69 protein-coding genes and 5 pseudogenes (1 of these 74 only partly in view) are annotated in these 82,628 nt (G+C 60.9%); 43 read left to right on the plus strand and 31 right to left on the minus strand.

All coding sequences use genetic code 11. The annotated features are described in order from the left end of the window. The 3 genes in view from FJ964_RS25210 to FJ964_RS25220 are tightly spaced (at most 28 nt apart) and all read left to right on the plus strand, a layout consistent with a single transcriptional unit that may run on beyond the window. On the plus strand, window positions 1-4,109 hold the 3' portion of the coding sequence (locus FJ964_RS25210) for a calcium-binding protein (protein WP_140552906.1). The gene continues 4,015 nt to the left of window position 1, outside the view; the window shows 4,109 of its 8,124 coding nt (coding positions 4,016-8,124); its start codon lies off the left edge, out of view; it ends in the stop codon at window positions 4,107-4,109. 28 nt (window positions 4,110-4,137) lie between these two features. Continuing rightward, window positions 4,138-5,883: a type I secretion system permease/ATPase gene (locus FJ964_RS25215; RefSeq protein ID WP_140552987.1), complete on the plus strand. Its 1,746-nt coding sequence runs from the start codon at window positions 4,138-4,140 to the stop codon at window positions 5,881-5,883. Then, window positions 5,883-7,190 carry an HlyD family type I secretion periplasmic adaptor subunit gene (locus tag FJ964_RS25220; protein ID WP_140552907.1) on the plus strand — a complete coding sequence of 436 codons (1,308 nt, stop codon included), beginning with the start codon at window positions 5,883-5,885 and terminating at the stop codon, window positions 7,188-7,190. Before FJ964_RS25215 ends, FJ964_RS25220 begins: the two co-directional genes overlap by 1 nt. A gap of 355 nt (window positions 7,191-7,545) precedes the next feature. On the opposite strand, the gene FJ964_RS31230 is transcribed toward FJ964_RS25220, so the two are convergent. The 3 genes from FJ964_RS31230 to FJ964_RS25230 form a co-directional block, all read right to left on the minus strand. Then, complete coding sequence (locus FJ964_RS31230) at window positions 7,546-8,133, minus strand: hypothetical protein (RefSeq protein ID WP_210243390.1); 588 nt, start codon at window positions 8,131-8,133, stop codon at window positions 7,546-7,548. Next, window positions 8,130-8,555, minus strand: coding sequence for an HNH endonuclease (locus FJ964_RS31235; RefSeq protein ID WP_210243391.1), 426 nt, complete (start codon window positions 8,553-8,555; stop codon window positions 8,130-8,132). Before FJ964_RS31235 ends, FJ964_RS31230 begins: the two co-directional genes overlap by 4 nt. Window positions 8,556-8,622: 67 nt before the next feature. Continuing rightward, window positions 8,623-10,107, minus strand: coding sequence for a DUF5677 domain-containing protein (locus FJ964_RS25230; protein WP_210243392.1), 1,485 nt, complete (start codon window positions 10,105-10,107; stop codon window positions 8,623-8,625). Between FJ964_RS25230 and FJ964_RS25235 the strand changes: the two genes are divergently transcribed. Further along, window positions 10,066-12,498: a DUF4238 domain-containing protein gene (locus tag FJ964_RS25235; RefSeq protein WP_140552908.1), complete on the plus strand. Its 2,433-nt coding sequence runs from the start codon at window positions 10,066-10,068 to the stop codon at window positions 12,496-12,498. The genes FJ964_RS25230 and FJ964_RS25235 overlap by 42 nt on opposite strands. A gap of 177 nt (window positions 12,499-12,675) precedes the next feature. On the opposite strand, the gene FJ964_RS25240 is transcribed toward FJ964_RS25235, so the two are convergent. The 8 genes from FJ964_RS25240 to FJ964_RS31100 form a co-directional block, all read right to left on the minus strand. Continuing rightward, complete coding sequence (locus FJ964_RS25240; RefSeq protein WP_224713265.1) at window positions 12,676-14,154, minus strand: IS66 family transposase; 1,479 nt, start codon at window positions 14,152-14,154, stop codon at window positions 12,676-12,678. Between the two features lie 110 nt (window positions 14,155-14,264). Then, window positions 14,265-14,621 carry an IS66 family insertion sequence element accessory protein TnpB gene (gene tnpB / locus FJ964_RS25245; RefSeq protein ID WP_023772705.1) on the minus strand — a complete coding sequence of 119 codons (357 nt, stop codon included), beginning with the start codon at window positions 14,619-14,621 and terminating at the stop codon, window positions 14,265-14,267. Then, on the minus strand, window positions 14,618-15,064 hold the full coding sequence (locus tag FJ964_RS31720) for a transposase (RefSeq protein WP_140552910.1): 447 nt from the start codon (window positions 15,062-15,064) through the stop codon (window positions 14,618-14,620). Before FJ964_RS31720 ends, tnpB (FJ964_RS25245) begins: the two co-directional genes overlap by 4 nt. A gap of 164 nt (window positions 15,065-15,228) precedes the next feature. Continuing rightward, complete coding sequence (locus tag FJ964_RS25255) at window positions 15,229-17,676, minus strand: NACHT domain-containing protein (RefSeq protein WP_140552911.1); 2,448 nt, start codon at window positions 17,674-17,676, stop codon at window positions 15,229-15,231. Between the two features lie 412 nt (window positions 17,677-18,088). Beyond that, window positions 18,089-18,712, minus strand: coding sequence for a hypothetical protein (locus FJ964_RS25260; RefSeq protein ID WP_140552912.1), 624 nt, complete (start codon window positions 18,710-18,712; stop codon window positions 18,089-18,091). Window positions 18,713-19,058: 346 nt separating this feature from the next. Further along, complete coding sequence (locus tag FJ964_RS25265; RefSeq protein WP_140552913.1) at window positions 19,059-19,553, minus strand: GNAT family protein; 495 nt, start codon at window positions 19,551-19,553, stop codon at window positions 19,059-19,061. Between the two features lie 80 nt (window positions 19,554-19,633). Further along, window positions 19,634-20,296, minus strand: a complete 663-nt coding sequence (locus FJ964_RS25270; protein ID WP_224713255.1) for an alpha/beta fold hydrolase — start codon at window positions 20,294-20,296, stop codon at window positions 19,634-19,636. A gap of 350 nt (window positions 20,297-20,646) precedes the next feature. Beyond that, on the minus strand, window positions 20,647-20,961 hold the full coding sequence (locus tag FJ964_RS31100) for a DUF2269 family protein (RefSeq protein WP_181172619.1): 315 nt from the start codon (window positions 20,959-20,961) through the stop codon (window positions 20,647-20,649). A gap of 229 nt (window positions 20,962-21,190) precedes the next feature. Between FJ964_RS31100 and FJ964_RS25280 the strand changes: the two genes are divergently transcribed. After that, the gene (locus FJ964_RS25280; protein WP_140552915.1) at window positions 21,191-21,859 is read left to right on the plus strand and encodes a TetR/AcrR family transcriptional regulator; all 669 of its coding nucleotides are present in this window, start codon (window positions 21,191-21,193) and stop codon (window positions 21,857-21,859) included. A 387-nt stretch (window positions 21,860-22,246) separates the two neighbouring features. Continuing rightward, window positions 22,247-23,102 (plus strand): annotated as a pseudogene (locus FJ964_RS25285) (IS630 family transposase); the annotation flags it as partial. Between the two features lie 111 nt (window positions 23,103-23,213). Here the strand turns inward: FJ964_RS25285 and FJ964_RS25290 are convergent. Beyond that, window positions 23,214-24,092, minus strand: a complete 879-nt coding sequence (locus FJ964_RS25290) for a GNAT family N-acetyltransferase (RefSeq protein WP_140552916.1) — start codon at window positions 24,090-24,092, stop codon at window positions 23,214-23,216. A 233-nt stretch (window positions 24,093-24,325) separates the two neighbouring features. Here FJ964_RS25290 and argE point away from each other — a divergent pair, with 233 nt between their 5' ends. The 5 genes from argE (at window position 24,326) to FJ964_RS25315 (ending at window position 29,527) form a co-directional block, all read left to right on the plus strand. Beyond that, the gene (gene argE / locus FJ964_RS25295) at window positions 24,326-25,450 is read left to right on the plus strand and encodes an acetylornithine deacetylase (RefSeq protein ID WP_140552991.1); all 1,125 of its coding nucleotides are present in this window, start codon (window positions 24,326-24,328) and stop codon (window positions 25,448-25,450) included. A 17-nt stretch (window positions 25,451-25,467) separates the two neighbouring features. Continuing rightward, the gene (locus FJ964_RS25300) at window positions 25,468-26,391 is read left to right on the plus strand and encodes a glyoxylate/hydroxypyruvate reductase A (RefSeq protein WP_140552917.1); all 924 of its coding nucleotides are present in this window, start codon (window positions 25,468-25,470) and stop codon (window positions 26,389-26,391) included. Window positions 26,392-26,405: 14 nt separating this feature from the next. Continuing rightward, a complete protein-coding gene (locus FJ964_RS25305) occupies window positions 26,406-26,762 on the plus strand; it encodes a cupin domain-containing protein (protein ID WP_140552918.1) in 357 nt (118 codons plus the stop codon). Window positions 26,763-26,988: 226 nt separating this feature from the next. Beyond that, window positions 26,989-28,032 carry a tartrate dehydrogenase gene (locus FJ964_RS25310; protein WP_140552919.1) on the plus strand — a complete coding sequence of 348 codons (1,044 nt, stop codon included), beginning with the start codon at window positions 26,989-26,991 and terminating at the stop codon, window positions 28,030-28,032. A gap of 19 nt (window positions 28,033-28,051) precedes the next feature. Beyond that, a complete protein-coding gene (locus FJ964_RS25315; RefSeq protein ID WP_140552920.1) occupies window positions 28,052-29,527 on the plus strand; it encodes an NAD-dependent succinate-semialdehyde dehydrogenase in 1,476 nt (491 codons plus the stop codon). A 153-nt stretch (window positions 29,528-29,680) separates the two neighbouring features. Here the strand turns inward: FJ964_RS25315 and FJ964_RS25320 are convergent, their stop codons facing one another. Next, a complete protein-coding gene (locus tag FJ964_RS25320; protein WP_140552921.1) occupies window positions 29,681-30,370 on the minus strand; it encodes a haloacid dehalogenase type II in 690 nt (229 codons plus the stop codon). A gap of 320 nt (window positions 30,371-30,690) precedes the next feature. Between FJ964_RS25320 and FJ964_RS25325 the strand changes: the two genes are divergently transcribed. Both FJ964_RS25325 and FJ964_RS25330 read left to right on the plus strand, forming a co-directional pair. Beyond that, a complete protein-coding gene (locus FJ964_RS25325; RefSeq protein WP_140552922.1) occupies window positions 30,691-31,530 on the plus strand; it encodes a GNAT family N-acetyltransferase in 840 nt (279 codons plus the stop codon). A gap of 14 nt (window positions 31,531-31,544) precedes the next feature. Then, a complete protein-coding gene (locus FJ964_RS25330) occupies window positions 31,545-32,921 on the plus strand; it encodes an aspartate aminotransferase family protein (RefSeq protein ID WP_140552923.1) in 1,377 nt (458 codons plus the stop codon). A gap of 111 nt (window positions 32,922-33,032) precedes the next feature. Here FJ964_RS25330 and FJ964_RS25335 read toward each other — a convergent pair whose 3' ends face one another. From FJ964_RS25335 to FJ964_RS25345, 3 genes and pseudogenes are all read right to left on the minus strand, one after another. Continuing rightward, the gene (locus FJ964_RS25335; RefSeq protein WP_140552924.1) at window positions 33,033-33,509 is read right to left on the minus strand and encodes an Lrp/AsnC family transcriptional regulator; all 477 of its coding nucleotides are present in this window, start codon (window positions 33,507-33,509) and stop codon (window positions 33,033-33,035) included. 58 nt (window positions 33,510-33,567) lie between these two features. Beyond that, window positions 33,568-34,514: pseudogene (locus FJ964_RS25340) on the minus strand (isocitrate/isopropylmalate family dehydrogenase). A 74-nt stretch (window positions 34,515-34,588) separates the two neighbouring features. Further along, entirely contained in the window at window positions 34,589-35,914 is a 1,326-nt protein-coding gene (locus FJ964_RS25345; RefSeq protein ID WP_140552993.1) for an FAD-binding oxidoreductase, read from the minus strand. Window positions 35,915-36,573: 659 nt separating this feature from the next. On the opposite strand from FJ964_RS25345, the gene FJ964_RS25350 reads away from it, so the two are divergent. The 8 genes and pseudogenes from FJ964_RS25350 to FJ964_RS25385 all read left to right on the plus strand — a co-directional run bounded on the left by FJ964_RS25350 (window position 36,574) and on the right by FJ964_RS25385 (window position 45,690). Then, a complete protein-coding gene (locus tag FJ964_RS25350) occupies window positions 36,574-38,238 on the plus strand; it encodes an ABC transporter ATP-binding protein (protein WP_140552925.1) in 1,665 nt (554 codons plus the stop codon). Between the two features lie 22 nt (window positions 38,239-38,260). Then, the gene (locus tag FJ964_RS25355) at window positions 38,261-39,931 is read left to right on the plus strand and encodes a peptide ABC transporter substrate-binding protein (RefSeq protein WP_140552995.1); all 1,671 of its coding nucleotides are present in this window, start codon (window positions 38,261-38,263) and stop codon (window positions 39,929-39,931) included. A 78-nt stretch (window positions 39,932-40,009) separates the two neighbouring features. Then, window positions 40,010-40,960 carry an ABC transporter permease gene (locus FJ964_RS25360; RefSeq protein WP_140552926.1) on the plus strand — a complete coding sequence of 317 codons (951 nt, stop codon included), beginning with the start codon at window positions 40,010-40,012 and terminating at the stop codon, window positions 40,958-40,960. Window positions 40,961-40,993: 33 nt separating this feature from the next. Beyond that, window positions 40,994-41,872 carry an ABC transporter permease gene (locus FJ964_RS25365; RefSeq protein WP_140552927.1) on the plus strand — a complete coding sequence of 293 codons (879 nt, stop codon included), beginning with the start codon at window positions 40,994-40,996 and terminating at the stop codon, window positions 41,870-41,872. 55 nt (window positions 41,873-41,927) lie between these two features. Continuing rightward, on the plus strand, window positions 41,928-43,235 hold the full coding sequence (locus tag FJ964_RS25370; RefSeq protein ID WP_140552996.1) for an FAD-binding oxidoreductase: 1,308 nt from the start codon (window positions 41,928-41,930) through the stop codon (window positions 43,233-43,235). 137 nt (window positions 43,236-43,372) lie between these two features. Beyond that, window positions 43,373-43,501 (plus strand): annotated as a pseudogene (locus tag FJ964_RS31105) (IS481 family transposase); the annotation flags it as partial. 272 nt (window positions 43,502-43,773) lie between these two features. Further along, window positions 43,774-45,096, plus strand: coding sequence for an FAD-binding oxidoreductase (locus FJ964_RS25380; RefSeq protein WP_140552929.1), 1,323 nt, complete (start codon window positions 43,774-43,776; stop codon window positions 45,094-45,096). Between the two features lie 175 nt (window positions 45,097-45,271). Continuing rightward, a pseudogene (locus tag FJ964_RS25385) lies at window positions 45,272-45,690 on the plus strand (hypothetical protein). Here the strand turns inward: FJ964_RS25385 and FJ964_RS25390 are convergent. Next, entirely contained in the window at window positions 45,691-46,629 is a 939-nt protein-coding gene (locus FJ964_RS25390) for an ornithine cyclodeaminase family protein (protein WP_140552930.1), read from the minus strand. It abuts the pseudogene before it with no gap. A gap of 212 nt (window positions 46,630-46,841) precedes the next feature. On the opposite strand from FJ964_RS25390, the gene FJ964_RS25395 reads away from it, so the two are divergent. The 4 genes from FJ964_RS25395 to FJ964_RS25410 are packed head-to-tail and all read left to right on the plus strand — an operon-like array spanning window position 46,842 to window position 50,688. Then, window positions 46,842-47,798: a GNAT family N-acetyltransferase gene (locus FJ964_RS25395; RefSeq protein WP_224713256.1), complete on the plus strand. Its 957-nt coding sequence runs from the start codon at window positions 46,842-46,844 to the stop codon at window positions 47,796-47,798. An 11-nt stretch (window positions 47,799-47,809) separates the two neighbouring features. Next, a complete protein-coding gene (locus FJ964_RS25400; RefSeq protein ID WP_140552999.1) occupies window positions 47,810-48,988 on the plus strand; it encodes an alanine racemase in 1,179 nt (392 codons plus the stop codon). Between the two features lie 57 nt (window positions 48,989-49,045). Then, on the plus strand, window positions 49,046-49,237 hold the full coding sequence (locus FJ964_RS25405) for a hypothetical protein (protein WP_224713257.1): 192 nt from the start codon (window positions 49,046-49,048) through the stop codon (window positions 49,235-49,237). Further along, a complete protein-coding gene (locus tag FJ964_RS25410) occupies window positions 49,234-50,688 on the plus strand; it encodes an aldehyde dehydrogenase family protein (RefSeq protein ID WP_140552932.1) in 1,455 nt (484 codons plus the stop codon). Before FJ964_RS25405 ends, FJ964_RS25410 begins: the two co-directional genes overlap by 4 nt. A gap of 374 nt (window positions 50,689-51,062) precedes the next feature. On the opposite strand, the pseudogene FJ964_RS31530 reads toward FJ964_RS25410, so the two are convergent. Beyond that, window positions 51,063-51,461: pseudogene (locus FJ964_RS31530) on the minus strand (ABC transporter ATP-binding protein); the annotation flags it as partial. On the opposite strand from FJ964_RS31530, the gene FJ964_RS31535 reads away from it, so the two are divergent. From FJ964_RS31535 to FJ964_RS25425, 3 genes are all read left to right on the plus strand, one after another. Further along, window positions 51,450-52,184 carry a hypothetical protein gene (locus FJ964_RS31535; RefSeq protein ID WP_224713258.1) on the plus strand — a complete coding sequence of 245 codons (735 nt, stop codon included), beginning with the start codon at window positions 51,450-51,452 and terminating at the stop codon, window positions 52,182-52,184. The pseudogene FJ964_RS31530 and the gene FJ964_RS31535 sit on opposite strands and share 12 nt — an antisense overlap. A gap of 48 nt (window positions 52,185-52,232) precedes the next feature. Continuing rightward, the gene (locus tag FJ964_RS25420; RefSeq protein ID WP_140552934.1) at window positions 52,233-52,484 is read left to right on the plus strand and encodes a hypothetical protein; all 252 of its coding nucleotides are present in this window, start codon (window positions 52,233-52,235) and stop codon (window positions 52,482-52,484) included. 165 nt (window positions 52,485-52,649) lie between these two features. Next, window positions 52,650-53,039, plus strand: coding sequence for a low affinity iron permease family protein (locus FJ964_RS25425; protein WP_140552936.1), 390 nt, complete (start codon window positions 52,650-52,652; stop codon window positions 53,037-53,039). A 694-nt stretch (window positions 53,040-53,733) separates the two neighbouring features. On the opposite strand, the gene FJ964_RS25430 is transcribed toward FJ964_RS25425, so the two are convergent. From FJ964_RS25430 to FJ964_RS25455, 5 genes are all read right to left on the minus strand, one after another. After that, a complete protein-coding gene (locus tag FJ964_RS25430; RefSeq protein WP_181172620.1) occupies window positions 53,734-54,261 on the minus strand; it encodes a hypothetical protein in 528 nt (175 codons plus the stop codon). A 273-nt stretch (window positions 54,262-54,534) separates the two neighbouring features. After that, window positions 54,535-54,834 carry a DUF1236 domain-containing protein gene (locus FJ964_RS25440; RefSeq protein ID WP_140552938.1) on the minus strand — a complete coding sequence of 100 codons (300 nt, stop codon included), beginning with the start codon at window positions 54,832-54,834 and terminating at the stop codon, window positions 54,535-54,537. Between the two features lie 553 nt (window positions 54,835-55,387). Further along, window positions 55,388-55,621, minus strand: a complete 234-nt coding sequence (locus tag FJ964_RS25445; RefSeq protein WP_210243393.1) for a hypothetical protein — start codon at window positions 55,619-55,621, stop codon at window positions 55,388-55,390. Beyond that, on the minus strand, window positions 55,618-55,833 hold the full coding sequence (locus tag FJ964_RS25450) for a PIN domain-containing protein (RefSeq protein WP_210243394.1): 216 nt from the start codon (window positions 55,831-55,833) through the stop codon (window positions 55,618-55,620). Before FJ964_RS25450 ends, FJ964_RS25445 begins: the two co-directional genes overlap by 4 nt. An 85-nt stretch (window positions 55,834-55,918) precedes the next feature. Beyond that, the gene (locus FJ964_RS25455; protein WP_140552940.1) at window positions 55,919-56,839 is read right to left on the minus strand and encodes a LysR family transcriptional regulator; all 921 of its coding nucleotides are present in this window, start codon (window positions 56,837-56,839) and stop codon (window positions 55,919-55,921) included. Window positions 56,840-57,032: 193 nt separating this feature from the next. Between FJ964_RS25455 and FJ964_RS25460 the strand changes: the two genes are divergently transcribed. The 3 genes from FJ964_RS25460 (at window position 57,033) to FJ964_RS25470 (ending at window position 59,611) form a co-directional block, all read left to right on the plus strand. Continuing rightward, window positions 57,033-58,313 (plus strand): serine hydrolase domain-containing protein, encoded by a 1,281-nt coding sequence (locus tag FJ964_RS25460; protein WP_140552942.1) that lies wholly within the window; start codon window positions 57,033-57,035, stop codon window positions 58,311-58,313. A gap of 37 nt (window positions 58,314-58,350) precedes the next feature. Further along, window positions 58,351-59,229 (plus strand): NmrA family NAD(P)-binding protein, encoded by an 879-nt coding sequence (locus FJ964_RS25465; RefSeq protein ID WP_140552944.1) that lies wholly within the window; start codon window positions 58,351-58,353, stop codon window positions 59,227-59,229. Window positions 59,230-59,299: 70 nt separating this feature from the next. Continuing rightward, window positions 59,300-59,611: an aldo/keto reductase gene (locus FJ964_RS25470; protein ID WP_140552945.1), complete on the plus strand. Its 312-nt coding sequence runs from the start codon at window positions 59,300-59,302 to the stop codon at window positions 59,609-59,611. A 431-nt stretch (window positions 59,612-60,042) separates the two neighbouring features. Here the strand turns inward: FJ964_RS25470 and FJ964_RS25480 are convergent, their stop codons facing one another. After that, window positions 60,043-61,626, minus strand: coding sequence for an MDR family MFS transporter (locus FJ964_RS25480; RefSeq protein WP_140553001.1), 1,584 nt, complete (start codon window positions 61,624-61,626; stop codon window positions 60,043-60,045). Between the two features lie 131 nt (window positions 61,627-61,757). Continuing rightward, window positions 61,758-62,912 carry an HlyD family secretion protein gene (locus FJ964_RS25485; RefSeq protein ID WP_140552947.1) on the minus strand — a complete coding sequence of 385 codons (1,155 nt, stop codon included), beginning with the start codon at window positions 62,910-62,912 and terminating at the stop codon, window positions 61,758-61,760. A 122-nt stretch (window positions 62,913-63,034) separates the two neighbouring features. Between FJ964_RS25485 and FJ964_RS25490 the strand changes: the two genes are divergently transcribed. From FJ964_RS25490 to FJ964_RS25505, 4 genes are all read left to right on the plus strand, one after another. After that, window positions 63,035-63,946 carry a LysR family transcriptional regulator gene (locus FJ964_RS25490; RefSeq protein ID WP_140552949.1) on the plus strand — a complete coding sequence of 304 codons (912 nt, stop codon included), beginning with the start codon at window positions 63,035-63,037 and terminating at the stop codon, window positions 63,944-63,946. A gap of 299 nt (window positions 63,947-64,245) precedes the next feature. Beyond that, window positions 64,246-64,485, plus strand: a complete 240-nt coding sequence (locus tag FJ964_RS25495; protein WP_140552951.1) for a DUF680 domain-containing protein — start codon at window positions 64,246-64,248, stop codon at window positions 64,483-64,485. A 92-nt stretch (window positions 64,486-64,577) separates the two neighbouring features. After that, complete coding sequence (locus tag FJ964_RS25500) at window positions 64,578-64,811, plus strand: DUF1127 domain-containing protein (protein ID WP_140552953.1); 234 nt, start codon at window positions 64,578-64,580, stop codon at window positions 64,809-64,811. After that, complete coding sequence (locus FJ964_RS25505; RefSeq protein ID WP_224713259.1) at window positions 64,808-65,167, plus strand: hypothetical protein; 360 nt, start codon at window positions 64,808-64,810, stop codon at window positions 65,165-65,167. The genes FJ964_RS25500 and FJ964_RS25505 overlap by 4 nt, the downstream gene beginning before the upstream one ends. On the opposite strand, the gene tnpB (FJ964_RS25510) is transcribed toward FJ964_RS25505, so the two are convergent. After that, on the minus strand, window positions 65,132-65,437 hold the full coding sequence (tnpB, locus tag FJ964_RS25510; protein ID WP_140552955.1) for an IS66 family insertion sequence element accessory protein TnpB: 306 nt from the start codon (window positions 65,435-65,437) through the stop codon (window positions 65,132-65,134). The genes FJ964_RS25505 and tnpB (FJ964_RS25510) overlap by 36 nt on opposite strands. 296 nt (window positions 65,438-65,733) lie before the next feature. Between tnpB (FJ964_RS25510) and FJ964_RS25515 the strand changes: the two genes are divergently transcribed. The 6 genes from FJ964_RS25515 (at window position 65,734) to leuD (ending at window position 72,829) form a co-directional block, all read left to right on the plus strand. Beyond that, window positions 65,734-66,948 (plus strand): ABC transporter substrate-binding protein, encoded by a 1,215-nt coding sequence (locus FJ964_RS25515; RefSeq protein ID WP_181172621.1) that lies wholly within the window; start codon window positions 65,734-65,736, stop codon window positions 66,946-66,948. Between the two features lie 79 nt (window positions 66,949-67,027). After that, entirely contained in the window at window positions 67,028-68,923 is a 1,896-nt protein-coding gene (locus FJ964_RS25520; RefSeq protein WP_140552959.1) for an ABC transporter permease, read from the plus strand. A 43-nt stretch (window positions 68,924-68,966) separates the two neighbouring features. Then, the gene (locus tag FJ964_RS25525; RefSeq protein WP_181172622.1) at window positions 68,967-69,713 is read left to right on the plus strand and encodes an ABC transporter ATP-binding protein; all 747 of its coding nucleotides are present in this window, start codon (window positions 68,967-68,969) and stop codon (window positions 69,711-69,713) included. 2 nt (window positions 69,714-69,715) lie between these two features. Then, the gene (locus FJ964_RS25530) at window positions 69,716-70,408 is read left to right on the plus strand and encodes an ABC transporter ATP-binding protein (RefSeq protein WP_140552963.1); all 693 of its coding nucleotides are present in this window, start codon (window positions 69,716-69,718) and stop codon (window positions 70,406-70,408) included. A 380-nt stretch (window positions 70,409-70,788) separates the two neighbouring features. After that, complete coding sequence (gene leuC, locus FJ964_RS25535; protein ID WP_140552964.1) at window positions 70,789-72,195, plus strand: 3-isopropylmalate dehydratase large subunit; 1,407 nt, start codon at window positions 70,789-70,791, stop codon at window positions 72,193-72,195. A 7-nt stretch (window positions 72,196-72,202) separates the two neighbouring features. Beyond that, window positions 72,203-72,829 (plus strand): 3-isopropylmalate dehydratase small subunit, encoded by a 627-nt coding sequence (gene leuD, locus FJ964_RS25540; RefSeq protein WP_140552966.1) that lies wholly within the window; start codon window positions 72,203-72,205, stop codon window positions 72,827-72,829. 62 nt (window positions 72,830-72,891) lie between these two features. Here leuD and FJ964_RS25545 read toward each other — a convergent pair whose 3' ends face one another. The 4 genes from FJ964_RS25545 to FJ964_RS25560 all read right to left on the minus strand — a co-directional run bounded on the left by FJ964_RS25545 (window position 72,892) and on the right by FJ964_RS25560 (window position 76,686). Then, a complete protein-coding gene (locus FJ964_RS25545; protein ID WP_140552968.1) occupies window positions 72,892-73,500 on the minus strand; it encodes a flavin reductase family protein in 609 nt (202 codons plus the stop codon). Between the two features lie 76 nt (window positions 73,501-73,576). After that, window positions 73,577-74,398 carry a fumarylacetoacetate hydrolase family protein gene (locus FJ964_RS25550; protein ID WP_140552969.1) on the minus strand — a complete coding sequence of 274 codons (822 nt, stop codon included), beginning with the start codon at window positions 74,396-74,398 and terminating at the stop codon, window positions 73,577-73,579. A 107-nt stretch (window positions 74,399-74,505) separates the two neighbouring features. Further along, complete coding sequence (gene leuB / locus FJ964_RS25555; protein WP_140552971.1) at window positions 74,506-75,600, minus strand: 3-isopropylmalate dehydrogenase; 1,095 nt, start codon at window positions 75,598-75,600, stop codon at window positions 74,506-74,508. A 192-nt stretch (window positions 75,601-75,792) separates the two neighbouring features. Continuing rightward, window positions 75,793-76,686, minus strand: coding sequence for a LysR family transcriptional regulator (locus FJ964_RS25560; protein WP_140552972.1), 894 nt, complete (start codon window positions 76,684-76,686; stop codon window positions 75,793-75,795). 253 nt (window positions 76,687-76,939) lie between these two features. On the opposite strand from FJ964_RS25560, the gene FJ964_RS25565 reads away from it, so the two are divergent. Both FJ964_RS25565 and FJ964_RS25570 read left to right on the plus strand, forming a co-directional pair. Continuing rightward, window positions 76,940-77,692: an SDR family NAD(P)-dependent oxidoreductase gene (locus tag FJ964_RS25565; RefSeq protein WP_140552973.1), complete on the plus strand. Its 753-nt coding sequence runs from the start codon at window positions 76,940-76,942 to the stop codon at window positions 77,690-77,692. Between the two features lie 35 nt (window positions 77,693-77,727). Beyond that, window positions 77,728-78,972: an amidohydrolase family protein gene (locus FJ964_RS25570; RefSeq protein ID WP_140552975.1), complete on the plus strand. Its 1,245-nt coding sequence runs from the start codon at window positions 77,728-77,730 to the stop codon at window positions 78,970-78,972. A 208-nt stretch (window positions 78,973-79,180) separates the two neighbouring features. Here the strand turns inward: FJ964_RS25570 and FJ964_RS25575 are convergent, their stop codons facing one another. Continuing rightward, window positions 79,181-81,805, minus strand: coding sequence for an EAL domain-containing protein (locus tag FJ964_RS25575; RefSeq protein ID WP_140553004.1), 2,625 nt, complete (start codon window positions 81,803-81,805; stop codon window positions 79,181-79,183). Window positions 81,806-82,628 lie beyond the last annotated feature (823 nt).

Here is an 82,628-nt window from a genome sequence, read left to right on the forward strand (position 1 = left end):
ACGTGACGATCGTCAACCAGTTCTACGCCATCTACCCGTTCATACCCGATGTCGTCTATTTCAACCGCATCGATAATTTCAACTATGTCGACCGTGCGGGCCAGGCGCATTCGCTGTCGTGGGTCGATCTGCAACTTGAGATGCTCGACCGTGCAAGCACTGACGGCAACGATACCATCTATGCTTTCAGCAGTTATGACATCCTCGAGGGCGGCCTCGGCGATGATTTCATGAGCGGCGGCAACGGCAACGACATCTATCGCTATACGCTTGGCGATGGACATGACAGCATCTGGGACAACGGCCAGGCCCCCCTTGGCGGCAGCTTCGATATCATAGAGTTAGCCGGCATCGATGCCGACGACGTCCACTTCAGCCGTGACCCGGCTGCTGCCAACGACCTGATCATCAACATGTCTGACGGCGGCTCAATCCGGTTGATGAGCCAGTTCTGGCACACCAACATCAACTGGCGACCGGACGGGATCGAGGAAATACATTTCGCCGACGGCACGGTCTGGACGGAGACCGATTTCGTCGCGCGCTATCTTGCCGATCAGGCGACGCCAGGCGACGACGAAATCTACGGATCTCCATGGAACGATACCATCGCCGGTGGCGCCGGTAACGACATTCTGGCTGGCGGCGACGGCGACGACACCTATCTGTTCGGCTATGGCGACGGACACGATTCCATTCACGAGAGTCTGGAAGTCGTTTTGTCGGGCGACAACGACACGGTTCGCTTCGGTACCGGCATAGGCGTCGGCGACGTCACTTTCTCCATCGGCGCCGATCGCAGCGATCTCGTGGCGACGTTGAATGCGACGGGCGAAACCCTGACCATTTATGGCCAGAACGCCCTCTGGAATTGGTTCACCTGGTATGATGTCGAGCAGTTCGTTTTCGAGGACAACACTGTCCTGACCAAGTCCGACGTCATTGCTCAACTGATCGCGTCGCAGGCGACCTCCGGCAACGATACCATCAAAGGCTTTTGGAGCGACGACACCATCTATGGCGGCGCCGGCGACGACCTGCTGGATGGCGCTGGCGGGGCCGATACCTATGTGTTCGGCTATGGCGACGGCAACGACACGATTTCGGAAAGCTCGGATTCCATCTGGGTCAGCACCGACCAGGACAGGATCAGGTTCGGCGCCGGCATCGATGCGACAGATGTTGCCATAGCCGTGACCGGTGCGACGATGAACGGCGCCACGTTCACGCTGACGCAGACAGGAGAGGTGCTCAGCCTGCCCTTGCTGGACCAGATCGAGTTCTTCGAATTCGGCGACCAGACGCTGACACGCACCGAACTGCGTCAGCTTATCGTGGACCGCCAGACGACGACAGGCAACGACACCATCGTCGGCACCAATGGTGACGAGACGCTTACCGGCGGCCATGGCAACGACACCCTTACCGGTTGGGCAGGCAACGACACCTATGCCTACAGCCGCGGCGACGGCAACGATGTGTTCGATGACACCACCGCCGGTGTCTATGCCAGCGGTACGGATCGGGCTGTGCTGCACGGCATAACTACGTCTTCCGTGACGGTATTCCGCTCCGGCAACGACATCATTCTCAAGATTGCCGAGAGCGTTTCGGGGGAAGGGGACGGTGGCCAGATAAGCCTGGTCGGATCGGGCACTGACAATGTTCAGAATGGCATAGAGACAGTCGAGTTCGACGACGGGACGATCTGGGACAGGACCGCCTTGCGCGAGCTGTCTCTTGCGTCCGGTTCGTTGGATGGCGACGACGTGCTCAACGGAACAAACGCGTCCGAAACCTTCCAGGGCGGTCTCGGCAACGACACGTTGAACGGCGGCCTGGGTGACGACACCTACATCTACAATCGTGGCGACGGCAACGACATCGTCAACGAGGGCAATGCCTATTACACATTTGGCGGTAACGACACCCTGATCCTGCACGATGTGACACCGTCATCGGTCACCTTCGATCTTACAACCGACCGAGATCTCATTCTCATTATCGGCGAAAGCGCGCCGGGTGCGGGAGATGGTGGGCGGATCACACTTGTTGGAACAGGCGATGCAAACTGGGATCGTGGCATAGAGTCCGTGCGTTTCGACGACGGTACGGCGTGGTCCAAGACCGATCTGAAAACGCGATACCTCGACGGGATCAACACTGCCGGCGACAACACGATCACCGGTTTCAATTCGGGCGACACATTCCACGCCGGCGCCGGTAACGATACGCTGATCGGTGGCCTTGGCGACGACACCTACATCTACAACCGGGGCGACGGCAACGACATCGTCCATGAGGGCAACGCCTATTACACCTTCGGCGGCAACGATACGCTGATCCTGCACAATGTAACGCCGGCATCAGTGAGCTTCGATCTTCTCGATGGCGATATAGTTGTCGTCATTGCCGATAGCGCTCCTGGCACCGGCGACGGCGGTCGGATCACGCTTGTCGGGTCCGGCGACGCAAACTGGGATCGCGGTATCGAAACAGTGCGGTTCGATGACGGCACGGTTTGGTCCAAGACGGATCTCAAGACGCGCTATCTCGATGGGGCCAATACATCAGGCGACGACACGATCACCGGCTTCAATTCGAGCGATACGTTCCAGGCTGGACCCGGCAACGATACGTTGATCGGTGGCCTGGGTGACGACACCTACATCTACAACCGAGGCAACGGCAACGACATCATCAACGAGGCCAATGGCTATTACACCTTCGGCGGCAATGACACACTGATCCTGAACGGCATCGATCCATCATCGGTGACATTCGATCTCGTGGCCGGCAACGACGTCGTCCTTGTCATCGGCGAAAGCGCAGTCGGTGCCGCCGACGGTGGCCGGATAACACTTGCCGGGACTGGCGATCCGAACTGGGATCGTGGTGTCGAGACGGTGCGCTTCGCCAACGGCACGATCTGGGCCAAGGCCGATTTTACAGCCCGGGCTCATACGCCCGTCGTTGCCAATGCGCTGCCGGATTACGAAACCCCGGAAGGCGCGTCTTTCAGTGCGGTGCTGCCGGCAAACACCTTCTCCGATCCCGACGGGCAATCGCTGACGCTGTCGGCCAAACTGGCCGATGGATCCGCTCTTCCTTCCTGGCTGACCTTCGATGCGATTACGCGTACGTTGTCGGGTGAGCCGCCGTCAGGGTCCGAAGGTGCGATCAATGTCATCGTCACGGCGTCCGATGGCGCCCTGCAGGTGTCCGACACGCTGTCGCTGACGATTGGCCCGGCCCAGCCAGCAGAATGGATTGGCACCGACGATGCGCTTTCCACAACGAAAGGCACAGCGCTTGTGCTCAACCTGATGGCCAACGACGTCATCCCGGCCGGCGCCAACGCCGAGCACTTCATCTGGGTGCAGCCCGAGCATGGCACGGTCCACTGGAGCAGTGCCGACAATTCCTACGTCTATGAACCGGACGCTGGATTTGTCGGTACCGACACGCTTACCTACGGTCTGCACGATGCCGACCATCTTGACCAGACCATGACGCCCAATGGCGTGCATGTCTCGATTGAGGTCACGCAAGGCGGGACCGACCCCGATACATGGGTCGGCAATGATGACTCGCTGTCCACGCGTGAGGATACGCCGATCATCCTGAACCTGATGGCCAACGATGTCATTCCCAGCGGGGCCAATGCCGAGCACTATATCTGGGTGCAGCCGGAACACGGCACCATCTCCTGGAGCAGTGCGTCGGATTCCTATGTCTATCAGCCCGATGAAGGGTTCGTTGGCACCGATACGCTGACCTACGGCCTGCACGACGCCGATCACCTAGACCAGACTATGACCCCCAACGGTGTCCACGTCACGATCGACGTCACCGAAGGCGGCGATACGTTCGTCTTCGGACCGAATTTCGGCAATCAGGAGATCAATGACTTTGTTGCCGGGCCCGGAACGGAGGACGTCGTCGAATTCGAAAATGACGTCTTCGCCGATTTCGCTTCTGTCCTCGCCGCGGCAGCCCAGGTCGGCACCGACACGGTGATCACCCACGATGCCAGCAATGTGCTGACCCTAAAGAACGTCGCGTTGGCGAACCTGCACCAAGACGATTTCCAGTTCATCGCCGCCTGATGCCTGAATTGGAAATCACTTGAAGGCGATGCCGCAGTCCCGTCCATCCGAACCGCCGCGAGCAACCCTCGCGGCGGTTCTTGGTTCCTTCCGGCGTGCCTTCGCCGGCATCGCGTTGATGAGCGGCGTCGTCAACATATTGGCGCTGACCGGCTCGTTCTTCATGCTGCAGGTCTATGACCGGGTCATCCCCGGCCGCAGTGTGCCGACGCTGGTCGGCCTTGCGGTGTTTGCCGGCACGCTGTTTGTCTTCCAGGGCGTGCTCGAGCTCATCCGGTCGCGCCTGCTGGTGCGCATCGGCATGGGTCTCGACGCCCAGCTAAGCGGCCAGGTCTATACAGCACTGATGCGGCTGCCCTTGCGCACCAAGCTCGCGGGCGACGGCATGCAGTCGCTGCGCGATCTAGATCAAGTGCGCTCGTTTATGTCGAGTGCCGGTCCGACGGCGCTTTTCGACCTGCCGTGGATGCCGCTCTATCTCGGTATCTGTTTCCTCTTCCATTTCTGGATCGGTATGACGGCGCTCGCCGGCGCGATCATCCTGTTCAGCCTGACGCTGCTTGCCGAGGCCCGCACGCGCGAGCCTGCGAAAGAGGCCAATCGACATGCAGCCGCGCGCAACACCTTGGCCGAAGCGACACGGCGCAATGTCGAGGTGCTGCAGGCGATGGGTTTTGGCTCGCGCATCGCCGGGCGCTGGGCTGGTATCAATGCCGATTACCTCGGCACGAACGCCAAAGCGAGCGATCTTGCCGGCACGCTCGGAACCATCTCCAAGATCCTGCGCATGATGCTGCAATCCGGCATCCTGGCGATCGGCGCCTGGCTCGTCATCCATCAGGAAGCAACAGGCGGCATCATGATCGCCAGCTCGATCATGATGGGCCGGGCGCTGGCTCCGATCGAACTGGCAATCGCGCATTGGAAGGGCTTCGTCAACGCCCGCCAGGCCTGGGCGCGACTCACCCAGCTTCTCGCGCTGCTTCCCGAGGCGGTGACGACCGTCTCCCTGCCGGCGCCGGCTTCAGCCCTTGTTGTCGAAGGCATCAGCGTCACCCCACCGGGGGAACGGCGTGTGGTGGTGCAGGATGCGGGTTTTGCCCTGGAAAAGGGCGCTGGTCTCGGCATCATCGGGCCGAGCGCTTCGGGTAAATCCTCACTGGTGCGCGCAATTGCCGGCATCTGGCTGCCGGCCCGCGGTACGGTGAGGCTCGATGGTGCCACGCTTGACCAATGGTCGCCGGAGGAACTCGGCAAGCATGTCGGCTACCTGCCGCAAGATGTGCAGCTGTTCGACGGCACGATTGCCGAAAACATCGCGCGCTTCGAGCCCGAAGCACCCTCGGACAAGATATTGTCTGCGGCGCGGGCAGCTGGCGTGCATGACCTGATCGTTCATTTGGAGGACGGTTACGAGACGCGGATCGGCGAGGCGGGATCTGCATTGTCGGCCGGCCAGCGGCAAAGAGTGGCGTTGGCGCGGGCGCTTTATGGCGACCCGTTCCTGCTCATTCTCGATGAGCCCAATTCGAACCTCGATGCCGAAGGCGAGGCCGCCTTGACAGAGGCCATCCAAGGTGTCCGAGCCCGTGGCGGCATCGCCGTCGTGGTGGCGCATCGTCCAAGCGCGCTGGCGAGCCTCGATCAGGTCCTGGTGATGGCCAATGGCCGGGTCCAGGCCTTCGGACCGAAGAACGAGGTCTTGAACAAGGTCACCCGGCCGGGTGGCGTTCCTTTGAAGGTCGTGTCCGCGCCCGAGGAGAACGTATCCTGATGGCCGCCGCGGCTCCCATCATCGATCGGACCATCCGGCGCTATCTGTTGGGCGGCGTGGCTGCCTGCATCCTGCTCGTCGGCGGCGCGGGCAGCCTGGCGGCGGTCACCGAGCTTTCCGGCGCCGTGATCGCATCGGGAAAGCTGGTCGTCGATTCCAGCGTCAAGAAGGTGCAGCATCCCACCGGCGGCGTGGTCGGCGAGATCCTGGTGCGTGAAGGCGATGCCGTGAAATCGGGCCAGATGCTGATCCGCCTCGACGAGACAGTCACCCGCGCCAACCTGGCGATCGTGACCAAGGGTCTCGACGAATTCGAGGCACGTCTCGCCCGTCTCGAAGCCGAGCGGGACGACCATGCCGAAATCGCCTTTCCTGCCTCGCTGACATCGAGGCGAGATGACCTCAACGTTGCGCGTGCCATGGCCGGAGAACAGTCGCTGTTCGACTTTCGCCGGCAGGCCCGCGCCGGACAGAAAGCGCAGCTGGAAGAACGTATCGCGCAGCTATCGCAAGAAGCCTCCGGGCTCACCGAACAACGGACCGCCAAGAGCCGCGAAATAGAGCTGATCGGCACCGAGCTGGACAGCATCCGTACGCTCTGGCTCAAGAAGCTTGTCTCGATTGACCGCCTCACGGCGCTGGAGCGCGACGCGGTTCGGCTCGATGGCGAACACGGGCAACTGACGGCATCGATTGCGCAATCGAAAGGCCGCATCGCCGAAACCCGCTTGCAGATCATCCAGGTCGATCAGGATCTGCGCAGCGAGGTTGCGACCGAGCTTCGGGACGTCCAGGGCAAAATGTCCGAATTCGTCGAACGCAAGGTCTCGGCCGAGGACCAGCTCAAGCGCATCGACATCCGCAGTCCGCAGGATGGGGTGGTTCACCAGCTTGCCGTCCACACCATTGGCGGCGTGATTTCACCAGGTGAGGTCATCATGCTGGTGGTGCCCGTAGCGGACGATCTGACCGTAGAGGCCCGTATCGCGCCGCAGGACATCGATCAGCTTTCGCTGGGCCAGGATGTTGCGCTGAAGCTCTCGGCATTCAATCAGCGCGTGGCGCCGGAACTGAACGGGGTGGTCAACGAGATCTCTGCCGATCTCAGCGTCGATGAGCGCAGCGGCGCGGGTTTTTACACCGTTCGCGTCAGCCTGCCGCGCACTGAACTGAAAAAACTGAAAGGCCTGACCCTGGCGCCGGGTATGCCTGTCGAGGCGTTCTTCTCCACCGGCAGCCGCACCATGCTGTCCTACCTGGTGAAACCTCTGGCCGATCAGATAGCGCGCGCGTTCCGGGAGGAGTGACACTCCGGCTGTGTAGAGCCGTCAAAGTAATGCCTGTTTTTCGGCAGCACCTCACCGTAAGCTGACCGACCGCTCACGGCCCCATTGCCGCCTGGCGGCTAAGCGCATCATTCCGGCCGTTCGACTGACACTGAGTCTTCCTGAAAGCCGACATTGCTTATGGAGCCGCCGAGCGCCAGAAGATTTCTTCGGGTATGTGTTCGAATCCCTCGCGTTCCGCCAAACCGCCGTTGGCCGCCCTCTGCGGCCTTTTCCTACTCTACGCCCGCAGCGACTACGCGACCCACAGGGCGCGGCGCCGCTTATGGGCGAAAGCCTGAATTTCCGACAAAGCGCGCCGCCTGACCGGACAGGATCATGACGGTGATGGCGCGAGCGCGCTCTTGCGCAGCACCGCGGACATATGCCCCTGGCCAGTCTGCGGATGGACGGCGGTAACGATCGCCTCAATCACTGGTGGCTCAAGGCCGGCACGTCCCCAGTCCAGATGGACAGGATAATCATAGACAAGCGCAAGCGGCTCTTCGCCCGTCGGCGCCAGGATGTTCGTCCAACGAATATTGGGGCGGGTGCGAAGCCGGGACGGCCATTCACCGTCTTGGCTGTCGGCCTTAAGCACGATCTGCAGGCACACCGAACCCATCGTCGTGACGAACAGCATATAGGGCGTGTCGAGGTTGCCGGACGTCCGTCGCAGGAGCGCGGCCGCGAGCAGCGGCGGTGAATTGCCGATGGTCGAAAAGGAAATGCCGACAATCATGTGCGGCAGGAGATCGTCGTCGGTGGAATGAAGCCAGGCGATGATCTTCGTGAAGTTCGGCAGCTCATCCGCCGGCAGCAGCGCCACCGCCATCTTGACGAGCGCTTTATAGGCTCTGGCTGGGATGAAGCGCTCGGTCCCGCCGGGGATGCGAAATACCAACTCGCCTGTTTTCGGCTTCACCCCGAAATGATCCGCGAACGGCGTTCCGTTTGTGCGCATCGATATCGACCGTTTGCCGTCGATATCCGGTGGCGGATCGAGGCCGGGCCGTCGCTGCGGCCGGTCTGACGTACTTTGTTGCCTTTGCCCTGCGTGCCGCCGACTGTGAGGATCGCGCCCATGCTTTTGACGAGCGCGTCATCGAACATACCGAAGCTGGCGTTGCAGGCGTCGCACTCGTCGAGTGAGGTCACCCACTTGTTGCCGAACGCGTCTGGCAGCGTATGGGCAACGTTGCGGAAGGCGCGGGGCTCGGTTTGGCCGCAGAAACGACACCGCCCCTTCGTCCCGAGCGCGACAGCCGGCTCGCCTATACTACCCTGGACCATGGCGATGATCGCATAATCCGGGGATTTGAGCGTCGCTTCAGGCGGTGTGGACAAGAAACTTCTCCATCATGATCCGCTCCGGGCCGAGGAGGCCAGCCTTACCGTCGCGCGTCGATCTCGGTTAGCGCTTTGCGTGAGCGCTCACATGGCGAGCTACCGCAGCCTCACGAATCTTCTTCTCGTCTCGTACAATCGCACGTTCGGCTTGCGCGAGCGCGCGCGGAATACGATCGTGAAGTTTGTTCAGCGCGATCAGCTGTGCGATCTTGTCGAGCGTCCACGACGTCGGAAGCAGAAGCATGGCGATGTGCAATAGGCTCAAAGCCAGGTTTTGACCCGGCTCGACAAAGCCCACATTGCTGGCGCCTGCGACGACTGCGTAGCGGCGGTCGAGTGACCCGAGCCGATAGGCGATGCCCTTGGTGCTCGCATGAACATTGTGGCTCGCCATCTTGTAGTGCGAGCGCATCATCGCTCGGCCCGCGGCATCCTCGATATTGCTGAAATTTGGCTTTGGGTTCCCCAAATGCGCAGCGACCCAGCCATAATCGCCGCCAAACTCTTTGCCGTAGCGGCGGGTCGCATCGGCATAGTCCTTTTCGATGCGCGCGGCGGCGCGTTTCGCAATGGGAGCATAGCCAAGACGCGTATGGCATTGCTGATATTGCCCGAGGCCCTTCTTCGCCTCAACGATCTCATGCGCGAGGTAGCGCTCGGCGAGAACTTCGCCGCCATCGTCAAGGACCATAGCTACGCAGGCAACTTCGTGAAGCGTGCGCCACCGCGCCATTGCGCCGTCGGCATAGCCGTTCTCCATCAGAACCATGATCTCGGACGCGATCTGGATCGCGCGGACATGGAGGTGAAAGAGCGCCTTGTTCAGATGCGCGCGCCGGCGCGACCGCGAGCGGCTGGCGCGACGGTGAAAATCTGTGCCGATGTCTCGCGACAGCTCAATCAGCATCCGTAGGGCATCGAAGCCCTTTCCCCATCGTGCCTGCAGGTTGAAACGAAACTGATCCATCTGAATGTCGGTCGCAGCGCGCCAGACCGCCCAGTCGCGCTCATATCGACGCAGCATCTTTCCTGCCGCCGCCTCGGCGACCGTGTGGATCAGGTCAGGAAGCGTCTCGCTGATCTTGTCGGCATAGTCCTGCCCGCGCGCGGTATCGGCGTCGGTGAATTGGAGCACGATGTCCTCGTCGGACTCGATTTCCATGACATCCTCGTTGTCGCCATCCGCGTCTGTTCCTGAGCCGGCGCCGAGCAGCTCATCGACGATGGAGCCTATCAACTTTTCATCCTCGGCATGTCCCGACGCCTTGAGCTTGTCGCAGACCAACTCGGTCGCGATGACCCGCGGAATAGTGGATAGTTGCTCTTCAAGCAGGGCTTGCAACGACCCCATCGACGGAATCCTTATGTTGCGGCAAAAGGAATACGTAGCGGAACGAAAGGGAAACGACAACGGAGCGATGATACCTTTCCCAACGCCGATCATGTGCCAGATGGCGCGGCTCGACATTGTCCGGGGCGCGGCCTGACTATAGGTTCCCAGGTTCAGATGGCGATCACCAGAAACAACCACTTCGTTCCGCAATGGCATCAAAGGGGATTCCTTGAACCCGAAAGCTCAACGCTGGCCTATCTCGACCTCGCGCCCCCCACCAAAGTCCTCGCCTGCGGACGTATCATTGAAGAGCGGTCGCTATTCGACGCGCCCACTAAGCGGTGCTTCTTCCAGACCGACCTCTATTCGACATTCTTCGGTACGGAGGTGAACGACGAAATCGAGCGCAGGCTGTTCGGCGATATCGACACGCGCGGGTCGCAAGCCGTCAGAGCCTTCGCAGGAACCGACATCGCCGCCTGGCACGAGCATTTCGGGAGATTCTTCGAATATATCGACATCCAGAAACTGCGGACACCGAAAGGCTTGGCGTGGCTGAGGGCCCAGTATCCGGCGCTCCATCAGAACGAGCTGATGATGGAGATGCAGGGCATCCGCATGCTCCACACCACGATCTGGACCGAGAGTGTCCGGGAGATCGTCTCGGCCGAGGATGCCGACGTGAAGTTCATCCTGACCGACCATCCGGTAACGATCTACAACCACGCGCTGCCCCCCGAAGCGCCGCAATGCGCCTTCCCCCACGATCCGGGAATCGCGCTGAAGGCATCGCAGACCCTGTTCCCGCTCAGCAGGGAACACTGCCTCATCCTGACCAACCTCGAATATGCCGAAAATCCGTCGGCACCGCCGCTGGAGAAGCGGACATTCGCGCGCAACTTCCGCCAGTCGATGGTCCGGACGGACAAGATCATACGCACGCGACGGCTCACGGACCTTGAGGTCTCGCAGATCAACCGGGTGCTGAAGGCGCGGGCGCAGCGCCACATCGCCGCCGGCAGGCGAGAATGGCTCTATCCCGAACAGGAAGCGACCGGATCATGGGCCGACCTTGCCGTGACGCTGCTCCCGCCGCACGACGAGCTTTGGAACTTCGGTGGCGAGACCTATGTGGGGTTCAAGGACGGCAGCGTCCGTTACCAAGATGCGTTCGGCCGGACCGAGAAGGAACGCGAAACTCTCAAGAAGGTACTGTCGACGAAGGAGCTCGCGTTGGGCGCGCCCTGCGGTTGCGGGTCAGGACATCCCTACCGCGTCTGTTGCAAGTCCAGGCCACTGGCGCTGCGGCCAAGCTGGACTGAACGAAGCATCCGAGAGCGCAATCTCGTGTTTCATCGCGGCATCCTTTCGATCCTGGGTTTAGACACGGGCAAGGACTGGACAGCGGTCAGGCGGGAGCTGACCGACGACCAGATCAGGGAAGTCTATTTTCTCTACGAGGCGCTCTGGCCGCTCGAAACCGATCTTCTATCGCTCCTGCCAAAACCCGACGGGCGGCCGCGCGCCGTATACACCGGATCGCTCCATCCGCAGTCCATCGTAGAATTTGCCCTAGGCGCGTCGCTCTACTTCGGCGACCTAATCGTCGAAACGCCGTTCGTCCACTCCGGCACCATCGCCGAGAAGTTCCGCCCGACCGAGCATCCGCGCAGCTACCATCTCGAATTCCTGAAGGCTGTGGCATTCTTCCTCAACGTCATGCCGCTGGTGGACGCCGGATTGATCAACCTCATTCCGGACCCGTGGACCTTCGACTACCATCTCCGCCGCGAAACCATGGCGATGGCGGAGGACCGTGCTGCTGGGATCGACATTAGCCTCCGCGGAGAGCCGCGGCTGGAGGAACTGGTGCGTGTCGACCTCATGCGCGACATGCTGATGTGGCCCCGGAACGCGCAGGAGGCCCGGATGCGTGAGAACTTTCCCGATCTGGATGCGGCCGGCATCGCGGAAACATTGTCCGAGCTGGAGCGGCTGAAAGAGGAGGACCCGCTGGCGGCCCTGCAGGACGGCATCTTCGATGGCGGCAAGGAAGGCGGCCAGATGCGCCTGATGCAGATGGGGCCGAACTTCGAAATCGCGATGTATCTGGCGCAGGCGACCGGGGCCACTATCGTGACTGACAGCGCCTTCCGCTGGCAGGAGATCATCCGCGCGGCGCGACCGAGGTTAGGAGCGCCTCCGGCGCGCTTCAGGCAGCTCGCTGGAAATCTCGCCGACGCCGAGTTCCTGTTTCCCGACAATCCCGACCGCATTATCCGGATGGCGCGCGAGGGCATATTGGCAGGCTACCCCGCACTTTTCGGCGAGATGTTCCGGTATCTGGCTGATGTGGTGAAACGCGGTCCCAGGCCGAATTTCGAGGCGGGGCTCGCTGCCCGATTCGCTCGCACACATCAGGCGGCCCAGAAGGCTCTCCGTAAACGGGGGGAATTCGGGAATGACGGCAGGATTTCCTGCGTTTTCGCGCCGACAGGGATCCAGGATAACACGATTAATCGTCTGCTGCTGATGTCTAGCTCCGAGCATCACCTGCAGATGGTGCCCATGGCGTTCTACATTCAGCGCTCGGATGCAAAGGCTTAGGACGTGTCGCTGTCCCGATGCACCGGTCGTCAACAATGAAACCATATGCGTCTATTTGAAGCGCTGTTCCTTCGCAAAGCCGGCTTGGATGCTAACAGTTTCGTCGCCGCGCCGATCTCACGTCACGGCGCCTCGGACTTTCGGCTTGAGTGGGGACGTATGACGTAACCGCTGTTCTCAGGCCACGGCCTTGAGTGGCGCGGGGGCATAGGCCCAGGGCAGCAGGTCGTCGAGCTGGCTTTGCGGATGGCCTGCGACGATGCGGGTGATGACGTCGGCGAGGTAGGCGTACGGGTCGACGCCGTTGAGTTTCGCGGTTTCTACGAGCGAGGCGATGGTCGCCCAGTGCTCGCCACCGCCGTCGGAACCGGCGAAGAGCGCATTTTTCCGATTGAGGGCGATTGGCCTGATCGAGCGTTCGACGACGTTGGAGTCGATCTCGACGCGGCCGTCGTCGAGGAAGCGACCAAGTCCGGCCCAAGGCGAGAGCGGGTACCGGATTGCTTCAGCGAGCTTGCTCTTCTGGCTGACCAGGGCGAGCTTCTCGCGCAGCCATGGCTGGAGGGTATCGATGATGGGGCGGCTTCTCTCCTGGCGCGCGGTGCGCCGCTCTTCGGGCGAGCGTCCCCGTATCTCGTTCTCGATCTTGTAGAGCTCGGCGATGCGCTGGAGCGCCTCCGTGGCGATCGGCGCGGGCCCGGACTGGGCCAGTTCGTAGAAGCGTCGACGGACATGCGCCCAGCAGAACGCCAGGCTCACGGCATTGCGCTCAGCCAACGCCCGGTATCCGGCGTAGCCGTCGACTTGCAGGATTCCGACGAAGCCCTGAAGGTGCCGCAGTGGCTGTTCGGCCTTGCGGTCGGGTGCATAGAGATAGGCGACGCCAGGTGGAGCGATCCCGCCCCAGGGGCGATCGTCGCGAGCATAAGCGAACAGCTGGCCCGTCTTGGTGCGGCCGCGCCCGGGATCGAGCACCGGCGCCGTGGTCTCGTCGGCGAAGAGCTTCCCGGAGGCCTTCAGCCGCTCGAACAACCGCTCGTGGATGGGGCGGAGCAGGAAAGCCGCCTTGCCGACCCAATCGGCAAGCGTCGAGCGATCCAGGTTCACGCCTTGGCGGGCGTAGATTTGCGCCTGGCGATACAGGGGAAGATGGTCGGCGTACTTGGAGACCAGCACATGGGCGACGGTCGCCTCAGTCGGGATGCCGCCCTCGACAAGCCGTGGCGGAGCCGGTGCCTGCACCACGACCTCCTCGCAGCTCCGGCAGGCGTATTTCGGTCGGCGCGTGACGATGACGCGGAATTGGGCCGGCACGATGTCGAGGCGCTCGGAGCGATCCTCGCCCATGACATGCAGCATTCCCTTGCAGCACGGGAAGATCTTGTCGGGAATGTCGATGATCTGCTCGATACGCGGCAGATGCGCGGGCAGTGATCCACGGTTGGCGCGGCGCTTCCTGGCGCGAGCCTCGCGCTTGGCAGTATCGGCGGTGTCCTCCGCGGCGAAGCCTTCAGCCTCGATCTGCTCGGCCTCTTCCAGGCCCAGCAGCAGCTGGTCGACCGGCAGGCTCTCTGCCCTGCGGCCGAAGCGGTGGCGCTGCAGTTCCTTGATGATCTGGCGCAGCCGCTCGTTCTCGGCGCGCTCCGCCGCGAGCATCGCCTGAAGCGCGATCGGATCGTTGGTCTGAGGCTCGGCCGGTTTGCTCACAAGGCCGATTCGATCATGCATTCCAAATGCTTTGCCAGCGCCTCTAGCCTCCCATGGAATCAACTTGCCGCGACCGGCGCGCGCGTCTCGCGGGCGTCATGCACGCGCCGCCAATCCAACCCTTCCAGGAGCGCCTGCAATTGCGCCGCCGACAACCTCACCACGCCATCGGTGATGGCAGGCCAGCAGAACTTCCCGTCCTCCAGACGCTTCGCCAGCAGGCACACGCCGGTGCCGTCGAAGTACACCAGCTTGACCCGGTCGGCGCGCTTGGCCCTGAAGACGTAGACCGCGCCGGAGAACGGATCGGCGCCCATCGTCTCGCGCACCAGCGCCGCCAGGCCCTCGGCTCCCTTGCGGAAGTCCACCGGCTTCGTCGCGACCATCACCTTGACCACACCCGTCGGCCCGATCACGACGGCGCCTTCAGCGCACGGATCACCGCCGCCACCGTCCTGGCGTCGGCGCCACGACCTACCCGCATGGCGACGCCGTCAATCTCCAGCTCTATCACGCCGGTTTCTCGCGCGGCCTTCCGCTGCCGTGTCGATCTCGCGCGCTTCCCCGCCGGTTCGGGCTCCTGTGCCGCGACCACCGCTGGAACAAACAACGGCTCCGGTGCCGGCGCATTCGCCAACGGCACCCGCGCGGACCGGCGCCAGGCGAACAGCTGCTGCGGGGACAATGCATGTCGCCGAGCCACCGCGCTCACCGTCTCGCCAGCATTGTAGCTTTCCGCCACGATCCGCGCTTTCTCCTCCGGCAACCATTCGCGCCGCCGTCCAGAACCCGTGAATATCTCAAGCCGTCGAACCGGCTCCTCGTCCCTGGACTTAAGCGTAAGCTCTGAAATCGTCATGTGTCGAAGCCCTCAAAGGCTCCGAGCATCGTCGCTCACGACAACGCGCGAAAGGTGCCAACGGGACAGCGCTTACCGTATGACGATCTCTGTGATGCCATAGGTCGTAAGTTGCGAAACGTCGCCGCTAGGCTGCGGGCGACATGTCTCGGCGGCGCAATGCTCTACGATAACTTCTTTCTTGGCATAGTCAGTGTCGGTCTGGCCTGCCGCAAGGTTTCGCTAACGGCCGACGATCGGACGTGGCGTTTTCGCAAGACCTCAACTTCCAAGGGCCTGATTCGGTCTGAAATTGATCTTTCCGTAAAGAATGGTCTCACACGCTCAATTTCACTCTCGCGAGCTCCCCAGCTTCGATAGAGGGCTTGAGGCGGAATGACAACGTTTTCGCCTCCTTCAGTCGCCCGATCTATGACATCGACGGGCGATCCATCAGCCGCATCAGAGTAAAAGCTGTCCAAATTCACCACCACGCCACTACCCGATTGCGACATTGAGAATGTCAGCGAAGACAAAAGCAGCCAAAGAGCATAGTCCGCTTCGCGCCGCACATAATGAATCTTGTGCTTGCCTATCTCCCGAGCCTTCGCGATGGCGGTGCGTATTGAGTTCGGATCGACCATCCCGGCAACTAGATCAGGCCGGCTCTCTTGGTTTGCGCTCAGTAGCCGGGCAATGAGCAGCGCCGTCGAAGCTTGCACTCTAAAACTTGCGGTGCGTGAGTCAAAGGCCAGTCGACGAGCAACCTCCCGCGCACGCCTGGAGCGAAAGGCGTATTCGATCTGCCCGTTCGCTGAGAAATATTCGAGAAATGGCTGCCAAGGCCCGAGAACATCGCTGTCCGGCTTGAGACGCTCGTAGAGCGCCACCAGGAGGCGCATGCCCGTCTTTTCAAGGTCGATGCTCTCCCATCCCGGTAGGTTCGCCAGCCAGCGCTCCATGGCAGTTCTTGCGCTATCTTGCGAGTCCATCGCGCCAACAATGAAGTCAACGATCTCAGAGTTTACAGCTCGTATGTAGATATCGAGGTCTCGTTCCGAGAAGCCCGCATTTGCGCTTCTCGTTAGGATCGCCTCGCTCACGAGGAATTCTTGCAAGGACCTATGGCCGAAATAGACTGTTCCCGCAGCCTTCTCGATCAAGCAACCGGCGGTGAGCTCCTTGCGCAACGCGGATTCGTCGTAGTCATGCTGAACCCCGGCGGCGGCGGTTTTGCAGAGCTCGAAGGGCACATGTGCGAGAGAGGTGGTGGAGACGCCGCCTTGCAGCCATAGCCAAAGGGCGACTTCTGCATTGAATCGTCGACGTGTCGCGAGGGTAAAGTTCGGATCTCGACCGGCTTTCCGAACCTCCCGATCGAGCAGGAAATGCACGAACCGATCAAATAGCCCATGCTTCGACAACGACTTGAGCTCAACAGTTCTGTCTGTCGCGATATGGCAGAGCATTTGCGCGTGCACTGGACGAATTAAAAGAGGATCGAGAGTGCCGACCGTCAGTTCCTCTATCCTTGCCGTTTTCCAGTGCTCGCGGTCCACTTCTGGTAACTGTCGCAAAGCGTCATTCGCAGCGATCGGAAAAAAGGCACGGACATATGCATGCGCCTCATCGAGGCTGAATTCTCGCAGTTGAACCTGCCGAAATGCTCGGCGATCCCTTGCCGCGACCTCAGTGCCCCCGGCCGTCGTCTGGCGACCGAGAATTATCGATTTGAATTCGATATCGTCCTGGAAAGCGGTATCACGCCCTAGGATCACAATCTTGGCGCCTCCCGCATCAAGCCGCATGAGTTCCACGATCATCTGCTCGAAGCGATGAAGCGTCATGCCGTGCTTCATTTCGTCGAAGCCATCGAAGATGATCACGAACCGACCCAGCCGGTTCAGGCTCTGAAAGAGGCCAAAGTTGTAGCCGCGAACGCCGGGACCGGTTGTGAAAACCTTTCCCAGAAGGCCTTCGAGAGACTGCTCTTCAACGATCTCGCCCAAGGGTATGAGAATGGGCAGTCGTTCGGTCGGATTAGCGAGCGCGTTGCGCGCCAGTCGAGCCGCCAAGTGTCGTGCGAAGGTCGTTTTGCCTTTCCCATACCCTGAAACGATCGCCAACGGCGGAGCGTCAAACTCGACAAGCCATCGATCAACAACATCGTCCAGCGGTTCGTCCTCATCCGTATGCGGCGCCACGAACCATTCCGGAATTCGATCATGCTCGAACGTCTCGACCAAATGCCGAAGATACGGGTCGAGGTTCATCAACCGCCGTTGCAGTTCGGCAAATGTCATGCATTTCAAGTTTGGGTTTTTGTCAACGAGCAGGCGCCCGTCGGGGGATACGTCGCCGCGAGAAATGAGCCAGGCGCGATCAACGGCCTTGTCGTTCACGAGTGTGCCGTAGTCTGTCACAAACTCGCGACATTCAACCATCGATAAGGCTGAAGCGTAGTCCTTTGCCTCGACGCCATAGCGAATGATGCCGTCGATATCTTCACGATGCCAGATCACGTCGACTTTCTTCGGGCCAACCCGAATTTCCGACTCGGCATGAAATCCTGCTGCTTCCAGAGTAGAAGCGACTAGGTCCCTGAAATTGTTTCCCTTGATGATAGTAGACAAACACTCCCCCCAAGCCTTGAAACATTCTACTAAATCGCTCTACGGACGCCAGCAAAAATGCCAAGATGCGCTAGATCCGATCGGAGCGTTCAGCCTGAGCGAAAAAACGAGCAAGGAGAGCTTTAGGGCCCGGGGTTCTTGGAAGCTTTCCGAACTTTCTGCCTTGCGCCTTCGGCCGAATCCCGCGTGCTTATGAGAAACGCTGGGTGTCTTGACACGCAGTGGTGAGTTCGAGTCGGTAGGGCGCTGCCGCCTTTCCCCCACTCCTCGGCCGCATCCCACTTGTCGAAGAGTGCTGGCCGCAGACGCGACCTTGCCAAGTCAATGGCGTGCTTTGGCGGATGCCAACCGGGCAGGGCCGCCTAACGGCGCGGATACAGCTGAGCGCCGGTGGGCGAGCGTGCGGGAGTTATTAGTATTTTTCGAAAGTCGGATTGTAGTCCTTCGAGGCCATTTCGCCCAGAATAGAAAGCGTGTCGCGCAAAGCGCGTAGCAATGGTGGCTTAGCAAGCTCGGCCAACGTCATCTTCTCTGAGGAGACGCCAACAATGACGCGCAGAAGGACCGCGAATGCGTGACGGACGAGATCCAGTGAGTAGTGTTCGGCCCAATAGTCGCTGAACGGTCTCTTCCGCGTCTCGCCATGCCAGCGAGGATTGTTCATAAATGCTAGCGTTTCCCCCATGTTGGTGGGTACCCCATGGGCGATGTCATTCCGGATCGCAAACGCGAACCGGGCCGCTTTTCCCCATGTTTCGAGAAGGGTCCGTTCCTCCCCTGGTGCCAGAGTTAGCGCAAACCTCTCTAGCATTCCGATCAAGTCAGAGATCATCCTCGCATCTGTCTCAGGCCTAATGCCCTGAGGATTTAAGCCTTTGAGCTTCCATAGAGCTCGCTCAAGGTGGTGCTCTATTGTGGCGGCGAATATAATGATTGCCGCAATGCGCTGGCCGACCACCGGCTTCAGTCCAAGCCGCTCTTCGAGGAGATCGGCCCTCCCGTATGTCATTACGGGTGGCAACTTCATTTCGCTCATCTTACCCCTCCGACGTTGTTTCGCAGCCGAACTTGCCTCACTCGGCCATACGGTGCGCAGAGTTGATGTAACCTGTCACGTCGAGTGCGATTCTATAATTGACGCATCTGCCACAGTGCAGTCGTAGCACACGCGGGTAGGGCGGGAGAAACGTGCCCCCCACAGTCGACCAGAGTCCAACCGGTGGCTAACGCAATGCCCGACCCTGTGACGGTTGTTTTGTCGCCGCCGAGCTGTGCGAAACGCTAGAAAGCGACTTTGTTCGCGCGCTGCCAGGCCTGCCAATCGATCAGCCCGTGATCCTCAATGACTTCGAGCGCACCGGGCGCCAGACGATCGCCAAAAATCACCAAGTTCCAAGATTCTTGGCAGCCTTGAACGATTTTTGATTTTGCGACTGACATCTCCAGACGAGACGTTGATAGCCCAACTCATCCATCGCATGGCACATCAGCAGAAAAATTGCTTCCCGCGCCGCGCGCGTCCCCTGCAACGACGGGGCGAACCAGATACTGCCGATCTCGATGCTGCTATTCTTTTGATCCACGCCGCAAATTGAAAGCCATCCCTGCGGTGCTTGCCCTTTTGGCACCACTATCCAGAATGGTTGGTGCGCACGAGCGCTGACCTCCTTAAGAAATATCTGAAGGCCTTTTATCTCTTCAAACGGTCCGTATCGCAGATAGGGAAAAGTCTCAGGGGCCGCAACGACAGCCGGCCAAAGAGCGTCAGCGTCGTTCACGCTCAAAGGCAGCAAATCGACATAGTTACCCGAACGCCGATCCTTTACCGGAAAGGGCCAGTATTCCTGCAAAATCTGAGTGCCGAGCGATGACGTCATACATAGACCCTATGCTCTCGGACGAAGCGTACCCCCAAACGCCCGTGTCAGAATACATACCCGTGTAGTGAGCTTTATCCTCAGGCCACGGCCCGCAAGATCGTGATCCGTGCTTCCCGGCCTTCCGGCGTTGGCATCCCAGCAAAATTGTGCGGCTGACCCTGTTTAAGATGAAGTTCGACCGCCACTCCTGCCGCGCATGCCTTGGCAGCCATGTCGACGCAATCAGGATAAAACAGATCGAGCGTCCCGGAGAAGATGGTTATCAGCGCCAGTTCACGGAGATCGCCATTCAATGGGCTGACATATGGATGGGCGATAGCAAGATCCCCGGCGAAGAGGCGCCCGACTTCGCGCACGCCAAGTATATCATTGACAGGATCCCGCGCAGCAATCGCCACCTGCTCCGGTCGGCTGACGGAAAAGTCCCCGCCAGGCGAGATCAACACAAGTCGGCTCGGTTGCGTGTATCCACGATCTCGCAGCCGCTGGGCCGCTGCCAACCCCAACGCAGCTCCCGCCGAATTGCCGACCACTGTCACCTTCACCGGCCCCGCATCTTGCAGGATTTTACGCAACAGTTCGCCCATGGCCGGCACTACCTCACTCGCGGTGTTGTGGGGTGCCAATGGATAGATAAGAACGATACAGCGGACCTCGGCAGTGCGGGTGATGTAGCCGACAATACGCCAGTGGGCGCGAACGATTTCATTGACAAAGCCGCCGCCGTGCAGGAAAACCACGCTGTTACAACCGCGAGAATGCCTTGATGGCGCCGTATGATAAACGGGCCACCCAGCCACGTCTTTTCTCGTCACCTCGATGCCGCGTTCCAGTCCGATCGGCTGAAGAAGGCCGGCCGCAAGGCCAATCAGCGCACGTGCACGGCACCCGCGGATGCCATCCGCTTCTTGAAACGAAGCAACCTCAGCAAGCCAACGAGAATACGGCTCTGCAGGCTCGGACCGTCGCTGGCTGAAGCAAGCCGTTGCAGCGTTCTTCCATTGTCATGAACCAACTGTGTCATTTCTAGACTTGCTTTTTACATATATTCCGGCCGCTGGCGCGTGCCGAGGAGCGCCAGATTCCGAAATCATGCAAACCCGTTCAATTCTGGTTTCGCGATCATCAAAGCGATGATGAGCGCAAAGAGCGCGATCGTGGCCAATCGTCCAGCCATGGCACGTCTGTCCGCGGCAAATGCCTTGACGTCGACTGCTGAGATGGCACCAAGAAGCGCCGTTTGTGCCCGCGCCGCCCATGGGCGAACGAATTTGCGCTCAACGGCCATTAGAGCGACGATAAGAGCGATGGACGCTACCAGCCACGGCGTCAACAGGGACCAGCCGCCAAGAATCACAAGAACGATGCCGGCAAGGACGCCAGCGCCCGTCAGAGGTCCCGCCAAGCGACTAGCCAAGAAGGCCATTCTTGCTGGCCTATCGTACCCTCGTCTTGCCCCAATCAGGAGAAACTCTGTCGCCACGAAAGGTGCAAAGCAGCGGACATGGCATAGAGATGAATTCCCAAAACAGTTCCATAAAGCATTTCGTCCGGTTCCATCGTGCAGAAAGATTTGTAGACACAATACGAGTGATAGCTCACAATTGTCTACTCGCATTGGTGACGAGGGCGTCATGGGATCAAAGCCGAGCACGAGCCCAAGGAAGACCGCGTCTCAGGAGAGGTCACGCGCAACAGTCGATGCACTTGTTGAGGCGACCGCTCGCATTTTGATCAGGGAAGGCTTTGACAAGGCAAGCACCAACCGGATCGCCGATGAGGCGGGCGTGAGCATTGGCTCGCTCTACCAATACTATCCTGGCAAGGAGGCGCTCGTCGCCGCCGTAATCGATCGTCACAATCAAGAAATTATGAAGCTAGTGCGCGGAGCTTTTGCGGAGGTCGCGTCGCAGCCGGCTGAAAAAGCCGTGCGCCGGCATATCGCAGTTGCGATCGAGGCGCATCGCATCGATCCCAAACTGCACCGTGTCCTTGCCGAGCAGATACCCCGTACGGGACGCCTTGAGAATGTAGAAGCCTTCAATCGTGAGGCCCATGCCATGTTCAAGGCCTATCTCGAAAGTCACAGAGACGAGTTACGCGCGGCAGACCTGGCACTTGCAGCTTTTGTGTGTGTGACCTCGATCGAGGCGCTAGCCCACACTGCCGTGTTGCATAGCGATGAAAAACTTTCTGACAAAATGATTAGAACGCTCGTCGACGAGGCCACCCGTCTCGTGGTCGGATATTTGCAATACTCGCGGCCACGGCCGCGCGTCGGAGTGACGGCGTTTGAGACTTGAACGTTGCATCCTCGAAAGGCGGATATCGTCAAAATGTCTCAAGGGGTCCTGCAAGCCATAGGATAACGCGCCAACTCGAACGGTGTTCGACCGGCAGCGATCAGAAACCGATAACCCCGACCCAGAGCAGAGCCTAGAGCGCCGCCAAGCCGAGACCCTCTACGACTTCCCGTTTCGTTGCATCGGTCTGGCTTCGCGCCTTCTCCGTCCCCCTTCGGATCACATCAAGCACATAGCTCTGATCTTCAGCTAGTTTCGCGCGACGATCCCGGACAGGCCAATCAATGCCTGCAAGAGCGGCCAAGCTGCCACGAATGACCGAGATGGGGGCGCGAAGCGGCCGTCAATGTCTCAGCATAAGTAAGTCGTCTTTGGATCAAACTTACCATAGCGGTGTCGTCGGCGGTGAAGTGGTCGCAGCGCTATCGGGCGACCGGTTCTGTCGCGCCTGGTAAGATGGGCGGTCACCGCAAGCGTGTCTTGGAGCCACACCGGGCTTTCATCGCAGAGCGGATCAATCAAACGCCGCATCTGTCGGTGCATCGCCTGAAGGATGAGCTTGCGGCGCGTGGTGTGAAGGTGTCGCACGACGCGGTGTGGCGGTTCCTGCGGCGCGAGGGCCTAAGCTTCAAAAAAAACACTGTTCGCTCTTGAGCAGGCTCGCGCCGACGTCGCGCGGCGGCGTCAACGCTGGCGATCCTGGCAGATCGGCCTCGACCCGAGACGGTTAGTCTTCATCGACGAGACCTGGATCAAGACCAACATGGCGCCGCTGCGAGGCTGGGGGCCGACGGGCAAGCGCCTGCGCGGCTTGGCTCCGCATGGCCATTGGCGCACGCTGACCTTCCTCGGAGCGCTGCGCTGCGATCGGCTGACTGCACCTTGCGTCTTCGACGGGCCGATCAACGGCCAGTGCTTCCGAGCCTATGTCGAGCATCAGCTCGTGCCCGTGCTTGAACCCGGCGACATCGTCGTCATGGACAATCTCGGTTCCCACAAGTCGGCCGCTATCCGGCAAATGATCCGCTCCGCAGGCGCCAGGCTCTGGTACCTGCTGCCCTACTCGCCCGATCTCAACCCCATCGAGCAGGCCTTCGCCAAGATCAAGCACTGGATGCGAGCCGCCCAAAAGCGAACCATCACCGATACCTGGCGACACATCGGACACCTCGTCGCAACCATACAACCCAACGAATGCTCAAACTACTTCAACAACGCTGGATACGCTTCCGTCAAAACCTGAAAGGCTCTAAAGCGAACGGCAAACCAGAGATGCCAACGCCACGGCGACAAGGGTGGGAACGGCATCCCACACTCGCCTAGCAGGCGTCTTGGCCACATTGTGGTGCGGCCCTCAGCTCAATGCGTGGCCGGCCAATCCATAAACCCACGGTCCGTTTTCTTCCCGGTTCAGGAATCGGCGCCCTTTGGACATGGTCGTAACGGTCTCGGCAACGCCAAGGCCGCACTGCTCGAGAAACGTGGCAAACACGCCATCCTTCTCCCGGGTATCGACTCGGACGAAGCGTCCTGCAAGATTTCTCAAATGAACGGCGGTGAGATGGACCGCGTCCAGATCGCTGCGCGTGACCACCGGACCGATCACATAACCACGCCCGAATTCGCGACACATGGAATAGCCGACGATCTCGCCGCCACGGCTCAAAGTTTGGATTGAGGCATTCGCCGAAAGCAGTGCGAGCAGCCTCTCGCGGTCTGTCCCAAACGCACGCTTGTCGAGCGCCATGATTGCCTTCAGCCTGTCGCTCGGCAGCACTTGCAATTCACCATCCATGGCCGGCATAGCCGGGAGTGCCGACGAAACCTCCCCTTGGCGCATGAATACGATTCCCTCGGTCGTGAAACCAAGTGAGACATAGAGAGGATAGGCGGCATGGGTGGCGTTAAGCGCCAAATTGCGATCGCCACATTGCTCGAGTACCTGGTCCATGAGCCATCGGCCGCCGCCTTGCGCTTGTGTGCGGGGCGTTGTGATCACCACGCCGATGGTGGCGAAATCATCTCCTTGCGGAAACCACATCGCGCTGCCGAAAACCCGGCCAATGCCGTCTACGGCAACGATGCCGCGGCCCGCACGGCGCAGCATATCCCAGTCCTTCGGCCGATGCGGCCAGCGGACTGAGATCGAGAGCGCGTGGAGCAGATCGACTTCGACTTCGTCGATGTCCCGCGCGACCAGTTCGAAAGACTTCAGGCGCACTGATCTCTGCATTTCAGTCGACCCGCTCCTTGTCCAAGTCCAGTGCTTGCTAGCACGTCCTGATGCCGCTGACGGTTCCGCAGCTGTCTTTTGCCCTATGATTGCACCCGAAAGCCAGCAGGTTTCGCTGGTTCCGGGCCGATATTCGAAATCTTCCGCCAAAGCATAGCTTCATTCGGCACGGAATGCTCTCGCCTGCTGCCACACTTGTCGCATCCAGCGAACTGCGTGTGGAGCGGCGCCCGGTGAATGTTGAGGAAATTCTTGCGAGGCTCATTGCGTTCCCCTCGGTCGTGGGCTCGCCCAATGGCGCGATCGTCGACTGGGTGCGTGAATATTGCGAGGCGGCCGGAGCGGAAGCGACCGTCCTTCGCGGGCCCGAAGGCGACCGGTCTAATCTGTTTGTCACAATCGGACCGCGGCGCGCCCGCGGCTACATCTTGTCGGGCCACATGGATGTCGTGCCGGCCGGGGAACAGGAATGGAACTCGGATCCCTTTGTGCTGCGTCAAGACGGCGCCAGGCTTCATGGTCGAGGCACCTCCGACATGAAGGGCTTTCTCGCCTGCGTGCTGGCCGCCCTGCCGCGGCTTGCGGCAATGAACTTGCAGCGGCCCATTCATCTCGCATTCTCCTATGACGAGGAGGCAGGTGCCCGTGGTGTGCCGCATCTCATCGCCGCTCTGCCAAACCTGTGCGAGAAGCCGCTTGGCGCGATTATCGGTGAGCCGAGCCGGATGGAAGCCGTGCGGGGGCACAAAGGCAAGGTGGCTGCGCGGCTCGAGGTGAGCGGACGGTCCGGCCATTCTTCACGGCCCGAGCTGGGACTGAATGCCGTGCACGCAATGGCAGGTCTCGTCACGCAGGTCGTGGCCTATGGCCAGACCCTTGCGAACGGGCCGTTCGACGCGGATTTCGAGCCTCCATACTCGTCACTGCAGGTCGGTGTCATCGCGGGCGGCCAAGCCGTCAACATCATCCCCGATCGCTGCACCGCCGACATCGAGGTCCGTGCCGTGCCGGGTGTTTCCCCATCATCTTTGCTCGAGCCCGTAAAGGGCCAGCTAATGGCTCTACGTAACAGCGGCTTCGAGGTGGCGTGGCGTGAGTTGAGCGCCTATCCGGGGCTCTCGCTCGCGCAAGGGAGTGAATTGGCGGTCCTTCTGGGCGAGTTGACGGGGCGCGAGCCGCTGCCTGCGGTGAGTTACGGCACGGAGGCTGGCCTCTATCAGCAGGCCGGCATCGACGCGATCATATGCGGTCCCGGCGATATCAGCCGGGCTCATCGTGCCAACGAGTATATCGAGATCGGCGAACTTGCTGCCTGCCAGAGCATGATCGAGCGTCTCGGCATGCGCCTTGTCGCATAGCGGGAGAGGGCAGGTTCATGGCTTTTCTTTTCAATTCCGACCCGGTGCGCGCAGCGGTCTTCCGCAAGGTCTTCGCACGCGAGCTTCCGGACGTGGAATTGTTCCACAGCAGCGAATGTGTCGACCCTGAGAAGGTGCGCTACCTTCTGACCTGGACGGCGCCCGATGACATCGGGCGCTATCGCAATCTCGAAGTGCTGTTTTCGCTTGGCGCCGGCGTCGACCAGTTCAAGCGTGAAAGCCTGCCTCGGCAGGCGAAACTGGTGCGCATGATCGAGGACGGCATCATTCGCATGATGCAGGAATATGTCGTCCTCGGCGTGCTGAGCCTCCACCGGGATATGGTGGCGTATCGTGAACACCAGAAGTGCCGGACGTGGCGGGGTCTTGCCGCTCCGCAGGCGACCGAACGCCGGGTGGGGTTTCTTGGCCTTGGCATGCTGGCGCAGGCCGCCATCGAGCGATTGCTGCCGTTTCGCTTTCCCCTCGCTGCCTGGAGCCGAAGCAGTAAGGAGATCGAAGGGGTCACCTGCTTTCATGGCGCCGCCCAGCTTGCCGGTTTTCTCGCGCAGACAGATATTCTCGTTTGCCTGCTGCCGCTGACGGAAGAAACCCGGGGCATCCTCGATGCGGAACTCTTCTCCCGGCTGCCAGCCGGGGCGAGGCTGCTGCATGTCGGCCGCGGGCCGCAGTTAGATCAAACCGCCCTTGTCCAGGCTCTCGACAACGGTCACCTCGCTGCCGCGATGCTCGATGTCACCGATCCCGAGCCGCTGCCAGACGACCATCCGCTCTGGCGACACCCGAAGGTGGCGATCACGCCGCACATCGCTTCCGTAACGCAAGCAGATTCTGCGGCGAAATCCGTCGTGGACAATATCCGGCGCCACCGCGCCGGAGAAGAACTGATCGGCCTCGTCGATCGGACACTCGGCTACTAACCAGGAAACATGACATGTCACTTCTGATCACGATCGACACAGATCCAGCCTTCGCGCCCAAGCAGGCATTACCGGCTCCGGAGCGGCTCATCTCCGGCAATCCCTCCTTCAAGACTTGGGCGCAGGACGCATCGAAAGGCGAGAAGGTCCTGACCGGCGTCTGGGAGGCGACGCCCGGCGAGACACATTCGATCAAAGGCACTACCTGCGAATTCTGCCACATCGTTTCGGGTCTCGTCGAAATCGAGGAGACAGGCGGTGAGACCAAGACTTACCGTGCCGGCGACAGTTTCGTGATGAAGCCGGGTTTTGTCGGCGTGTGGCGCACGATCGAAACCGTGCGCAAGATCTACGTCAGCGTTTACGACTGAGCTCAACGCTCAAAGTCCGGCCGAAGAGCGCGCGGCGGATCCAGAACAATCGACTTTCCAGGTCACGCCCAACGCGATTCGACGCCGTCGGGCGGCTCATCCTCGGCGGAAAATGCGGCGCGCTGTCGACTATTGTCCCGATGAAACTCGGTACGAGACACCTATTGTCGCTGCGTGTTGAGCAAGCTGCGACCTTCGGTACCCATCGGTCTCCAGGAGGATCTCAATGAAGGCTTACACGATAGCGCTCATTCCCGGCGACGGCATCGGCAAGGATGTGACCGAGGCGGGATGGCAGGTGCTGCAGGCGGCGGCAAAGCGAGGCGGTTTCGCCCTTGATCATACGAAATTTCCATGGTCGTGCGCCTATTATCTGGAAACCGGGGCGATGATGCCGCCTGACGGCGTCGAGATGCTGCGGAAGTTCGATGCGATTTACCTCGGCGCTGTGGGGTGGCCAGCGAAGGTGGCAGACTCCGTATCGCTTCACGGGCTGCTTCTGCCGATCCGCAAAGGGTTCACGCAGTATGCCAACACACGCCCGCACAGGCTGTTGCCAGGCGTTCAGGGACCCCTTCGCCGTGATGGTTTCGACATCCTGTGCATCCGCGAGAACACGGAAGGCGAATATTGCGGCGCCGGTGGGCGCATTCATTCCGGCACGGCCAATGAGGTCGCGATCGAGACGGCAATCTTCACGCGTGAGGGCGTCGAAAGAATCCTCCGTTTCGGTTTCGAACAGGCGCGGACGCGTCGCAAGCAGCTCGCATCCGTCACCAAATCCAACGCGCAGAGACATTCGATGGTTTTCTGGGATGAGGTCACGCGCGAGGTGGCGAAAGACTATGCCGATGTGGAGGTCTCGCACTACCACGTCGACGCCATTGCCGCCCGCATGGTCCTGGCGCCTGAAAGCCTCGACGTGATCGTCGCCTCGAACCTTTTTGGCGACATCCTCACCGATATTGGAGCAGCCATTCAGGGCGGACTGGGTCTCGCCGCCTCCGCCAATATCAATCCCGATCGCAGCGCGCCCTCCATGTTCGAGCCTGTCCATGGTTCGGCACCCGATATCGCGCATCTCGGCATCGCCAATCCGATCGCCGCGATCTGGTCCGGCGCCATGATGCTCGGCCATTTGGGCGAGGGGCAGGCCGCGGCCGAAGTGATGTCGGCGATCGAGTCCGCAACCACACGTGGGATAGGCACGATTGCAGGCAAGGACACGACTGAAGCAATCACGCAAGCCGTGCTGGCAGGATTAAGCTGAAGGAGCAGAGGAAAAGACCATGAACGCGATAACGAAGATCGGTTTCCTGAAGGATGGGAATTTGTTTCGCCAGCGGGGACTTATTGGCGATGTCTGGCAGCATGCGCACAGCAACGCGACTGTCGATGTGACCGATCCGGCCAGTCTGGAGGTGCTTGGAACCGTGCCCGACATGGGCCGGGATGAGACAAGGGCTGCAGTAGACGCCGCCCAGGCGGCGTTCAAGGACTGGAAGGCCAGGACCCATGCCGAACGCGGAGCGCTTCTGGAACGCTGGCACAGCCTGATATTGGAAAATGAAGAGGACCTGGCGTTGCTGCTGACGCTGGAACAGGGCAAGCCTCTGGCGGAGGCACGCGGTGAAATCCGCTATGGCGCCTCCTTCGTGAAATGGTTCGCCGAAGAGGCACGCCGGATCGGTGGCGCGACCATTCCGTCGCCCACGCCCGATCGCCGCATTCTGGTGCTGAAGGAGGCCGTCGGCGTCTGTGCCATCATCACGCCATGGAATTTCCCCAACGCGATGATCACGCGCAAGGTGGCGCCGGCGCTGGCCGCGGGTTGTACGGTTGTCATCAAGCCGTCGGAATTCACGCCATTCTCGGCGCTGGCGCTCGTCGTCCTGGCGGAACGGGCAGGTATTCCTGCCGGCGTGATCAACATTGTGACCGGCATGCCCGTCGAAATCGGCAACGAATTGATGGCTAACGAGACGGTGCGCAAGATCTCGTTCACCGGCTCGACCCGCGTCGGAGCGCTGCTCATGCGTGGCGCGGCCGATAGCATCAAGCGGCTCAGCCTCGAGCTCGGCGGCAACGCGCCCTTTATCGTCTTTGACGACGCCGATCTGGGCAATGCAGTGGAGGGGGTAATCGCATCCAAGTTCCGAAATGGCGGTCAAACCTGCGTTTGCGCGAACCGGATTCTCGTGCAGACGGGCGTGTACGACGCTTTCGCAGAAAAGCTGAGCCAGCGCGTATCGCGAATGAAGGTTGGCGCAGGGACCGACGACGGCACTGAGATCGGCCCGATGATCAATGCGGCCGCGATTGACAAGATCGAGCGTCACATCGCGGATGCACAGGCGAAAGGCGCGCGGATCATCGCCCAAAGCGAGACGGTGCCGGACGGCAAGCAGTATGCACGGCCCGTTGTGCTGGGAGAGGCTACCACCGAAATGCTCCTGGCATCGGAAGAGACGTTCGGCCCGGTGGCCCCGCTGTTTCGCTTCGAGACCGAAGAAGAGGCCATCGCGATCGCGAACGGTACGCCCTTTGGCCTTGCCGCCTACTTCTACACCGACAATCTCAAACGGTCATGGCGTGTTGCCGAGGCGCTGGAGTTTGGTATGGTCGGGCTCAACACAGGCATGATCTCGACCGAGGTAGCGCCTTTCGGCGGTGTCAAGCAGTCAGGGGTGGGTCGCGAAGGATCGCAGCTCGGCATCGAGGAATATCTCGAGGTCAAGACGCTTCATGTTGGCGGGCTTAACTAGTTCTCTTGCAAGCAGGTGGAAACAACTTCTGCTCCAAGCATTGGAACAACAAGAAAGGGGCGGTGAAACCCGCCCCTTCCTTGTATTGCGCCCAGTGGTTATTAACCTGGTGGAAGCGCCTCTACCTGGCCCGACTACACTGGCAACAGACGTTCAGGCCAATTCGCGAACGGGCTCCAGTCCGACGGCGCCAGCCAGACCGCCGATGTCCTTGATTTCGGTGTACTCGTAGTAAGGGTTCGCGGGTTCGTGGCCACGGTTCACCCACACTTTGCTCTTGATGCCAAGATCATAGGCGGTCATGAGATCGTAGCGGAATGAAGACGACACATGCGTAATGTCCTCCGGGCCGCAGCCGAGCTTGTCGAACATATATTCAAAGCCCTTCATGTGCGGCTTGTAGGCGCCAGTCTCCTCGGCCGTGATGATCATGTGGAAGGGTGCGCCGAGTTTCTCTACGTTCGACATGATCAGGCTCTTCATGGAATTCGACAGGATCACCAGCGGGATTTCCTTGGCGACCTTGGCCAGTCCGGCAGGGACATCCGGGTGCGGACCCCATGTCGGTATTTCCGAATAAATGCGCTGCGCATCCTCAGGCCGGAACGTCACGTTGTTGCGCTTGCAGGCGCGCTCCACGGAATTGTGCACGACCTCGCTATAGGGCTTCCAAGCGCCAAGAACCTCATCGAGGCGATAGGCCGAGAAATCCTTGATGAACTGCGCCATTGCGGCTGGGGAGAGCTCCGCACTGTAAACTCGTCTCGCCGCGCCGGCCATGTCGAAATTGGTCAGCGTACCGTAGCAATCGAAGGTGATGTATTTCGGTCTAAACCGCGTCATTGCCGTCTATCCTTCCTATTCTGGCGGCACAGCGTGCCTTTTACGACAAGGATCATAACGAACAGCGGAAAGGACTAGTCGCCGCATTCTCTGCCGCTCGAAGCAGATTGTTTTGTATCGTGGTAGGGCTTTGGCAGAGAGTTGCGCACGACCTGGTTGCGAATTTGCCAGGAGCTTCTTCGCCTCGGCTCGTCGGCATAAAATGCGGCGCCGGCCGCAAAGGAAAGTCAAAAGACCTCACCTACCGGAACGCGTCGGGAGGAACTGCTGTCGGCCGCAGCCTAACTTGGCATTGAAGAATTCAGGCCGGGAAACCACCCATGACCGCAGAGCGCGTCACGCTCAAAACAATGACAACCGAGCATTTGAACGATGCTGTCGAATTGTCCCGCCAGGTCGGATGGCCGCACCGTCGTGAAGACTGGGAACTGATGCAATCGCTCAGCCAAGGCGTGGTTGTCCAGGAGGAAGGATGCGTGGTGGGGACGATCTTGATGACGCCCTATGGCCACGATGCCGCTACCGTCAACATGGTCATCGTCGATGCCGCAATGCGCGGTCGCGGGCTCGGGCGCAGGCTGATGGAGGAGGCGCTTGCCAAGGCAGGCGAGCGCACCTGCTATTTGGTGGCGACTCAGGAAGGGCTTCCGCTCTACGAGAAGCTGGGATTTGTCGCGACCGGCAAGATAGTGCAGCACCAAGGCCTGGCGCCGCCTGTAGACGCGCCGGAACATGTGTCATGGAGCGAGGACGGCGACCAGGCGCGCCTTGTCGCTCTGGATCGGGCGGCGTTTGGTCATGACCGGTCGGCGCTCATGCGCTCGTTGCGCGAGCGCGCGAAGTTCGCCGTCGTTCGCGATCAAGGCGATGTTCAGGCGTTTGCGGCAATTCGTCGGTTTGGCCGCGGGCTGGTCATTGGGCCGGTGGTGGCGAGGAACCTTTACGAAGCGAGATGCGTGATCGATTTCCTGCTGGCCGACTGTCCGGGCGAGTTTGTCCGCATCGACACGGACGAATCCACAGACCTCGGCGAATGGTTTACCCGGCGCCGACTGGCTCGCGTCGGCGATGGCATAACGATGCGACGAACCGCAGGCGAGCCGAAGGACGAAACCACACCACACCGGACTTATGCGCTCGTCAGTCAGGCGCTACGCTGAAATCGGAGGAAGAAATGCTTGCAAACTCCCTGATCGAACTCGATCGCGCACATCTGGTTCACCCGTTTTCATGCTATCGGAGCCACGAAGAGACGGGCGTGCGGGTGCTCAAATCCGCCAAGGGCGCGACGGTGACCGAGGCAAGCGGGAAAACCTTGCTGGACGGATTCGCGGGTCTATGGTGTGTAAACATCGGATACGGGCAGGAAAGTGTTGTCGAGGCAGCGGCCAAGCAGCTAAGAGAGCTCCCTTATGCGACGGGATATTTCGGGCTGGGGTCGGAGCCGGCCATTCGTCTTGCCGCCCGGCTTGCCGAACTGGCGCCTGGCGATCTGAACCATGTCTATTTCACGCTGGGCGGTTCCGACGCGATAGACAGCACGATCCGTTTCATTCGCTATTATTACCACGCCAAGGGTACGCCGCGAAAAGACCAGTTCATCTCGGTCGAGTATGGCTACCATGGATCCTCGACGGTAGGGGCAGGTCTGACCGCGCTGCCGGCTTTCCATGCGGGCTTTGGCGTGCCTTACGACTGGCAGCACAAGATCCCCTCGCACTACGCCTATCGCAATCCGGTCGGTGCCAACCCGCAGGCGATCATCGATGCATCGGTCGCGGCGCTGCGCGCCAAAATCGCTGAACTGGGCGCCGATCGCGTCGCGGCCTTCTACGCTGAACCTATCCAGGGTTCGGGTGGTGTCCTGGTTCCACCAGCAGGCTGGCTAAAGGCCCTGCACGCCGTGTGCAAAGAACACGACGTTCTGTTCGTTGCCGACGAAGTCATCACTGCGTTTGGCCGCACGGGCCCCCTTTTCGCTTGTGAGGAGGACGAGGTCGTGCCGGATCTGATGACCACCGCGAAAGGACTGACGTCGGGCTACGTGCCGATGGGCGCCGTCTTCATGACCGACCATGTGTATAATACGATCGCGGACGGAGCCGGCAAAGCGGCTGTCGGCCACGGCTATACCTACTCAGCCCATCCGGTGAGCGCGGCAGTCGGGCTCGAATGCCTGCGTCTCTATGAAGATGGCTTGCTCGAGAAAGGGCGCAAGGCCGGGAATCGCCTGATGGACGGCCTCCGCTCGCTCGCCGATCACCCGCTGGTTGGCGATATTCGCGGTCGCGGCATGCTGGCCGCAATCGAGCTTGTCACGGACAAGGAGCGCAAAACACCACTGCCGGCGGCCGCCGATCCGGGGCGCCGCATCTTCGACCGCGCGTGGGAGAACGGCCTTGTCATTCGCGCCTTCAACAGCGGTATTCTCGGCTTTGCGCCGCCGCTCTGCTGCACGGACGACGATATCGATGGTATCCTCGAACGCACGCGAATGACGCTGGATCAAACGCTCGAAGACAAGGACGTGCGGGCAACGATGAAGGGTTGACCGATGCCATCGCCGAAGCGAACTTGGCAATTTCAGCTATGTGGAACGTCCTTACGTTGCACAAACGTGGCGGAACAGTGTATGGCTCTCACGACCGCCGAGCGCGCCTTTTCATCTGTCGAAAATGATGTCGAGAGGCAAATGGGATTTTACGATCGGTGACTTCAGCACGACGAAGCTGAAATATTTGTCGATCCCGATATCCATTTCGAGCATGCGCTCCATGATCGTCTGATACTCGCTTACGCCCGCCGTGACGAACTTCACAAGGTAATCGTATCCGCCCGAAATCAGATGGCATTCGATAACAGAATCGACTTTCTGAATGGCGGTGAGAAATCTCGCGAAGTCATACGGTTGATGGTGCTTGAGCGTAACCTCGGTGAAGATCGTTAGAGTCTGTCCGAGCTTGGACACGTCGATCTGGGCGGAATAGCCGGTAATGAAGCCTTCCGCCTGAAGCTTTTTCACTCGCATCAGGCAAGGACTCGGCGAAAGGTTGACCAGGTCGGCAAGCTCGACGTTGGTGACGCGCCCGTTCTTTTGCAGTTGGGATAAGATCTTGATGTCGATCTTGTCGAGCTTCATCGCAAACCTGTCACACCTTTGAACCGCGGACCGTCCGGCAGACGGCGTCCGTCACTTCCTACTTGGTCGCTGTCCCACCAACGTCCGGCGTCAGCACGCCTTCACTCGTCACCGCTTCTACAGCGCTCATCAACCGGAAGGCGGCTGCGCCTTCGCCCAGATGTTCGAGCATCTGGGCAGCGGTCCAGAAGGTGGCCACGGGGTTGGCAATGCCCTTGCCGGCGATGTCGAAAGCCGATCCGTGGATTGGCTCGAACGTCGAGGGATAGCGCCGCTCGGGATCAATGTTGGCGGTCGGTGCAACGCCGAGACTGCCCGCGAGCGCGCCTGCAAGGTCCGACAAAATGTCGGCGTGGAGATTGGTGGCGACGATCGTATCGAGGCTGCGAGGTTTGAGCGTCATACGCACCGTCATAGCATCAACCAGCATCTTGTCCCACGCGACGTCAGGGAACTCTTGCGCCACCTCGGCTGCGATTTCATCCCACATTACCATGCCGTGACGCTGCGCGTTGGACTTCGTAACAACAGTCAGGAGCTTTCGCGGCCGTGACCGCGCCAGCCGGAATGCATAGCGCATGATGCGGGTGACGCCGACGCGTGAAGATCGTGACTTCGGTTCCCACCTCCTCGGGAAGCCCGCGATGGGCGCGGCCGCCGTGGCCCGAATACTCGCCCTCCGAATTCTCCCGCACGATCACCCAATCCACATCACCAGGGCCGAATCGGCAGCCGAAGGCCCCAGAGCGTGATGTCGTCGGGCAGATCGGGGACGCCTACCGCGCCAAAGAAGATGGCGTCGAAGCGCTTGAGTTGCGTCATGCCATGTTCGGGCATCATCCGGCCATTGGCCTTATAGTAGTCCGAGCCCCAGTCGAAGTGCTGGACGCGCAGCTTGAAGTCGCCGCAGCGCTGCTGCAGCGCCTCAAGCGCCTGGAGGCCGGCGGCGATCACCTCTGGGACGATCCCGTCGGCAGGAATGGCGGCAATCTCATATTCGCGCATCGTCACTTCCCTGTTTTGAGCACTCGCGGCCTCAATCTCGTGTGCGCCGGTTGTACCTTGGCAAGCTGATCTCCTTAGAATTCAGCGACCTTGCCCCACGCAGCGCTCTTCAGGCGTTCGGGCCTATAAGGACGCGGATCGACAATAGGCTCGCTGCCTGAAATTATGTCGGCGATCATATGCCCTGCGCCCGGGCCAATCCCGAAGCCGTGACCACTGAACCCCGCCGCCAGGATGAAACCCGGAATCCCCTCCACTTCGCCGACTGCGGGAATGCCGTCGGGTGTACTGTCGATATAACCCGCCCAGACATCGGAGATCGCGACGCGCTGGAGTTCGGGGATCAATTCGCAGGCTCTTCGATATGTCAGCCGAATCTGTCCCAGGTCAGGCTTCGGGTCGAGAATCCGGTTCCGTTCCATTGGCGTAATATCGTCAAGGCCCCATTTGCGCAGGCTTTCATGGCCCTGACGCCAGCCCTCGAAGGCGCCCGGAGCGAGATTGCGCCAGCGGCGTGCGAACATCGGTATAAACTCGCGGCTGAACCTGAACTGCTGTGGCGTTGGATCGACGCGAGCCCGCCCGCTGATCGCCAGCGTGTATCCACCGTTGCTGCGCTGCGTCAGCGAGACGCTCGCGGTATGCAGGGTATCAGGCAGGCCAGTTGCGCCTGGCGCCACGGCTAGAATGGATTGACGCACGGCAGCTTGCGGAAAGCGCATACCAAGCTGGTTGCAGAAGGAGGAAGCCCAGGCGCCTCCGGCCATGACCACGGTCTTCGCACGGATGGTTCCCGCTTCCGTCACGATGCCGCTGACCCTGCCGGCGCTCAACTCCAGTCCACGCGCTGCGCAATGCTGATTCACGGTGCCGCCCGCCGCCATGATTCCGCGCGCGGCAACCGGCACCGCCTTGGAGGGATCCGCCGTTCCGTCAGTCGGTGAGAAAACGCCGCCCTTCCATTCGCGTCCGGTCGCCTTGCCCCGCTCGGTGGCTTCCTCCGCGCACAGAACATGCGTCGTAACGCCTACCGTCCTGGCGAAGTCACGCCATTTCGCCCAGCCCGCCAGCTCATGTTCGTCCTGTGAGAGATAGAGGAGCCCGCAACGGCGAAATCCAGTATCCTCGCCAGTCTCCTGTGCCACCTTCTCCCAGAGATCGAGACTCTTGGTCGCCATCGGCAGCTCGCGCGCATCGCGGTTCTGCTGGCGGCACCAGCCCCAGTTTCGGCTGGACTGCTCCGCCGCCACGCGCCCTTTCTCGACCAGGGCGACGCTGACGCCGCGGCGTGCGAGATAATACGCCGTGAACACGCCCACCACGCCGCCCCCGATGACGACGACCTCCGCCTCGCGAGGCAGTGATGGACTGGCTTCGATATGCATGAGTGGTGCAGGCATGGGCGGGAAACCTGTGTTTGACAAAGCCTAGTGCATGGACTTCAGCCATAACCCGCGAAATTCGTAGGCGGGCGAAATATCCTGCCGTTTGAGCCGTGGGGGACGGACAATTGTTGCGGCTCGAGACCGGTTGCGTCCTCACCACCGGAACCGGGCATATCCTCACCTGTTCGGATCGGCCCGGGATGACCATGAGCGTGACGCTGCAATGAGTTGCTCCTGCTGTCACGATACTCTGGCACCATTGGCGGAGCGATGGTCGCCCCGGTTTCGAGGGATTCGGCCGTGGCAGCAGCCACGGCTCCTTGCCATGGTAGGCACATACTGTCGTCGCAAGGATGCACTTGCCTGATCTGTTCCCGTGGCGCTGGAACAGGCGCAGAGTGAAATGCCAAATTTGGCCTCCTTTGCAGAAGTTCGTGCTGCCTGCGTGCCGAATTTCAACGACTCTGCCGGCCAGAATGGGTCACACTCATTGTCGATTAAGGTCCGTTACTCCCCGGACATCCGCCACACAGTGCCACGATGGCAGGGAGGTTTGTAAGTGAGCCGGAGAGTTCACGATAGGGAACAGTTTGACCGATTGATCGCCCCGGGCGGAGATCGACAACGCAATCCGCAGCGGGCTGAAGAGCGCGGCTGAAAAGGGAGAGGTCTCGATGATCGCCAGCATCCAAGCTGTAGCTCCTCATGAAGTGGCGCTCTCGGTGCGCGATCTGACCGTAAGTCTGCCGGCCGGCATGGAGCGGGTCCATGCGGTCGAGAATATCTCGTTTGATCTGAAACGCGGCCAGATCCTTTGCATCATAGGCGAGTCCGGATCGGGCAAGTCGGTCACGGCAAACGCGATCATGGGCCTTCTGCCAAAGGTGATCCGCGTCTCAACGGGTGCGATCCAGCTGGAGGGGATGAACATCATCGGCATGTCTCCCGACAAGCTGCGCAACCTGCGGGGACGGGTCGTGTCGATGATTTTTCAGGACCCGCTCTCCGCGCTCAACCCCTTGATGACGGTAGGTGCGCAGATTGACGAGGTCATGGCCGCGCATGGATACGGCACGCCAAAAACCTGCCGCAGCCGCGCCATCGAGCTGCTCACCGAAGTGGGCCTGCCAGATCCCGAACTCATGTATCACCAGTATCCTTTCCGGCTTTCTGGCGGGCAGCGGCAGCGCGTCATGATCGCCATGGCCCTGGCGCTCGAGCCGACGGTGCTGATCGCCGATGAACCGACCACCGCGCTCGACGTAACCACCCAGGCACAGATCCTGGAACTTATCCGAGACATTCAGCGCCGCAAGGGCATGAGCGTGATGTTCATCACCCACGATTTCGGCGTGGTGGCCGAGATCGCCGACAGTGTCGTGGTGATGGAAAAGGGTCACATCGTCGAGCAGGGCAGCGCCGAGCAGGTCTTGAAGGCGCCCAAGCATCCTTACACCCAGCGCCTGATCGCGGCCGTACCGCATCTGATCGGCGAGGATCGCCCTCGTGCGGAGCCTGCCAGCAAGGAGCCAATCCTGAAGGTCGAGGGTCTGGTGAAGACCTATCGTGGCGGCGGTGCGTTGTTCGGCGCGCAGCGAATTGTGAAAGCTGTGAACGAGGTTTCGTTCGAACTGGCGCCTGGCCGGACGCTGGGGGTCGTGGGCGAGAGCGGTTCAGGAAAATCCTCGCTGGGCCGGCTTCTGATCAAATTGCTGGACAGCGACGGCGGCGAGATTTTGTTCGAGGGGTCCGACATAGCAAAGCTTTCCGAAGCGAAGTTCCGCCCGCTAAGACCGCGGATCCAGATGATCTTCCAAGATCCCTTCGCGTCCCTGAACCCACGCTCAACGGTCGGCCACATCATCACGGTTGGCCCCGTGGCACACGGGATGCCTTATACGCAAGCGCGCGAAGAAGCGCGGGTGCTTCTGGCCCATGTCGGTCTCGATGCTGGCGCCTTCGACCGCTATCCGCACGAGTTTTCGGGTGGGCAACGCCAGCGCATAGGCATCGCTCGGGCTTTGATGTTTAAGCCGAGGCTTTTGATTGCTGACGAGGCGGTCTCCGCGCTCGACGTCTCGATCCAGGCGCAGATCCTGCAGCTCCTGGACCAGATCCAGCGCGAGACCGGCGTGTCGATGGTCTTCATCACGCACGACCTGCGCGTGGCCAGCCAGATCTGTGACGAAATCGCCGTGATGCAGAAGGGCCGGATCGTCGAGCGCGGACCGCCCTCGCAGATATTCTTGAACCCGCAGGCGGCCTACACGCGCCAACTGGTAGCGGCAATCCCAGGGGAGCGGCCGGGCAATGCCCGTCCCGTTGCAGCAAACGCATGAGAATAACAAGAGAGGAACTATCATGACCAAAAATTCAACGACTACTTCCAACTACTCGAGACGCCAGGCGCTGCGACTGATGGCCATAGGTGGAGCCGCGGGCATAATCGCGCCCAATCTGCTGGGCAAGCCCGCTTTCGCCAAGACTCCTGCCGCGGGTCCGTCCGGTCGCGTCGTCGTCGGTCTTTCACAAGAACCAACGGTCTTCAATCCGTTGATGGCGCACATCGAAGTCGATGACGCGGTCCATTTCTCGGTTTTCGATGCGTTGGTCAGGATGGACGCTAAAGGCGTCCTCCAGCCGAATCTCGCAGCCGAGGTGCCAAGCCAGAAAAATGGCGGCATTTCGGAAGACGGCCTCAGCTGGCGCATCCGGTTGCGTGACAATGTCCGCTGGCACGACGGTGAACCCTTCACAGCCGAGGACGTGAAGTACACCCTTGAGCTCATCACAAACCCGAAGTTTCGCGCCTGGCGTACAAGCGGCCATTCGCTCGTACAGGACATTAAGGTGGTTTCGCCCACCGAGATCACATGGCGGATGAAGGAGGTTTTCGCGCCCTATCTGTCGTTCCTGGCCGAGACTTTCATCGTGCCCAAGCACATGCTGGAAAAAGAGGCCGATCCGAATACTGGCGCGTTCAACCAGGCGCCGGTCGGCACCGGCGCATTCAAATGGAGCCAGCGCGTCGCGGGCGATCATATCGAACTCGTCGCCAATCCCGACTATGCCGGCGAAGGTCCCTATATCGAGCAACTCATCTTCAAATACATCCCCGACATGACCGTGCTCTACACGCAGTTCAAGAGCGGCGACGTGGACGTGGTCGACCAAGCCTACATCACGGCTGACCACTACACGGAGGCTCATGAACTGCCGGATCGCGTGGTGACGCTGGAGACAGGGTCGGCGCTCGAGTCCATCTATCTCAATCTTGAGCGTCCGCAGTTCAAGGAACTGGCGGTGCGCCAGGCGCTCTATGCCGCAATCGACAGGAAGGCGGTCGTCGACACGATCTACTACGGCGTGGGCGCCCTTACCGAGACTTTCATGCCTAAGGAGTCCTACTACTACGACCCGAAGCTGCCGGTTCAGGAGTTCAATCTGGACCGGGCGCGCCAAATCCTTGATGAGGCCGGCTGGGCGCCGGGTTCAGATGGAATTCGCGCAAAAAATGGGGTGCGACTGTCCTTCTCCAATTCGACGACGTCAGGCAACAACCTTCGTGAGCAAACACAGCAATTCCTGCAGCAGACATTTGCCGAGATCGGCGTCGAGATGGTCATCTCGAATTTACCCCCAGCCGTCATGTGGGGCGAGTTCTGGCTGAAGTCGCAATTCGACACCGCCATGGTAGGAGTCACCTATCTGATTGCCGCGGACCCCGACGCCACAAACCGCCTCCATACGAAGGCAATCGCTGCCCAAGGCGGACACGGTTCGAACACCGGGCAATACTCCAACCCTGAGGTCGATGCTTTGCTCGAAAAGGGTGCTCGCAGCTTCGATCCGGAAGAGCGGCGCGGGATCTATAATCGCGTGCAGGAATTGGTGCGCCAGGACCTGCCCTTCCTGCCGCTGTTCGCGTACACAAACGTCCTTGGGCGCAAGAAGGGACTGGATGGTTTCGAGCCCAACGCCAACACGCGCACTGCGTCGTGGCATGCCGCAGCCTGGCAGTGGAAGGCCTAATCACGCAGTTGCCGCGGCCCAATTTCACTGGTGCGGCGGCAACAACTGAAATCGTCAACCTACAACGGAGGATTCAGAATGCGCGGCTTCCTGCTCAATCGCCTCTCGCAGAGCCTGGTGCTGCTTGTGATCGTTTCGATCATCGGCTTCGGCATTCTGAACCTCCTTCCCGGCGGCCCGCTGGCGCAATTCGGACTCGATCCCGGAATGACCCAGCAGGATATCGAGCGCCTTAAGGGGCTGCTGGGCCTCGATCGGCCTATATGGATCCAATATCTGGACTGGGCTTGGCGGCTGGTGCAGGGCGACTGGGGTCACTCATTCCGCGACGGAGCGCCGGTATTGCAGATCATTGGCAGCCATCTCTTTGCCACACTGCTGCTGATGGGATCCTCAACCGCGATTGCGATCTCTCTTGGCGCCTGGATTGGAATCCGCGGCGCCACGCGCCGCTACTCGCTGTTCGACTATCTCGCAACTGTCGGTGCTATGGTTGCATTGTCGGTCCCTACCTTCTGGTTCGGCCTCGTCGGCATCTACATCTTTACCCTGAAGTTGGGCTGGCTGCCGGCGGGCAATATGTCCGAGATCGGCGATAGCTCGGTCCTGGGCTATCTCCACCATCTGATCCTGCCAAGCATCGTTCTGTCGCTGGTCCATGTCGCGATCTGGAGCCGTTATATGCGGACGGCGACCCTCGACGCCATCAGCCAGGACTTCGTCAAGACGGCTCGGGCCAAGGGGTTGAGTGAACGCCGGATTCTGATGAAGCATGTCGTCGGCAACGCGCTTTTGCCGATGATTACCTTGGCCGGAATGCAGCTTCCCAGCGTTCTCACTGGCGCGCTGGTGACCGAAACTGTCTTTACCTGGCCAGGAATGGGACGGTTGTTTCTTGATAGCCTTGGTTACAGCGACTATCCGGTTGTGATGGGGCTTTTGATGTTCTCGGCTATCCTCGTTCTGCTTGGAAACCTGATCGCCGACATTGTCGTCGCTATCGTCGATCCGCGCATTCGTCTGGCTTGAGCGCGCAACTTCCCCCGACAGGAGACAGCCGACATGACCGCTCTCACCGCAAATGCAGCTCCAAGCCGCTGGACAAACAACCGCGCGGCGCTTCGTTTCATGCGACATCGCCTGGCGCTGCTCGGCTTGGCGATGATCGTCTTCCTGACCCTTGCTTGCGTCCTCGGCCCCCATCTCTTGCCGTATGACTCACTGTATATCGATCTGCGGGCTCGCTTTGCTCCTCCGCTTACGGGTCACCACTTTCTAGGCACAGATCCGCTCGGCCGCGACCTGGCGGCAAGGCTCTTGATGGCAGGACGTATCTCGCTGCTGGTGGGCTTCTTCGCCATGCTGTTGTCGACGCTGATTGGCACGCTCGTTGGGGTAATTGCTGGATACCGCGGCGGCTGGATCGGGGCGACGCTGATGCGCACGGTCGACGCCTTTCTGGCCTTCCCATCTATCTTTCTTGTGCTGGCACTTGCCGCAGCGCTGAAACCCAGCCCGATAATGATTACCGTCGTCATCGCTGCGACCAGCTGGATGGAAGTAGCCCGAATTGTGGAGGCCGAGGTCCGCTCGCTCCGCGAGCGCGAATTCGTCCAGGCTGGGCGAATGCTGGGGCTGAGCGGCACGCATATCATGTTTCGGGAGATACTTCCCAACGCCATCGGTCCAATTATCGTTGCTTCGACCTTGACGGTCGCGCGCGCCATTCTCATGGAAGCCTACATCAGCTTCCTCGGCTACGGCATTCAGCCGCCACTGCCAAGCTGGGGCAACATGCTCAATGGCGCCCAGCAATATCTGGGCAGCGCACCATGGCTGGCAATCATTCCCGGAGCGGCAATCACCATCGCGGTAACCAGCTTCAATTTCATTGGCGACGGACTGCGTGACGCGCTGGACGTCCGGGATGACCATATTTGAAGTGCCGCGAGCGATCGCTTTCTTAATCCCTGGAACATCAAGAGAAGTCAGCAACGTGCACGAGCCCAGAATCGAAAAGAACACGCCATACTGGTGGGAAGCGGCGCCCGTCATGCCGCCGCCGCCGCAGCGCGTGGCAAAGACACTTCACGTGGCAATTGTCGGCGCCGGTTATGCCGGGCTTTCGGCCGGGCTTGTGCTGGCGCGCGAGGGACGCTCGGTCGCCGCTTTTGATGCGATGAATCCGGGCGAGGGTGCTTCCACGCGCAATGGCGGGATTACGAGCGGGAGCATCCGGCCGGACTACGCCACGATCACCAAGCGCTTCGGTGAAGCGAAAGCCATGGCGATCGAGGCCGAGGGCAAGGTTGCGCGCGAATTCCTCTACGACTTGATCAAGACCGAAGGGCTCGACTGCGACTTCCGACTGGTTGGCCAGTTCAAAGGCGCTTTCGGATACGGACAGTACGAGAAGATGGCACGCAGCGCCGAGACTCTGGCAAAGAAACTGGGGATCGAGTCCTACGCCGTTCCGCATGCCGAGCAGCGAGACTATATCGGCACCGATTTCTACCGCGGCGGAACCGTTCGGATGGACATTGGCGGCCTGCACCCCGCAAAACTCCATGCTGAACTCCTGCGGGTGGCGCTCGCATCCGGGTTGCCAGTCCATTCGCATACAGCGGTCAAAGCGATCGAGAGGAATGGTTCGGGGTTCCGCGTCGTGACTTCGGCAGGGACCGTGGATGCACGGCAGGTTCTGGTCTGTACCAATGGCTACACCGACGGCGCCGCCCCCTTTCTGCGCCGCCGCCTGGTTCCGGTCCGCAGTCGGATCATCGTGACAGAGGAACTCGCGCCCGATGTCATGGCCCGCCTGATGCCGAAGCTAATGACGATCACCGAGAACCGGCAACTTGGTTTCTATTATCGTCCCTCGCCTGACGGAAAGCGCATTCTGCTGGGAGGGCGCGACAGTTCTCGCGTCGGCGATCCGATTGCCCCGAAACTTCTCCTACGCAAGGGCCTGGTGAACCTGTTCCCGGAGCTGGAAAACGTGCGCCTTTCGCATTGCTGGTTCGGCAACGTCGCGATGAACCGCGACATGCTGCCCCGCATCTTCGAGAAGGACGGTGTGGTCTATGCCACCGGCTTCTGCGGTTCGGGCGTGGTCTGGGCACCATGGGTCGGTATGCGTGCGGCCCACAAGCTTATGGGGCATGGCGAGCAGTCGCGCACGGCGTTCGACTTTCGACCGCCTTCCGCCATTCCGCTCTATCGCGGCAATCCATGGTTCATGCCGGCGATTATCCAGGGCTATCGGTTGCAGGACCGTATCGCCTTCTGGCGCGCCAGCCGCTGACGGCCAAAGGTGACGGCCTTTTTGACCATTCGTCGCTGCGGCCCGGCTGGAGGCACCTCGGCCGTGCCGCAGATCAAGAGGCTATCGCCGACGGCGAACGCTTCTGGGCGCATGCCTTCGAATATGGCTGCGCCACGAACGGCATCGAGCATCGTACGACTAACGCCAAGCATCATTGGACCAATGGACAGGTCGAAAGGATGTATCGCACGATCAAGGACGCTACGGTCAAACGCTTCTACTACGAGACCCACGATCAGCTCAGGTAACACCTCGCCGACTTCGTTGCCGCCTACCACTTCGCTGCAAGCTCAAGACCCTCAAGCGCGATCCAACGGACTCGCGAGCAGGTTACGCCGCCCAGCGCCGAACTGGAACTCGGTCGGGCTTGAGCAGTTCGTATCGATCAAGGGATCAAAAACCCACACATCTGGCGAAGTCCTAGATGATTTCGGTACATTCTTTCGAGCGCACGATGCGATGAAGGGCTGGTCGGAACTTTGCTTCCGCATTCTTGGCAGCCGAGGTTGGTTGGAACATGTCGCCCCGAGTCGAACGCATTCACAGCGATGAGCGTCTCCCGGCCGAGGTCGACGTCGTCATAGTCGGCGGCGGCATCCTAGGCTCTACGGCCGCCTATTTCCTGGCGAAGCGTGGCCTCTCTGTGGCTCTGCTCGAGAAGGGGCACGTCGCCTGTGAACAATCGAGCCGAAACTGGGGTTGGTGCCGTCAGCAGAACCGCGATCGGCGCGAACTGCCGCTCTCGGTGATCTCCATGCGGCTGTGGGACGAGCTGACGCGCGATATCAATCGGGACCTTGGATTTCGACGCTGCGGTCTCGTCTTTGCGACTCACGACGAGGCTGTGCTCGCCGGCTGGGAAAGGTGGCGCGAGGTCGCCAGGGAGTACGAGGTCGACACCCGCATGCTGAGCCGGGCGGAGGTGGCCGAGCGCGTCCCCGAAGCGCGCGACAAATGGATCGGCGGGACCTATTCGGAACGGGATGGTAAGGCCGAACCTGCGCTCGCTGCGCCGGCTATCGCCGATGGGGCCAGAGCTCTGGGCGCCACCATCCACCAGGAATGCGCCGCGCGGGCGCTCGACTTGGCCAATGGCAAGATTGCGGGCGTGCACACGGAGAAGGGCTACATCAGAACCAGCGCGGTGCTGTGCGCCGCTGGCGCCTGGTCCTCGCGCTTCCTTAGGCCGCTCGGGATCAGTTTCCCCCAAGCGAGCATCCGGCAGACCGCGCTGCGTTCCACCCCGACAATCAACATAGGCGAGGCAATCTCCACACCCTACTGCACGATCACGCGCCGACTGGACGGCAGCTATACGCTTGCGATCAGCGGCAAGGCGAACCTCGAAATCACGCCCCAGGCTATCCGGTATAGCCGGGAATTCATGCTGCAATTCTTGCGTCGCCTAAAGAACGTCAGGCTCGGCATCGGCCAATCGTTCCTTTGGGGGCCGGATTCAGTGTCGGCGCTGCTGACAAGCGACGATCGGATCTTCGAACAGAATCGGGTGCTGGATCCTCCACCCTTAAAATGGCTGGTAAGCCAAGTGGTGGAGAGTGTTCGGAAGACCTTCCCCCAACTCGGCGATATAGAGATCGATAGTGCCTGGGGCGGCTTCGTCGATTGCACGCCGGACGCAGTGCCTGTGGTATCGCAGGTGGACGGGGTGAAAGGCCTCGTCCTCGCGGCGGGCTGCTCGGGCCACGGCTTCGGTTTGGGCCCGGGGCTTGGTTGTCTGGCCGCCGAGCTTGTCGTAAACGACACGCCTTGCGTCGATCCTACACCGTTCCGCCTGTCGCGTCTGGTCGACGGCTCGAAGCTGGACATCGCCGCTATCTGAAGATCAGCCGGAAGTCAGGCCTGACGCGCACCAACAATCGCCGCTATGGCCTGCAGGACAAGATCGCGTGGTGGCGGGCCTAACGTTGACGGCTGAAGCTGGCGGCCCATTGACCCTGCGGCGCTGCGGCCCGCTGAACGATCGCGTCTACAAGCAAGAGCGTCACATGCACTACATGCCCACGCGCGGCCATCCCGAACGCAGGAAGTTCTGCGAAATCCTGCTTGAACGTCTGGCGCCGGATGGCGGGCTCATGTGCCCGAGACCTACCCGCGTGTGGATGACGCAATGCTGGATCGGTGGCGGAGGCTGTCCTATCCGGACCTCGCCTTCGAGATCCTGTCGCTCTACATCGACGATATTCCGCCCGCCGATCTGAAGGCCATCTGCGCGAAGACCTATACGCCCGAGGTTTTCGGGACCGCCAAGATCGCGCCGGTGCGCGCGCTTGAGACTTTTCCGATTCCTGAGGTCTTCCCACTCAGGGCTGCCGTGTGTGGTTGCGCTCGTACGGGGCCGCGGAGCTCTGTCGTAAGGCTCTTTGTTCCAGCGCAGCCGCACCATCGAGGCGGGGACTTTTCGGTGCGAAGCTGATCAGCGGTGGGGCGTCTTGGCGCGGATCAGCGCGTCAGCCATGTAGAGGTCCTGCAGGGAGATACCGGAGCTGTCGAAGACAGTGATTTCGGTGTCGGAGAGGCGTCCGGACGCACGCTTGGCAATGACGTCGCCGATTGGTGTTACTGCAAGCACGCCGGCGTCGATCACGTCGCGCACGTGTTGGAACTCGCCGATCTGAACGGACTGGGAAAGCAGATCACAAAACAGACGTGCGTTGGGGAATAGTTCGCTCGGCAATTCGCGCTTGCCTGGAGCATCCGACCCCATGCTGACGATCTGGGTTCCGGGTCCCACCCAAGCGGCATCGAACAGCGGTTCGCGTGAGGGTGTCGCCGTGACCACGATGTCGGCCGCACGCACGGCTTCATCGGGCAAGGCAGCGCGCGCCTGCAGGCCCCATTCGCCGATCTGATCAACAAAAGCGTCGCGCCGCGGCGAATACGGGGCCACCACCAACACGCTTTCGATTGCGCGGATGCGTGCGAGCGCCCTCACTTCGAAGCCCGCCTGATTGCCGGCGCCGAATATCGCCAAAACCTTGGCCTGCTTGCGCGCAAGAAGATCAGCTGCAACCGCGTCGGCTGCGGCCGTCCTGTAGGCGTTCACCTTTCCGGCCTCGATTACAGCGCGGAGCCGTCCTGTATTCTGATCGAGCAGCACGATGGTGGAGTTGTGGCGGGGAAGGCCACGTGCCGGGTTGCCCGACCAGAAGGAGCCGATTTTCACTCCGGTCAGGTCGTCAGACGACCCGGATTTGACAGAGAAGGTATTGGTCGCCTCCCGTGTGCGCCCGATCACAGCAGGGAATACCCAGCCCTGCCCCGATGCTGCTGCCACAAGAGCCTCCCGCGCCGCCTCGAAAGCAAGCTCATGGGTGACGAGGGCGGCTGATTCCTCCTCGCTGATATAGATCATCCGAAATTCCTTCTGAGCATCAAGTGCTCATCGCTGGGAAGTGTTTGCGGCTATGCCATCGTAGAGGCTGAGATCGCATTTATTTTGGATGGTGCGGACGAATCGCCCAGCGAGGGTAATCACAAACGGGACTCAAGCTGCCGGACATTCTTCGCCCGATTTGTGCAACTTGGCGTGCCGAGGAACTGCCGAAAACGAATGATCTCGCTTATTTGAAAGGGAAAAACAGCAGAGAAATCTGCTGTTGGGGCGCAATTCTAAGGTCCGACTTCGATTCGACAGTGATCAAGAGACGGCACCTCCCCATGGCCCCGCAACTCGAGCGAGACATCGTCATCCCTAGCGAGTTGATGAAATTGGAGCCTCGCCATCTGCCGGGCGCGCTGAAGCTGTCGCAGGAGATGGGCTGGCCCTATCGCCTGGAGGATTGGGAATTCGCCGCCACTTTCGGCAGGGGGCTGGTTCTCGAGCAGGCAGGGCAGGTGATTGGCACCGCCATGTCGTGGATTTACGGCAAGGCTTTTGCCACCGTCGGCATGATCATCGTCACTGGCCCTGCGCAAGGCGGTGGCAACGGTTCGCGGCTGTTTGATGGATTGCTTGAGGCGGCGCAGGGTCGCAACGTGCTGCTCACGTCCACCGAAGAGGGGCTCGCGCTCTACAAGCGGCGCGGCTTTACTGCCTGGGGCACGGTGCTCCAGCACCAAGCCCTTCTGACCACTGCGGTGACGCGGGGGGCCGGTGACGGTGTGCGTCAGGCGACGATCTCCGACCTCGCGGCGATCCAGGCTTTCGACGAACGGGCCATGGGCATGCCCCGCTCGTCGTTGGTGGCGGCGCTTGCCGATGCGGGCAAAGTCGTCGTCATCGAGCGCGACGGGCGGATTGCCGGCTACGCCATCAGCAGGAGGTTCGGCCGTGGCTATGTCATCGGTCCCTGTGCGGCCGAGAGTGACCAGGATGCGCGGCTTTTGATCTTGGCGCAGCTTTCTAAGCTTCATCATCAATTCGTTCGCATCGATATCTATGCCGAAGATGGATTGGGCGATTGGCTCGAGAGCCTCGGCCTCCAGCAGGTCAGCTCGGCGACCGCCATGGTCAAGGGGCAGCGGCCTGTCTCCGAGGGCTCAGCCCATATGTACGCGCTGGCAAACCAGTCGTTCACCTAGGAAACGAGATGATGAACAAGATGGCGGCAAATCTGGCAGCGAGCGAGACGACTGAGACGATCGATGCCTTGATTACCCCAGCGCTGCTTTTGGATCGCGGACGGCTCGAGCGCAACATTCAACGGCTGGCTGAGCGTGCCAAGAAGCTTGGCGTGGTGCTGCGCCCGCATATGAAGACGGCCAAAAGCATCGACGTCGCCCGATACGCGTTCCCTCGCGAGCCCGGTCCGATCACGGTCTCGACCATCGCCGAGGCGGAGTATTTCGCGGACCACGGCTTTCGCGACATCACTTATGCGGTTGGCATCTCGCCGGCTTCGGCCAGGCGCGCCATGGAGCTTTGTCGCCGTACCGGCGCTGATGTGAAGCTGTTGCTCGATACTGTGGAGCAGGCCGACGCCCTGGCCGGCGCGCGCCAAGCCACCGGCATGACGCCGTCGGTCTTCATCGAACTGGACTGCGATGACCATCGCGGCGGATTGAAGCCGGACGACCCTAGATTGCCCGTCGTGGCCAGCAGGGTCGTCGCTGCCGGTGCCACGCTCGTCGGGGTTCTCGCTCATGCGGGCGAATCCTACGGCTTGAACACGCCCGATGTACTGGTCAGGGCAGCGGAGAACGAGCGTTCAGCCACCGTGCGCGCAGCTGAAATCTTGCGCACCCAAGGCCATGCCTGCCCGATCGTCAGCGTCGGCTCGACGCCTACAGCGCATTTCGCCCAGAATCTCAAAGGTGTCACGGAGCTGCGGGCTGGGGTCTACATGTTCTTCGATCTCGTCCAGCACGGGATTGGGGTCTGCGACCGCGACGATATCGCGATTTCCGTACTGGCCACGGTGATCGGCTCGAAGCCGGAAAAGGGATGGGTGCTGGTCGACGCCGGGTGGATGGCGCTTTCGCGCGACCGGGGAACCGCAAACCAGCGGATCGATCAGGGTTACGGCGTGGTCTGCGACGAAAAGGGGCGGGTGCTTGACGATGTGATCGTGGCCCAGGCCAGCCAGGAACACGGTATCCTTGCCATGCGTGCCGGTTCAGGGAAATCCATGCCCGAACTGCCGCTCGGGTCTCGGGTGCGGATCCTGCCTAACCATGCGTGCGCGATGGCCGCGCAGCATGATTTCTACTGTGTCGTCAGAGGGGACAGCCCCAGGATTGAAGCGCATTGGGAGCGGATGCGCGGCTGGTAGGCGCGCAACTATGCCTCGGATGCCGCCCCACTTAAATCAGCATTGGTGGTCAAGAAAATGAAGTCTACCTCTTACGGGCTGTATATGTCGACGCTGATAGGCAGCACCATGACTGATGTCATGGATGGGCGCCCCGACTTGAATCCCTGGAAGGATTTCAACTGGCCGGTGATCCCCGGCTATTTCGGGCACCCCTGGTTCCTGCCGGTTCTGGGTGCCTATTACCGCATAAAGGATCTTGTCGCGTGATGACGCCCCTCGAACATCTGTCGCGCAACGGCCACCTGGACAAGTTCTTCATCGACGGTCAATGGGTCGAGCCGAGCGGCACCGCGAAGGGCGTCGTGGTGAACCCCTCCACCGAAGAGGTTGTGGCTCGGTTTCCGCTTGGAAACAGCTTGGACGTGGATGTGGCCGTTGCGGCGGCCCGCCGTGCATTCGCCGCCTGGAGCCGGACCACGCCGGAATATCGTGCCGGCCTGCTCGATCGCCTACAGGTGCTGCTCGAAGGGTGCAGTGAACTGCTTGCGCAATGCCTCACCCTCGAAATGGGCGCGGCGATCGGATATGCGCGCAGCTCTCAGGTGCCGCTGGCGATCGCGCATGTCAAGGTTGCGCGTGATGTGCTGACAGCCTTTCCCTTCGTCAAGCAGCGGGGGCAAACCGCCGTCACCCACGAACCGATCGGTGTCTGCGCCTTGATCACTCCGTGGAACTGGCCTCTTTACCAGATCACCGCCAAGGTTTCGCCGGCGCTCGCGGCAGGCTGCCCGGTCGTGTTGAAGCCGAGCGAGCTTTCTCCCCTGGACGCCCTGCTGTTCGCCGAAGCGATCGAGGAAGCCGGCTTTCCTGCCGGGGTGTTCAATCTGATCCAAGGTGATGGTGCATGCGTGGGTGCTGGTCTCGCGTCCCATCCGGATGTCGATATGATCTCCATTACCGGGTCCACCCGGGCGGGCATTGCGGTGGCGCAGGCGGCAGCGCAGACGGTCAAGCGTGTCGCGCAGGAACTCGGTGGCAAGTCGCCCAACGTGATCCTGCCGGACGCCGATCTCGACCGTGCCGTTTCTCTGGGCATAGCCGCCGCCTTCCGCAATCTCGGCCAGTCATGCAGCGCCCCGACGCGCATGATCGTGCCACGTCCGCTGCTCACCGAGATCGAGGAAATCGCCAAAGGAGCCGCTGCCCAGATCGTTGTTGGCGATCCTCTTTGCGAAGCCTCGACTCATGGTGCAATCGCCAACCGTGCTCAATTCGATCGCATCCAAACCATGATCGGTGTCGGCATTTCGGAAGGCGCGAAACTCCTGACCGGCGGAGAGGGTCGGCCCGGCGGTCTGAATGTCGGATTCTATGTAAAGCCGACCATTTTTTCGGACGTGCGCACGCACATGAGGATCGCGCAGGAAGAGGTCTTCGGGCCGGTTCTCTGCATCATCCCCTATGACACAGTCGAGGAGGCCGTCACTATCGCCAACGACACGGTGTACGGCTTGGGGGCCCATGTGCAAGGCGAGGACTTGGAGGTCGTCAGGGACGTCTCGTCGCGGATCCGTTCTGGTCAGGTGCACCTCAACTACCCGGCCTGGGATCCACACGCCCCGTTTGGCGGTTTCAAGCAGTCGGGAAACGGGCGCGAATATGGCGTCGAAGGCATGCTGGAATATCTCGAGGTCAAATCCATCCTCGGCTATTTCTAGGCGACAACTTTGCCCGGCGCAGAGGCGCGCCGGCGGCGCCATCCATGTCAGTAGGCCGCCTTCAATGGGCATCCCCGCATTCAGGCACTATCTTCCATTATTCCGTTGTCGCTAAGGGCGATCCTGGCCCGAATTACATTTTGCCTGAATGGACTGCCCATGGCGTCAAGACAACCCACTGGCCTCAAGGTGATGCGAGCGATTTGTTGCCGCGCATCTGATTGACCGCGGTCGCGGGGGCCGAGCACCCCGATCCCAGCCTACTCGCGTCCGCGGTGGCTGTGGGCCGCGACGTCGAGGCCGAACGCAGCGCGCTTGCACAAGCCGCGCTCGGCGGGGACGCTGAGAAGGCCTCCGCGCGCTCTGACTCAGCACTACCTTATAACGGTAGAGGATCTGGCTGGAGTTGTTTCGGCCAAATAGTGGATGTGCGGTCCCCCGTGGTACGGGCTCGTCTCGACGCGGGCCTCCACTCGGAACACGTCACGTAGCAAAGCCTCTGTAATTACCGATCCGGCCGCACCGCATGCGACGATGCGGCCTTTGTCCAACACCACCAACTGATCACAGAACATCGCGGCATGGTTGAGGTCATGCAGCGTGATGATGCTGGTCAGTGACAGCTGTGAAATCAACCGCAGCACTTCGATCTGATGCTGGATATCCAGATGGTTTGTCGGTTCGTCCAGCAAGATTTCGGTTGGGGTCTGGGCTAGGGCGCGGGCGATGTGGACGCGTTGGCGCTCACCGCCTGAAAGGCTGTGCCAATACTGGTCGCGCCGCCGCTCCATGCGCTCTATGCGTTCTGGCGCCCCGATGCGCTGTCGGTCTACACGTTCACCAACCTCATCAACAATTCGACGCCGCTGGCGCTCGCGGCCGCGGGCGAGACGCTTGTCGTCATCAGCCGCGGCTTCGACTTGTTCGTCGCCGGCGTCGTCTTGCTGACCAACGTACTGGTGGCCGTCTATCCGCTCGACGGCCCGGGCGGAGCGTTTGTCAGCCCGCTCATGTGCTGCGCGATCGGAGCCTTCGTCGGCCTGATCAACGGCATTCTGGTTTCCAGGCTCGGGCTCCAGACCATCGCGCCGACGCTCGGCACGATGATCATTTGTCAGGGGCTCGCGCTCGTCATTCTCGACGCGCCCGGCGGCATGATCGCCGACTTCGTCACCTACACCCTGACCGATACGCTTTTCGGCGTCGTTCCGATTGCCGGCCTGTTCCTGGTTGCCGTTGTCTTGCTGTGGCTGGCTTTCCGGCGCACCGACACCGGCATCGGCCTCTATGCAATCGGCGCCGACGAACAGTCGGCCCGTTTCTCCGGCGTGGCTGTCTCAGGCGTGCGTATCACAGGCCTTTGTCGGCGCCGGCATCCTCTACGGCGTCGCCGGCTTCATGCTGAGCGCTCAGACCGCGACCGGCAATCCGTCGGCGGGCACGCCGTTCCTGATGCTCACCTTTGCCGCTGTGGCGCTCGGCGGCACGCCGCTTAGCGGTGCCGCGGCAGCCTCGTCGGATCGATCCTCGGAGCCGGCACGCTCATGCTTTTGCAGAAGGTGCTGTTCTCGGGAGGGGTCTCCTCTTTCTACACCGGTATCTTCCAAGGCCTGGTGCTGCTGCTTGCGATCGTCTTCGGCAACGTGGTGGCGCGCCTGAACGCGCATAAGGACGTAGCGATGTCTTTCGATGCCTCTTCCGACCAGCGCGGCAGGCAGAAACTCGACCGGGAGGTGGTCAGCAGCTGCGGCCTTCTTGCTTGTAACCATTGGAACTCTCCAGATTCAGATTGTTGAGTCTCCCGTGTCAGGTGATGGCTAACCCCGGGGTCATCCAGAGGTTCCGACGCTGACAGTCGGCGTCGGCGTCGGCTGCGCCCGATTTGTCCGATGCGCGTGGAACGAAAATCGGGCTTTGTACATTGTTGGGGCCAGTTTCACATTTCGTCATCAGGACACCCAATGGAAAAGACATTTAATCGCGTGGCGACCGTCGTCGCGCACGCATCTGGCCGCCCGTGGGTCTTTGCCTTATGCTTGGCGTCTGTACTGGTTTGGGCCGTGAGCGGCCCGGTTTTCCACTATTCCGAAACCTGGCAATTGGTCATCAATACAGGTACGACGATCGTAACGTTCCTGATGGTCTTCCTGATTCAGAACACCCAGAACCGCGACGGTGCCGCCATACAGGCTAAACTCGATGAGTTGATCCGCTCGGGTGCCGCCAAGAACGCCTTCATCGGCATCGAGCACCTTACCGAGGCCGAGGTCGAAGAGTTCCGCGCGCTATGTATGCGGGCGAAAGAGAGCAAAGAAAGAGCGGCTACGACCCATCACAAGGCAGTGGCCTGAGCGCCGGACGTCGTGAGGCTGCGGTTTCGACAAGATAGGGCGTTCGCAAAGGTTTGATCTAGCGCTCACCACGCTACTTTTGCGCCGTCCAACCAAATCGGTGGTTGGGGATGATGGCCATGCTGGCACTGAGCCTGCGACCATGGGAAAGTATGGTCTTTCGCCGGGCTCGTTGCAGGCTTTTCGCCCCAAGGGCAATTGCCGGCAGGCTGGCTAACGGCAAGGAGACGAATTGGACGCCGCGACCCACCAGCCAATCCAGACGCGCCCGTCAGCCTTCTCACTGCCAGCGAGCGAGGGCCTGGCATCGGCTGACGGCAGCTTGTGGCCGTAGAGCTGTCCCCCAGCATGCCGGCTTGAGGCGCCAAGCTGACATTGCGGCATTTTCTGAAGCGTTGCAGCGACAGGTTGAGTGCTGGCGGATTCAGCCGAGGATAACAGAAATTGCTGATCCGATAGTGGGCTTTCAACCAGCTACTTCCGTCTTGCCAGCAGTTTCGTCAGCCAATCCGGATCCATTTCCGCTACGGAAGAGAAGCCTAGCGTCTTCAGGGAAACCGCGGGCAATTTTCCGGGTGCAACTGATCGACTGGCGCCGCACTGTGGTGCTGCTTCTTCGACCGACTGCGATCCGGCTGGTGGACGATATTCGACGGCCTTCCACAAATGCCGGAACGTTCGCGGCTCCTCGAAGTTAGACTTCTGTCGATTGTCCAATTCCAAGCACTGGAAACGGGAACGAGCCCGTCTCGGCGGATGCCGGGGCGGGTTTCCCGCACTCTTCGGCGATGGAGATGCAACTGTCGAGAACCGCCTGCACGATTTCAGCTCCCCCATCGTTGACACGCGCCGTCACCAGGACGATCCGCTCGACAAGAGTTGCAATACCCGGCCGCAGTGCATCAGTCGCCAGCGGTCCGAGCAGCCCGCCAGCAATGCTGCCACAGACCATGGCGGCCAGAGCTATCGGCGATGGCATTGGTGCCTGAGGGTCTATTCCGTAACCCGCAACAAACGCGCCCAAGCAGGCCAACCCGCCGACCGCCGCACCAAGACTGGCGGCTGGAACCATCCCCAAACTTGCCAACTCGGCGCTGTAAGGTCCTATAACGGCGATCTTTAAGCGAGGAACTCCCATTGCCACCAGGTCGCCTGCGGCCCTGATTGCTTCGGCGTGGGAATCGAAGAGTCTGCTGATTGTCGGCTTGGTCGGCGACGGCATCCTGGTGCGGCAGGTCGTTGGCGAAGGAGGCGGCAATCAAATCGTCGCCGCTGATCCGGCCCGAGCCGTCATCCATCAACGCGGCAACCTTCTGGAGGGACTTCAATTCGCCCCCTGTGATCTGTGCCTCCTGCATTCTGGCCCTAAGGTCGGCCACGCCCACTCCTAACGCATTGGACTGGGTAGATCCGCCGCTTGGCATCGATCGATAGTCCTTTTGTCTTGGCAGCCCGCCGCCAAGATGGGCGGCGGGCTTTGATTCTGGTGCTTGGTTCACTGGATGATCTTGACGATCTTGTGGGTGCCCGGATCCACGACCACCGTCCGGTTATCGATCACTGTGTAGCGGTATTTGACGTTGGGGACTTCATGGAGCTCGACGGTGTCGGGTAAAGCGGTGCCGACATTGAGTTCTACGCCGGGAAGCTTCACCGAAGCCAAAGGCTGCTTCTTCACGTATTCCTTGATGACTGTTTCCTGCTCGGGCTGGATAATCACGTCCTCGGCAGCGGCAGCGCCGATTCCTGCAAGCAGCAACAAAGCCGCAGCAGCGGCGCCTAGATGCATTCTCATGACGTCCTCCTTTGTGAAGATGGCGCAGCAATGTCGTTTCCCACGCCCGCCAGCAAACTCGGGGACCATTGCAAAAGTTCCTGCGCCTGGGCTTCGGTCGGACGCGACTAGGACGTAAGTCTGACCGCAACACGCAATAGACCTGTCTGAGGCCCCAATCGGAACAGCCGCCGTTTGCCGCCGTTGTCGGGTTTACAAGTTGCTGGAGAAAAACTGATGGAGAACAGTGTTGTTCAAGCGCGATGGCTGCTCGCCCCGATCTTCGGTGTGGCAATCGCCTTCATGGTGTTCGGGATTACACTCAGTTGATTGGTTCACTCCTTTCAAGCGGCGAGCTGCCGCTTCATTGAAGAACCAACGCTCGCCGCTGCCCGTGGAAATCGCCGTCCGGTCGTAATTTTTTCCAAAGAACCCAGCAGAGCCGCTTCGCGGTGGCGCGTACTGTACCAGCCTTGACCGGCAGTTTTCGGCCCGACGGCCGCTTTGGACGCAGGCAAGGCTCCACTACGAGCGATACCGCTCCACCTCATGGGTGTGCTACTCCGGCAATTCGTCACCTTTGATCGGCGCCTTCCCTTTGCCGGCCTGCTTCAGAAGTGCAGCGCCTTGGGGATGTTGGCACGGCAGCGCGTTCCTGAAAGTAGGTTTCCGTGCGCAGCGCCGAAAGTTTCTCGGCGACTGCCACGTTAATAAATCGGTTGAGCGGCACGCCCTCGCTGTCGGCCGCCTTACGCGCCTCATCGAGAAGCGGAAGCTGAAGCCGCAGTGCGAAATTGCTTCTCCTCATGTCTTTCTCTCCAATCGTGTCAGCGCCTCACCGGGCGACAGAACCATGACACCGAAGCGCTCGGCCACCTTGCCGAAGGCGCGGAAGTTGAACGTCACTATAGCATTCGCCCGTCCGTTTACCGCAGCCTCCAGCACCGTGTCGTCGTCCGGGTTGCGAACGGCGGGTCGCCAGAGGAAGAGAACGCGAACCGGCTCGGAGACGGCCGCCACGGCATCTAGCAACGCCGAGAGGCCGGAGCCTCAGGTGCTCGGGCCGTGTCGTGACCGCCTCGTACTCGATCAGTGGCGCTGCGCCTCATTGACGACATAGAGAGGCTTGGTTCCTGGCGACCTCCTGGATGAAATCCAGAAACGCCCGAACCTTCGCGGGTGGCAGATGGCGCGAGGGATGATAGGCGTAGAGGGGATAAAGTTCCTCCGACCATTCCGGCAGGATGGGTACGAGTTCTCCACGTTCCACGAACAGCGCCAAGCCAATCGCGAGGCTCTGGAAAATACCCTGGCCCGCCACGCAGGCGGATACCGCGACGAAGGGATCATCAAGGACCAAGCGGCTTGAAACCTTAACATCGACGATTTCCCCGTCGCGGTGGAACTCCCACGGAAAGGGCAGACCTGTCTGCGGATCGCGGAAGAGAAGTGCTTCGTGATGGACGAGGTCATGCGGCGATCGCGGCGTGCCGTGCCGTTCGAGATAGGCCGGCGCAGCAACGGTCAGAATGGGCGTTTCCAGGAGCTTGCGTGCGATGAGAGACGACTCGTCAGGTTGGCCGAACCGTACCGCCACATCGATGCCCGCCATCATCTCCTCCCGATAGTTGCTGGTGGAGAAATCGAGCGACAGCAGAGGATAGCGGACTAGGAACTGCTGGAGTCTCGACGCAAGCACCATCCGCGCAAACCACGGGTCCACCGACACGCGCAGTCGGCCCCGCACGATTGCCGCCGCGCCTGCGGCCTCGGCGGCCGCCTCGTCGAGGCCGGCGAGAAGCGGCATCACCTGCCCGTGAAACCGTCGGCCTTCCTCGGTAAGACTGACCTCCCGCGGATTGCGGTCGAAGAGCCGAACGCCAACCCGCGCCTCGAGGCGCGCGACCGCCCGGCTCACGCCTGAAGGCGTCAAGCCGAGCATTTCCGCCGCGCGGGCAAAATTCCCTGCCTCCGTCACGGCAGCCAGGACGCCGACGCCGGTCAGCAGCCGGGTGTCAAAAGCCATGCGATCTCCCTTTGCCGGTGCGGCAGCTCGTCAGGCGGTTCCATGATAAGCGCAGTGAATCTGAGTCAATGTAGCACGGACGATAATGCGTGTGAATCACATCATGGCGCGGCTTAGAACATCGGCATCGCAACGGCGTCAGTGGTGAACCGCCGACAAATCGGTCTTCCCACGAGCCGGAAAGGAATGAGCCATGAACCCGATCACACGCAGGACCATGCTTCAGCGGGGGAGCATGGTGGGGGCCATTCTGGCTCTCGATGCGGTCAACCCCACCTTGGCCGGGACGGCACCCCTGGCTTCGCTGCGCAACTCCGCCGCGATCGACGCCGCCCTGCTCGGCGGCGTCTCCCGGCACGATGTGGCCGGCGTCGTCGCCATGGCTGCCACGCCGAATGGCATCGCCTATGAGGGCGCCTTCGGCAAGGCGAACGTCGAGACAGGCGCGCCGATGGCCGCCGACACGGTGTTCTGGCTGCTGTCGATGACCAAGGCCTTCACGACGACGGCCTGCATGCAGCTCATCGAGCAAGGCCGCATCGGTCTCGGCGATGACGCAGCCAAATACCTGCCGGAGCTCGTGTCGCCGCAAATCCTAGAAGGCTTCGCCGCGGACGGAACGCCGCGCCTGCGCCGGGCCAAGCGCGCCATCAACGTACGCCACCTGCTGACGCACACCTCCGGCTACACCTATTCGATCTGGAGCGAGGCGCTGACCCGCTACGAACAGGTGACGGGCATGCCCGATATCGCGACCTGCAAGAACGCCGCCTTCACCGCACCGCTCGAATTCGAGCCGGGCGAGCGCTGGGAATACGGCATCAGCATGGACTGGGTGGGCAAGCTGGTGGAGGCGGTGTCCGGCCAATCGCTGGAAGTCTATTTCCGCGAAAACATCTTCGCGCCACTCGGCATGAAAGATTCAGGCTTCCTCATCGGCTCGGAGCAGAAGCGGCGCGTCGCCACGTTCCACAACCGCCGTGCCGATGGCGGGCTGGAGCCGGCCCCCTTCGAGATGCCGCAGCGGCCGGAGTTCTTCATGGGCGGCGGCGGCGCGTTCTCGACACCGCGCGACTACATGACCTTCCTGCAGGCGCTGCTGAACGGCGGCGCACTGGGCGGCGTGCGCATCCTACGGCCGGAAATGGTCGCTATGATGATGCAGAACCAGATCGGTGAGCTGAACGTTCACGAGATGCGCTCGGCGCAGCCGCCCTTCTCGCGCAGCTTCGACCAGTTCCCCGGTCAACCGCACAAATGGGGCTTGTCCTTCGACATCAATACGCAGCCGGGTCCGAATGGACGTTCCGCCGGCAGCATTTCCTGGGCCGGCCTGCTCAACTGCTACTTTTGGCTTGACCCGGTGAAGCACGTCACCGGCGCGCTCTTCACCCAAATCTTGCCCTTCTACGACGAGCGGGTTGTCGCCCTCTACGGCGCGTTCGAGCGGGAGCTCTACGCGAGCCTCGCCTGACACGCGCACTCCACATCAATCCTTTTGGAGAACCATCATGTACGCAATCACCGGAATCACCGGCAAAGTCGGCGGCGCGCTCGCCCGCAACCTCCTGGCCGACGGGCTGCCCGTCCGCGCCGTCCTGCGCGATGCTACCAAGGCGGTGGAGTGGAAGGCCAAGAGCTGCGATGTCGCTCTGGCCGAGATGGACGATGCGGCAAGTCTCGCGTCAGCCTTCAAAGGCGCCGATGGTGTCTTCATCCTGCCGCCGTCGGAGTTTGACCCAGAGCCGGGCTTCCCCGAAGCAAGGCGGTTGATCGACGCCGTGAGTGCGGCATTGGTCGAGGCACGTCCCGCCAGGGCGGTGTGCCTGTCGACGATCGGCGCCGACGCGCCGCACGAGAACCTGCTCACCCAGCGCACGCTGCTGGAGCAAGCGCTTGGCGGCATCGGCCTGCCGGTTACCTTCCTGCGGCCCGGCTGGTTCATAGAGAATGCCCAGTGGGATGTCCCTGCGGCACGAGACGAAGGCGTGTTGCGCAGCTTCCTGCAACCGGCGAACAAGGCATTCCCGATGGTCGCGACACAGGACGTCGGCTGCACCGCCGCCGCCCTGCTGCGCGAGAACTGGAGCGGGACGCGGGTCGTCGAACTGGAAGGTCCCGCTCGGGTTTCTCCCAACGACATTGCTCGCGCCTTCGCCGCCGCGCTGGAGCACGCGGTTTCGGTCGAGATCGTACCTCGCGAAACATGGGAGACCATCTTCCGAGCCCAAGGCACCCGCAACCCGCTGCCGCGCATCCGCATGCTCGACGGCTTCAACGAAGGCTGGATCGAATTCCACGATCAGGGGCTGTCGTCTGTGAAGGGCACGACGACGCTGGAGAGCGTCATCGCCGGGCTCGTCGAGAGCCGGGTCACGGCCGCCGCCTGAGGGGGGGATCGCACCCGCCTCGCAAGGCCGGCGCGCCCACCGGCAAGGCATTCGCGAAAAGGACATCATCATGGACAGCATCATCATACAAGGCGTCGCCATTCCGCGCCTTGGCTTCGGCACCTTGCGCATGCCCGGCGTCGATGCCCAGCCCGTCGTCGAGAGCGCAATCGCACTCGGCTATCGGCATATCGACACGGCCGCGATGTATCAGAACGAGGCTGCGGTCGGGGCCGCCATCGCGGCATCCGGCATCGAGCGCAGCAAGTTCTTCGTCACCACGAGGTGTGGCACGCTGGAGGCGCTTGTCGCGCTGAAGGAGCGTGGCCTGACGTCCGCCATTGTGCGCAGCATATCGGCTTTTCCACCGACCGGATCGTGACGATCACATCAGAATTTCACGCAAGAGCGGGGTCAAACGCCGGCCGATTGTTCCAGTCGCTAAGGCCAGCAATGCGATTTCCCGTTGTTCTGCTCTTGCTCATCATCTTCGGCGGTTTGTCTGCCTTCACTCGACGGAGCCGTTGAGGATGTCCTTGACGCGGACAATGTATTCCTGGCCGCAGCACCACCTGCATCTAAGGTAAGCTGCTGGATCTCCTCGATGGTCTGTTCGCGGATGGCGCCCGTCGCCATCGCGGCCTCGTGTGCGCTCTCAATTGCGTGGCGGTGTGCCCCCATGTCCGTGAAGGCCGGGTAAAGGCCTTCCATGTCCTGGACAAGAGCCTCGCCGGCTCCGGCGCCAAAAGCCGCTCGCAATGAGCAAGGCCGCGCTGGCGAAGGTCGGGATCATTGTCGTTCCTTTCCGATCTTTCAGTGCGCGCCACCCGCCTCGATATGGCCCGGGTTGCGCAACAGCAGCGTGGCGAAGAAGGCGACGACAAGGGCTGCTCCAAGCAGATAGAAGGCGTCGCTGAAAGCCATGATGTAAGCCTGCCTTCGCACCATCTGTCCGATGGCGATGACGGCCTTGTGCATCGCGGCTGCGCGATCGCCGGCGCCATGGGCCAGGAAGTATCGGGTCAGATGCTCGATGCGCGCGCGAGTACTCTCTTCGAACAGCGATACCGACTGCACCAGCACGTTGGAGTGGAACTGCTCGCGCTTGGTCAGAAAAGTCTGCAGCATGGCGATGCCGACGGCGCCGCCGAGATTCCGGATCATGTTGAACAATGCGGAGGCAGAGCCGGCATTCTCCTGCTCGATGCCGGCCGTAGCGACCGCAGCCAGGGGTACCATGACCAGTGCCTGACCGACGGCTCGGACGACATTCGGCCAAAAGAACTGCTCCGACGCGTAGGCCGCCGTCATTTCGATGTTCATGAAATTGCTTGCCGCAAACAGCGCAAAGCCGAAGGCGACGATAATGCGCATATCGAAACGCTTCATCAACTGCGGCACCAGCGGGATCAGCACCAGTTGCGGCAGGCCTGTCCAGGCCAGCACCATGCCGATCTGCTGAGCGTTGTAGCCCTGGATGCGCGCGAGATAGACGGGCAGGATGAACACCGCCCCGTAGAGCGCAATTCCGAGCAGAAAGCTGGCCAGGATGGAGAACCCGAAATTCCAGCGGGCGAACAGTCTGAGGTTAAGCAAGGGCCTTTCGCTTCTCAACTCGATCCACAGGAAAAGCGAGAGGCTGACGAGGGCGATCATGGACAGCCGCACGATGAACGGCGAGCCGAACCAATCGTCCTTGTTGCCCTCCTCGAGCACAGTCTGCAAGGAGCCGAGCCCGATCGCCATGGTGATGATACCGGCCCAGTCGCCCTGGCGCAGCAGCGAGAGCTGCATCGGTGCCCTTTCGAGCGACACCCACAGCATGCCGACCATCAGCGCGCCGGGGACCAAGTTGACATAGAAGATGAACTGCCAGCCCCAGTTCTCGGTGAGATAGCCACCGATTGTCGGCCCGATGGCTGGTGCGAAGGTCGCCGACAGCGCGAACAGGGCAAATCCGATCGGCTGCTTCGCCTTGGGCAGGAGGGTTATGGTGATGGTGAAGGCGACCGGAATCAGCACGCCGCCGCAAAAGCCCTGCAAAGCACGCAGAACAATCATCTGCTGAAGGTTTTGCGCGAAGGCGCAGGCAACCGAGAAGGCGAGAAACAGGATTGCATTGGCCAGAAGATAGACCCGGATGGAAAAGGCCCGCGACAGCCAGCCGGTGAGCGGAATGACGACGATCTCGGCCACCAGATAGGCGGTCGATATCCAGCCGCCGTCATCGATGCCCGCGCCGATGGCGCCCTGAATGTCGGCTAACGATGCGTTGACGATCTGGATGTTGAGGACCGCCATGAAGGCGCCGAGCGTCGAGCCAATGACGGCGATCCAGGTCTTGAGCGAGGCGCAAGAGGCATCGGTGGGCGCCAGGCTCGATGCTTTGGCTGCCATTGGCGCAGGCGTGGGGTTGGTGGTGAGGGTTGCGGGCACGGCTGAATTCCTTGTTTGACGAAGAGCACGTGAGACACTGGCGTGGCGGCCACCAGGCGAGGTCCCGGAGAACCTCGCGCAGCCGCTACGAGTTACCAGCCGGCGATGATCCGGCGGCCGCTGTCCGGTTCACCCCGTTCGGCCAGGATGGTTGCCTTCGTGTCGATCGTCGGTTCCGCCGACATGCCGGCGCGCAGCTTGCCGGCGAGCCTGCCGTCGTTGATCGCGATCTTCACCGGGATGCGCTGCACGATCTTGGTGAAATTGCCGGTGGCGTTATCCGGGGGAAGCAGCGCGAACTCGAGACCGCTGGCCGGCGACACACTGTCCACGCGGCCCTTGAGTGCCACGCCGGGAAAGCCGTCGACGGCGATCTCGACCGGCTGTCCGCTCTGCACATGAGCGAGCTGTGTTTCCTTGAAATTGGCCACGACATAGATCGCATTCAGCGGCACCACCGCCATGAGCAGCGTGCCGGCCTGCACATACTGACCGACGCGAAGCGAACGGGCCCCGACGATGCCGTCGACGGGCGCTGTGATCGTGGTGTAGGAGAGATTGAGTTTCGCCTGACGCAGGGCGGCCTGGCTGCCGTTGCGCTCGGCCTCCGCCTTGCTGCGCTCCGTCGTGAGCACGTCGATCGCCTTGCGGGCCGCAACCAGTGCGGCGCGATCCCGCTGCAGTTGGGCTTCGCTTTCGCTAAGGGAGGCCGCGGCCTGCTGGGCGCGTTGGCTGGTGCCGTAGCCGCTTTTCAGCAAGGTTTTATAGCGATCACCCTCCTGCTGCGCGAATTTGAGCTTCGCCTCGGTTGCGGCGACGTTGGCCTTTTGCTGTTCGATCACCGACTGCTGCAGGCCGATCTGGGCGTCGAGATTGTGCAGCGTCGCTTCGGCTGCTTCGACCTTGGCTTGCGCTTGATCGAGCGCGGTCCTGAAATCGCGGTCGTCGATGCGGGCCAAAACCTGGCCCGTCTTGACGTGAGTGTTGTCCTCGACAAGTACCTCGGCGATGTGGCCCGAGATCTTCGGCGCGACAGCCGTATAGTCGGCCTTGATATAGGCATCGTCGGTCGATTGCAGATACTGCCCGACCGTCCAATAGTCATAGCCGTAGAGCGCAGCCGCGGTCAGGCCCGCCACCAGACCCAACCCGACAACGGTGCGCTTGATCATCGTCTTGCGGGACCGCGGCGCGGGTTTTACCTCAACCGAGTATTCTAGGATGGCTGGGTTGACGCTTACGTTCATCTGAATCTCCTCTCACGGTCGGCCCGAGTGGCCGACTGGCGTCAAGGAAGATGCAACGGCAAGCCTGATGTGATAATCGGGGAAAGAACGGAAGGATCATCCATTAGGAGCGGATAATCGGAATGGACAGGCTCACAAGCTTGACGGTGTTTGGCCGCGTTGTGGAATGCGGAGGCTTTTCCGCGGCAGCCCGACGCCTCAATATGTCTACCACGATGGTCAGCAACCACGTCCAGGCGCTGGAGGACAGGCTCGGCGTCCGCCTTCTCAACCGCACCACCCGCAAGGTGAGCCTGACCGAGATCGGCCAGGCTTACTATCAGCGTTCCTCGCAGATCCTCGCCGATCTGGAGGAGGCGGACCGCGTCGCGGGAGCGCTTCAGGCGACGCCGCAAGGCACGCTTCGCCTTCATTCCAGCATGAGCGTCATCCGTTTTCTGGCGCCGATCGTTTCCGAATTCGTCAAACTTTATCCGGCTGTTTCGGTCGATCTCACCGTCGGCGAAAGAATGGTCGACATGGTCGAGGAGGGCTTCGACCTTGACGTGCGTTCGCTGCCGCTTCCCGATTCGAGCCTGATCGTGCGGCGGCTGACCTCATGGCGCAACATCGTCTGCGGTTCACCCGGCTATTTCGAACGCCATGGAACACCGCGGCGGCCCGATGACCTCGCACGCCACAATTGCATGCGCCATGCCTCCTATCCTTTCGGTAACGAGTGGCGTTTTGAGGACCCGGACGGCGAGCCCGTTTCCGTCCGCGTCGATGGCAACCTGCTGACCAACAGCCAGGAGACGCTCAGACGCCTCGCTCTCGACGGCCGCGGTCTATTCATACCGCCGCCCTTTCTCGTGGCCGACGACCTGAGCGCCGGGCGCCTTGTCCGCGTGCTGGAGGAATATTCAGGAGTCGAGTTCGCGATCAACGCGTTCTATCCGCATCGTCACCATATCTCGGCCAAGGTCAGGACTTTCATCGATCTGTTGGCCGAGCGCTTTGCCGAACACCGCAGATGGATGGAATTGAAGTACTGAACAGCAGTCCATCGTCCCCGCCGGAAAGTCGGCGGGCTGATGTGCCTTCTGATCTTCTGGCCGGCCACATGCGGGCAAGGGCCGGAGCGATTGCCAGCACCGACATGGCAAAATCCTCGATCGGGGAGGGGTCAGCGCTGAGGCAGCGCGCCTGCTCATGATCCAATTGTCCGCTCTCGGCGGATGATCCTTTCCAATATTCGAAGATTATCCTGGGCGGATCCAAGATGCATCTTCTTGGCGAACGGGCAAGGACCTGTTCTTGAACCAAGTCCAGAACTCAATCTTAGGAGATTTCCATGAAAAAGATCGCTCTTGCCACCGCCGCGTTCCTGGCCATCACTGGCGCCGCGCTCGCCGAGAACCCGAATGTCGGCGGTTCCGACATCAATGCGATTGCCCGGGATCAGCTCGACAACACCCACACGTCCTCGATCCCGCACAGTGCAGCCTACGAACTGCTCAATGCGGGCTCCAATGCGGCCATCACGCAGGATCAGGCGGTCGAGCATCGCCGGGACCTTTTCGGCAACCGCTAGACACCGGCTCGGGCCGCCGAACCCCCAAAGCGGCGGGCTCATCCGCCGCCTTCGCCTCGGGTTCGGCCGGTCGCGAAAAAAGGAGAAATGCGATGGACGCAGTCGTCAACGGCGCCGCTTTGGAGCGGGCCGAAACAAGGAGTGCACCGCAGCGGCGTGGAGTCGAGGCTTTACAGATTCTGATGGCGCGCGTCGCGGCGATCCAGGTCTGGGTCGAAGCCGGTATGGAAAGGCGCCGGAGCCGCCGCATGCTGATGGAACTCACGGACTCGCAATTGCAAGACATCGGTCTTTCTGGCGCCGACGTTGCCGGCCGAGGACCGTGACAGGCATCAAGCACCCGGCGGGAAAACCGGAAAGCCTTGCCTTCATCAACAGGAGAAAGAACATGCAGTTCATGGTCTTGACACGTCGGCGGACGGAAAGCTTCAACGACGCGGACTACACGCCCGAGAGACTGGAAGCCGAAGCCGAAGGCGTTCGCCGGCTTTTCATGGCAAGCACCGTGCGACAAATCTGGAATCGCGGCGACATGGGCGGCGCCTGTCTTCTCATGGAGGCCGAAGGGGAGGACGAGGTTCGCTCGGTGCTCAATGCCCTTCCACTGTTCAAAAGCGGTATGCAGGAAATGGTCTCCATTGTTCCGCTACGGCCGTATAGAGGCTTTGGGCCGCGCCAATGAAAGATGTCGCGAGGCATGCATGGGCATTGACGTGGCGATATCGGGCCGCTCTTTCGTTTCGAAACTGAAGCGGCCATTCGATTTGAAGCAGCCAACGACCGGTTCGCGGCGCCTCGCACGTGTTCCACCGCGGAACACGAACAGATGGCCCGAGAACGGGGCTTTCTTCAACTGTTCCTGGATCAGCATCACGAGGGCACCCAGTTCCTTTTGCATGTCGGTGTGCCCCAATGCCAGATGCACTTTCACGCCGGCCGGAACGATGATCATGACGCCTTCTGCTTGGCCGCGAGTTGCCGCTTCACCGCGGCCGGGGTGCTGCCGGTCGGCGCAAACACGCGCCGCCCATTGTCCAGTTCGATCGCCACCATTCCGCCCGGTCCCGGGGACGGCGGAGGCGAGGTCGAAGTCCGGGCGATCAAAGCATCTCCAAACGCGATGACGTGCTGCTCATATGAGACTTCTCCCAGTCCGCTCGTTGCCGTTAGAAATTGATTGACAATAACATGTGGCCACTGGAGTGGCTCACGGCTGGGGATGCCTGTCTTCAAGGAGGAGGAGTCGAAATGCATATAAAATCATTGGCCGCCGCTGGTCTTCTGGTGGCTGCCGCTGCCACTGGTATTGTCCCGGCGTCCGCCCAGATGAAGAGCAAGCAGTTCAATATTCTGATGCTGACCGATCTTTCTTCGGTCTATTCGGAGACATCTGGTCCCGGGGACGTCGAATTTGCGAAGATGGCTGTCGACGACTTCGGCGGAAAGGTCAATGGCGTGCCGATCAACGTCATCGTCGTTGACAACAAGCTTGACCCGGCACTCTCGGTTAACAAGGCGCGCGAAATCATAGACTCGCAGGGCGTGAATCTCATAACCGACGTGTCGAGTTCCGCTGCCGCCATCGCCATAGCCAAGCTGGCCAACGAAAGGCATATTCTGACGACCTTTGTCAGCCCGGGAACCACGGCGCTAACCAATGAAGCCTGCGGCAAATACACCTGGCACTACGGGTACGATACCTCGGCGATGTCGGCGCCGATCAAGCAAATGACCAAGGACGGCACAAAGAAGTGGTATTTTATCACGGCCGACTTTGCCTTCGGAAAGTCGCTGCTGGAGTCATTTTCCAAGGCCGTCAAGGACAATGGTGGTGAGATCGTCGGCGTGGACATGGTGCCGTTTCCGAACGATGATTTCTCGAGCTATCTTCTCAAGGCGCAGGCGGCCGGCGCCGAGGCTATCGGCATCCTCGAATCTGGGCAGGATCTGCGCAACGCGGTCAAGCAGGCTCGGGAATTCGGCTTGATGGATGCCGGCATCAAGATCGTTCCAGGACAGTTGAACCTGTCCGATGTCAAGGCTCTCGGGCCCGACACCTGGGCCGGCGTGAACGCCGCTCTGATCTGGTATTGGGATCTGGACGACGAAACCCGAAAATTCGCGAAACGTTTCCACGATAAACTGAACTTCTATCCTGGTGACATACACGCGGGCAACTATTCCGCCGTTTATCAAGTGCTGAAGACCGTCCAGGAAATCGGCACGGATGATCCCGACAAGGTGACGGAGGCCCTCGAAGGCCGGGGTTTCAGCGACATGTTCACCAAGGACGCGCTCATGCGCAAACGCGACCACCTTGTGGTGAAGCGTACCTTCATCGGCCAAGTCAAGCCCGCATCGGAGGTCAAGAAGGACAGCGACTTTTTCAACATCGTCGGATCGGTTCCGGGCGACGAGGCATATTACCCGGAAGCAGAAAGCACCTGCAAGCACGATTGGTAACGGAAGAGACATGCGGCCCGCCGACGGCCTACCGCCGAAGGCGGGGCGCATTCATCCGTAACGCAACCGAGGCCGGCTAATGTCCTATTATGCGATTTTGCTCTTCAACGGACTTGTGACGGGAGGCGTCCTGGCGTTGATGAGCCTGGGAATGAGCATCATCTTCGGCATGATGCGCGTCGTCAATTTCATGCATGGCGCCATGTTCATGCTGGGCGCAATCATCGCGGTGATTCTGGGGTCGCATCTCGGTGTTTCGCTTTGGCTGGGCTTTCTTATCTCGGCTGTTCTGGTCGGATTGTTCGGCGTGGTCATGGAGCGTCTGCTCATCCGCCGCCTTTATGGCCTGGATCTCGCCTACATCCTGATCCTGACCTTTGGTCTCTCGCTCATCATCGAGGACGTCGTTCGGATATTCTACGGCGTCACCTCGGCACCGTATCTTGTGCCGGACCTTCTCAAGGGCGCCGTGAGCCTCGGCTTCGCCTCGTATCCGAAGTACCGTCTCTTCGTCGTCGTGGTGTCGATCGTTCTGTGTGCCGGCACGTATTTCGCGCTTGAGCGGACGCGCCTGGGCGCGCTGATCCGGGCGGCATCGGAGCGGCCCAATCTCCTCAAATGCTTCGGCGGCAACGTGCCTCTTCTTGTTTCCGGCACGTTCTTCTTCGCCTCCGCCCTGGCAGGACTGGCGGGAGCGCTTTCCGCGCCGATGCGCAACGTGTCGCCGTTCATGGGACAGGAGATGATCAATTTCGTCTTCGCCGTGGTCGTCGCGGGCGGAATGGGCTCGATCGCCGGATCGGCCATCATGGGCTTTGCGTCGGGTCTGGTCTCGGCCATCGCGGCGATCTTCTACGCGCCGGCGGCCTCCGCGGTCATATACATCCTCATGCTTGGCGTGCTTCTGGTGCGCCCCGGCGGGATTTTCCAGGGCATCGACATTTCGCATTTCGCACTGCATTACACGCCCATGACGGAGCGCGCCCGGCGTGTGTTCCTTAGTCGGCCTGCCGCTCTCATCGCCCTGGCGGCGGCCCTTGTGCTTCCCTGGCTGGTCTATCCGGTCCTGGCGACCGACATCGTTCTGTGGGGACTGTTTGCGCTCGGCTTCGATCTGCTGTTCGCGTTCGGCGGGCTGCTCTCGTTCGGACAGGCCGCCTATTGGGGCACCTCCGCCTATGTCACTGGGATCCTAATGGTCAAGTTCGGGGTTCCGATGGTGCTGTCGCTGCTTTGCGGTGTCGTCCTGAGTACGATCGTCAGCCTGCTTTTCGGCTTCGTCGTCGCAAGGAAGAAGGGGATCTATTTCTCCATGATCACCTTTGCGTTCGCGTCGATCGTCTATTTCGTCGTCAATCAGTTCCCCGACTACACGGGCGGCGAGGACGGGCTGCACGGGCTTGTTCGCCCGACCCTGCTGGGTTTGGACCTCAAGAACGACCGGGTCTTCTATTATGTGTGCCTGGCCGCCGCAGTGGTGGTGGTCTACGCCATCCTCCGGCTTCTCAAGTCGCCTTTCGGCCTTGCGCTTCTCGGCGCCCGCGAGAACGAGCAGCGCATGACGAGCGTCGGCTACAGCGTCTATGGCTTGAGGGTGAAGGCGTATGTGTCTTCGGCCCTGGTGTGCTCGATCGGTGGTGCCCTCTATGCCCTCAACCATCAATTCGTCACGCTTGAAATGGTGGGATGGCGCGCCTCGGGCGAGCCTATCATGATGACGCTTCTCGGCGGGGCCGGCACCATCTTCGGCCCGTTTCTCGGCAGCGGCATCGTCTTGCTCATGCGCAACACATTGTCGTCGATCACGGACAACGGCAGCCTGTTCCTCGGCCTTCTGTTCGTGGCCGTCGTGCTCCTGTTCCGGCGCGGGATACTGGGCGAGCTCGTGCATCATTCGGTCGACCGCGCCGCTTCATCCGATATGGCGGCAAAACCGGACCGCATCGTAGCAACCGGAGACGTGGCGGATGCCTGATGCTGGCGTTAGTAACTGCGTGCGCGGGGTGGGGTCGACGGACATGCCCCTGCTCGAACTGCAGTCTGTCACAATGAGCTTTGGCGGCTTCACGGCCATCAACGACCTCAGCCTGAAGTTCGAGAAGAAGCCGGTTTACGGGATCATCGGGCCGAACGGCGCCGGCAAGACGACCCTGTTCAATATCCTGAGCGGTTTTTATCGACCCAGGCGTGGCCGTCTGCTGTTCAACGGCGAAGACATGACGCCTTTTCGTTCCGAGCAGTTTGCCCGGCGCGGGATCGTTCGAAGTTTCCAGATTACAAGCATCTTTCCCAACTTGACGGTCATCGACAATGTCGTCCTGTCGGTGCAGCAGCGGGCCGATGGAGGCATAAAGGCCTTCGCGAAGGCCAACTGGCACGACAATCACCGACCTGAAGCGAACGCCTTGCTGGATCAGGTCGGCATTCCGCCATCTCTGCGCGGGCGGCCGGCGAGTGATCTTCCCTACGGGCGCAAGCGGGCTCTGGAACTGGCCATATCGCTGGCGGCACACCCGAAGATCCTTCTTCTCGACGAGCCGACTGCGGGAATGACGACCACGGACGTGTCCCGCACGACCGAGCTGATCGCTCAGCTGTCAGCCGAGCGCACAATCATCGTCGTGGAGCACAACCTTGGAGTCATCGCGCACGTCGCCGACGAGATCATCGTGCTGCAACAGGGCGCTCTCCTCGCGCGCGGGCGCTATGACGAGGTGCGCAAAGACTCCCGCGTGATCGAGGCCTACCTGGGAAAACGCCATTGAGCATGCTGGAGATAAGAAGTCTCGATGCCTATTATGGCGAAAGCCATATATTGCAAGGCGTCGAACTGTCCGTGGAAGCGGGCGAGGTCGTCACGCTGGTGGGTCGCAACGGCGCCGGCAAGACCACTCTGCTGAAATCCATCATCGGCGATATACCGCGCCGAACGGGGAGCATCCATTTCGACGGTTCGCAAATCATCGACCTTTCACCCGAGCGTATCTGCAGAAGGGGGATCGGCTTCGTGCCGGAGGATCGCGGCATATTCTCGACGTTGAACGTCTACGAGAACCTGACGATCGGTCGGCCACATGGAAACATGGGATGGCCGCTCGAGCGGATCTACCGGCATTTTCCAATCCTGGAAGCCCGGCGCTCACAAAAGGCGGCATCGCTCTCCGGAGGAGAAAAGCAGATGCTGGCGATAGCGCGCCCTCTTTATATGGGCGCGTCGTTCCTGCTGCTTGACGAGCCGACGGAGGGCCTGGCCCCGGTGGTGGTCGATGCGATCGGCGCGATCATCAGGGATATCAAGTCGACCGGGCTGACAATCCTCCTCGTAGAGCAGAATCTTCAGTTCGCGGCCGAGGTCGCGGACAGGTACTACATGATCGAGAACGGGAAAATGGTGAAGGAACTGACGAAACTCCAGATGGCCGATGAGGAACAAAGCCTGCTCGATCATCTTGGCGTTTGACAGCTTCGTGGTATTTCCCATCGAAAAGCCGCGCCCGAATTGACCTTGGGAGCAGTCTTTCAAGGTCGTTGTGAGCCCCGACCGGGGCACTGTCCGGCGCCATGCGCCTCATGCTGACGGAGAGGGCGAACGCATCCGGCCAACCCACTGATTTGCCGAGGCGATTGGGCTGGCACGATCGACTGGGCGATCCGCATCGTGGTTCGCGACGGACGCATGTCGAAATGAGCCTTCAAGACGGCGGAGCCGACTTTTAGATTGCTGGTGGCCTGAAACGTGCGGGGAACTCGCCGGCGACGAGCGTCTGGTGTCCAGCCGCGAGCGCTGTCCAGCGAGCGTCCGCGGCATGTGCAGCCAGGCCCCGTCGCGAAGAGGTTACCATGGCGAAGACACTGTATGAAAAAATCTGGGATGCACATGTGGTCAAGCCGCTGAGCGACAACAGGGCCATTCTGTTCGTCGATCGGCATCTGGTTCACGATGGTGTCGCGACCTACGCGTTTTCAGGCCTGCATACGCACGGGCGCAAGGTGCATCGCCCCGACCTGACCATCGGCGTTGCCGACCACGTCGTCCCCACGACGCCGCGCGTCAATGGGATCGCCTATAAGGACGAGGACGCCCGCAAGATGGTGCAGGACATCGAGGCCTATTGCCGGGAGGCCGGCATCGACGTCTATTCGGTCGGCAACCGCCGCCAGGGCATTGTCCACGTGATCGGGCCGGAACTTGGCTTTGTGCTACCTGGCGCGCTGCTGGTGTGCGGCGACAGCCACACTTCCACCCACGGCGCCCTCGGGGCACTCGCTTTCGGCATCGGCATCTCCGAAGTCGAGCATGTGCTGGCGACACAGACCATCGTGCAGCGCAAGTCCAAGTCGATGCGTGTCAACGTGAAGGGCGAACTGCCCCCCGGCGCCACGGCGAAGGACCTGATCCTGTCCATCCTGCACACGATCGGCGTGGCGGGCGGCACCGGCCACGTCATAGAATACCAGGGCGAGGCGGTTCGGGCGCTGACCGTGGAACAGCGCATGACGCTGTGCAACATGTCGATCGAGGGCGGCGCGCGCGCCGGCATGGTGGCGCCCGACGAGAAGACCATTGCCTATCTGGAGGGGCGCAAATACGCCCCGACGGGCGAGATGTGGGAGCGGGCGGCGGAATGCTGGCGCTCGCTGAAATCCGATCCGGACGCGATCTTCGACACGGATGTCGAAATCGCCGGGGCCGACGTGATACCCTTCGTCACCTGGGGAACCAATCCCGGTCAATCGCTGCCGATCGTCGGCAAGGTCCCGGATCCGTCGTCCTGCGATAGCGAGAGCGAGCGGGCCAGCACCCAGAGCGCGCTCGACTATATGGGCCTGCAGCCCGGGCAGGCGCTGACCGACATCCGCGTCGACCACGTCTTCATCGGCTCATGCACCAACGGCCGCATCGAGGATTTGCGTGAGGCGGCCGCGGTGGTGCGGGGGCGCAAGGTGGCCGATGGCACGAGCGCCTGGATCGTGCCCGGTTCGGGGTCGGTCAAGGAGCAGGCGGAGCAGGAAGGTCTCGACCGGATATTCATCGAGGCTGGTTTCGACTGGCGCGAGCCCGGCTGCTCGATGTGCCTGGCGATGAACGGCGAGCGGCTGAAGCCCGGCGAACGCTGCGCTTCGACATCCAACCGCAATTTCGAAGGGCGACAGGGGCGCGGGGCGCGCACGCATCTCATGAGCCCAGCCATGGCCGCGGCCGCGGCGGTCACGGGCCACCTGACAGATGTGCGCGAACTGATCTGAGGCAAACATGGAACCGATCTCCAGGCACAGCGGCATCGCCGCGCCCTTTCCGATGTCCGACGTCAACACGGACCTGATCTATCCCCAGCAATTCCTGCGCAAGCCGGATCGCAATGCGATGGCACCGTTCCTGTTCCACAGCCTGCGCTATAGATCGGACGGCACGCCGAATCCGGATTTCATACTCAACAAGGAACCCTACGACGAGGCGACGATCATCATCGCGGGGCGTAATTTCGGCTCCGGTTCGTCGCGCGAGCACGCGCCCTGGGCACTGAAATCATTCGGCATACGCTGCCTGATCTCTTCCATGTTCGCTGATATTTTCAAGGCGAACTGCATCAACAACGGCATTGTTCCCGCGACCGTCAGCGAGGAGGTGTTGGCAGAATGCCTTCGCGCGGCCGCCAACCCGCAGGAGGCGCGCTTCACCGTAGACCTGGAAAGGCGCGAATTCAGGAATCGACGGCTCGGCACGGTGCCGTTCGACATTTCAGATTCCGACCGCGACCGGCTGCTCAAGGGCAACGATTTTATCGACGATACGCTGGCGGAACTGTCGGCGATCGAAAGTCATGAGAAAGCCTCAGCGGAGGCGATGCCATGGCTCAATCTCGGGGCTTCAGCCAAATGATCCCAAGAGCCGAGCAGCGTTGCCGGCCGCGTCCATATCGAAAAGCTGAAAGGTGGTCCGGCTCAGGGCAGCAGGCGGGCGACGTCGAAAATGTCGTCGGAAATGATGTAGCCGTTACCCTGCATGCGCCCGACGATGCGCATCTTCTCGGTGTCGACATAGAATCGTTCCGGATCGGTCAGCAAATCGTCTCGGATATGCATGACTTGCACGAGGCCGAGGATCAGGGACCGGTACGGGCCGAGCTCGACGATCTGCATCAGCTTGCACTCGAAGGATACCGGGCTTTCTACGATGCGTGGCGCGCCGATCGACAGCGACGGACTGGAGGTCAGCCCCGAGGCGCTGAATTCATCGATGCCTGGGCCGTATTCGGTGGCTGTGGCGTTCATCGCCTGCAACCGGTCCTCATCGACCAGGTTGACGACAAATTCGCCGGTGGCACGGACGTTACGGCCGGTGTCCTTGCGGTCACCCGGCGTCCGGTCGTTGATCGAAAATCCGACCACCGGCGGCTCCTCACCGAAGACATTGAAGAAGGAGAACGGCGCGGCGTTGCGCTCGCCGGTTTCGCTGATGGTGGAAACCCAGGCGATCGGACGGGGCGTGATGGTGGAGGACAGGAGCTTGTAGCGCTCGATGGGCTTCAGCTCGGAAAAATTGAAATGCATGCCTGCTCCGGTAGGTTTCGAAATCGGCGGTCTCGGCGTCCGTTCGCCGGGTCCGCTACGCCTGTATGCATTCCTGTCACTGTTCGCCAAGGCCCTCGATGCCCAAGGTAATAACGTCGCCAGCCTTGAGGAAGACATTGGGATTCTGGCCGAGCCCGACGCCGGGCGGCGTGCCGGTGGAGATGATGTCGCCGGGACGAAGGCTCATGAACTGTGACAGATAGGAAACCAGGTAGCGCACGCCGTAGACCATGGTGGCCGTCGAACCGTGCTGAAAGCGTTTGCCGTTGACCTCGAGATGCATTTTCAGGGCTTGCGGGTCGCAGACCTCATCGGCTGTGACCAGCCATGGACCGATCGGGCCGAAAGTGTCGGCCGACTTGCCCTTCGTCCACTGGCCTTGTCGTTCGGCCTGGAAGGCGCGTTCGGACAGATCGTTGACCACGCAATAGCCGGCGACATGGTCCATCGCGTCGTCTTCGGAGACGGACGTCGCCATCTTGCCGATGATGACGCCGAGTTCGACTTCCCAGTCGGTCTTCTCGGAACCGCGCGGAATCTCGACCCGGTCACACGGCCCGATGATCGCCGACGTCGCCTTCATGAAGATGATCGGCTCAGGCGGCACCGTAGCGCCGGTTTCTTCCGCGTGGTCGAAGTAGTTCAGCCCGATGCAGATGAATTTGCCGGTGCCGGCAACACAAGGACCGACGCGCGGATTGCCGCCGACGACCGGGAGGGTTGCCATATCGAGGGTGCGCAGCGCATCGAGACCCTCGGGAAACAGCGTCCGGCCGGCAATGTCGGCGACATGACCGGAAAGGTCGCGAATCCGGCCATCGCTGTCGAGAATGCCGGGCTTTTCCGCGTTCGGCTCGCCGTATCGCAGCAATTTCATCGCGTGTCCTACTCCATTGAATTTCTGCCCGGGATTTTCGGTCTGTCAGGAAGCGTGAAATCGATATGCCCGGGCAGGAGATCGGCGCCCGTGATACCAGGGCAAGCTCAGCCGACCGCGCGCGTGCTGGCTTGAGCCTGGAAGGCTTTTACAACGGCGTCGCCCATTTCGCTGGTGGCGACCTGACGGCAGCCGGGCCGCATGATGTCGGCGGTGCGGTAGCCGGCGCCAAGCACCGAGCGGACTGCCGCCTCGATGCGCGCCGCCTCGTGTTCCAGAGAGAAGGAATAGCGAAGCATCAGCGCTGCCGAGAGAATTGCCGCAAGCGGATTGGCGATGTTGCGGCCGGCGATGTCCGGCGCGGTGCCGTGGACGGGCTCGTAGAGACCCTTGTTCCCGGCACCCAACGAGGCCGACGGCAGCATGCCGATCGAACCGGCCAGCATCGCCGCGGCATCGGAGAGGATGTCGCCGAAGACATTGCCGGTGACGATGACGTCAAACTGCCTGGGATTGCGGATCAGCGCCATGGAAGCCGCATCGACATATAGATGTGTCAGTTCCACATCCGGATAGTCCTTGCCGACGCGGGTCATCACCTCGCGCCACAGCATCATTGTCTCCAGCACATTCGACTTGTCGACAGAGCACAGCTTTTTGCTGCGCTTCCGCGCCACCTGAAATCCCACATGGGCGATACGTTCTATCTCGCTCTCGGTGTAGCGCATTGTATTGATGCCTTCGCGCTCGCCGGCCAAATTGACCGAGATGCCGCGCGGCTCGCCGAAATAGAGATCGCCATTCAACTCCCGCAGGATCAACATATCGACCCCCTCGACCACTTCCGGCTTCAGTGTGGATGCGTCGAGCAATTCGGGATAGAGCAGCACCGGACGAAAATTGGCATAAAGCGACAGTGCCCGCCGGAGCCGCAACAGCCCGTTGCCAGCACCCTCGGCCGGCGGACGGTGTTCGTCGGCGGGCACACCGGTGCCGCCGAGCAGAATGGCGTCAACCTCGCGGCAGAGCTCAAGCGTTTTTTTCGGCAACGCATCACCGACCGTCTGAATGCCTTCGTCACCGATGACGCCTTCTATCATCTCGAAGGCGAGGCCCTCGCCGGCGAGTACGCGCAACACCTTGACCGCCTCGGCGGTCACCTCCTTGCCGATTCCGTCGCCGGGAAGTACCGCGATTTTCACGTCCTGTTTCTCCAGATAGATTTCACAGGAGCGCAATCCACCACGGCCCGCGCCCTGTCCGGCGTCTTATAGGTCTGCCGCTAGAATTCTCGAAGTCGTCCTTCGGAAGCCGTCCATCGCCATAGGCGAATGCGCCTCGACGGCCGCCGGCCCACCGCTCCGACGACGAAGGTGGCTGAGATGAGCGCGGCCTTACCGGCTCTCGCTGTTGGTAAGGTGGTTGAGCAGCAGGCGCACGGGCGCCGGCATGGTCTGGCTTTCCTGCACACAAAGGTTCCACTGTCGCTCGGCCCAGGATTCGTCAAGGACGATGGCGACGGTGTTGCCGCTGGTCACGTAGCGCTCGGCGCACTTCTCGGGCACCAGGCCGATGCCCAGCCCGGCTTCGACCATGCTGAATACGGTTTCGAAACCGTTGACGCGGACCGGCATCCGCAACGAGCGGGTGAGTTCGGAGGCAGCGCGGAGCACGAGCGAGTCGAGGAAGGATCCCTTCATCGGCCCGATGAGATCGAAATCCGTGAATTCGGCAAACTTGATGATCGCGCGGTCCGCAAGCGGATGGTCCTTGTGAACGAGAGCGACAATGCGGTCGACCCGGTAGGGAATGATCTTCAAGCCTTGGCGCGGCACAACGCCGCCGAACACGCCTATGTCTGCGGCGTTCTCCGCCACTGCCTCGACGGCCTGCTGGCTGGTGCCTTCCTGCAAGTCGATGCGCACGCCGTTATGCAGGGCGAGGAACTCGCCAAGATCGCGCGGCAGGTGCTGGATGATGGTGGAAACGCTGGCATGGACGCGGACGTGGCCGCGCATGCCGCTGGCATGGTGGGACAGTTCGGATTCCATCTGGCGCAGATCGCGCATGACCACACGGGCGTGATGCAGCAGCGAATAGGCGGCCGCGGTCAGTTCCAGCCCCTTGGAATTGCGCACGAACAACGGAGTCTTCAGCCGGACCTCAAGATCGGAAATGCGCTTGCTGACTGCCGACGCAGCTATGTGTTCGCGATCGGCGGCCTTGGCTATGCTTTGCTCTTCACAAACGGCTACGAACAATTCCAATGACAATAGGTCGAAACGCACTCGTCACACAGCTCCATGCTTGGATTGCCCGACCGCTATTCACGATCCTCGCGCCAGGAAGGGATCGACGATCGCGACCGTTCAGTTGCGCGGGCTCATCGCGGATCACGACGCACGCATTCCCAATCAAGTCTTCGCGCTGCCCGCCCTGTCTCCAATAAGGTCGTATTCCGGTTTGGCAGAAAACACAAAACGAAATTGCCCGATGCGGTGAAGCCGGGATGCCACCGGAAAGGACAGGATCCATCCATACATGAACCAGTATGATCTCAAAGGCCGCACCGCGATCGTCACGGGCGGTGCTCAAGGTATCGGCTTTGCCGTCGTCGAGCGTATGCTCGAGTCGGGTGCGCACGTCTCCATTTGGGACCGCGATGAGACGGTGCTGAGCGCCTGCGCTGACGAACTGGGACAGCACGACCGCGTGCACTGCCTGAAAGCCGATATCGGTGTGCTTGCCTCCGTGGAGGCGGCGGCGAAGGCGACGCTCAAGCGCTATGGCAGGGTCGATATCCTAATTAACAACGCCGCTGTCGTTGGCCCCAATATGCCGACCTGGGAGTATCCGCCGGATGCCTTCGCAGAGGTGTTCCAGGTCGGCCTCAATGGCACCTTCCACTGCTGCCGTACCATCGTGCCGCACATGATTGAGAAGGGCTACGGACGCATCGTCAATCTCAGCTCCATCGCCGGCAAGGAAGGCAATCCCAACGCGGTCGCCTATTCGTCGATGAAAGCCGGCGTGATCGCGCTGACCAAGTCGCTGGGCAAGGAGTTGGCAGACCGCAACATTGCCGTTAACTGCGTGACCCCGGCCGTCGCCAAGACACCGGGGGCGATGGCCCAGGCGCCCGAACACATTGCCTACATCCTTGGGAAGATTCCGCGCGGGCGCATGCTCGAACTGAGGGAGGCAGCGTCCATGATCTGCTGGCTGGCGACCGAGGAAAATTCATTCACCACCGGTGCGGTCTTCGACCTGTCGGGTGGACGGGCGACGTACTAGGTCGGCTATAACAGACAATCGAAGAGGAGATCCCCATGCATTCATATGTTTTCGAAAACGCGCGCGTGCTTGACGGTTCCTCGCAGGAAGGGGAGTACGACCGTCACGTGCGGGTTTCGGAAGGTCTGATCGACGAAGTTTCCGAGGCGCCGATCAAGGACACAAACGCGATTAGGATCGACCTAAGGGGCAAGACGCTGATGCCCGGCCTGATCGATTGCCACGTCCACGTCTATTCGGCGGCTGAAGATCCGTCCACCAGTTCGCGTATGCCCAACGAACTGGTTGCGCTGCATGCGGCCAAGATCGTCAAGGGCATGCTGACGCGCGGCTTCACGACGATCCGCGATGTGGGAGGCGCAACGCTCGGCTTCAAACATGCGCTCGAGGCGGGTCTGATCGAGGGCCCGAGGCTGACCATGTGTGGCAAGGCCTTTGTCCAGTCCGGCGGCCATACCGATCCGCGCGAGCGCGGCGAACTGATCTCGGCCGAGACCTTCAACAATCAGCTCGGCAATGTGTCGAAGATCGTCGACGGCGTTGACGAATGTCGCCGCGCTGCGCGCGAAGAGATCCGTAAGGGAGGGCAGTTCATTAAGGTGATGGCCGGCGGTGGCGCGGCGCAGCTGCGGATGCCACGCTCATGGAATGCCTATTCGATGGACGAGCTTCGCGCCTTCCAGGAGGAGGCGGACAATGCCAAGACCTATGTTTGCGTGCACGCCCACTCCGACGAATCGATAGCACGCGCGTTGGCTTGCGGGATCAAATCGATAGAGCACTGTACGCTGATCACCCCCGAGACGGCCGCGATCATGGCCGAGAAGGGAGCCTATTCGACACCGACGATCAGCGCGTACGAGGCGCAGATCATCGAAGCAGAAAGGCTGGGTCTCGATACGGGTGCCGTCGAGCGCCTGAAGTGGGTGCGCGATCGTGGACCGGAATCGCTGGAGATTATGCACAAGGCCGGCGTGAAGATCTGCCACGGCTCGGACCATCTCGGCTTCCTGCACCCGTACCAGAACCTGGAATTCAATATCCGCGCAGAGGCGCTGCCGGCCATCGAGGTAATACGCTCGACCACCCTTAACGCGGCTGAATTGTGCCTGATGCCCGGCAAGGTCGGCACCATTGCCGCGGGTGCTTATGCTGACATGATCGTAATCGACGGCGATCCGCTTAAGGACATCTCGCTGCTCGGCGACGAAGGCAAAGCCTTCCAAGCGATTATGAAGGGTGGTGTATTCTACAAGAACGAACTTGCCATCAGCCGTTGACGCATTCGACCGAGATGAGGGCTGCAGCGGAGGCGAAGCGGCGCTTCCGAGCGGATTTGCGGCCAGGGGAACTCCGAGCATTCCTCCCACGCCTCGCTGTGGAGAAATAGACCGTGCCTGAAGCCGCAGAGGCAGCGAAAGCCCTGTGGGAAAGACAGCCGCGACCGCAATCGCGGAGCCGTGATGATCGTCACGGCATGGATCGATCTCAGGATGCTGAGCGCATTCGCCGGCTGCCTAAAAACTCCATGATCTTGTACGCACTCATCGGTCGGCTGAGCGCATACCCTTGCAAGATGTCGCAGCCCAAATCCTTGAGGATCTTGGTCTGCAGCATTGTCTCGACACCTTCGGCGATGACTTCCACCCCCAAGGACCTTCCAATCTGCACAATCGATTCTACGACCTCGCGCTGCTGGACTGACTCTGCGATTGGACTAATTAGCTGGCGTGCAATTTTCAGCCGTCGTGGTTGCAGTTTGAGCAAGCTGACAATGGAGGCGTGGCCGGTGCCAAAATCGTCAATTTCGATGTCGATTCCGAGTTCCTTGATCTGGTTGACGTTCCACACCATAAGCTCATCGTTGTCGTCGAGGAAAATCGATTCCAGAAGCTCGAACGAAACGGTTCCTGGTTTTATTGACAGTGAAGTCAGGCTGTTGATCAGTTCCTCATCCTGCAGCCGTCTCGCAGAGACGTTCACGGAGACGTGCGGAACCAGCAGCCGTGCTTTCTGCCACTGATCAAAGTCGTGGAGAGTTTGTTTGAGCATCAGTCGGTCAATAACCGAAACGACATTCAATTCTTCCGCAATTTTCAGGAACTTACCTGGCAGCTGAAGTCCGTCGATCGGATGGTTCCAGCGCGCCAGCGCCTCCACGCCGGCAACCTCCAACGTTTTGGCGTCGAATTGCAGCTGGTAGTGCGGAACAAACTCGTTGCGTTCCAACCCTCCGAGGATTTCATCGGCCACCCGTTTGGTCCGAACGATCTCGGACTGGAGATCTTCGGTGAAGAACTCATACCGATTGCGTCCTCGGCCTTTGGCCCGATAGAGCGCTATGTCCGCGTTGACCATCAGGCGTGGGCCGTCAATGGGACGGCCCCCATCGACTGCGATCCCGATGCTGACCCCAATACGGCACTGGTGGTCATTATAGGGAACCGGCTGCCGCAGTCGCTGTATGATCCGGTTCGCCAACTGTTTGAGTTGCTCCATTGAGATGTCGCGGCTGCAGACTACGACAAACTCATCGCCTCCGACTCGGGCAACGAAATCTGCCGACCCAACAGTCGATGTCAGCACCTTCGCGGTATGGATCAGCACGGCGTCGCCGACGGCATGGCCAAGCGTGTCATTGATCTGTTTAAAGCGATCGAGATCAAGATGCAGAAGCGCGGCGCCGCTGCCAGCCGTCGATACTGTAGCGGCCTGACGATCGAGGACCGTGTCGAGGTGGCGGCGATTTGGAAGGCCGGTCAGAGAATCGTGAAGCGCTGTATGTTCATTGCGCGCCGTCGCCGCCTCTAGCTCAGCATTCTTCGTTTCGGCGAGGTTTTTTGCCCGTTCCAACTCCAGCGTCAGGGCGACGTCCGCCGTCACGTCCCATTCCGCTCCGACCATTTTGTGGTCAGTGCCGTCCTTGTAACTCTTGGCACGCGCGCGAAGATGTCGAATAGCTCCGTTGGGAAGCATTACACGATATTCCGAAGAGTATATGCCGGTCGCTATCCCCTGCGCGAAATCCCGCTTGGCCTGTTCACAATCGTCGGGGTGGATTGATCTTGACCACTCTTCGAAGGTTCTCAGTTTGCCATCTGCCGGCTTTCCATAGATTTCGTTCAGGCGGTCGTCCCAGTATATGATGTCCGCGTCGAGATCCTGTTCCCAGACGCCAATTTGCGAGGCATCAAGGGCAAGCTCCAGCCTCTCTGAAAGCTGTGCAAGCCGTCGTTCGCTCCGGCGCAGATCGGCGTAATGCTTATGCCGTTGTTCGAAAAGCCGTCCCGCAATGACAATCGGAACCACGACTAGAGCGCCGCCGATGAGCATTGCCAGTCGCAAAATCCAAGCGTTCCGGGGTGTCGCATTCCAGCCACCCTTGGGAACGGCGGAAATCTGCCACGATCCTGTCGGCAACCGCACCTCCGCCGTAACGGGGTTGTCTTCCGCCACCCGCGCCGGGCCGAAAAATCGCGCGCCGCTTCGGCCCAGAGCGTCCTTGCCCGTCAGAGCGATCTCGATCGACAGTCTCTTGTCTAAAAGACCGCTGTCCTCGTACAGCTTCTGAATGTCGATTACCGCAGCCATAATGCCCCAGAACGTCTCGGTAGGGCGATCAGGGTCAAGGAAGACGGGAAATCGGCCGATAAAGGCCTGACCTCCTTGCTTGAGCTCCACCGGTCCGGCCAGAACCAGTTGTTTGGTATCGCGCGCCCGAAGTGCCGCTTCACGCAATTCTTCATCCTTGCGAAAGTCCAATCCAACGGCCTTTTCATTGCCTTCCATTGGATACATCAACGAGATGACCAGGCCGGGGGCAGCGGCAATGTTTCTGACCTGTGTCTTCTCGCGAAAGAGGCTCTTTGCCAGCTTGGCAAAGCGGGTTTGGCTCATATTCGGTTCGGTAACGATGGTCGCGATCAGACCGCGCGTCAGTTGAAGGTCTCCATTGACATTGCCCTCGAGATTGGCGCGGACGAGGTTCATCTCCTTCGCAACGTCGACGCGCAATGCCTGTTCGGCAACAATGCTATTTTGATGATCAGCATAGATTCCCGCACTTAACAGCACGACAAGGGCGACCACAGCCGGAAGACTGGTCCAGGTCATCAAGGTACGGAAGCGCTGATGAATGGCAAATGGCAAGGTGGAATCTCGGTCGGTGCAACCTTCCGACTGTTACAGAGTATAGGAGAAGACTTAATCGAACCTTGGTTCCTCTGCTCAAAATTTAGAAAGGCCGCTGGTGATCAACGCTGATCTGTCGGTCCGGACGATAGATCGAGGAGGAAAGCGAAAACGGTCGGAAGCGCGTGTCGCGCCAAGCGCTGGCAGTCGCGACGGCGCTGGCGTCGCTCGTCACCGCCTATTGGTCCGACATCTGGCGCGTGCTGCGGGGAGGATGGTTCGCTCCCGCTATGGAAAGGTGGCGGGCTTTTGCAGTCCGGTGGAACCCGACCTGATGACAATCGTTCTGTGCGGCAACATTTGCGCGGTACCGTCTAGTCAGGGCAACGATGCGAGAAGGTCAACGGCTCACCGAGAAGGAAAGACGAGACAGAAAGGAGCGCACCTCGGATGCTGCGCGGGAACTGATGGAGGTCGAGCGCGTGGCGCGGGATGCGAAGGCAGCTCGGCTCCGGGAGCAGCGGTTGAAGGCTGAGATACCTTGCGCGAGACCAGCACCTAAGAACAAGCGCAAGAAGGCGGGGCGCTGATAGCGGCCTCACCCGCACGGCTCTTCGTTCGTTTGACCGATGCTGGAGATCCGGAGGATTTCAAAACTGAAGCGAAGGGGACTCTTACCAAACCTAAAAGTCCGTCCTGGAGTTTCTTTCCTGCTCGCTGGCTCCAGCTAGCGGTTTTTTCTTTCGGCCCGGAACGTCCAATGCCGTGAGAGGTTAGGCCTCTGGCCGATGCCCCTCCCTCCCTC

This window comes from Mesorhizobium sp. B2-3-2, from assembly GCF_006442295.1.
Lineage (GTDB): Bacteria > Pseudomonadota > Alphaproteobacteria > Rhizobiales > Rhizobiaceae > Mesorhizobium.

Bases quoted from the DNA above. Each gene is read 5' to 3' on its own strand.
- FJ964_RS25570 (WP_140552975.1), top strand. From the start codon at position 77,728: ATGCATTCATATGTTTTCGAAAACGCGCGCGTGCTTGACGGTTCCTCG.
- FJ964_RS25550 (WP_140552969.1), bottom strand. From the start codon at position 74,398: ATGAAATTGCTGCGATACGGCGAGCCGAACGCGGAAAAGCCCGGCATT.
- FJ964_RS25490 (WP_140552949.1), top strand. From the start codon at position 63,035: ATGGACAGGCTCACAAGCTTGACGGTGTTTGGCCGCGTTGTGGAATGC.
- FJ964_RS25525 (WP_181172622.1), top strand. From the start codon at position 68,967: ATGCCCCTGCTCGAACTGCAGTCTGTCACAATGAGCTTTGGCGGCTTC.
- tnpB (WP_140552955.1), bottom strand. From the start codon at position 65,437: ATGATCATCGTTCCGGCCGGCGTGAAAGTGCATCTGGCATTGGGGCAC.
- FJ964_RS25265 (WP_140552913.1), bottom strand. From the start codon at position 19,553: ATGACGTCATCGCTCGGCACTCAGATTTTGCAGGAATACTGGCCCTTT.
- FJ964_RS25240 (WP_224713265.1), bottom strand. From the start codon at position 14,154: ATGCTCGCGGCGGAGCGCGCCGAGAACGAGCGGCTGCGCCAGATCATC.
- FJ964_RS25495 (WP_140552951.1), top strand. From the start codon at position 64,246: ATGAAAAAGATCGCTCTTGCCACCGCCGCGTTCCTGGCCATCACTGGC.
- FJ964_RS25420 (WP_140552934.1), top strand. From the start codon at position 52,233: ATGCTTTTGCAGAAGGTGCTGTTCTCGGGAGGGGTCTCCTCTTTCTAC.
- FJ964_RS25315 (WP_140552920.1), top strand. From the start codon at position 28,052: ATGAACGCGATAACGAAGATCGGTTTCCTGAAGGATGGGAATTTGTTT.
- FJ964_RS25300 (WP_140552917.1), top strand. From the start codon at position 25,468: ATGGCTTTTCTTTTCAATTCCGACCCGGTGCGCGCAGCGGTCTTCCGC.
- FJ964_RS25320 (WP_140552921.1), bottom strand. From the start codon at position 30,370: ATGACGCGGTTTAGACCGAAATACATCACCTTCGATTGCTACGGTACG.
- FJ964_RS25325 (WP_140552922.1), top strand. From the start codon at position 30,691: ATGACCGCAGAGCGCGTCACGCTCAAAACAATGACAACCGAGCATTTG.
- FJ964_RS25310 (WP_140552919.1), top strand. From the start codon at position 26,989: ATGAAGGCTTACACGATAGCGCTCATTCCCGGCGACGGCATCGGCAAG.
- FJ964_RS25350 (WP_140552925.1), top strand. From the start codon at position 36,574: ATGATCGCCAGCATCCAAGCTGTAGCTCCTCATGAAGTGGCGCTCTCG.
- FJ964_RS25345 (WP_140552993.1), bottom strand. From the start codon at position 35,914: ATGCCTGCACCACTCATGCATATCGAAGCCAGTCCATCACTGCCTCGC.
- FJ964_RS25470 (WP_140552945.1), top strand. From the start codon at position 59,300: ATGGACAGCATCATCATACAAGGCGTCGCCATTCCGCGCCTTGGCTTC.
- FJ964_RS25485 (WP_140552947.1), bottom strand. From the start codon at position 62,912: ATGAACGTAAGCGTCAACCCAGCCATCCTAGAATACTCGGTTGAGGTA.
- FJ964_RS25235 (WP_140552908.1), top strand. From the start codon at position 10,066: ATGGCGATCACCAGAAACAACCACTTCGTTCCGCAATGGCATCAAAGG.
- FJ964_RS25500 (WP_140552953.1), top strand. From the start codon at position 64,578: ATGGACGCAGTCGTCAACGGCGCCGCTTTGGAGCGGGCCGAAACAAGG.
- FJ964_RS25280 (WP_140552915.1), top strand. From the start codon at position 21,191: ATGGGATCAAAGCCGAGCACGAGCCCAAGGAAGACCGCGTCTCAGGAG.
- leuD (WP_140552966.1), top strand. From the start codon at position 72,203: ATGGAACCGATCTCCAGGCACAGCGGCATCGCCGCGCCCTTTCCGATG.
- FJ964_RS25230 (WP_210243392.1), bottom strand. From the start codon at position 10,107: ATGCCATTGCGGAACGAAGTGGTTGTTTCTGGTGATCGCCATCTGAAC.
- FJ964_RS25455 (WP_140552940.1), bottom strand. From the start codon at position 56,839: ATGGCTTTTGACACCCGGCTGCTGACCGGCGTCGGCGTCCTGGCTGCC.
- FJ964_RS25335 (WP_140552924.1), bottom strand. From the start codon at position 33,509: ATGAAGCTCGACAAGATCGACATCAAGATCTTATCCCAACTGCAAAAG.
- FJ964_RS25405 (WP_224713257.1), top strand. From the start codon at position 49,046: ATGAAGTCTACCTCTTACGGGCTGTATATGTCGACGCTGATAGGCAGC.
- FJ964_RS25575 (WP_140553004.1), bottom strand. From the start codon at position 81,805: ATGACCTGGACCAGTCTTCCGGCTGTGGTCGCCCTTGTCGTGCTGTTA.
- FJ964_RS25260 (WP_140552912.1), bottom strand. From the start codon at position 18,712: ATGAGCGAAATGAAGTTGCCACCCGTAATGACATACGGGAGGGCCGAT.
- leuC (WP_140552964.1), top strand. From the start codon at position 70,789: ATGGCGAAGACACTGTATGAAAAAATCTGGGATGCACATGTGGTCAAG.
- FJ964_RS25355 (WP_140552995.1), top strand. From the start codon at position 38,261: ATGACCAAAAATTCAACGACTACTTCCAACTACTCGAGACGCCAGGCG.
- FJ964_RS25330 (WP_140552923.1), top strand. From the start codon at position 31,545: ATGCTTGCAAACTCCCTGATCGAACTCGATCGCGCACATCTGGTTCAC.
- FJ964_RS25480 (WP_140553001.1), bottom strand. From the start codon at position 61,626: ATGGCAGCCAAAGCATCGAGCCTGGCGCCCACCGATGCCTCTTGCGCC.
- FJ964_RS25400 (WP_140552999.1), top strand. From the start codon at position 47,810: ATGAACAAGATGGCGGCAAATCTGGCAGCGAGCGAGACGACTGAGACG.
- FJ964_RS25565 (WP_140552973.1), top strand. From the start codon at position 76,940: ATGAACCAGTATGATCTCAAAGGCCGCACCGCGATCGTCACGGGCGGT.
- FJ964_RS25515 (WP_181172621.1), top strand. From the start codon at position 65,734: ATGCATATAAAATCATTGGCCGCCGCTGGTCTTCTGGTGGCTGCCGCT.
- FJ964_RS31720 (WP_140552910.1), bottom strand. From the start codon at position 15,064: ATGACGATTTCAGAGCTTACGCTTAAGTCCAGGGACGAGGAGCCGGTT.
- FJ964_RS25430 (WP_181172620.1), bottom strand. From the start codon at position 54,261: ATGCCGTCGCCGACCAAGCCGACAATCAGCAGACTCTTCGATTCCCAC.
- FJ964_RS25390 (WP_140552930.1), bottom strand. From the start codon at position 46,629: ATGATCTATATCAGCGAGGAGGAATCAGCCGCCCTCGTCACCCATGAG.
- FJ964_RS25425 (WP_140552936.1), top strand. From the start codon at position 52,650: ATGGAAAAGACATTTAATCGCGTGGCGACCGTCGTCGCGCACGCATCT.
- FJ964_RS25380 (WP_140552929.1), top strand. From the start codon at position 43,774: ATGTCGCCCCGAGTCGAACGCATTCACAGCGATGAGCGTCTCCCGGCC.
- FJ964_RS25530 (WP_140552963.1), top strand. From the start codon at position 69,716: ATGCTGGAGATAAGAAGTCTCGATGCCTATTATGGCGAAAGCCATATA.
- FJ964_RS25290 (WP_140552916.1), bottom strand. From the start codon at position 24,092: ATGCAGAGATCAGTGCGCCTGAAGTCTTTCGAACTGGTCGCGCGGGAC.
- FJ964_RS25215 (WP_140552987.1), top strand. From the start codon at position 4,138: ATGCCGCAGTCCCGTCCATCCGAACCGCCGCGAGCAACCCTCGCGGCG.
- FJ964_RS25365 (WP_140552927.1), top strand. From the start codon at position 40,994: ATGACCGCTCTCACCGCAAATGCAGCTCCAAGCCGCTGGACAAACAAC.
- FJ964_RS25440 (WP_140552938.1), bottom strand. From the start codon at position 54,834: ATGAGAATGCATCTAGGCGCCGCTGCTGCGGCTTTGTTGCTGCTTGCA.
- FJ964_RS25305 (WP_140552918.1), top strand. From the start codon at position 26,406: ATGTCACTTCTGATCACGATCGACACAGATCCAGCCTTCGCGCCCAAG.
- FJ964_RS25360 (WP_140552926.1), top strand. From the start codon at position 40,010: ATGCGCGGCTTCCTGCTCAATCGCCTCTCGCAGAGCCTGGTGCTGCTT.
- FJ964_RS25520 (WP_140552959.1), top strand. From the start codon at position 67,028: ATGTCCTATTATGCGATTTTGCTCTTCAACGGACTTGTGACGGGAGGC.
- FJ964_RS25465 (WP_140552944.1), top strand. From the start codon at position 58,351: ATGTACGCAATCACCGGAATCACCGGCAAAGTCGGCGGCGCGCTCGCC.
- FJ964_RS25220 (WP_140552907.1), top strand. From the start codon at position 5,883: ATGGCCGCCGCGGCTCCCATCATCGATCGGACCATCCGGCGCTATCTG.
- FJ964_RS25445 (WP_210243393.1), bottom strand. From the start codon at position 55,621: ATGAGGAGAAGCAATTTCGCACTGCGGCTTCAGCTTCCGCTTCTCGAT.
- FJ964_RS25545 (WP_140552968.1), bottom strand. From the start codon at position 73,500: ATGCATTTCAATTTTTCCGAGCTGAAGCCCATCGAGCGCTACAAGCTC.
- FJ964_RS25460 (WP_140552942.1), top strand. From the start codon at position 57,033: ATGAACCCGATCACACGCAGGACCATGCTTCAGCGGGGGAGCATGGTG.